Source organism: Shewanella sp. GD03713, assembly GCF_029843705.1.
Taxonomy (GTDB): Bacteria; Pseudomonadota; Gammaproteobacteria; order Enterobacterales; family Shewanellaceae; genus Shewanella.
The window spans coordinates 286,720-402,062 of the sequence record NZ_JAOCIW010000001.1 but is presented as its reverse complement, the minus strand read 5'-3'; the positions used below and the strand labels follow the sequence as shown (position 1 = coordinate 402,062).

The following is a 115,343-nucleotide window of genomic DNA, read 5'->3' as shown; positions in this document are numbered from 1 at the left end:
TCGTGATCAAGGAACAGATATGTCAGCACAGGAACAGCATGCCACAGCAAAGGGAGCGGCATTGAAAAACACCACGCTATTAAAAGCCTTAACTATTGGCATACTGTCGATTGTGGCCTTGCTACCACTTGGGATCATCATGGACATGACGTCCGATCGCGAAGCCCTGTACCACAGTGTGGTCGATGAAATCGGCCGCTCATGGGGCGAGCAACAAACTCTCTCAGGCCCAGCGCTGGTGATCCCCTACAGCTATTTTGTGATGCAGGAAGAAGTCAGTAACGACGGCAAAACTCGCCACGAAGTAAAGCGCACCTATCAGGACGAGCTGGTGATCCTGCCGAAAAAACTCAGCCTCGATTTAGATTTAAAGCATGATTTTCGCACCCGCGGCATTTACCAATCTCTGGTATATAACGCTGCACTTAATGGGCAGGCTGAATTTCGCTTAAACCGTTACGATATTCCAAACCTTATCGCCTTCGATAATCAAAATGCCCGTTTAGTCTTTGGGGTGTCATCGAATCAAGCAATTGATAAAGTAGAAAAAATTCAGGTAACAGGCGATTCAGTCCTACTCTCAGGCTCGCTGATGTCGGGCACAGGCTTGACGACTGGCGGTCTAGAGAAAGGTTTTAACCAAGGGATCCAAGTCGGCGAAGCGAGTGATTTTAGCGTGAACTTTGCCATGACGCTGCGCGGCTCACAGTCGATTAGCGCCCTGCCATTAGGCGAACAAACCCTGCTGAATATCCATGCCGACTGGCCGCACCCAAGTTTTAAAGGCTTACTCCCGGCAGAGCGCGAAATCACCGCCAATGGATTTACTGCCAGCTGGAATATCAGTCACTTAACCCGTAACTATCCGCAAGAATTTATTAAAAGTAACCAGTCGACACTCACAGAAGTCGTCGCCAATGCCATGCTGTTTGAACCTGTGACCCACTACGGCAAGATTGAGCGCTCAGTCAAATACGGCATGCTGTTTATCGTACTGACTTTTATCATGTTATTTATTTTCGAGCTGGGGCAAAAGACCAGCCTAAGCACAGTGCAATACATGCTGGTTGGCAGCGCCATGGCCCTGTTTTACCTATTACTACTGTCACTCTCGGAGCACCTTGCCTTCCTGCAAGCCTATTTGATCGCCGCCTGTATTCCAGTGTTGTCGGTATCCGCCTATGTGGGCAGTGCCACCGCCAGCATTAAGCGTGGCGCAATTGTCGGCACTATGCTGGTGAGCTTGTATGCGGTGCTGTACTCGATACTGCAACTAGAAGATTACGCCCTGCTGATGGGCACTGGCTTGTTACTCGTAGTGTTACTGATTTTGATGTTCGTGACCCGCCATCAACCCAAGAACACGGTGCAATAGCACCTACCGCTCCACCCTTGAAGACCCCCGACAGCGCACTTTTTGCTGTCGGGATTTTTTTATTGGCAAGCCCAAACGTGGCATGTAGCCTATGTGGTTTACTCGGAGGCGAATATTTTGACTCATCCAGCCTATCTTCTACGTCGTTTAACCCTTGTCTGGTTACTGTTGGCAACCATTCCAAGCTTACTGTTACTCACTCAAAATCAATTATTTCCGCTGATCGACCTGCAATCGCCCTTAGCCAAAGCCTTATATTGGCTCACCACCACAGGCACGGCGCCCTATGGAGTGGCGACCGTGTTAGCGGTACTGGCACTCGCCTATCGCTATATGCCCAAAGCACTGTTTATGAGCCTGTTTTTAGCCATCAGCCTCAGCCAAGTCATCAGCCTGAGCACCAGTCATACCCTTAAAGCCTTGTTTAAAGAGCCAAGGCCAAACCTAGTGTATCTCTCCGACCAAGGGCTACCAGAGGAAGCACAACTTAACCCACACACTTTTTATCAATTAGCCAAACCTGAGCGTTCACAGGCCATCGCCGAGGCGCTAACCGAGCTACATACTATGGAGCCAGAGGTCAAACTCGCGCCTAACATTCACCAACATTGGGAGGATGAAATCGGCTATTCCTTTCCCTCTGGTCACACAATTTTTGCGGTCACCCTAGTGCTCACCGCCAGCTATTACTTGCTACTCGCGGGTTTGCCACTATTTGCCAACGCGTTATTTACTTGGGGGTTATTGATGGGCCTCAGCCGCATGTTACTCGGCATGCACTGGCCGCAGGATGTGCTCTTCTCCACCGTACTCGCCGCTATTATCAGCAGCTTAAGTGTATTTTTAGTGGAAAAGTTAAGGCCAAGAAGTAAAGAGCAACCCAACGGGTAAGAAGCATAAAGCCAGCCAAAGGGCTAACTCAGTGTGACAGGCGGCATCTGCAACTTATGTCGATGCCGTTTTTATCAGGAAACGTCTAAGCGACCAATCACTTCAGCCATACGTAAATGCCACGACCTCCGTTAACAGCAATACAGCCAAGACGACAGATATTGAAAGCGCCATCACACCAATAATCAAATGACTGTATCTTGCGAGGAACTTGTGTTCGATAGCAGCTTCTGGTTGTTGAATAGGCACAGATAAGCTCACCTTATCACCTATTTTCGGCCCAAAGCGGTTGTAGGCATGCTCGTTATAATTCATCAGCGCGCCGCAGATATAGCGCTGCCCTCGCCAAAAATATTCAATCACCGGATTAATAAACACTTGTTGATCCCTAAAGTGCTCAGGCTCGTCGCTATATCGATGATTCTCTTGCAGCGAAATAACCGTCCCTTCAACCAACTCATAAGCTAACAGCTGCTCTTGCCTAAATCTTAATATCCCGCCAATCCCAATCAGCCCAAGCACCAATGAAAACCAAGAGATTAACAGCTGACCACCAATATCCTCGAAGACAAATGCGCCAATAATCACGACAGGAATAGATAAGATAAAAACAAGAAATAAGATTAAATTACTCACTCAGCACCATCAATGTAACTAAGGAAATTCCCAATCGCTTGATGTGAAATTAAACTTCATTGAAGCTCAAAGAAAAGTGCGTTTTGCTTAACTCTGCTTGAAATGTGGGAATATTTTTATTTTTCACCAAGTCTTTAATTTCCGCAATGTCAGTCGGCGAAGTCCTACAACCTAGGAACACAGCAGAGATGCAATCAACAGGCAATTGAAATAAAAAGACAGAGGAAGGCATTACCGCTAATGAACCATATATTTCATTAAGAATTGTTTCACTGGGACTAAACTTCATCTCTTCATTATCATCAGTTGAGTTTCCATCATACTCTTGGTTGTCAAAACGTTCATACTCATCTGGATTAACCTGAAATGTTATAAAGTTGTCATCTTCTGAAATAACTCTAAATAATCTAATATATAGATCATCATAAAAATCATGCAGCTGCTCGAACAAGATTCTATCTACCCGAACAAAGTCTGCATCTCGTAATTTAGGTAAAATACGGTGCTCTTTCTCATAAATCCAGTCATCACTTTTGGTAAGTAATAAATCTTTTACACAAACACCTTTCTGCAAGGGTGAAAAACGCTCTCTGTTATATAGTACACGTTCAATAGTGTCTGACATTGATAGCTTGTAGTTAAAATAATATCCTAACTTTTCATAATCAAACTCAATAACAATCCCTTTATGCTCATTAGCATAATGTGACCACATTAGTAAGTTATTGTAGTTTTCAGTAAATGAAATTACACCAACTTCGTTAAAGTTAGCATCTGATGAAAACTGTTCAGCTTGTTCAAAGAAGTCGGCCCCTAATCCATCACGAAGTACCTTATCAATTAAGTCTTGTGCAGGACTTAGCTCAAATGGATCATTTAGAACACCTCGCTGACTTGCTCGGAGACAAAAACTAGAAAAAAATTCTCGCCGATAAGGCATATATTTGTATATTTTCTTCATATATCCCCGTAAAAACAAAATCTATTTATGCATTTGAAATGATGGATATTAAATATTAAAAACACATTATATTCAATTTAATCAAAAACTTACCAACAACACGAGCCCTAAGAATTGTTAACGTTTTCACAAAGGACTACATGGTATACCAAGGGTTTAACTGGATTAAGCACGGTCATGGAAGTGACCGTTGGCGGCATGGATGCCGCCGTCGAGCCTATAGGGACATATTCACGGCGTGTCACTGAAATGACTGTGCTTAATCAATACCACCCAAAGTAAAATACAACTTTGCCGATTAAACACACTTCTCATCCGATTTATCATCGGAAGAAAGTGCTCGGCTAATACTGCCGAAGATGGCGGTTAAAATCCCAATGCCCACATCCATCTGCCGGGCATTGCTATCATCACCGCTGGCCTCGCGTTGACTCTGATTGCCTGCTGTACCTCGCACAAAATCACAACTGGTATTGCTCATATTGCTGGAGGCACAACCACTTAAGATCAGAATCAAACCGCCAATCAATAAACGTGAGCTCACTAAACGCACACTCACACTGCGTAACATCCTTATACGCGAAACTGACATATTAGTTCAGCACCTCTTCTAGGGCGCGCAAACAGAGCGCGACATTCTCACGACGGGCACCAAAGCCCATTAAACCGATGCGCCAAGCTTTACCCGCTAGAGCACCAAGGCCGGCACCGATTTCAAGGTTGTAATCCTTGAGAAGACGCGCACGCACGGCGGCATCGTCAACGCCTTCAGGGATATAAATGGCATTAAGTTGTGGCAAGCGCGAAGCTTCGGCGACCACAAATTTCAGGCCGAGTTTTTCAAGGCCGGCGCGCAGCACTAAATGCATGTCTTGATGACGTTTCCACGCATTTTCTAAACCTTCTTCGGCCAATAAACGCAGCGATTCGTGCAGGGCATAAAGTGCATTAACGGGCGCGGTATGGTGATAACTGCGCTTGCCACCAGCGCTCGTCCAATAGGCCATCACCAGACTTTGATCGAGGAACCAGCTCTGCACTGGCGTTTTACGGTTTTTAAGCTTTTCCACCGCATTGGGCGAGAAAGACACAGGCGATAAGCCCGGTACGCAGGAGAGACATTTCTGACTGCCAGAATAAATAGCATCGATTCCCCATTCATCGACTCTTAATTCCACGCCGCCGAGGGAAGTGACCGCATCGACAATCGATAAACAGCCGTATTGTTTTGCCAGCGCGCACAGGGTTTTAGCATCACTCAATGCGCCTGTTGAGGTTTCGGCATGCACAAAGGCGAGGAATTTAGCATCGGGGTTGGCTTTAAGCGCCGCTTCAACGGCAGCAGGATCGACTGGCGTGCCCCATTCGTTATCCACCAGCACCGCAATCGCACCGACGCGCTCGACGTTTTGGCGCATACGCTCACCAAATACACCATTGCGGCACACAATCACCTTTTCGCCGGGTTCGACTAAGTTTACAAAACAGGTTTCCATGCCTGCACTACCGGGAGCCGACACTGCCATCGTCATTTCATTTTTGGTTTGAAACGCATATTGGATCAGGCTCTTAAGCTCATCCATCATACCGACAAATAATGGATCTAGGTGACCAACGGTCGGCCTTGCCTGTGCGGCTAATACTTCAGGATAAACATCTGATGGACCTGGCCCCATCAAAATGCGGCGAGGCGGATTAAAGGCAGAAAAATGCGGTGCAGGTAACATCATGTCTCCTTAATGCGTAGGATCGAGGTCTGATTGATTATTGTGTGACTAGAGCATTCACTCTTAACTTGTTAAACCAAACTACCACAAAAAGGGGCGCCTGTGCGCCCCTCCTTTAGCCTAAGTTGTAACCTAAAGCTAAGTGATTACAAAGGCAGGCTCTTTTTTCCTTTTCCAGCATTCAAAAACAGCTGATATGCAGGGCTTTGCGTTTCTTCTTGATAGACAAATCCCAGCTCAGTTAAAAACTGCTGAAACGGCAAGGCATCGCCCTCGGGGACTTCAAACCCCGCCAGCACTCGCCCAAAGGCCGCGCCGTGATTACGATAATGGAATAAACTGATATTCCACTTGCTCTGCAAGGTAGTTAAAAACTTCAGCAGCGCTCCTGGATGCTCGGGAAACTCGAAGCTAAATAGGCGCTCCTCTAACGGCTCTGGCGGATGACCACCGACCATATAACGCACATGCAATTTCGCGGTTTCGTCACCGGATAAGTCCTGCACCTCGAAGCCATTATCTTCTAAGGTATTGATGATCTGCTCTAATTCACCATGTCCTTTGGTCAGGCGAATACCCGCAAACACCACCGCCATATCGCGGCTACTAAAGCGATAGTTAAATTCGGTCATCACCCGCTTTTCGAGCAACTCACAAAAACGCAGGAAGCTGCCGGGACGCTCGGGCACTTTAACCGCCAGCACAGCTTCTTTTTGCTCACCGAGTTCGCAGCGCTCCGACACATAACGTAGGCTATGGAAGTTCACATTCGCGCCACTTAAGATTGCCGCGACTTTTTCACCCTTACCACTCTCGCCTGCGGCATTGGTGCTGACATATTTTTTAAGCCCAGCAAGGGATAAGGCACCCGCAGGTTCGGCAATAGCGCGGGTATCCTCAAAAATATCTTTAACGGCGGCGCAAATTTCGTCGGACGTTACCGTCACCACTTCATCCACAAACCACTTAGCTAAGCGAAATGGCTCAGTGCCGATACGTTTAACCGCGACCCCATCGGCAAACAAGCCGACTTGCGCAAGTGTGACAGGCTCGCCCGCCTCCATCGCCGCTTTTAAGCAGGCCGCATCTTCAGGCTCCACTCCAACAATTTTGACCTGTGGCATCACCGCCTTGTAATAGGTGGCAATCCCGGCAATTAATCCGCCGCCGCCCACGGGTACAAATACCACTTCAAGGTCGCGCTGCTGTTGCAGCATTTCTTGGGCGATAGTGCCTTGGCCTGCGATAACGGCTTCGTCATCGAAAGGGGCGATATACACCCGCCCCTCCTGCTCGGCCATCTCCATCGCAAAGCCATTGGCCTGATCGAAGGCTTGGCCGTGCAACACTACGTTACCACCCAAACGACGCACCGCATCGACTTTAATATCCGGCGTAGTTTCGGGCATAACAATCACCGCATCCACACCACGACTGGCCGCCGACATGGCCACGCCTTGGGCATGGTTGCCCGCCGAGGCGCACACCACGCCGCGTTGACATTCGGCTTGGCTTAACTGGGCGATGCGGTTATAGGCGCCGCGCAGCTTGAAGGAATGCACTGGCTGCATATCCTCACGCTTTAAAAATACTTGGCAGCCCAAACGCGCCGAGAGTTTATTCAGGCTCGAGAGTGGCGTCACTTTCGCAACGTCATAAACCGACGACAGCAGGATTTTTTGCAGGTAGCTTTGCGCAAGCTGACTCTTTTCTAAGGCAGAAGTGCCCGGCTTCGACTGAGAGGCCTGCGCCTCAGCCTGCTCCGTTTGTGACGATGCGAGAGATAACATATCAGTCCTCCAACTTACTGCGATCGCGCACCGCGCCCTTATCGGCACTGGTGGCAAGCATGGCGTAGGCTTTGAGCGCCATCGACACATAACGCTGACGTGAAAGCGGTTTCCACGCCATTGGCCCACGGGCGAGCATGGTTTCACGGCGCGCCGCTAACTCGGCATCACTCACCGCAAGCTTGATACTGCGCTTAGGAATATCGATTTCAATGCGATCGCCGTTTTCAATCAAGGCAATAGTGCCGCCCGCCGCCGCCTCTGGCGACACATGGCCGATAGATAAACCGGAAGTTCCACCAGAGAAGCGGCCATCGGTGATTAGCGCGCAGGCCTTGCCTAAACCGCGGGATTTTAAGTAACTGGTGGGGTACAACATTTCTTGCATGCCAGGGCCGCCTTTTGGCCCTTCGTAACGAATCACCACCACATCACCCGCAACCACTTCGCCACCTAAGATACCAGCGACTGCGTCATCTTGGCTTTCGTACACCCGAGCGCTGCCGATAAAGGTCAGGTTAGATTCATCCACACCCGCAGTTTTAACGATACAGCCATTGTCGGCCAGATTGCCCGATAACACGGCCAGACCGCCCTCTTGGCTGAAGGCAAATTCGCGGCTACGGATACAACCTTCACGCCTGTCATCGTCCAGCGATGGCCAGCGGCAGTCTTGGCTAAAGGCTTTAGTGGTAGGAATGCCCGCAGGTCCCGCCATAAAGAATTGTTTTACGTTGTCATCTTGGGTTTGCATCACATCGAACTTGGCGAGCACCGACTTGAGGTTGCCCCCCGCATCGGCGGCAACGTGTGGCACATCGGTATGCAGCAGTCCGGCACGGTCGAGTTCGCCTAAGATACCCATCACACCACCGGCGCGGTGCACATCTTCCATATGGTATTTAGCGGTCGACGGCGCCACCTTACACAGATGCGGCACTTGGCGCGACATACGGTCGATATCGTCCATAGTGAATGCCACGTCCGCCTCCTGCGCCGCAGCCAATAAGTGCAACACAGTATTGGACGAACCGCCCATGGCGATATCCAGTGCCATGGCGTTCTCAAAGGCTTTAAAGCTGGCGATGTTGCGCGGCAGTGCCGAGGCATCATCTTGTTCGTAGTAACGTTTGGTTAGCGCCATTACGCGGCGGCCCGCTTCTAAAAACAGTTCGCGGCGGTCGGCGTGGGTCGCGAGCATGGAGCCGTTGCCCGGCAACGACAGACCTAAAGCTTCGGTTAAACAGTTCATCGAGTTAGCGGTAAACATGCCCGAACAGGAACCACATGTTGGGCAAGCACTACGTTCGATTTTAGCGCTATCTTCATCGCTCACACTCGAGTCAGCCGCAGCCACCATGGCATCGACTAAATCAAGCTTGATAAGCTTGTCCGACAGTTTGGTTTTACCCGCTTCCATCGGCCCACCCGACACAAACACCACGGGGATATTGAGGCGCAGCGCCGCCATCAACATGCCGGGGGTGATTTTGTCGCAGTTAGAGATACAGACCAGCGCATCGGCGCAGTGGGCATTGACCATATACTCGACGCTATCGGCGATAAGCTCCCGCGAAGGCAGACTGTAGAGCATGCCACCGTGGCCCATGGCGATACCATCATCCACAGCGATGGTGTTGAATTCCTTGGCGATACCACCCGCCTCTTCGATGGCGCCCGCCACCAGAGAGCCCATATCTTTTAAGTGCACATGGCCGGGAACAAACTGAGTAAAGGAGTTGGCAATCGCAATAATCGGCTTACCAAAATCATTGTCTTTCACCCCTGTGGCGCGCCATAGCGCACGGGCACCCGCCATATTGCGGCCTTCGGTACTGGTTGCTGAACGTAACTTTGGCATTGACTCTATCCCTTATCTCAAATCGAAAATCGTGCCCTTAGGGCGTTGCTGCAGTGCTAATACCGCAGCCACTGCATGCTTATGCGTGTACTTTTTGTTGTTGCAAGTTTAGCGGTAACAAGACCTTGCATTGAGTGACATCAATCAATTTATTCAGTTGATTGCTGAGCAGCTCGATGGCGCGCTCGCTGTCCACTTCCATATCCAGCGACAGACTCGCATCGTCGTTCATCCGCATTTGCATTTGGGTGACAGTAAAACCACGGTGACGAGTCACACGTAGTACACGTTCTATCACTTCTGGGCGTTGTTGAACCGTTAATTCTAGGGAGTGGATCATGTTTGTTTCTCCATTTCGTCCATCATATCGCTGTTTGATGCGCCGGGGGGCACCAGTGGCCAAACGTTAAAAGCATCGTCGATTGCTACGTGTAACAAATAGGGTCCCTTAGCCGCTAACATCTCGGTTAAGGCCTCTTCCACCTCGTCGGAAGAGAAAATCGTGCGGCCAGGAATATCAAATGCTGAGGCCAATAACACAAAATCAGGATTGTCAGATAAATCGGTTTCGCTGTAGCGCTCTTCAAAGAATAGCTGTTGCCACTGTTTCACCATCCCCAGTTTTTGGTTGTCGATTAGTAGGATCTTCACCGGTAATTTGCGGCGCTTGATGGTGGTCAGCTCCTGCACGTTCATCATAAAAGAGCCATCGCCAGACACTGTGACCACGGTTGCATCCGGGCGGGCGACTTGGGCGCCGATAGCGGCGGGTAACCCAAAGCCCATAGTGCCTAAACCAGCGCTGGATAAATGATCTTCAGGGCGACGGAACCACATATGCTGGGCAACCCACATTTGATGTTGGCCCACATCGCAGCACACTACGCTGTCTTCGGGCAGTTTGTTAGCAAGGCGGCGCAGCATGGCGGGAGCATAAATTAAGCTGCCGGGATGTTGATAATCCCATTGATGTTTACGGGCAAGATGTTCAACCTCTGCTTGCCAAGGCGTGATGTTCAGCGCCATAGCTAAAGCGGGGAAAATCTGACGTAAATCACCGGCGATGGCCACATCGGGCTGGCGCAATTTGCCTAACTCAGCGGCGTCTATATCTAAATGGATGACTTTAGCCTTGTTGGCAAAAGTCGCTAAACGCCCTGTGACCCTGTCATCAAAGCGCGCACCGGCAACCACTAATAAATCACAATCCTGCACCGCTAGGTTGGCCGCCTTTCCGCCATGCATACCTAACATGCCTAAATAACCTGGGGTGCCGTGGGCAATACTGCCTAAGCCCTTTAACGTTGCGACCGATGGCATCCCCGTGGCTTTGATAAATTCCCGCAGTTGATCGACCGCGCCCGCCATCCCGACGCCACCACCCACGTACAGCATAGGTTGTTTCGCCTCAGCTAACAGGGCGCGGGCCGCCTCAATCTCACTGGCGCTCGCCTGTGGCTCATTGGTTACCGCCAGCAAGGGAGTGCGATATTCCAGTTGCGCGATTTGGATGTCCTTAGGAATATCCACCAGCACTGGGCCGGGGCGACCCGATGCCGCGATTTCGAAGGCTTGATACAGGGTCGGGATCAGATCGTTGACATCCGTCACCATAAAACTGTGCTTAGTGCAGCTTAAGGACATGCCCAATACATCGATTTCTTGAAACGCATCTGTGCCAATCACGGCGGTTGAAACCTGACCCGTGATAGCGACAACAGGCACAGAATCCAATAACGCATCGGCAAGTGAAGTGATTAGGTTGGTGGCGCCAGGGCCAGAGGTGGCAAAGCATACGCCGGTTTTACCACTGGCTCTAGCGTAACCTACTGCGGCAAAGGCGGCGCCTTGTTCGTGGCGGCTTAAGAGATGTTCGACAGGGCTTCCATAGAGGGCATCGTAGATTGGCATAATGGCACCACCTGGGTAACCAAATACAGTGGTAACACCATGTGCTGCCAACACTTTTATGACTGCGTCTGCGCCTCTAATCATCTGCCCTGGTTCCATATTCTCTCTCGCTACCTTGATCCTAAATTGCCGAAAATCGACTCGTAATTTGTGCTATTTCGAAACCTCATTTCCAAAACCTAGGGCCTGAAAACGAAGAACCCCCCGGTCCTTTCGGAGCGGGGGGTTCTTTCGAAACTTTTAACCTTTTAGGTCTACCAGTTTGCCATGCGCCGCCCCCGCTGTGATTTAATAATCACTACGGTAATAATCACGAGAATGAGCTTGGCAGCTTGGTTAAACATCAATATGGGTTCCTAATCGGTGTTCTGTATGTGTATCGCTGAAATTCTTATCGCTCCTCACTTTTAAGCCTGAGCGATGCTTGCTTTGGGAACCTTGTCCCGCCGCGAGTTATTAGCTTTACCATAAAGCGACAGCCAAACACAATAAAAAATTATCTAATGTCAAAAAAATTCAGCTTCCCTGCCGAGACAATGCAAAACAACAAAGTGAAACGTTAACAAACGCGCGTTAGTGAACCTTATCGCCAACTAACCCATGTCAGTTTTGCCCGCTCGACAACCTACGAAGCAGGAATAAATTTGTCACGCCGAGCCCCACATCCTTAGGGGCTCGGCCTCTATCAATTAAGCTCCAACAATACTTTTCATATCAGTCATATAACCACGAAGTTCCGCACCGATATACTCAACTGAGGTGTGGCGAATCGCATCATTGATGGCGATTAACTGCAGGTTATCGACGTTGTTTGAACTGTCCTTCAGACCCGCACCTAAATACTCTGGCGACATGGCATTTACATAGTCACGCAGCATAGGCACGGCAGCATGGTTGAACAGATAACAACCGTATTCTGCGGTATCCGAGATCACCACGTTCATCTCGTACAGACGTTTACGGGCGATGGTGTTAGCGATCAGCGGCGTTTCATGTAGTGATTCGTAATAGGCTGACTCTTCAACAATACCCGCCGATACCATAGTATCGAAGGCTAATTCGACACCGGCTTTGATCATCGCGACTAGGAAAATCCCCTTGTCGAAATAGGTTTGCTCGTCGATATGCTCGCTCGACACTGGGGCATTTTCGAAGCCCGTTTCGGCGGTTTCGGCGCGCCAACGCAGCAGGTTAGCGTCGTCATTGGCCCAGTCTTGCATCATAGTGCGGGAGAACTCGCCGCTGATGATGTCATCCATATGTTTTTCGAATAAGGGTTGCAGGATTTCTTTTAAATCTTCTGCAATTTCAAACGCTTTAATCTTGGCTGGATTAGAAAGTCTATCCATCATGTTGGTGATACCGCCGTGCTTAAGCGCCTCGGTCACGGTTTCCCAACCTTGTTGGATTAACTTAGCGGCATAGCCAGGTTCAACACCATCGGCCACCATCTTGTCGTAACCTAGGATAGCGCCCGTCTGCAACATACCACACAGAATGGTTTGCTCGCCCATCAGATCCGATTTTACTTCGGCGATAAAGGAAGATTGCAACACGCCAGCGCGGTCACCACCTGTAGCACTCGCATAGGCTTTCGCAATCTCTAAACCATCGCCATTAGGGTCGTTTTCTGGGTGCACAGCAATCAAGGTCGGTACACCAAAACCACGCTTGTATTCTTCACGTACTTCAGTACCAGGGCACTTAGGCGCCACCATCACAACTGTGATATCGGGGCGGATCTGCATGCCTTCTTCAACGATGTTAAAACCGTGGGAATAAGACAGAGTCGCGCCTTGCTTCATCAGCGGCATCACGGCACTAACAACGTTAGAGTGCTGCTTATCGGGCGTTAAGTTCAGCACTAAATCCGCTGTAGGGATCAGCTCTTCAAAAGTACCGACTCTGAAGCCATTGTCTGTGGCTTTTTGCCATGAGGCACGCTTTTGAGCAATGGCTTCTGGGCGCAGGGCATAAGCAATATTCAGCCCCGAGTCACGCATGTTCAGACCTTGGTTAAGACCCTGAGCACCACAACCTAAAATAACAATATTCCAATCTTTGATGTAATTGCAGCCGTCGCTGAATTCAGAACGGTCCATGAAACGACATTGGCCAAGCTGCGCTAATTGTTGACGTAAATTCAGAGAGTTAAAATAGTTAGCCATCTGAGATACCACCTTTCAGTCGGGAATTTGGGACTCAACCAATATCAACTTTTTGTTAATGACTGGTTGTGATTGAAATCACTATAACCTATGGCTATCGTTGCTTAAAATGATATATTCGAAACCTCACATTGCGTTTTATGCAATGTCATTTTCGGTTACAACACCCTTTATAAGCGGCCAATAGGACGAGGTTATGGACATACGCACCCTCAAATTGTACCTACACTTATGTGACAGTTTGCACTTCGCCAAGACGGCGGAGCAGATGCACGTCAGTCCCTCGACCTTAAGTCGCGCCTTGCAACGGCTCGAAGAAGAAGTGAACGCCAAATTATTCGAACGGGATAATCGCAGCGTGACCTTAACCCATGCTGGGCGCGAGTTTAAATTGTTCGCCGAGCAGACCCTGCACCATTGGCGCAACCTGCGGCACAGTATCGATCTCAAGCAGGATGTACTGCGCGGCACCTTAAATCTCTATTGCTCAGTGACCGCCGCCTACAGCCATTTACCGCAATTGCTGGAACGTTTTCGGCAGGAGCATCCCTTTGTTGAGATTGCCCTCACCACAGGAGATGCCGCCAATGCACTGGCCGAAGTGCAACAAAATCGCGCCGACATTGCCATTGCCGCGCTGCCGGATCCCTTTCCTGCCACCTTGCATTTCGCCAAGATTGACGATGTGCCTTTGTCCTTAATCGCGCCAACCATGCGCTGCGCGGTGCAGCAACAGATAAGCCAAGCCCCCATCGACTGGTCGCGGGTGCCCTTTATCATTCCCGACCATGGCCCTGGGCGCCGCCGCGCCGATAATTGGTTCAAACAGATGGGAATAAGCCCCAATATCTATGCGCAGGTGTCGGGGCAAGAAGCGATTGCATCCATGGTGGCGCTCGGGTGTGGTGTGAGTATCACCCCAGAGGTAGTGATCAATAACAGTCCGGTACGGGATAGGATCCAGCTATTAGCCTCCCCCGTGAACATTGCCCCCTTTGAGCTGGGTTGTTGTTGCAAGGTCAAACGCTTGGACGATCCGATAGTGAATGCGTTTTTAGAAGCGATCTAAATTTTAGTAGCAATATAAAAAACGGGACTGAGTCCCGTTTTTTATGATGTTGATAAAATTAGGTATCTGGCGACATCAACTTATCATTGCCATCGATACGAGTTACCAGCAGTTGATCGACCTTGTAGGCGTCGATATCCACCACTTCAAACTTGTAACCGGCATAGTTAACAAAGTCGGTGCGCTTGGGGATCTTACGCAGCATGTACATCATAAAGCCGGCAATGGTTTCGTAGTTTTGGTTATGGGGGAATTCCTCAATATCGAAGGCACGCATTACGTCGGTAATCGGCGTCACCCCATCCACTAACCAAGAATTGCCATCACGGGCAATAATTTGCTCTTCGCTCTCATGTAGCGACCAAGCCCCCATCACTGCGCGCTGCAGATCGTTGGTGGTGACAATCCCCACAACCAGGGCATATTCGTTCATTACCACCGCGAAATCGGCGCGGCTGTTTTTGAAGTATTCCATCGCCTCAGACAGGCTTAAGGTATCGGGAATAATCAGCGAGGTATGCACCAGACTGTTGTCTTTTAAGGTAATTTTCTCACCGTTAATCACACGGATCAGCAGCTCTTTCGCATCAACAAACCCTTTGACCATATCCAATTGGCCATCGCAGACTAAAAACTTGGTATGGGGATCTTCGGCAATCTTACGTTTGATATCTTCCTCGCTGTCTTGCAGCAGGAAATACACTAAGCTCTCACGTGCCGTCATGGCAGACGTTACCGAAACGGTTTGCATTTCAAATACATTTTCGATCATTTGCTGCTCGCCCTTGTCGAGCACGCCCGCTTCTGCCCCCGCGTTCATTACCGCATAAATATCGTCTGGGGTGATTTCATCGTTACGCACGGTTGGGATTTGCAGTAACTTGAAGATGGCGCTTGCCATGCCATTGAAAAACCACACCAATGGACGAAGGATCGCGATACAGAAACTCATAGGGCCAACCACCACTAAGGCAACAGGCTCTGGCATCGCCATCGCGATACGTTTGGGCATGAGATCCGCAACCAGAATAAAGGCGCTGGTCACCACGACGAAAGACAGTAAGAAGCTCACTTGGCCTAACCAAGGGTCGCTCAACCACGCACTTAAAAACTGGTAAAAATAGGGACGAAACGCCGATTCACCCACAATACCGCCCATGATGGCGACGGCATTCAGGCCAATTTGCACCACAGTAAAAAAGCTACCGGGCTGGGCTTGGAGTTGCAGCACTTTTTCGGCGCGGCTATCGCCTTCATCGGCTAATTGACGTAAACGGATTTTGCGTGATGCGGCCAAAGCGATTTCTGACATGGAAAAGAAACAACTTGCGCCAATTAAGCACAATATAATCATCACGTTATCTAAGAGACTCATGTAACACCTTTTGTTTCACACTAGACTTACTTGCACCAACCCGCGCAGTGATTTTCGCGAGTTAGTTGGATTTGGCCCCGTAAAGCGGCACAAGCCTGTGGCGATAAAAGAACCCTGCTGCCGCTAAGCCCTTTGCTACACTTTAAAAAAATCGCCACTGCGCTTAAAAAGTATGATGCGTTTATTATATCCGCTAATCGCCTTGTTATGCGTGATTCTGCTCTCGCCTGCTGCCCATGGCGCAGATGAGCTTTCCCCATTAAGGTTACGCTTTTGTGTCGAAGAGACTGAATATCCACCGTTTAATTATTTTATTCGGCAAGATGGCATTAAGACTTCCACGCTTAGCGGCTACGATATCGACCTGCTAGAACGCACCTTTAAACCCATTGGAATTGATTATGAAGTGCAGGCTTTGCCTTGGTTACGCTGTTTGAAGGACGTTCAAAATGGCAGCATAGATGCCGCAATGAGCGCATCGCTCAACCGACAAAGGGCGACTGATTATATCCCATCTATTGCTTATTATTACCTCACCCCCAGTTATTTTTATTTGAAAGCAGAACTAGACCCGCAATTTCATATAAATGATATCAATCAGTTGGCTGATTTTGGCACGGTTTGCGGCATTAAAGGCTTCAATTACGACAACTTTGGCTGGCGCAAAGAAACGCCCATCAGCGAAATCAATTCCTTGCAACATCTCCCTGAAATGTTGTTGAAACACAGATGTAAATTCTTCATCGCCCGCAAGGAGATTTTAGCTGGCAGCCTCGCTTTAACGCAGTCGGGTGAACTGCCTAAGACACTCACCTCTAAGGTGTCACCCAATACGCAGCAGGAGCCTTTTTATATGCTGATCTCAAAACGTTCAGCCAATAAAGACTTGATTGCGCGCGAATTTAATCGGCAGGTGCAAGCGATGCGAGACAGCCATCAACTCGAAGCCCTATACCAATTCCATATCCAAAAGCTTACTCACGGGGACGATAAGGGCAGTGATTCGCTTTAGGGCCGATTTGTGGATGATTACGGCAAGTTTCAGGACGTTGATGATAAATGGTGCAGCGACGGGTTTTACTGTCGAGGTACAGGCAATCATCGTTCGCCATGCGGGCCAAGGTAAAAATGGCGGTTTTGTGGTTGAAGTTGTCGATGATGCGCGCTTTTTGTAGACGTTTGGCGATGGCTTTGAGATCGCCCTCGGCTTCAAACTCGTCCACTAAGGCCATGCGCACTAAGTCGCTCACAGTGACTTCAACGGGTAGCGTACAGCAGGTCGCATGGCAGCTATCACATAAGCCTTTGCGATATTTTTGCCAAGTGGACAAATCATCGATATTGAAAATCGACACCGCACTTGCCGTATTTTTGCCCCGTTTTGACACACCAGAACCTAGAGTTAGAAATTAAAGGGCGGCAATTATAGCAGGCCAAAAGCAGAAATAAATCGGCGCAGAGCCATGCTCAAGACAAGCTGTGGTGCCGTGCCTCAATTAACAGTCACTTATGGTTCGAATCAATCACCACGGTATTGCGCCCCTGATCTTTAGCGCGATACAGACAAATATCGGTACGGCGCAGTACCTCCGACAACGTTAAGCCATCCTGGCTCTCCTTAGGAAAATACACCCCACCAATACTCAGGGTGATCTTGCCCTTTGGGGAGCTTTTATGGGGGATCTCCAAGGCGGCCACTTGGTAGCAGAGCTGGTTGGCTATCGCCTCCAATTGGATTGGTGAAATCTGTTGCAGAACAATCGCGAATTCCTCACCACCAATACGGGCAAGTAAACTCTCCTGCGGCAAAATACCACACTGAGTTAACGCCTGCGCCACTCGCTTAAGCGCCGCATCGCCCTCGAGGTGGCCGTAGGTATCGTTGTAACTCTTGAAGTAATCGACATCCAACATGAGCAGGCCGAAGGAAGTGTCTTGCTGGAGCAAGGTTTCTAGAGTTTGAGTGAAGGGGCGGCGGTTGCTTAATCCGGTTAATTCATCGGTGTCGGCCATCACCCGCAGCTGAGCATTCACCGACACTAAAGCCTGTTGCAGGCTGAGCATCTGTCGCTCTTTTTCCTCACGCAGTAATAATTCGTTCAGTGCCGCGGCAAATTGCGTCAGCATCACCTTCTTTTGCACGCTCCAATTTAATGGACGACTGACCATAGTAAGCGAGAGTAACCCCAAGAGTTGATTGTTATTTTTAATCGCATAGGCAGCAATTGAACAGATGCCGACCGAGCACAAGGCTTGATATTCCTTTGGTGATTCATCCGCCAGTTCAGCAACCGACTCAATGACTAAGGTCGACTCTGAGGTAAATTTTTGTGCCAGCACAGCCACACTGTCGATGGAAATATCTTGGATCTTGCCCGCCTGCGACTCGCAGCTCCAAAAACTCCGATATCGGGCGTGCTGCTGGGTAAATTCAATAATGCTCACCCGTTCAACATCAAATAGGCAACCAATGCGGCCACAGACCTCGGCTAAGGACTCATCTAATCGGGTGGTGTCTGTCGTTAAAAATTGCAACGACATCTCGGCTAGCAGCTGGTTTGCCTTGGATTGCCAATTGAGTTCTTGAGTCCGCTCATCGACCAGCTTCGCCAACTGGTTTTGCTGTTGTTGCAGCGCCCGTTGCTGGCGTTTATTGATTGCCAAATCGTTGCGGATCCGCTGATACATGTCCTGTAGCGATTGGGCGACATGGCCAATCTCATCGGAGTTTTGCATCACACTCATGGGCACATTGAGCTTAGGCAGGGAGTGCAGGTTAATTTGATTGGCGAACCGCTCCAGCGCCGAGAGGCGATTGGTGACTAACAAGCGAACCAAAGAGAGAATCAAGTAAATCATCAGCAGCGTTTTCAGCCCGTTGCCTAATACTATGATGATCAATTGCTGCCACAACTCGTAATAGAGTGTGTCCGTATCTAAACCGACCGTCAGCATGCCAATCTGCTGCTCTTGATAGTTAATGGGATAGTGAAACAGGGTTTGCCGACGATTATCTAAATGAATCGACTTACCCAATTGCATGGCAACGCCGTCGATACTCTCTAGATTAACGCTCGCCACCATGGGCATCATCCCAAGGCCAGACAACAAATCCGATAACAAACTATGGTCAACATCCCACAGCGACTTAGCCACACTGGGTAAGATGGATTCGGAGTATTCACGAATATCCGCCGTGGTTTTATCTATGCTCTCTTGATAGTTCCATATCAACTGTACCAACATAGTCAGGACAGCAAAAAACGAACTCACCCCAATAATAGTGAGCGTCATTCTGTGACTGATGGAATGATTACGATGCTTCATGGATACCTATTTATGATTGTGGCAACTTATCCAAAATCTGTGTCTTAAAAATTCCCGCCCAATCCCTAGCGACTAACAGCCGATAAAACTCCGAATCCGGATTAAGGACACTAAAAAGTTGTATGTCCGCATAGGGATAATATTGCGAAGTTGCTTGATAATGCTTCAGCTGCACTAATCCCAAAGCGCCCGCTAAAAAGTGCCCGCCGCCCAAAGTGGTGACCTGCTGTGATTGGCGAAGCTGTAAAATCTCTGCGGAGGTATTCACTGAACTCACCAATACATCACGCCCAGGCTGAAGTCCTTTTTCCCGCAAGGCTTTTAACACTCCCAAGGCCATATTATCGCTGGCCGTCCAAATCAGATTTAAATCGGGATAGCGGGAAAGCAAAGTTAAGGTTTGCCCATAGGCAATATCTTGACTCCACTGGCCATAGACGGTTTGAGTCACAGTGGCATTGTGCTGCATAAAAAAGTAGTCATTGGCGCCTTGGGTGCGCAGCACTGAGGCAGGCGTCGACTTATCGCCCGAAATTAATAAAACCTTCGCGTTTTCATCCTTTAAACCACTTAATAGGATTTTGGCCGTTTCGGCGCCAATCGCGTAATTATCGGGAATAATGGCTGGTAATAAATAGGTTTGCCAATGTGGATCCGCTAATAAGGTTTCTCGCTCGGCCACTGAAATATCATTCAATATCAGCTGCACATATATGGGATAGTGGTAGAGCAACTGCAACATTTTTATTGCTGACTGCTTCTCATTTACCAAAATAATATGGCTAGGGATGGATGAGGTAGAGCTTAATAATACCTCTAATTGGTTAATCATTTTAAAATGATTACGGTCTGAATGGGTTATTTGTAAATTAATATCGAGTTGAGTGGCAGCCACTTGCATTAATTTATCGACATCACCCCAAAAGCTATCCGTTGCGGCGCCAGGGTTAAAAAAAGCCACTTCTAATTTGGCCCATGCAGGCGATATGGAACACAGCAGGCCTATAAATAAACAACTCAAATACCATAGACGCAAAAGCGAGTTCTCCTCGACGGTGTTTCCCCAAATGTGTTCCGTCACTGGAGGTCACTTTATTATTTCGATTCACAACCTTGTTACCGCATAATTACCAAAGCATGTCGCTGGTAACCAATTATTTGATTAAACCACAAAATAATAAAAAGTGAACTTGGTAACTAAGAATATTTATTTTTGCCTAAGTTCAGCGCAAACAATTATAGGATATTCATTTTAATTTTAATAAGATAACTTAAATGTTAACGGCTAAGTTCATTCTTTTGGTGTAACGCCTCCCCGCCAGTTAACCCATCGCCATTTATCCTTTCGCCAGCGTCAAGCCCAAGATTGCCTTACGCTTATACTCTGTTAGTATATGTATAAATTCACAGTGATTGAGCGCTAACGACTTGCAGCAATTGGATCTTGTTCCGATCACCGACCTCAAAGGCGTCGCCAAAAGGGTGGCGGAAAAACTCGCCAAGCTCGGCATCACAACAGTACAAGATCTGCTGTTTCACTTACCCCTGCGCTACGAAGACCGCACTCAGATTTACCCTATTGCCGCCTTAATGCCGGGAAATTACGGCACCATTGAAGCCGAAATCCAGTCGACGCAAATCATTCAAGGCCGCAAACGCATGCTGGTGTGCAATGTGCGGGATAATACCGGCAGCATGAGCCTGCGCTTCTTTAACTTTTCGATGGCGCAACGCAATGCGATGCAAAATGGTTTAATGATCCGCGCCTACGGTGAAATTCGCCGTGGTAATCATCAGGCAGAAATCGTCCATCCCGAGTACAAAATTGTGTATCCCGGTGAAGACATTCACTTAAGCGATACCCTTACGCCGATTTATCCCACGACGGAAGGACTCAAGCAGGCGAGTTGGATCAAGCTCACCGAGCAAGCCCTCGAATTATTAGAAGACGGCGGTTTGACCGAGTTATTACCCACCAATTTGCAGCCCAACAGCATGAGCTTAAAACAAGCGCTGCAAACCCTGCATCGCCCCCACGCTGGAATATCACAATTTGACTTAGAGCTCGGCCAGCATCCGGCGCAGCAACGGCTGGTGCAAGAAGAACTGCTCGCCCATAACCTCAGCATGCTCCGACTCAGGCAGCGCAGCAATCTCGACGCCGCCGTGACCATGCACACCAGCGGCCAACTATTGAATCCCTTTCTCGCCTCATTGCCCTTTAAACCGACGGGCGCACAGCAACGGGTCGTCGCCGAGATAGGTAAAGATTTAGAGCAACCGCATCCCATGATGCGCTTAGTTCAAGGTGATGTGGGTTCGGGTAAAACCTTAGTCGCCGCCCTAGCCGCCCTGCAGGCCATCGAAAATGGCTACCAAGTGGCGATGATGGCGCCTACCGAATTACTCGCCGAGCAGCATGCGGCAAACTTTGCCGCCTGGTTTGAGCCTCTGGGATTAAAAGTGGGTTGGCTAGCGGGCAAGCTTAAAGGCAAGGCGCGGGCGCAATCCTTAGCCGATATTGAATCGGGCGCGGCGCAAATGGTGATAGGTACCCACGCCATCTTCCAGCAACAGGTAACCTTTAACAAACTGGCCTTGATCATCATTGACGAGCAGCACAGGTTCGGGGTTCACCAACGGATGGGACTCAGGGAAAAAGGCATTAACCAAGGCTTTCATCCCCACCAGTTAATTATGACGGCAACGCCGATCCCACGGACCTTAGCCATGACGGCCTACGCCGATTTGGACACCTCAATTATCGATGAGTTGCCGCCCGGCCGCACGCCCGTCACCACAGTCGCCATTCCCGATTCGCGTCGCAATGAAGTGCTCGAGCGCGTCCACAACAGCGTAGTCACGGATAAACGCCAAGCCTATTGGGTCTGTACTCTGATTGAAGAATCCGAAGTCCTTGAGTGCCAAGCGGCGGAAGATACCGCCGAGGAATTGCGCCAAGCGCTGCCGGAACTGAGCATAGGTTTAGTCCACGGCCGGATGAAAAGTGCTGAAAAGCAACAAATTATGGCCGACTTCAAGACGGGAAGCATACATCTCTTGGTGGCAACCACAGTGATTGAAGTCGGTGTCGACGTCCCCAACTCCAGCTTGATGATTATCGAAAACCCCGAGCGACTGGGCCTTGCACAGTTGCACCAGCTGCGGGGCCGCGTAGGGCGCGGTGCCGTGGCGAGCCATTGTGTGTTACTCTACAAGGCGCCATTGAGCCAAACCGCGAGCCAGCGGTTAAATGTGCTCAGGCAAAGTAATGATGGTTTTGTGATTGCACAGAAAGACTTAGAGATCCGTGGGCCGGGCGAAGTACTGGGCACTAAGCAAACGGGACTGGCCGAGCTGAAAATCGCCGACCTTGTCCGCGATCAGGCGCTTATTCCACATATCCAAAAACTGGCGAGCCATGTGATGTCACAGGCACCAGAATCGGTCGATGCCATTATTCATCGTTGGCTTGGACACAGGCAACAATACGTTCAGGCCTAAACCTTAAGCTAACCCCTTCAAGGTAAAATAAATTCAGCCTGTTCAGCTCACCGCTATGGACAAGCGCGTGGAAACTTGCACAATGAACCTGCCACCGACAACTCGTTGGCACTTGCACTTTAAATGTTAGCTGCATGTATTCACCCCGTTACCTTGACACTTAAGCGAAGGATGTAAAATGCAAGTTAATCAAGATGATAGAATTACACCTCAAGAAACCTCTTCAAGCAGTAATCGCTTTGCTTTGATTGCGATTGTGCTCGTCGTGCTGCTCTCTGCAGGAGGTTATTATTACTACACGAAAGATGACTCACCCAAGCTCATCCCCAATGCGCCGATAGTGCTGCCTGAGCCGCCTTCATCTGAACCTATGACGCTCGAGACAGGCACTGAGCCTGAAACTGCGCCAGTGGAAAATGAAGCACCAGCGGTGACCACGCCGGAAACCGAAACCGTCGTCACGCCAACCGAGCCTGCCATTCCTGAAGAAGTCGTCCCTAGCCTGCCTGAGAGCGATGCCTTTGTGCATCAAAAAGCGCTGGCGATCATCAATAACAACGTGGTCGGTTCCTCTTTAGTGAACCAAGATTTGGCCCGTCAGTTTGTGGTGTTTGTGGACAACTTGGCCCAAGGCGATCTCGCCCGCAAAGTCAGCCCAGTCAAAGGCCCAGAAAAGCTATTCACTGTGTCTGAAATCACTAGCAAAGTGTATTTAAATCCAGAGAGTTACCACAGATACGATGCCTACGCGACTGTACTTGCCAGCATGGATGAAGCAAGCTTAATGCACACTTACAAACAGCTCACACCTCTGTTTGATGAGGCCTTTGCCGAGTTAGGTTACAGCAACGCCAAGTTCAATGACCGAATGCTGCAAGCCATTAAAATCATGCTTGCCGCCCCTATCATCGAAGAGCCTATTGAGCTCAGTTCAATCAGCGTGAACTACCGCTTTGTGGATCCTAATTTAGAGGCCTTGCCGAGCGCGCAAAAACTGATGATCCGCATGGGGCCTGAAAACACCCGTAAAGTCAAAGCAGCGCTGCGTAAATTGGAAAACCAACTCGCCCAGTAATGCCCAAAGCTTGTCTAAAAAGGCGCCTAGTGCGCCTTTTTTGTATCTTAAAAATACTACCTATAGACTTGTTCAACTCAGGTTCAGTCCAAGGTTTTATCCTCTATCCTCCCAATACCTCAGCTGCAACGAATGTTACTCTTGGGTGATAAATTCGAACTTAATTGCATTTTGTTAACCATCACAATGCAAATGGCTTCATTAAAACTAAGGACTTAGTGTAGAATAAGCCACTCAATAAACGGGGGAATTGTGCTCGTCAATCCAGCGAGAAAATAGCGATAAGCCAATCAATTCATTAAAATTTTCGCTTAGTTAGGGATAACTAAGACAGCTTTAAATAGTGTCGAGGCAAAGTAGTGCAACTCAGATTCAGCATCCTTTCTTGGGGCGCATGGGCGCCAAAGTATCCACAGCGTGATGACTGGCAAACTTGGTGCAAGCACTCGGCTGACACAAGCAAAGAAAATGACCTCGAGGGGATTTCCCCAGCCCTTTCCCAAGTCCCCGCCATGCAGCGCAGACGTTTTAGCCGTTTAACCAAGATGATGCTGGATGTCAGCTTCCAATGTGAGGCCGCGCCTAACTGTCGCTCGATATTTGCTTCTCGCCACGGCGAGCTGCACCGCACCATCGGCCTGCTCGAAGACATCATTGAAAAACAACCGCTTTCCCCCTTAGGTTTTAGTCAGTCGGTGCATAACACTGGCAGTGGTATTTTTGGCATTTTAACCAATAACACCGCCCCTTCGACCTCGATTGCCGCGGGCACAGAAACCCTTTCCCAAGCCATGGTGGAAGCGTTCGCCCAGCTGCACCAATCGCCTGAGCCACTGTTATTGGTGTTTGGCGATGATCCCGTCCCGCCAGTCTATGATGAATTTACTCAAGAGTTTGAGTTGCCCTTAGCCCTGGGATTGACCCTAGCGCCCGCAGATGAGAGTGCAACCGTCACCCTCACCCTAAGCCAACTGACAGCAGAGCAGCAACGAAACGCCACGCCGCTATCCTATGGCATGTTGATTCATGCGCTGGCAACCTCACAGGATATTGACGGCTGCTTGTCACACTGGCACTGGAGCCTAACGCATGCCTAATCCAGTGCCACACAATGCCGAATTTAATGTCGCTTATACGCTGCCCGAAAAACGCCGCGCGGGAATCAACTATATCCCGCGTTGGCTCGGCGGCGTCAGTTGCTACATCGCCTTTGGTCTCGGTGGACTGTTAAGCTCGTTAACCATTTTGCCACTGCTGCGTTTTTGGCCGGGCACGCCCGAGGCGCGGATTATCCGCGTGCAAAAGGCCGTGCACACTATGTTTAAAGGCTTTGTGGCCATGTTGACTTGGGCAGGAGTTATCCGAGTCAGCACCCATAATGCCGAGCTACTGCGAAATGCCAAGGGCGTGATAGTGATTGCCAATCACCCGAGCCTGGTCGATGTGGTGGTATTAATCAGCTTGATGCCTAATGCGGGCTGTATCGTTAAACAGGGGCTGTGGCGCAATCCCTTCTTACGTGGCGTAGTCTCCTGCGCGGGATATATTCCCAATCGCGGCGCCGAACTCATGCTCGAAGATTGCCGAGAAGTACTCGCCCGCGGCACGAACCTGATTATCTTTCCCGAAGGCACACGCACCGTATTTGGTGCAAGCATTAACGAATTTGCCCGCGGTGCTGCCAATATTGCTATTCGCACCCAAGCCGATATTTTACCTGTGGTTTTGCGCACTAATGTGCGTGGTTTGACAAAGGAACAACCTTGGTATGAGATCCCAAGGCAAACCATGGGAATGGCCGTCGAAATCGGTAACACAATTTCTCACCAAGGCTACCAAGCCCCTTTGGGTGAGCATGCGAAAATGGCTCGGCAATTAACCCGAGACCTTGAACAATATTATCAACAACAACTCGAAAATAATTATGACTTTACATAACGAAATTAAACAGTTGATCATCGACTGCCTCGACTTAGAAGACGTCAGTATTGATGATATCGACACAGATGCACCGCTATTTGGTGAAGGACTCGGACTCGACTCGATCGACGCGCTCGAGCTGGGTTTAGCCATCAAGAAAAAATTTGATGTGAAAATCGAAGCGAACTCGGATAGCACTAAGGCGCATTTTTACAGCGTCGCCAGCCTAGCTAACTTCATCGAATCACAACGTCCGTAGGAGAGGAAGATGCAAAACCGCGAACAAATCCTCGCTATGTTGACCACGATTTTGGTGGATGAGTTTGAAATCGATGCCGATGCCATTACGCCAGAGGCGAATCTCTATCAAGAGTTAGATCTGGATAGCATCGATGCCGTCGACTTAGTGATTAAGCTACAGCAGCTCACGGGCAAAAAAATTCAGCCCGACGAGTTTAAATCTGTGCGTACAGTCAACGACGTCGTTAACGCCATTGAAGGGCTAGTTAAAGACTAATGCGTGTCCTGCTACAAGTACTAACCGCACTCGCGCTGATTGCTTATCCAGTCGCCGTGTATTTAGGACTGAATTATCTGCCAGCAGGCACCATAGCCCTAGTGCTATGCCTCTTGTTGGTAGTGCGTTTAATGCTGCAAAAGCAAAAGGTTAAAACCTTAGTTTTGCCTTTGCTTGTTGGGATTGCGCTCACGGCGGGCAGTTTTGTCGCCAAACGCAGCGACTGGCTCTTGTATTACCCCGTGGTGATAAACCTCACCATGTTAGCCCTGTTTAGCTACTCGCTATACCAAGGCCCGAGCATGATTGAACGGCTCGCACGGCTCAAAGAGCCCGACTTGCCGGATGAAGCCATAGGTTATCTTAAAAAAGTCACCCTGCTTTGGTGTGGCTTATTTATCCTAAACGGCACTGTGGCGGCCTATACCGCCGCATTTACCAGCCTAGCAACTTGGACCTTGTATAACGGTTTGATTGCATACGTACTCATGGGACTGCTCCTCGGTGGGGAATGGTTATATCGCAGCTTTTGGTTGAAGAAGACATGACACAACTACTCAAAAACTGGTTAACCCAAGGGCCATTCGCCCAACAACTGATCAGCTTTAATCACCATGACATAGTCACAGGTGCCCTGTTTACCAATCAGGTTGCGCATTTTTACGAGCAGCTGCGCCAAGCGCCTGAACAAAAATGGTTACTGGCGAGTGATACCAGCGATCTGTTTGCCGTGGGTCTGTGTGCCGCACTGTTGGCGGGCAAGGAAATTATTCTGCCGCCCAACACCCAAACCGGCACCCTGAGTGAGCTGACCCATCAGTTTGAAGGCATACTGTCAGACAAGCCGCTGTGCGAGAGCCACGCCTTTATCCTGCTGAATAAAGAGCTGAGCCTGCCCACCAAACCTTGGCCAGAGAGCGACACCTTTGGAGAACTGCTGCTCTTTACCTCGGGCAGCAGTGGCGAGCCCAAGGCGATTCGCAAGAGCTTAAGGCAGCTCGATGCCGAAGTGACTGTGCTCGAGCACACCTTCGCCGAGCATTTGCCTCACTGCAGTGTAGTCTCGACTGTTTCCCATCAGCATATCTACGGGTTGTTGTTTAAAATCCTCTGGCCATTAGCCGCCAGTCGCCCTTTTTTAAGCGAGCAAATCGAATACCCTGAGACCTTAAGCTACTACACCGCCTTGTTACCAAACCTGTGCCTGATCAGTAGCCCAGCGCAATTATCCCGTTTGCCTAAGGCGCTAGAACACGAACGCCAACTGCGCTCACCCAGCTTAGTCTTTAGCTCCGGCGGGCCGTTAAGTTTTACCGCTGCCCAAGGGGTTGCCCAGTGCTATGGCCATTTACCTATCGAGATATTCGGCAGCACCGAAACCGGCGGTATCGCCTACCGTCGCCAACACGAGGCCGACGAACCTTGGCAAGTGTTTGAACAAATTACCATAGACCAAGACGCTGACGATGGTGCCCTGCTGCTGAAGTCGGCCTATTTGGCCGACGATCAGTGGTTACGTTGCGAAGATAAAATCGAGCTAACGGCCAATGGCCAATTCAGGCTCAAGGGAAGACTCGACCGCATCGTTAAGATTGAAGAAAAACGTCTTTCACTGGCGCAAATGGAGACCTTGCTCTGTAGCCACGCCTATGTCGAGCAGGCCGCCTTGGTCGTATTGCCCCAGTTTAAATCCCAGCTAGGGGCAGTGATCACCCTGTCGCCATTGGGCCGAAGTGTGCACCAAGAGCAGGGAAAACTCAGTATCAACAATGCGTTAAAAGCGCATCTACTGACTCAGTTCGAGCGAGTGACCTTACCGCGCCGCTGGCGTTACCCCGAAACCTTACCGTTAAACACTCAGGGCAAGCGCGTCGTCGCCCAGCTAGTTGAGTTATTTGACCATGATTAAGTCGAGTTTACCGCCGATCCTCGCATCAGAGATCGGCCCAGAAAGTATTGAACTGCGCCTCTTTGTCGCCGCCGATCTCGAATATTTTAACGGCCATTTTCCCGAGCAAGCCGTGCTCCCCGGTGTGACCCAACTCGATTGGGCCGTGCGCTTAGGTTGCGAGCATTTTGGTTACAACGCTGCGGTCGCTAATTTAGAAGTGCTAAAGTTTCAACAGCTTATTCTGCCAGGGCAGGAAGTCACCTTAGCCATTAGCCATAATGCTGCCAAAGAGAAGTTAACCTTTGCCTACAGCGATGGCGACCACCGCTATGCCTCCGGGCGTATCAGCTTTGCTAGTCAGCAAGGTGATGGAGCGTCCCTGTGAGCGACGGTATGAGCGACACAATGCTAGTCCCGCCGAGTGATTTAATGGGCACGGCACCAATCAAGCTGGCGCTGGTGATCCCCAATTACAATCATAGCGCCGCGATCGCCCAGACCTTGGCCGAGCTTGCCGCCCTCAATCTGCCCTGCTATTTAATTGACGATGGCAGCAACGATGAGACCCGCTATCTGCTGCAATCCTTGGCGGAGCAACACGATTGGGTGACTCTGCTGCAACACCCCTACAATCGTGGTAAGGGCGCGGCTGTGATGACGGGGCTTCGCCGTGCCTATCGCGATGGCTTTACCCATGCGTTACAGGTCGATGCCGATGGCCAGCATAATTTAAGTGATATCCCCGCCATGCTCGCTAGGGCGCAGGCCAAGCCGGATGCGCTGATCTCGGGCAAGCCCGAGTACGACGAGTCCGTCCCCAAGGGGCGACTCTACGGTCGTTACCTCACCCACTTTTGGGTATGGGTCGAAACCTTAAGCTTTGATATTCAAGATTCTATGTGCGGATTTAGGGTGTATCCCTTAGCCGCCACCGAGCGCCTATTAAGCCAGCACGCCCTCACGGAGCGGATGGATTTTGATATCGAAATCCTAGTCAAACTCTACTGGCAAGGGGTGGAAATTCTGTTTCACTCCACTAAGGTCATTTATCCCGAAAACGGCGTCAGCCACTTTCAAGGTGTGGCCGACAATGTGCGCATCACTAAGCTGCACACCCGATTATTTTTCGGCATGTTAAAGCGCCTGCCACAACTACTGCGCCGTAAACAGAAAGCGCAATCGCCCCAGCCCGATAAAACATCAACTCATTGGTCGGGGATGAAGGAGCGCGGCAGTTATTGGGGCATAAAACTGTTGGTCGAAAGCTACCGTTTCGGCGGCCATTGGCTGTGCCGCGCCATTATGTATCCGGTGATTTGCTATTTCTTCCTGACGGGCAAAGTCAGCCGTGAAGCCTCGTTGGATTTTCTGCGCCGCGTGCAACGTCTCGAGCCACAGCATCCCCAATTGAATCGCCCCATTGGCTGGCGCGATAGCCTGAACCACTTTCTCGCCTTCGGTAATGCGGCGCTCGATAGAATCGATGCCTGGTGCGACCGCATTCAATTAAGCCAAGTGGATTTTCCCGACCGCCAAGTACTGGCCGAACAGCTAGAAAGTGGCAAAGGCGCGGTGTTATTGGTTTCCCACTTGGGCAATCTCGAACTGTGCCGCGCGATTTCAATCCACCAGCGCAAGGTCAAAGTGAATGTCATGGTGTTAACCAGCCATGCCGAAAACTTTAATAATGTCCTCAAGCAATTAAACCCAGATAGCACGCTGAATTTGATCCAAGTGACCGAGCTTAATCCCGCCACCTCTATGCTACTACAGCAAAAGATTGAAGACGGTGAGCTAGTGGTGATTGCTGGCGATAGAACCTCATCCCACTCCCAAGGACGCGTGGTATATGCGCCATTTATGGGTGAAGAGGCAGCCTTCCCGCAGGGGCCATTTATTCTGGCCGGCCTCTTGGATTGCCCTGTGTACCTGATGTTTTGCCTGCGCGAACAAGGGCGATATCGCGTGCATTTGGAGCACTTTAGCAACAGTCTCAAGGGCCCGCGTGCAGGGCGAATGGAACGACTACAACAGGCGGTGCATAACTACAGCGAACGCCTCGAATACTACGCAAGGCGTGAGCCTTTGCAGTGGTTTAACTTTTTTGATTTTTGGCGGGACGATAGCAAGGTCAACCGCGCGACACCCGCCCCACAAACGACAGCAGCACTCCCAGAGCAGGAGCGCACTACAGACAGGACAGAGCATTTATGAGCCACGCAGTTACTCACACGACAACCGCTGAGTTGCCAATCGAATTTGGCCGTCAGTTACTCACATTAGAGCAAGTCGTCGCCGTTGCTAAGGGTGCTAAAGTCAAACTCAATGATGATGCCGATTACCAAGCTTATATCCAAAAGGGCGCCCGCTTTATCGACAGCCTGCTGCACGAAGAAGGTGTGGTATACGGCGTTACCACCGGCTATGGCGACTCTTGCACTGTCAACGTGAGTCTCGACTTAGTCCATGAGCTGCCACTGCACTTATCCCGCTTCCATGGCTGTGGCCTCGGCGAAATCTTAAGCGTGATGCAGGCGCGTGCCGTGATGGCTTGCCGTTTAAACTCCCTCGCCATCGGTAAATCCGGCGTGACCTATGAGCTATTAAAGCGCATCGAAACCTTGCTTAATCTCAATATAGTGCCAGTGATCCCAGAGGAAGGTTCGGTTGGTGCCAGCGGTGACTTAACGCCATTGTCTTATCTCGCCGCCGTGCTAGTTGGCGAGCGCGAAGTGATTTATAACGGCGAGCGCAGAGCCACCCAAGAGGTTTACCGCGAGCTGAACATCACGCCCCATGTGCTGCGCCCCAAGGAGGGTTTAGCCCTGATGAATGGCACGGCGGTGATGACGGCATTAGCCTGTTTAGCCTTTGATCGTGCACAATATTTAGCGCGTTTAGCCAGCCGCATAACCGCCATGGCGTCGTTAACCCTCAAAGGTAACTCGAACCATTTCGACGATATTCTGTTTGCCGCCAAACCCCATCCGGGACAAAACCAAATCGCGACTTGGATCAGGGAAGATTTGAACCACCATGTTCACCCCCGCAATTCAGATCGTCTGCAGGACAGATATTCCATCCGCTGCGCGCCGCACATCATTGGCGTATTGCAGGATGCGCTGCCCTTTATGCGCCAATTTATCGAAACCGAAGTTAACAGCGCCAACGATAACCCCATAGTCGATGGTGAAGGCGAGCATATTCTCCACGGCGGCCATTTCTACGGCGGACACATTGCCTTTGCGATGGATTCCTTGAAAAACACTGTCGCCAACATCGCCGATCTCATCGACCGCCAAATGGCATTAGTGATGGACCCTAAGTTTAACAACGGTTTACCCGCTAACCTTTCGGGTTCAACTGGGCCACGCCGCGCCATCAACCATGGCTTTAAGGCGGTGCAAATCGGCGTTTCGGCTTGGACGGCAGAGGCGCTCAAGCACACTATGCCCGCGAGTGTTTTCTCTCGCTCAACCGAATGCCATAACCAAGATAAAGTCAGCATGGGCACTATCGCCGCCCGTGACTGTATGCGCGTATTGCAACTAACAGAGCAAGTCGCCGCCGCAGCCCTACTCGCCATGACTCAAGGCATTGGCCTGCGTATAAAACAAAACGAGTTAGACGAAAGCTCACTGACCCCTTCGCTGGCGACCACGCTCGCCCAAGTGCGCGCCGATTTTGAGCCATTAGTCGAAGACAGACCGCTCGAAGCCGTGCTGCGCCAAACCGTTGCGAAAATCCAAGCGGGCGAATGGGAAGTGTGCCGATGAAAGCCTTGCTCAGCATAGAAATGGACATGCAGATCCCCTTCCACGATGTGGATTCGATGGGGATCACTTGGCATGGTAATTACCTGCGTTATTTCGAGATTGCCCGCTGCAAATTACTCGACGAGTTAGGCTACAACTATCGCCAAATGCAGGCCTCGAACTATGCTTGGCCGATTATTGATTTGCAGATCAAATACGTTAAGGCCAGCACCTTCGAGCAAAACATTACCGTGCGCGCCGAGTTGGTCGAGTGGGAAAATCGTCTAAAAATCAATTATCAAATCCGTGATACGGCAACCGGTGAGCGTATTACCAAGGGCTATACCATTCAGGCTGCGGTGGATATGACGAGCCAAGAAATGTGCTTTGTGACGCCAGAGATATTCCGCAGCAAAATCGCCCCGCTGCTTGCAAAGGCGGATAGCGAATGATTGCCTTCCTCGCACGAGCTAAGTGGTGGCAAGGGTTCTGCCAAAGCCTACTCTTAAGCTGCACACTGCTGTTTGGCTCGGTACAGGCGCAGAGCCTCACCGATTCGAACCTCACAAGTTCGAGCCAATATCAAACGCTATTTGCCCAAGGCGCAGATAACGCTGCATTGCTCGCCCTTAGCCAAAAGCTCAATCTTGGCGAGACGGTTCGCGGCCACTTTGTGCAATCGCGTCAGCTTAAAGTGCTGAAAAAGCCTCTAGTAAGCCAAGGCCAGTTTGTGTTCGACAAGGCACAAGGGCTGATCTGGCAACAACTTAGCCCCTTCGAGTCCTTGCTGATTTTAAAAGATAAGCAACTTATTCAGCGAGATAGCCAAGGGCGAGTACAAATCAGCCAAGCCGATGCTTCGGCAAGCGCGGCAGCCATGGGGGATTTATTACCGAGTCTAGTAAATGCCATGCTGGGCGGCGATATTTCGGGTTTAAGTGCAAACTTCGAACTGCACTTTTTAGCCCAAGAGCCCTTAGCGCAAGGCAAGTCGCCACAAGAAAACTCAAGTTCAGGCAGCGCAAACTGGCAGTTGGGATTAACCCCTAAAGATCCGCTGATGAAGAAGGCAATCGCTAATATGGTGCTCGAAGGCAGCGATACGCTACACGCCTTAGTGCTACTCAGCGCCAATCCGAGTGTGAGTCCGCAGGATATCACCCGTATCGATTTTAGCGAGCTGCGCCAAGGTCCACTGAGTGAGGCTGAGTTAGCCCAATATGCCATCAGCCAGACAACGCCTAAAGACACTGGTCCAAGAGAGTAAGGCAGAAACATGGCGCCCAAGATTGCCACGCGTATTGGCCACAGCCTGATGCAAACCTCGACTAAATGGCGCTTCGCTATTTGGCTGTGTTTGATGCTGGCGGCGAGCCTTTGGACGCTGCAACTGTGGCAAAATGGGGCAAAGGTTCAAAGCGATATTCTCGCCATGTTGCCCCATCTGCAGCAGGACGCGCTCACAGCGCGCGCCCTCGAACAAGTGGAATCGACACTCGCCGATCAAGTATATCTCGCCCTGATTGCCAAGGATGAACCTCAGGCGATTGCGGCGGCCACACTCCTGATGGAGCAGCTTAAGACTCAAAATACCGCCTTTACCGATATTCGCAGCGCCGATCTGCAGTTGGGTGAAGCCCTAGGACAATTTTATTTCCCTTATAGATTTAAACTGCTCACGCCTGAACAAACCGAAGCCTTAAGCCATAATGGCCTCGAGCACTTAATTGCCTCAGCCACTCAGCAGCTCTACAACGCCTTTAGTTATGCCAATAGCCAACTCTTGACCCAAGATCCTTTGCTGTTGTTTCCCGACAATTTGCTCGCCCTTGCGCCCAACTCGAAGCTGAGCGCCAATCAAGGAATTTTAATCGCTCATCCACAAAGTGTTGATACCAAACAAGGTGTTAATAGCAGTGAAGACGTGGCTGCCATTATGATGGCAAAGGGCACAGAAAGCGCCTTTAACCCGAATGCGCAATTACGCCAGCAAGCGGCTCTCGCTCAGGCGCTGAATGCCGTCAGCGCGCAATACCCCAGCATACAAGTGTTACAGGCGGGTGCATTGTTTCATGCCATCGAGGCTACCAATACTGCTAAGAGTGAAATCTCTGTCCTCGGTCTCGCTTCTTTACTTGGCGTAGTGTTATTGGTTTGGCTCGCCTTTCGCTCCGTGATGCCACTCTTGCTGGCGATGGTGACAATCGGCAGCGGTCTGCTGCTGGCGGTGACCTTCACCTTAAGTGTGTTCGGGGAACTGCATTTACTCACTCTCGTCTTTGGCACTAGCCTGATTGGGATTGCCATTGACTACAGCTTTCATTTTTACTGCGAGCGGTTAAGCGACCATCAGCGAAGCGCGCAGGCGACCGTGGCCTATATATTCCCCACAGTGTCACTGGCCTTTATCACCAGCGCCTTAGCCTATGTCGGTATCGGTTTAGCACCGTTTCCCGGCATGCAGCAGGTAGCGATTTTCTGCGCCTCGGGTTTACTCGGCGCCTACCTGACGTTAGTGCTCGCCTATCCATTATTGGCGGGCAGCAAGTTGCCTTCGGGGGAACGTCCGTTAACCCTTGCAGAGGCCTATCTTGCGAGACTCACCGGATTCTCCAATAAACTGATCTCGCCATGGGGATTGAGTCTGTTTGCCTTAGTGCTCGCGGGAGTCTGCCTATTGGGGATCAGCAAACTTAACGTCGACGATGATATTCGCCATTTACAGCAAAGCCCTGCGAGCGTGACAGAGCCTGAAGACAAGCTCAGAAAATTACTCAGTGGCGGCACGGATAACCAGTTTTTATTGGTGCGCGCCCCCAGCGAAGAAGCCTTACTGCAACGACTCGAAGCCCTAAGTCCGCAGCTCGATGCCGCCATTAAGCAGCAAGAGCTGGGCAACTATGTCAGCCTTAGCCGTTATCTGCCGAGCAAGCAAAAGCAGGATGCGGCGTATCAATTGCAGGGCAAGATTTACCAATCGCAATTAACCACAGTGCTAAACAGCATTGGCCTCGATGACGGCCTAGCACCCGAGCTTTCTGCCGCCTATCTTGCCGCCAAGGATAGCTATATCACCCCGACGGATTTTTTCGAACAGGGCATAGGCAAACAGTTAGCCCCACTCTGGCTTGCACCGCAGGGATTCGCACAGCTTGATCACTCAACAGAGCCAACGACCAGTCTAGATAATGCCAACCTAGGGAACGATAGCCATGGCGCCATAGTGCTGCTTGGTGGAATTGAAGATATAGCGGCCCTCAAGGCGCGCTTTGCCGAGGATCCGCAGGTACAACTTATTGATAAAGTGGCGGATATTTCCACTGTGATGGGCCACTATCGCCTGCTTACCCTCAAGTTATTGGGGCTGGCGCTCGTTATCGCCCTCTTACTATTTAGCCTGAGCTTTGGCGTTAAAAGAGCCGCATTAGTGGTCGCCGTACCCGCGCTGGCCGCCTTACTCACCTTGGCCATTTTAGGCTTAGTCGGCTCGCCCTTAAGCTTGTTTCATGCGCTGGCGCTGATTTTAGTCTTCGGGATTGGGATAGATTACAGTTTGTTCTTTGCCTCCGCAGAGCAACATGGCAAGGCAGTGATGATGGCGGTGTTTATGTCCGCCTGCTCGACCCTATTGGCCTTTGGCTTGCTCGCCTTTAGCCAAACCCAAGCTATTCATTATTTTGGATTAACTCTGTCCCTCGGCATAGGGTTTACCTTTGTACTTTCGCCATTGATTTTGACCACCAGTCAGGTTTTAACCACCAACAAGGTCTCGATACCTACAAGGAATGTTATTTAAATGTCCACATCCACTGCAGCAAGTTTCGCACAGTCTCACTCCCTTTCCGTCGATGTGGCCATTATTGGCGCAGGCCCCTCGGGCTCAATTGCCGCTAGCCTGTTGCATAAGCAAGGCAAACGGGTATTAGTGTTAGAAAAACAACACTTTCCACGCTTTTCTATCGGCGAGAGCCTGCTGCCCTGCTGCATGCAATTTATTGAAGAAGCGGGCATGTTGGAGGCGCTGAATGCGGCGGGATTCCAATATAAAAATGGCGCGGCATTCCGTCGCGATGGGGTGTATACCACCTTCGACTTTACCGATAAATTTACCCCAGGGCCGGGCACAACCTTCCAGGTGCAACGGGCAAACTTCGACAAATTGCTTGCCGATACCGCAGCAAGCTTTGGGGTAGAAATCCGTTACGGTGAAACCGTTGAGGCAATCGATTTAAGCGCCAATCCACGCTTAAGCGTGCGTAATGAACAAGGTGAGTTGTACCAAGTTGAGGCACAATATGTGCTCGATGCCAGTGGTTTTGGCCGAGTATTGCCACGGCTACTCGACCTCGAAACGCCGTCATCACTGCCGACCCGCAGTGCTATCTTTACCCATGTGGAAGATAACATCAGCGATCCCAACTTCGACCGGAACAAGATTTTAATTAGCGTACACCCGCAGCATCAGGATATTTGGTACTGGTTAATTCCCTTCAGCAACGGTCGCTGCTCGCTCGGCGTAGTGGCAGAGCCGCAGTTACTCGCGCGCCTCGAAGGCGATTTAGAGCAGCAGCTACTGACCATAGTCAAAGAAGAACCCGGCCTGAAAGCATTGCTGGCCAATGCTAAAGTCGCCCAGCCCTGTGCGACACTCAAGGGTTACTCGGCCAACGTATCGCGCCTCGCCACCGACAAGTTTGCCCTGCTGGGCAACGCGGGTGAGTTTCTCGATCCGGTATTCTCATCGGGCGTGACTATCGCCATGCAATCGGCATCGATGGCGGCGAAATGCGTGCTTAAACAGCTAAATGGCGACACGGTAGATTGGCCCGCCGAGTACTCGGCGCCGTTAATGCAAGGGGTAAACACCTTCCGCACTTATGTGCAGGCTTGGTACGATGGCCGATTCCAAGATGTGATTTTTTACGAAAACCCGAATCCAAAAATCAAACAGATGATCTGCTCGATTTTGGCGGGCTATGCTTGGGATGTGCAAAATCCCTTTGTAAAAGATTCCGAGCGACGCCTGAATATGGTGGTCGAGCTATGTCGGCAAGAAGCCGAACTCAGCGCCGAGCCAGCTATTAGCGAATTAGCCGAGGTGTAATTCGATGCGCTTAAGCCTTAACGCCAACGGTCGCCCCAAAGCCATTGCGACGTTTTGCTTGCTCCTGATCAGCCTAGGCTTGATGGGATGCAGCGAGCTGCTCTATCGGCAAACCTGTGTCGGTTTGGCGAAAGATATGCGTTACTGCTTAGCGCCACTCCCCCACGATTTTGGCCCAGCGATCGAGAAAACGCTTACCAAGCCTCAGACAAATACGCCCCAAAGCCAGACTCAAAGCCAGAGTCAGCAAAACGACAGCAAAGCTGGGGTATCCTCACCCCAGTCCTTTAGTCAGAAGGTGAGCATTAAGGTGGGCGATAACACCCACGAGCTACTCACCCAGCTCGAACTCGAAGGGGAACGGATGACGCTGGTCGGGCTCGCGCCCCTTGGGCAGGCATTGTTTACCTTGGTTTACGATGGGAATACACTCAGCAGTGAACAGAGTCTTTTGCTAGGGGATGAGTTTAAGGCCGAATACCTGATGGCGATGATGCAACTCATCTATTGGCCTGAGCAGAGTATTAAAAGCCATTTAGAGGGCGGCGAGTTAGTGACAGGATTGTGTGACGCTATTCCCTGTCGCCAGTTTTATAGCCAAGACACGCTGATCAGTCGCAGTGATAATCAGACTCAAGTGATACAAATTCGTTATCAGCAACAGAGCGACGATGCTCTCTGGCAGGCACACATTAATTTGACCATGCCACAGGCAAAATTTGAGTTAGAGATACAACCCATTTAATCGTCTTTTGACCATGCCATAGGCACCCGTTAACAGCCAATCGATATGAGCTTTTAGCATTGCTCACATCAAAGGCCATAGGTATAGCAAGCAGCAATGAACAACAGAGTCGCCATTACACAGATTGGATTGTGTACCCCGTTAGGGCAAACGCCCGAGCAGGTGTTAGCCCGCTTGATTGCAGGCGATACCAGTGCCATGCAAACCAGTGACACCCTGTTATTTGGGGAGTCGACACTGGTCGCGCCCGTCACTGAGCCGTTACCGACGATACCTGCCGCACTGGTGCAATTCGATTGTCGCAATAATCAATTACTCCTGGCTGCCGCACTGCAAATTCGCGACGCCGTTGAGCAAGCCAAAAGTGACTTTGGTGCCGACCACATCGGCGTAGTCTTAGGCACCAGCACCTCGGGGATTTCGAAGGGCGAAGCCGCCTTGGCCTATCGGAATCAACACGGCCACTTCCCCGCCGATTACCATTACTTCCAGCAGGAACTCGGCAGCACCAGCGATTTTTTACGCCAGTTATTTGAGCTTCAAGGCCCTTGCTACACCATTTCGACCGCCTGCTCATCCAGCGCTAAGGTATTTGCCAGCGCCAAACGCCTACTCGAGGCCAAGCTGTGCGATATGGTGATCGTTGGCGGTATCGACAGCCTGTGCCAACTGACAGTCAACGGGTTTCACGCCTTAGAGTCGGTTTCCAAGGGGCATTGCAATCCCTTCAGCGCCAATCGTGATGGCATCAATATCGGTGAAGGCGCCGCGCTGTTTACCCTGACCCTAGCGGAAAACGAAACACTCGGCTCAACGCAAGCGAATGTATTGCTTGCAGGCATAGGCGAGTCGAGCGATGCGCACCATATGTCGGCGCCGCACCCCGAAGGTGCGGGGGCAATTGCCGCCATGCAGGCCGCGCTTGATGATGCACACATTTCGGCGCAACAGATTGATTATATAAACTTACATGGCACAGCAACGCCTAAAAATGATGCGATGGAAAGCCGCGCCGTACTCTCGGTATTTGGCGAAGCGCCGCCACCCGCAAGCTCAACTAAACCGCTGGTTGGCCATACCTTAGGTGCCGCGGGCGCGATTGAAGCCGCATTTTGTTATTTACTGCTCTCACCCCATAATCACCATCTTGCCCTGCCTCCCCACAGGTATGATGGGCAGCCAGATCCACAGGATCCCAACATAGCCTTAGTCGCGCCCAAGCAATGCGCCGAGCATGGCAAGCTTAACTATGTGATGAGCAACTCCTTCGCCTTTGGTGGCAGCAATGCCAGCCTGATTTTTTGCCGTAAAGGGGCTTAAGTTTTATGTCTAGTTCTACTGACACTGCAATGGCACCCGCCGAGCCGATGTGGCTGCAACAATTAGCCGAGCAGAATATTGCCGATTTTATTCCGCACCGCGCGCCGATGATCTTGATTGATAAGATAATTCGCCATCAGCAGGATGCGCTCGAAACCGAAGTGCAGATCAGCCCGCAGAGTGCTTATTTTGACGAGCAACGTCAGGCCGTCCCCAATTATGTGGGCATCGAATATATGGCGCAGAGCATCGCAGCACTCGCCGGTGTTGAGGCCAAACTGCGCCACGATAAAATCCGAGTGGGTTTTTTATTGGGATCGCGTAAATTAGCCTTACACACAGCGCAGTACGAACTCAACCGTCGATACCGCACTCAGGTTAAACGCCTCTATCAAGAAGAGTCGGGACTGGCGGTATTCGATTGCCAGATTTATCTGTTGCCCGAGGCGGGAGCGGAGCAAACACCACAACTTGTGGCCGAGGCCAATGTGAACGTGTTCCAACCCCAGGACACCCAAGCGTATATCGCCTCCAGTCAGGCTTAATGTCTGGCCTAGCGCTCACAAGCGCCAAGCTTTAAACCGACGCAACGTCAGTCGCACTACAAAAGGATTTAGCCCTTTGATGCATAAACAACTCATCATCAAGCATCGCGGGTGGAGAAATAAAAATGAATAACAGAGTATTAGTCACAGGTTCGAGCCGCGGTATTGGCAAAGCCATCGCCCTTAAACTGGCCGCTGCGGGCTACGATATCGCCCTGCATTATCACAGCAATCAGGCCGCAGCCGATGCCAGCGCCGCAGAACTTAGCGCCCTTGGGGTGAACGTCAGCCTATTAAAGTTTGATGTTGCCGACCGCGCCGCCGTAAAAGCCGCCATAGAAGCCGATATCGAAGCCCATGGCGCCTATTATGGCGTGATACTCAATGCGGGCATCAACCGTGACAATGCCTTCCCAGCGATGAGCGAAACCGAGTGGGACAGCGTGATCCACACTAACCTCGATGGTTTTTATAATGTGATTCATCCCTGTGTTATGCCCATGGTACAAGGGCGCAAGGGTGGCCGTATCATCACTCTAGCCTCAGTGTCAGGTATCGCGGGCAACCGTGGACAGGTCAATTACAGCGCCTCTAAGGCCGGATTGATTGGCGCGACTAAGGCGCTGTCCTTAGAGCTGGCCAAACGTAAGATCACTGTAAACTGTATCGCCCCAGGTTTGATCGAAACCGATATGGTGGCGGATATTCCTAAGGATATGGTCGAGCAGTTAGTGCCGATGCGCCGCATGGGTAAACCCAATGAAATCGCAGCGTTAGCCGCCTTTTTAATGTCGGACGATGCCGCCTATATTACGCGCCAAGTGATTTCGGTGAATGGAGGCATGATCTAAATGACCCAGCGCAATCCCCTAGGCAGACGTGTCGTCGTTACCGGTATCGGCGGTATCAGCGCCCTAGGCCATGAATGGCCGAGTATCGCAAGCAGCCTTAAGGCACAAAAAAATTGTGTCGTGACGATGGCGGAATGGGACAAATACGACGGACTAAACACCCGCCTTGCTGCGCCCATTACCGACTTTGAGGTGCCGAGCCACTATTCCCGCAAAAAGATCCGCTCCATGGGACGCGTCTCGATTATGGCGACTCGCGCCAGCGAACTTGCGCTGATAGATGCTGGACTATTGGACGACCCTATCGTCACCTCGGGGGAAATGGGCATTGCCTATGGTTCCTCCACTGGCAGTACTGACCCGCTGGTCGCCTTTGGCGATATGCTCAAAAATGGCGATATGTCAGGCGTCACCGCCACCAGCTATATCCGCATGATGGCACACACCACTGCGGTAAACGTGGGGGTATTCTTTGGTCTTAAGGGACGCATTCATACCACCAGCAGCGCCTGTACTTCGGGCAGCCAAGGCATAGGTTACGCCTATGAGGCCATCAAATACGGGCAACAGACCTTAATGCTCGCGGGCGGCGGTGAAGAACTCTGCCCGACCGAGGCCGTGGTATTCGACACCCTGTTTGCCACCAGCACTAAAAATGCCACCCCTGAGTTAACGCCTCGCCCCTTCGATGCCCATCGCGACGGTTTAGTGATTGGTGAAGGCGCTTGTACGCTGGTACTCGAAGAGTTAGAACACGCCATGGCGCGCGGCGCGAAAATTTACGCCGAGATCGTCGGTTTTGGCACTAACTCCGATGGTCAGCATGTGACTCAGCCCAATAGCGATACCATGGAAATCGCCATTCGCTTAGCCCTTAAGGATGCGGCGCTCACGCCCGATGCCATTGGCTATGTAAATGCCCACGGCACAGCGACCGACCGTGGTGATGTTGCCGAAACCCATGCGACCCATGCCGTCTTCGGTGCGGATATGCCGATTTCATCCCTTAAAAGCTATACAGGCCATACCTTAGGCGCCTGCGGCGCGTTAGAAGCTTGGGTGAGTATTGAGATGATGAATGCGGGTTGGTTTGCCCCGACGCTCAACCTCGACAATATCGACCCAGAATGTGCCGCACTCGATTACATTCGCGGCGAGCCACGTGCGCTCGACACCGACTATGTGATGAGCAATAACTTCGCCTTTGGCGGCATCAACACCTCACTGATTTTTAAACGCTGGAAAACGACATAAGGACATATCAATGAAACCATTAGTAGCAAGCATATTACTCGGCATCAGTTTATTTAGCTCTCCCCTATGGGCAGAGGAATACACGGTTGAAACCTATCAAGAAATTTTTAAAGGCGACAATCAATTTAAGCAAAAACAAGCCATCGAAGCCCTGACGATTGCCGGATTATCCGATCCCGCCATTTACGATGTGTTAGAGGCCAAATTGATCGAATCGCTGCCCCTCGCCACCGAGAAAAATGCCATAGACTACAGCGCTTGGTTAGTCAAAGGCCTAGCTTACTCGGGTAACGATAAGTACAGCGAAACTATCAACAGCATAGTGCGTGGTAACTTTCATAAAAAACTGAAAAAGTACGCGACCCAAGCACTTGAGAACCTAGATAAATACAAAAAATGGAACGCCATTTTAGCGGACAAGAGCCAATATGTGGCCGAACAAAGCCCTAAAAACAATGCCTATGCCAATGCGTTAAAGAGCGACGATTTAGAGTTGATGCGCCTTGCCGCTAAACGCATGATGGACGATCAAAACTACGATGATTTTCTGTTAGAGCGTCTGAGCGTTGAGCTTAAAAATCCACGCCTAATGAGCAACGACAAGTTAGCCATCGATACCTACGCCAATATGGCCAAGGCCCTCGCCGCATCAGGCAATACGCAATACCGCGAAGTCATTGAAAATATTGCCAACAACAACCCAAACAAAAAGCTGAAAAGCTACGCCGAGAGCTATCTGAAGAAGTACTACTAATCCTCTTTGGATGAGTAAAAGCATTAACAAAAAGCCGAGAATCATCTCGGCTTTTTGATCTCTTTGGTAGGCAAACCATCATCAAACCAATCAAGATAATCCATCTTTAGCACAAATCGCACGATTTAATCATTTTGACCATTTCACTCAATAAACTATACTGCCACTGTCTTTCCAAAACGGGGCTTAACTCATGCAAACATTAACCGCCAATGACGCCAAACGAAATTTCGGTGAGTTGCTGCTAAACGCTCAACGTGAACCCATCAAGATCAGCAAAAACAGTAAAGATGTGGTTGTGGTCATGTCTATCCACGATTACGAACAGCTTGAGGCGATGAAAGCCGACTATCTGAAGCACTGTTTCAACGCAGCCAAAGAAGATTTAGCGAAGGGCAATGTGGTTGATGGTGAAGATTTTCTTAACGCCCTGTAGCTACTCACATGAATAATAAACGCTATAAACTGAGTAGGTTAGCTCAGGCTCACCTACTAAAGATTAAAGACTACACCCTTCAACACTTTTCTGAGTCGCAGTGGCACAAATACAAACAAAGCCTAATATCCGGCTTGCAAATGTTAGCCAATCACCCCGGATTAGGCAGAAGCTGCAACGATATTTACCCCAACGGTTTCTACTTTCCTATCGGTAAACACACAGCCTACTTCACCAAAGAAGACGACTTTATCCTTATCGTTGCCCTGTTAGGTCAACCACAACTACCCCAAAATCATCTGAAATAGCTATATCTGGCGTATTTGCAGTAGGCGTGAGGCCAACTACTGTACTGGCTCGACGACACGCTGAATAGAAACCTAGGTTTTCTAAGCTTATGAACGAGAGCCATGGACGGCGAACTGGCCGTTAAACACGGATGTTGTTCAAGTCCATCCTTAGATACAGGGTCGCCACATCTGATGTGAAAGGATTCACAAATGCCACGATGGCATGAATGCCAAAAAGCGGCCATGGGGCGGACGCTCGTCTCGCCAATCACCATGCATCGGTAACTTCTTCGACTTAAAAGAGTCCTCTACATAAATACCAATACAAGGTGTAAGGAAGCAACACATGCTAGCACCTCAACTCACCCAAATTAGATTTTCAACTCACGATTCATAATTTCATTAAACAGTTATATTACTGGGTACTGAATCTGAACCATCTATTAATGCTAGAACATGGTCAAGGTACCTTTGCGCCCCCGACGAATCAGTTGACTGTCTTAAATATTGTGGAATCCGCTCGACAAATTCAGAACGAGATAAAGGCTGATGTTCCAAAAGCGCTTCAATCATTGCAGGTCGCAGCAATCGGCAATCATCCTCTGTATGAGGACTGCCCAACTCGATAACATGCTGCGCAAAATGTCTTAGTTTTTCCTTTAAACTCAACTCTGCTGCAGGTTGATTCAAGACTACTGATGCAACTGCAGGTTGAACTACGGTTTCTTCTGTTTCATCAACATCCAAATTCGGCACAGTCACTTTTATTGCTGACTTCAGTTCATGAAGTTCTCGAATAATTGGTGCTAACACCTCTTCTGGGTTGCCAAACCAATCAGTTGACCAAATACGGTTGATCTTCCAGCCTAAACGCTCCAATACTTCCTGTCTTAATCTGTCGCGATCCCGAGCAGACTTCGCCGAATGATAAGCGGCTCCATCACATTCAATCCCCATTAAATAGCGTCCAGGACTACCAGGGTCCTTAACAGCTATATCAATAAAAAATCCTGCAACCCCCACCTGAGGCTCACATTCAAATCCTTCTTTTGTTAAAGCTTCAATTACCGCAATTTCAAAATCACTATCCGGCCCTTTCCCTGTAGAAGTCGAAATTGAATCCAACATGCCTTTTTCAGCAAATTGCAGGAAACCTTTAAGCGCGATAACACCTCGCTTACTAGTCTCACTCGTTAGCACATCTTCAGCACGCATAGAGCTAAACACATGCATCCGCTTTTTGGAGCGAGTAAACAGTACGTTTAATCGTCTCCAGCCCACATCCGAGTTTATCGGTCCAAAGCGTTGATAAACTTTACCTCCGACCTCGGCAGGGCCATATGTGAAAGAGATATAAATGACATCACGTTCATCCCCCTGCACGTTTTCTAAGTTTTTGATAAACAGAGGCTCATCATGGACACGAAGCTTACTAATTGCCGCTTCTGCTGAAGCATCTGAGCGGCAAAGCTCATCCAAAGCACGTTCAATTTGGTCCCGCTGTTTAGAACTCATCGCTACGATGCCAATTGATTCTTCAGGACGAGTTTGTGCGTGCTTTACTACTGCCCGCGCAACAACATTTGCCTCTTCGATATTGTGTTGATTCGTAAACCGTCCACCAGCCACATAGCTAAATTTGATACCGTAGTCGGGGGAATCCGCATTTGGAGAGGGGAAAATAACCAAATCGCTGTTGTAGAAATGACGGTTAGAATAAGCGATTAACTTTTCATGTTGAGAGCGATAATGCCAACGTAAACGACGCATCGGAAATAGGGGCAGTGAAGCATCTAGAATACTGTCGGTATCCCCTAATGCTGCAACTTCCTCGTCATCATCACTTTCAATTGAACGATCGAAAAAGCTCGTGGGCGGTAACTGTTTGGGGTCACCCACTACAACAATTTGCTTGCCTCTAGCAATCACACCAAGCGCATCTTCGGGTTTGACCTGCGAAGCTTCATCCATCACTACTAAGTCAAACTCTAATCTGCCAGGTGCAAGGTAATGAGCAGCAGACATTGGCCCCATCATAAAACAAGGTTTCAACGCTAACAGTGCTTCTCCTGCACGGTTAACCAATTGCCGAATTGGGATATGCTTAGTCTTCTTACCCAACTCATTTCTTATCAGAGCAAAGTCGGTATATTCACTTTTACGGCCACCGGAGTTACCTTCAGGCACTGAGCGAGATGCAATTTTGGCTGCAATACGTTCTCGTTGTAGCTTGAATAGCTTTTTATCGTAGATTTTAAATTTGGTTTGGATCGCGTTACGTTGCGTACCTGAAACTCTAGCCAAATCTGGATGTTGATTGATAATCTCCCTCGACAACTGATCATTCAACGCCAAATCCAAGGCCAAATCAGCTTGCTCGATATCCAAAGCACCATTAAATACCGCTTCCCAGATCCGCTCTAATCCAAGCTCATGCATCTGCATTCGATTACGAGTGAAATTAACCCAACCATTCAACCATCGAGGCTGCGAAATTGCGCGCTGATTACGAATGATCAATCCTTTAAGTGAATCATCAACAGGTCTAAACCACATCTCGACATCTAGCTCGGTTTCAGACTCAAACACCGACAATTTGTCAGCCTGATTGTTTCTTAGTTCCTTAAGTCTTGCTCCTTCTCCAAGCAATTCTTCATAATTTTGTGCATTCTCAAGCTGCCTTACACAAGCAGCAAAAGAAGTACTGCTCACTTGCTTTAAAAGATGCTCAGCTAAATCTAAGGTGGAGCTGATAACACCAATAGACGAACTATTATCTTTATGCACCCCAAAAGACAATGGCATAGTCTTATCTGCAAATGGTTCTAATAGGGGCCGCTTGTCAGCTAACTCTTGATGCCATTGCTGCATTTGCTTAATAGCATTAACTAATTTTCCTGCTTCACTGAGCAAAGTGTCATCACTCAAGTACCAGCTTTGCAGTTGTTCTAAAGCTTGCCTCACTTCCAGACTGAGACTATCCAGCAAAGAACCTTCACCAACCCATACAAGTTGTTGCTGCTGATTTAGATTTACAGATTTTTTGGGTAGACGCTGTAATAAACTATCGATCATAGATATTGTTTCAAGCAATACCGATGAAAGCTTTTGCTTTTCTAGCTGGTGGACACCCTTAATTAATGTTGAATCCAACCCTAAAACGCTCGTACCAATAGCGACTTTGGGACCAAAACCTACACCGTAGGTTTCTCTTACTCTGATATACCACTGACGTAAGGCGGTTAGCTGTTCATAGTCAGTCTCAATACCTCTAAAAGCATTGCCTAACGAACGAGCATGATCGCATGCATCAAATTGTTTCAGCTCGGAGCGATATTTAACTAACTCGTCAAATTGATTCTTGGCTTTAGCGAATTTAATGGCTGGATTAATGACTGACTTGAGTAATGTGCGTGCTTGTCGCCAATTGCTGTTAAACCAAGACAGTATTCCACCCTGTTGTAACACCAAAACGGCCTGACTGAGCTCTTCGGCTGTGGGTAATTGTTCCAGTAAAAAGGTTTTAGAAAGGCTTTCTTTTAAAGGTCTAAGTACGGCACATTGTTTAGATAGCGTTTTTAACGTGGTATCAACAACATCGTCATCAAATACCGAATCACGAAGAGGTATTAATTCTGTCGGTAAACCAGCAATAACCTGAAGTAACTGAGCCGTAAATTGCAAGCCATTACGACTATCATCCATTGCATTAGAAATCGCCGAAGGGAGAGCTTGCTTAAAGTCACTTAACTCATTAGTCAGCATACCAAGTGTAAGTGAGGCCTTATTTAACGACTCGTACCACTTCACTAGGTCGCGAATCGTTATCCCATTTGGAATAACGAAAGTATCTAATCCCGTTTTAGGCATATCCTGCGGTTGGATGTGTTCAATTGAATTGAGTTTGTCAGGATGAATCTTCTCGCTTAATTGCTGATAATGTTTTTGTAAGTCCTCAAAAACCGAAAGATAACTTCTTACACTCTCGATAGCACCTTCAGCTTCAAAAGAACGTAGAGCTTCAAATACCTCTCCACCAGCGAGAGGCTTTAAAGAATTAAGGTCCTGTAATACCGTATTTATCAGTTTAAGAGAGTCCATACCATCAACATCAATATTCCAATCACTAATAAATAGCTGGTACTCTTGAGCAAAAATCTCAAGTGACTGTTGCCACTGAACTAAACATTCGACAATACGATCACTATCAAATATCTGAATCTCAGTATTTCTGACACCACTCCAAGGGTGTTGGTAGATTTCAACTTCATGCCCAAGTTGCTCCCGAATTTCACGGTATATCTGCTGGAATGTCGCAACCTGATCTTGTAAACGTAACTGCTTCACTTTATTCAGAGATTGACCACTAACATCTTTGAGATGAAGTGAAGTTGCATCTATCTCAAGTTTGCTTCGATAACGGGTCGCAGCACTCAAAATTTGGTGGATACTTTTGCCCGTCTGCTCCCACTCTTTATTGATTAAAGCGGCATACTCGTTCAGTTGCTGCTTGAGCTCTTCGTAACGCAAAATTTGCGCATTGATTTCCATCTGACTCGGCATCGTTGCATTTAAAGTCACACGCGCCTGAATATCGTCCAGCACTTTACGCTTATGTGTTTTATGGCTATGCAGCTCTAAACAAAACTCACCAAGGCCAGCCCTATCGAGACGGCTTTTAACCACTTCTAGCGCCGCCATCTTTTCAGCAACAAACAGTACCTTTTGACCATTCATTAAAGCTGCTGCGATTAGGTTAGTAATCGTCTGAGACTTACCACTGCCTGGGGGACCTTCAATCACTAAATCACGGCCCTGAATAGCGTCAATTAAAGCACTGTGCTGGGAACTATCGGCATCATCAATAAGCGGCACTTTATTATGAATATCAGTGTAAGCATCAATATCATGTTCACCAGAACTATCCCCACCAGCTGGGACTGACTCCCCTTTTTGGCTAACAAAGAAACGACGAATTACGTTATGGGAAGTGATGTTTCTATCTCCCTGTGGCCATCGCTCAGGGTCTAGATCCAGATACATCATCATTTTGCCAAAGTTCAACAATCCCAAGCATCCAAAACGCTGTAGGGACCAGTTAGGCTTATTCTTTTTGATAAGCTTGTTAACTGCTGAAAAGTAATCATCGGGAGTTTGATCGTCTTCGAAATCAGGCAGAGCCAACGCAAAGTCAGTTTGTAGCTTTGCCTTCAAAGAAAGGTTAGGCAGAATATCTTCGCCGGTATAAACCAGCTGATATTTATATAGGCCATCTTTGGGATCTAACTTACCGCGCTCAAGACGGACGGGAATGCTAAACAAGGGCGCAAGGCGAGCTTTATCTGAAATATCGGCTTCATACCACTCCAGGAAGCCTAGAGCAAGATACAAGATATTCGCGCCACTTTCTTCTAACGCAGTCTGGGCTTTATTATAAATGGCTCTTAGTCTGGCCTCTAATTCACCAGGGAATAGCAATACTTGGATCTTATTATCAGTATGCTTCGAATGTACTTGGGCAATTTGAACACCATTACCCGATTTGATTTGGCGTTCAAAATCCCCAAGGTCTTTGTATCCAGCTTGGTGACAAGCGGCGGTTAATAGCGCTAGATCAACTCCATATTCAGCATAATGAGAGCGGATACCCGTTAGTTTATCGTTATGCGCTAATGCATACTCAGTGATAAATTCACTGGCTTTTTCTAATAGTTGCTTATTAACTGCTGGAGATTCATCTCCCAGATCACCGCCAGGTAAAGTATAAGAAGTATTAATCCCTAGTACTTTGGCCCACTCCATTGCAGTGGGAAAAGGCTTTAACTGCACATCTTTTTTATCTTTTCCGACTTGTATATATCCATGCTCAATTAACTGTTCACGGGTCGGTTCGTCGACGGGTCCAAACTCCATAGTAAAATCAGAACATAAAGCATTGGAAAGCTGGTCGGGTAACTCGTCGACGATTCGCAGGGCAGAGGTTTTGTTCGTAATTGGGAAATTTAGAAGGCGATTTCTAGCGGATAAGTCAAGAAGCTTCTTGCGCATCATTTCAAGTGATGAACTAATAAAAAGGTCTGCTTTTATATCAGATGTGTTTTTCGCGATTACCATTGCGCCTCCTTTGCATTAAGCAAATTCCATTCAAACAATAATTTTATAGTATTTATTGTTCTCTTAGAGTCAAACATACACTATAGAATCAATAACCTAGCCGTGTTCAACCGCTTAAATAACACTAACTTGATTGTTATCAAGCGTACTATTTAAGTTATTTAATTATCAGCTCTCAATGATGCTGAATATTAACAGATTTCCATTCAAAAAAGAGAAGTGTCTTTTCAATTTGGTAGTATATACAGCTCCAAATTTATAGCTCCGTCCATTTAGCCAGATGAAAATCGAGGATTTAGGAAGCTGTAGCAAATTTTGCAATGAGCACAAGGGGCTTTCAACTCCGTTGGGGGAGTCTTGGCTGATGTGAAATCAATAGGACGAGCTGTCCTCCTTGGTCGACTCTTGATTAAAAATCAGTGGGTGAAGCCCCACGACTTTGATTCTGCGTTTAGCTTTAACTAAAAACTCTTGGCCTACCCTTTGCTTAATCACCGCAGCGTTTTACCCCTAAAAACAACCAAACGCGATAACGCAATGATGGATAAGCGCCAACACAGGGAATTTTAATCTTGAGAGCAACAATGAAAATAATACTAGATGATCTAAAAGGGCCTGAAATTGCAGCACTTTTAACTGAGCACCTTGAAGATATGCGGGCAACCTCGCCACCAGAAAGCGTGCACGCATTAGACCTTGATGGCCTGCGCCAACCCAATATTCGCTTTTGGACACTGTGGGATGGCCGCAATCTGGCAGGCTGCGGTGCACTAAAATGGTTAGATGCCGAGCATGCGGAGATCAAATCGATGCGTACCGCCGCCACCTACAAACAACAAGGGATCGCTTCTAAGGTATTGCAGCACTTGATCAATGATGCCAAAGCCGCAGGTGTGCAGCGCCTGAGCCTAGAGACAGGTTCGATGGCCTTTTTCCAGCCTGCCCGTAACCTGTATGCCAAATTTGGTTTCGAGCTGTGCGGCCCCTTTGCCGATTACGTGCTCGACCCCAATAGCCTGTTTATGACCAAAAAGCTCTAGGCCTCTGCACACATCAATCCACTAAGGTAGCAAACCTCAGTCTAGACCTAACCACAACTAAGCTTTTGCCTGTTTAGTTGTGGTTAATGCGCGATGCTTGTGCCAGTAATGCATTAAAAATCCGAGTAATAATCCCCAGAATGCACTGCCGATCCCCAATACACTCACACCCGATGCGGTGACGAGAAACGTAATCACCGCCACTTCTCGCTCGTCGTTATCCGCGAGCGCTGCGGTTAGACTGTTACCTATGGTGCCAAGCAGAGCTAATCCTGCAATCGCAAGCACCAACTCCTTCGGAAATGCGGCGAAGAGGCCAACTACAGTGGCGCCAAGTAAGCCAGTGATAAAGTAAAACACGCCGCCCCACACAGCCGCCCAGTAACGGGTCGCGGGATTTGGGTCAGCTTCTTTACCCATGCAAATCGCCGCTGTAATGGCGGATAAGTTAAAGGCAAAACCGCCAAAGGGGGCAAACAATACCCCCATCAGACCCGTCACGGTAATTAATGGCGAGATAGGCGGGCGATAACCATGGCCGTGGAGCGCTGCTACCCCAGGCATATTTTGTGAGGCCATAGTCACCACAAATAAGGGCAGCGCCACACCCACTACGCTGGTGACAGAAAACGCAGGCGCTATCCATACGGGAGCCGCGAATTGCAGTTCAAGCTTATCGAGTTGCAGTAGATCCAATTGATAACTCATCCCTATCCCCACGACGAGGGTGAGTAACATAATGTAGCGCGGCGCCCAGGGCTTAAGCACAACAAACACTAATAACATCAATAGGATTAAGCTCAGTTGAGTCTGCATTGCTTGAAACAGTCCTAAACCAAACTGCAGTAAAATCCCCGCTAACATGGCCGACGCGACTGACTGCGGCATGATACGAATAAGCTTATCCATCCAACCCGCCAAGCCGCATAGGGTGATCAACAAAGAGCTGATCAGGAAGGCACCGACGGCTTCGTGGATACTTAATCCCGCAAGGCTGGTGACCATCAGCGCCGCCCCGGGGGTCGACCATGCCGTAAGTACCGGATTTTTATAGTAGAGAGACAGGCCAATACTGGTGAGCCCCATGCCAACACCTAAGGCCCACAGCCATGAACTCATCTGTGCCGATGTCGCACCCACGGCATCCGCCGCCTGCAGGATAATCACCGCCGAACTGCTGTAGCCCACCAGCACAGCAATAAAGCCCGCCGATATTTTTGATAGTCCCAAAGCCTCGCGCCACATCATCCCTACTCCTATTCCTGCCTTCGCCTTGATCATCGCACCATTACTTGTGCGCTATAACGCACGAGATGGACAAGATAGCACCTGTGCGTTATAACGTACAAATAATTTTTTAAGCGTCATAACCTAATGCAGACCATCAACAGCTATCTTGCCGCGACCCTAAAACAACTGCGCAGTCAAAAGGGTTGGAGTTTAGATAAAGCGGCACTCGAGACAGGCGTAAGCAAGGCCATGATAGGCCAGATTGAGCGCGGCGAATCTAGCCCCACCATTGCTACCCTGTGGAAAATCGCCAGCGGTTTTAATATTTCACTCTCGACTTTTCTGGAGCCAACGCCCGAGAGCCAAGGCGCGGTCTTTCGTAACGCAGATGCATTACGCCAAAAGCCTGCAACCGATGGCATGTTAGTGGCGTCGCTATTTCCCTTTGAGCCACGCTTTGGTTTTGAGATGTTTGAACTCACTCTATTGCCGCACTATGAACGCCTTTCCGAGCCCCATGAAGCGGGCGTGACCGAGCATGTGATTGTACTGAGCGGCACCATGGAAGTGTTAGTCGATGGCCAGTGGCAGCCATTACAGCAGGGCGAGGCCGTACGCTTTGCCGCCGATAAACCCCATGGTTACCGCAACTTGAGCGATCAACCTGTGGTGTTTCATGATCTTATCCATTACTACAGGGAAGCGCCTGCCACCGAGTAACGCCAACAAGCAAAGTGCCCAACAGATTGGCGCTTGCGCCCGACAATCCATTAGAATAAACTTATTGAAAATTTTCTAATCATAGAGGGCAAAGCTATGTTTCAATCTTTACTGGCTAAATTATCTGGCAGCAGCAACGGTGAAAAATGTTGGCAATTGATTGATCAAGGTGCGCGCGTTATCGATGTGCGCTCACCGGAGGAGTTTGCCTCGGGTCATTTGCCTCAGGCCATTAACGTACCGCTGCCAACGCTCGACCAATGGTTGCATCAGGTCGAAAATAAACAGCATCCCTTTGTACTTTACTGCGGCGCAGGCATTCGTGCCCAAAAGGGCTGCGATATTTTAAGGGCCAATGGTTTTGAATGTGTGGTCAACGGTGGCTCGCTAAAAGATTTAGTGTGCTGCCAGCCAAGCTAAGGCCTAAGCTAAGCAAAACAACGATGCGTGAGGAGGTGCAGATGATAACAAAGTGCCCACGCCCACCTAGCGGCGAACAACTGCCTCAGCCCAAAGTGGTTCGCGCAACACGCTACAGCGTGAGCCGCAACCGTGGCCAAGCCAGCACTAAGGTGCGTTATATCGAAACCAGCGCTATATCCCTTGGCTGCAAGCTGTGCGAATAATCGCTTGCTGCAGAAACAAAAATGCCAGCATTTACGCTGGCATTTTTTATTATCTTTGCGATTAAACGGTTAACGCATCGAGGCTTTGTTTCGCTTCGCTGATACCTTTTTGGTTGGCTTCTGGGCCCATGTTCAGCGCTTCGCCATAAACCACTTCCACGTCGGTGATACCGATAAAGCCGAGGAAGGTTTTTAAGAAAGGCACAATGTGATCCGTTGGACCATCTTTATGAGCGCCACCACGGGTGGTGATCAACACAGCGCGTTTACCTTCTACTAAGCCTTTAGGACCGTTTTCGGTATAAGTGAAAGTCACACCGGCACGGGCCACAAAATCAATCCAGTTTTTCAGCTGGGTTGGAATGTTGAAGTTGTACATAGGCGCGGTGATCACGATAGTGTCGTTCGCTTTTAACTCTTCAACTAAGGCGTTAGACAGGTCGAGCATCTCTTGCTGACGTGCAGTTAACTCGGCGCCGCCACGTAGGCCAGAGGCAATTTCGCCATCAACCATTGGCAACACATCTTTACCCGCTAAATCGCGAACTGTGATGGTCGCGCCTTGGTCTTCCCATTTACCGATCAGGTGGTCAACTAACAAGGCAGATTGTGAATAACCGCCAAGAATACTGGATTTTAACACTAGGACTTTAGACATAATCTGCTCCGAAAATTGAAATACTTGAGAGTCTTTCAGCTTGCTCTCGACTCTATGACGCTAGTTTATTAGCCCATAAAAAAGAAAAAAAGCGGATAAAATTTGAGATTAGCTTCGATTTTTTAGAAAGGTTTTACATTTTAGGCACACTGACATATAAGCCATCAAATTGAGCGCAGAGTTTTTCGTCACAAAAGAGTTGTACTTCCAGTTTTACTTTGGCTTTACGCCCCCGGTGCAGCGGGCTTAAATCTGTTTCAGGCCAGCGCACTTTGACCTCGGGCGCACAGGTCACGGGCGCTATGTAGCGGATATGGGCATCGGCTAACACTATGTCGCCATCCACCTGCTGAAGCTGCTGTTGCAGCCACACCATGCCCCAACCTGTGAGCGTCATAAGGGTATAAATACTGCCCGCAAACATAGTGTTATGCAGATTGATATTCGGCGCCAGTGGCGCACTCACGCGCAGTTCGCCTTCGGCGAAGGAAACTGGCGCTATCTGCATATACTCGCTAACGGGAATGGTGCTGTGCCAGGTCTGGCGCAATTGGTTCAATAATTCGTCCATGTGCATGTCCTTACTGCCGTTGGCACATTTTCCTGTGGGTTATACCTGCAAATTGAAGGTTACTGGACCATCGTTGACCAGCTCGACCTTCATGTCGGCGCCAAATTGTCCCGTTTCAGTCGTTACCCCCTGCGCACGGCAAAAGGCGACAAATTCTTCATACAGGCCAAGCGCTTGCTCGGGTGTACCCGCCCCCGAAAAGCTCGGGCGCAGGCCACGGCCAGTGTCGGCGGCCAAGGTAAATTGCGACACCACTAAAAGCGAGCCACCCGCCTGAGTTAAGTTGAGATTCATCTTGCCATTTTCATCGGAAAACACTCGATAACTCATCACCTTAGTGGCTAATTTCTCCATCTTCTCGCGGTTATCTTCCCGCTCAACCCCAAGTAAAACTAACAAACCCTTATCGATTGCACCTATGGTTTGATTGTCCACCACCACGCTGGCGCGGCTCACTCTTTGAATTAAAGCGATCACAACTTTTCCTTTAAATTAAGACTTAACGAGGGACATCAAGGGGATAGGACGCAGATACTGCTCCACACCTTCGGGTAATGACTGGGCAATTTCAGCTAAACCGCCATCGGTCCACAGCATAAAGCGACGAAGTTCCTCGATTTCGACCTTATCGGCAAAGGTCACAGTGCCCTGAATTTGGATCACCGCGCCCTGCTCACGTAGCACGAATTTAGCAAAATTGAGCTTGGCATTCAGCTCGCCAATCACAGCGGGCAGTTCAGGATTGGCCTGCAACTGCGGATGCACCGCATAAAAACGGTTCATCAGAATACGGTCAATCCCCGCAGCATTCATACTGGGTTCGAGCATAAAATCATTATTACCAAATTGCACCGCAACCTTATCCGCCCCAACTTTGGTGGCTAAATAGTTGGCATCGATTAAGGCCTGATACAAGGTATCGGCGGCGGCCTCGTTGGTCATTCCGGCTAATTGCACCACTTTGGGCGCCACGGGAGCGCGCGCCTCGATAGATTCGACCGAAGAAGATGAGGATTGAGGTTCTGGGGTAGAGGATGAGGTGGCCGCGCAGGCTGTTAATCCCAAAATGGCGGCAATGATAACGGCTAATTTCATGCTAGCTCCTGTCGCTTTATCCAAGTCCACATGGCTTGGATCTCGAGTGTGACGGCAAGTGAGAGTATGTCACTATTCAGCGAATGCCCACCATCGACAATGGTATGAATTTGTATCCTAGGGTTGTCGATTTTTACCAAAAATGCGGCTAATAAGCGTGCCGGACAGACAGCATCCTGCGTGCCTTGTAATAGCAGGGTACGCGCTGTGACTTGAGATGTCACCCGTTGTAATACGCTGAACATATTGAAGTAATCGTTTTTTGCATAGTGAAGCTCAATTTGAGCTAAGGCCAATAGCGGCGTTGCAAGCCGCTTAGGTAAGCCAGTTGGTACGCCCGCTAAGGTTAATTCCCATTGGATCCAACGGCGAGCAAATTCATGGCGAGTTGCTTCATCTTGGGCGTTCAATCCTAGCTGGTAGTACGTAAATAAATCCGCCAATCTAATAGAAGGTGCAGCAAATTCACAGTAAGCCTGCGGATATAACTGCGCCGCGCCCGATGGGTCATAGAGCCATTCAATACCCGCCTTGGAGGGAATAAACATTGCCCACAGCACTTGGGCAATCACTCGATGGGGAAATAAGCCACTGTAAATTAAGGCTAAGGTGGCGCCAAATGATCCACCCGCTAAGCACCAACGCTCTATGCCTAAGTGAATGCGAATCGCCTCAATATCGCAGATAAGCCCATTTAAATGGTTATGTTCCAACTCGCCAGCTGGCAGTGATTGCCCCGCACCACGTTGATCTAACAGTAAAATCCAATAGTGCTCGGGATTAAATAAACTCAGTTCACTGACCGAAGCCCCAGCTCCTGGGCCACCATGCAAATACAGCAGCGGAATCCCCCGCGGATTACCATATTGAGCAAGATGCAACTGCTGCCCATTGCCCATCATCAACCAATCACGGCGGATAAAAGGGGCAAGCTGATGGGCATCAGTGATCATAGGTGGGATAAGGCTCGCTGAATGTCTTGGTGGATGACAACTTAGCTATGGCTACAACTTAGCTACGGCTTATCCAGTGTAGACGATTGCGGCGCGGTTGCAGCGAGTTCGCCTGTCGTCTCAAGCACTTGGCTTGATTGGGCGGATGTGGTTTCTGGCTGCGCGGCGGGTGTATCCTGCGCCGCTAAAGGCTGACCATCGAGGTTAGTTTCGTTGATATCACTGCTGGACTCATAGTCCAAATACTCGGGCATGGCCGCGGTAATTTCGGCGCCCAGCAGCACTATCATCCAAGATAAATACACCCAAACGAACAGAATAGGAATGGTCGCCAGAGCGCCGTAAATGGCCTCATAACTAGGGAATTTAGTCACATACAGGGCAAAGCCTTTTTTCCCCAACTCGAACAGTAAGGCCGCCACTACCGCGCCTAATAGCGCATGCCAAAACTTCACCTTTTGATTCGGCACCACCATATAGAGCAGTAAAAACGCTGCCACCGAAAACAGCATAGGCAAGCGCTCGATAAATAGCGGCATCACCCCAGATAAGGCGTCGCCCTCAAACAGTTTTAATGACACCACGTAGGAAGTCGCCACTAGGCTCGCGCCCACCAGCACTGGGCCTAAGGTAATCACCATCCAATACATGGAAAAGGCCACCACCACTGAACGCTTTTCCTTAGTACGCCAAATATTATTCAGCGATTTATCGATGGCGGAGATCAGCATAATCGCCACCACGACCAGAGCCGCGATCCCCACTGCCGTGCCCTTAGAGGCATTGCCAACAAATTCATTAATATAGACTTGTACCGTATCGCCCGCCGCGGGCAGAAAATTCTCATAAACGAAGGCTTCGATTTGGCCACGGATCCCCTTAAACACAGGGAAAGCCGACAGCATCGACATAGTCACGGCCACCATAGGCACAAGGGATAACAGGGTGACATAGGCTAAGTGGCCGGCGCGGATATTGATTTGATCTTCCACTAAACGCTGGCGTAAATGCAGCAGGAAGCGCCAGATCCCGAGGAATAAGACTTGAATTTGTGCCAGTTCTATCTTCTTAGTCACGGGTTTCTCTTGATTCTGTTGGTATTGACTCGTTATCTTCGTACAATAAACACTTAATTTACAAGTCTAAGGAGTGAATTGATGTCACAACAAGGATCTGCGGGCAATGTTATCGCCGCTATCGCTAGTCTGTTCTTTCCCGGCCTAGGTCAACTAGTTCAGGGACGAATTTTGGCTGCATTGCTGTTTTTCGTGGTCACTGTGGTTGGCTATGCCCTCTGGTGGTTAGTGGTCCCTGCTGTAATAGGTGCTATCTTTCACCTCTGGAGCATTATCGATGCGGCGCGTTTTAAGGCCGACTAACTTCATTTGACTCAGTGACGGAATACCCAATGAAAAGATTGATCACCTCAAGCCTGATGGCGGCAACGCTATTGCTGACGGGCTGCCAGAGTGCCTATTACGGCGCCATGGAAAAAGTGGGCTACCACAAGCGCGACATCATGGTCGACAGAGTGAAGGCCGCAAAAGAATCCCAAGAGGATGCCCAAAAAGAGTTCAGTTCAGCACTCGAGGAGATGCAAGCCCTGCTCAACCACGATGGTGGCAACCTCGAAAAGGCCTATAACAAGGCCAAAGATGAATACGAGTCAGCCCAAACTGCCGCCGATGACGTGAGTAATCGCATCAATAAAGTCGAAGATGTCGCCGAGGCGCTATTCGATGAATGGCAAGCCGAAATCGGCGAGATCAGCAAAGCCAGCCTGCGCCGCAACAGTGAAACCAAGCTCAAGGAAACCCGCCGTTCCTACGAGCAACTGATGAAAACCATGCGTCGCGCCGAATCTAAAATGCCGCCCATTCTCACCGCCATGAAAGACAACATGCTGTATTTAAAGCATAACTTGAATGCTCAAGCGATTGGCGCGATTAAAGGGGAATTTGCGAGCCTACAGACGGATATCTCTGGGCTTATCAAAGAGATGAACAAGTCGATCAACGAGTCGACCAAGTTTATCGAGGCCCTAGAGAGCTCAAAGGGTTAACAAAGCCTGTAAATAGGTAAACTCGATGTTGAGTTTAAGTTTGTGCTTTGCGGAAATATTAAGCGGGTCAATTTGCTATAACTGTTTGAAATGATACATCTCAACTTATCACCTATAGTAAATTTGTTTTTATTATCAAACAGTTAAAAAATACACCTTATAAATCAGAGCATAAGAATTTAGCTATATTTCTCGTCATAACAGACTAAAAACAATAATGTATGAGATTGCTCGTCTTTAAACGGGAACAGTTAGAATTCAAATCTAATAGCTTGTACAGGCTAATAAACACCAAAAAATCGAACATAACAGATTAGAAATAACAATACTAATGCAGATATAAGATTAAAAAGCGATACATCTTGGGCGCAAAAATGCTACCGGGTGGTGTATTTTGAAGTCAAAACCGTCTTCCTGTATGCTGTGTTTAAATTAATTTGTTAATGCAGGGTAACACGATTGGATACTTGTTTTGAGCGCCCCATAATTATCTTGTCGGCTCCACGCTCTGGCAGCACCTTGCTCTTTGAGGTCCTGTCACAAAACACCTCTTTATGTACAATCGGTGGTGAAAGCCATGCCGTCATTGAAACTATCCCTGAACTAAATGTAGCAATACGAGGATTCCGTTCGAATGCGCTTACTAAAGAGGATGCCACACCTGATATCATTCATCTATTGAGAAAGGGATTTGCTTCAAAATTGCGTAAAGCCGATGGTACTCAGGTTTCTTTGCCCCATCATTCACCTATACGATTTTTAGAAAAAACTCCTAAAAATAGTTTACGTGTCGACTTTCTCAACAGTGTATTTCCTGATGCATTATTTATTTATTTAGTCAGAGATCCTAAGGAAAATATCAGCAGCATTATGGAAGCATGGCGGTCCAATCGATTTGTCACGTATCCGCAATTGCCAGGATTTGGGGATTGGTCTTTATTACTTCCAGATAATTGGGCACGACAAAGAGGTAACACACTGCAGGAAATCGCTGCTTTTCAATGGCAGCAGGCAAACGATGCGATCATGAGCAGCTTATTAAAACTACCTAAGTCTCGTTGGCATATACTCACTTACCGTGATTTAGTGGCAACACCTAGCAAGCAACTCGCAGCTCTTTGTCAATTTTGCGATATCCCTTTTGATAACTTATTCCAGCAGATTTGTGATACTCATTTACCCTATTCTCGATATACAGTTTCTCCTCCAGCTCCCAATAAATGGCAGAGTAATGCGGCAGCAATACAACAGGTTTTTCCTAAAATTGAATCGACACTAGACCTTATAAATAAGTTATTAATCGAACAATCCATTGAACCGTTGTCTAAAGTAAGGGTTATCCTAAAAACAAATCAAGATAGTGTTACTCAGAAAGATTTGTATAAAGGCATGAGTCGAAACTCACTTTGCCCATGCAAGTCAGGAAAACGTTATAAGTATTGCCATGGCGCATTAATTTAGCCCGTCAGATGAAGAGTTAACAATAATGAAACTTAAGCGTGAATTTTATCAACTCCCATTACAATTTGATTTAGAAAAAATGCAGCAAGAGATCGCACAATTTGCTGATTCTGAATGGGTGCCACATCATGAAAATTTTAAAGGAAACTCAGCTTTACCTTTAATATCTGTCAATGGTGAATTTAATAATGACTTTAAGGGTATTATGCTGCCAACTTCGGCATTACTCAGATGTGAATATCTGCAACAAGTAATCGCTTCATTTGGCGAGGTGGTTGGCCGAACTCGATTGATGAAACTTGATGCTGGATGCGAAGTCCCATTACATTCAGATATCAATTATCACTGGTATAAACGTGTCAGAGTACATATTCCCATAACTACCACCGACACTGTTATTTTCCAGTGTGCTAACAAACGTATACATATGGCTGCTGGTGATTGCTGGATTTTTGACTCATGGGAATTCCACAAAGTTGAAAATAACAGTAACCAATCCCGTGTCCATTTAGTGATTGATTTTGCTGGTTCAAGCCATTTTTGGGATATGATCGAAAATATCCACGAAGATGGTTCGACATCTCGTAAATTCCTTAATTATCAGCCTAAAAAACGGATTGAACTTCGTACAGAAAAAAATAATTACCAAATAATAATGTCACCTGGTGAAGTTGAATTATTAGTGAATGATTTAATAACCGAGGTACAGTCTTACAGCCAAAGTTCTGAATCAACAAAAGCACAATTTGCTAAACTATTAAAGAATTTTGTATCTGATTGGCGTGAGTTATGGTTTTTATATGGTGAAGATAAAACTGGCTGGCCTTTATTTCATCGATTACGAAATGAAGTGCTGAAACAAGCAAGCCAGTTTGATAAAAATATTTTTATCAAAAATGGTACTTCCGCTGTAAAAATTTTAGCACAGCTGATAATAGGTCCATCAATGAATGTAGAATTAGCACTGCCAACCACTAACGTTATTAAGTCCATAAATAAAAATGAATCGAAAAAAATAGGATTAACTCGAAATAGTACATGCCATTGTGGCTCTGGTGAAAAATATAAAAATTGCCATGGAAAGATAAGTTAATCTTACATCAATAAAATACTGACTACTTAGTAATGCTGCCTCTCTAAGAGGGCAGCATTTTTCAAAAAATTGAAATACTTTTAGTTCAATGCTTCGTGAATATCACCATACCACCCAAAAAAAATAATCGATTGAATTATATTAATTTAATGATTTGAGGAGCCATTTAACACTTTATACGTTTGCAAATAGGTAAAATTTCGCTGGTGATTAAATATTACAGTGTCGGCACGAATTTTCAAATCACACCATAAACAACAAGTAGAGCTAATCCACCCCAAGAAGATGAACAAGCTCTCCGAGACAATCCATAACTCTATTCTAAATAATAGCTATCTGGACCGTTTTGGGTTAAATTTTTGCACTTAACAAACATTTTTTAACTTTAGCATTGATCTCCTCAAAATCGAGATAGTCTTGTGCCATAAATGGCTGATATTTTTCGCATTGCCCTATAGCCTTAGTGTTCATGGGCTGTCTAACTTGACTTGCACTAGGTGTCAAAACAGGTCGCGTAGACTGATAAAAATTTAGACAATCAACTTCAAATTCTACACCACAGTATGCAAGCAACTTAGGAATTTGATCGTCAGGCTGAGTAACTAGTCTTTCGAAGCAGAGATGATATATTTCTTGCGGAAATAGACGATCCCAATGCTTCATCAGCTCGAGATAATTTTCCCAATACACTTTGATATTATCTAATGAGTAGGAATAATTGTGCCCAACACTGAAGTATTGTTTAAATACACTGAGGGCATTATCCGTCGTATGCCGAATGACATTTATAATTTTTGCCTGAGGGAAAAGTGTTTTGATCAAACCGATATGAAGGAAATTATTGGGATTTTTATCAATGAAATAATAAGGAACCTCTGTAAAATACTGAGCAGATTCTTGTAAATATTGCTGTTGATACTGATTTATTTGCTGTTGATTAAAATTTTCCAGTTGTTTAGCGTAGCCACCTGCTTGTTCAAGGGTTAATGCTATTCTCTCTATATAAGGTAGCTCATCGGTTGCACCAATTAAACTATGGCTCGCAAGAATCTGTTCGACTAATGTTGTCCCTGAACGGGGCATACCAACAATGAAAATGGGGATAGAGCCCCCATCAACTGCCATACGTGGAGTCAAGTTTGTATGGAGTAGAGATTGTACAGTGTTAACAAATAAGGCTTTTTTAAATGGTTTTAGTGGCACCAAGAGATTGTTAGCCCTAACCATAGCATCAAATGCTAGCTTATTATCACCTGACTGTTCATAGATCCGATTCAGTGTATATAATAATAATGCAAGGCTTGCATCTGACTGCGATGGAGTATTTATGGCAGTAATGACTTCTATTTTATCCATTTCTGAAAACGTATAATTTTTTAAATCTGCTAACCCCCAAAATCCGGCAGCTTTCTTTTCTGGTTTTTCTGCAATAAATTCATGGTAATAAAATGCAGCAAGTTGTGTATTACCTGTCGCTTTGTAAATATGGCCTAAATTCAATTTTACAGCGCCATTATCATAATTATTTTTAACACAATAGTTTAATTCTTCGGTTGCCAAGACCATGTTTCCAGTTTGTAGTGCCGCTATACCGAGTTTAAAGTGTAGCTCGAGATCGTCTGGAGTGATTTTGATAAGGCAATTGATAATATCAATTTGTTCAAAATAGCGTTGCCGAACTTCTAACAAATGTAATTTACTTCTAAGTGCACTCACCGAACTGGGATCCAGTATTAAAATAGTGTCGAATTTAATTTCAGCATCCTTGAAATCATTCGCTTCAAGCGCAAGTTGCGCCAAAATTAATAATGCATCTAGATTTTGAGGTTGAAGGCGAATCACTTTTCGCGCATACCTGCTCGCAGATGAAAATTGTCGTGCAGCGAAACAAGCCTTGGCATCTTTTAAATATTGTTCTTCTTGGCTCAAGTGACCCCCCCCTTGTCTTGTTAAAAAATGTTTACCATTAAGAGATTTCAATGTTAATGCTGACAGTATAAACAAGTTTACCTTTAGCCTAAAGCTTTCACGGACTTAAAATTTATGCCGCAGATTTCACGGAAAGCTCAATAAGGGGGGACTCACCATAGACTGGGATATCACCTCTAGTTTATTAGTTTTACAGACAAGAGGTTGTTGCTGTATAAATAACACTCAAAAATATATCGATAGCCAAAAAGCGAGTTCCATTTAACAGGTCTATGATAAAGCGACTAGTTTCACCCTCCCTGCATTCTCTGTTTCTTTTGTGCAAGGCTAAGATATTTGGCTTTGTGAGCTAAGGCGCGCTTTGGTTTCTCAATCGTATAATTATTGGATCTACCGCACAAATTCACTTTTAGCTCAAAAACTTATCCCGTCAGTTCGACTCAGACTGAATACGTGTATTCTATTTGCAGTATTAACATGACTTTTATTGAATCTCTTACCCTGATGTTGGCCCTGATGTATATCGCATCCCTAAGCTATTGGAGCGGTAAAAAATGGGGAGCAGTGGCCACCTTACTCCTGAGTGTTGGCGCCGTCGCGATTAGCCTCTATTGGCCTTTGGCGCTCGCCCTAGCCATTGCCTTGCCGCTGTGCCTGATTGCTAACAAGTTTGCCCCTGAGGAATTAAAGGGCGAGATAAAAATCAACACCCTGCGGGAAGGCTGCCAACATCTGCTCGCGCTCTCACTGTTTATCGTCGCCATCCAATACTGCATCAATGCTATCCAGCTTAAACAAGGCATAGTGCCTTGGTTGATGCGCCCCGATGTCGTCGATGCCTTCTTACCTATCGCGGGCGGCATTGAGCTAAAAGCCATAGTGACGCTCAACCTGTGGGACCAAACCCATCCCGCCGCAGCCGTCATGCTCGCCGCCGTGCTACTCACGGGCCTACTCTGCAAACGCGCCTTTTGTGGCTGGGCCTGCCCATTAGGGCTTGCAGGCGAATATCTCTACGCCTTACGCAAGGGCTTTATCAAGGCCGAACTGGCGCCGCCCGCATGGTTGGACTGGCCACTGCGGATGCTGAAATACTTATTGCTGCTGGGGCTGTTTTACATCGTTATCGGTATGCCTAGCGAATCGATTCCCTATTATCTACAGGGCAACTACCACAAGATTGCCGACCTTAAGATGGCGCTGTTTTTTGTCACGCCAGGCCTCATCACCTTAGCCTGCTTTGCGCTTATCCTCGCCTTAGCGGCGTGGCGTCGCCAAGGATTTTGCCGCTACTTGTGTCCCTATGGCGCCATGCTTGGGATCTTAAGTTTTGCCAGCCCGCTCAAGATCCGCCGCAATACTCAACATTGCCTGATCGAAGCTAAAGGCATGAAATGCGACAAATGTACCCGCGCCTGCCCAGCCAACATCATAGTGCACACCAAAACCACGGTTCGCAGCGACGAGTGCCAAGCCTGTATGCGCTGCGTCGCCGCCTGTCCTAAATCGGCGGCACTCGGTTTTAGCCTAAAATCTGGCCACAGCGTTAGCCATAAGGGCTTGTTAGTCTTGTTATTATTGGCGCTCTTTGCCCTGCCACTCGGCGCCTATTTAGCCGGATTCTGGCACAGCCAAACACCGGACAGTATCCGCATGGAGCTTATCCAAGTGATTGACCGAGTGGGCCATTAACTCTCTGATTTATTGCTAAGTAGACATAAAAAAGGTGCAGCCCAAGCTGCACCTTTTATGTTCGCGCTAAGCTTAAGCGCTAGTGACTAAGCCAAATCGAACCTATCGGCATTCATCACCTTAGTCCAAGCGGCCACAAAGTCATGCACAAACTTCTCTTTGGCATCATCCTGCGCATAGACCTCGGCATAGGCACGCAAAATCGAGTTAGAACCAAACACCAGATCGACGCGGGTAGCGGTCCACTTCACCGCGCCAGTTTTGCGCTCGACTATCTGATAAAGATTGCTGCCAGCAGGCTTCCAGTTGTAGGCCATGTCGGTCAGATTCACAAAGAAATCATTGGTTAACACACCTACTTTGTCGGTAAACACACCATGACCTGTACCGCCATAGTTAGTGCCTAACACCCGCATTCCGCCAACCAGTACTGTCATCTCATGGGCAGTTAACCCCATCAGTTGAGTACGATCGAGCATCATCTCCTCGGGCTGAACCACATAATCCTTTTTCTGCCAGTTACGATACGCATCGTGCAAGGGCTCAAGCACGGCAAAGGATTCCACATCGGTCATTTCCTGCGTCGCATCGCCACGGCCGGGGATAAAGGGCACAGTCACTTTCACTCCCGCCTCGTGGGCGGCCTTTTCAATCGCAGCGGCGCCGCCCAGCACGATTAAGTCGGCGATGCTGACTTTTTTACTCAGGCCTGCCTGCAACTCAGTCAATACTTTAAGCACCTTCTGCAGCCGCTCGGGCTCGTTCGCCTGCCAATCCTTTTGCGGTGCTAAGCGGATCCGCGCGCCATTGGCGCCACCACGGAAATCCGAGCCACGGAAGGTGCGGGCACTGTCCCATGCCGTTGCCACTAACTCGGATACGCTGAGTCCCGAGGCTAATAATTTCGTCTTCAGGTCGACAATCTCACTGGCATCTAAGCGATAATCCACGCTTGGGATCGGGTCTTGCCAAAGCAAATCCTCATTCGGTACTTCTGGCCCCAAGTAGCGGCTCTTCGGACCCAGATCGCGATGGGTTAACTTAAACCAAGCTCGGGCAAATACCTCGGAGAAATAGGCAGGGTCTTGATAAAACTTCTCAGAGATTTTGCGATACTCAGGGTCCATCTTCATCGCCATATCCGCATCCGTCATGATGGGATTAAACTTGCGATTCGGATCGCCCACAGAGACGACTTTATCTTCCTCTTTGATATTAATCGGTTCCCACTGCGAGGCACCCGCAGGGCTCTTTTTCAATTCCCAATCGTAATTTAACAGTAGGTGAAAATAACCGTTATCCCATTGCGTGGGATGAGTCGTCCAAGCGCCTTCGAGGCCACTGGTCACGGCATTTGCGCCAATGCCTGGGCCTTTTTTGTTGAGCCAGCCCAAACCTTGAGCCTCAAGATCTTCACCCTCAGGCTCTGGGCCAAGATCCTGTGCCTTGCCATTACCGTGACACTTACCCACAGTGTGGCCACCCGCGGTTAAGGCCACTGTTTCTTCATCATTCATCGCCATTCGCGCAAAGGTGACACGCACATCTTGGGCGGTACGTAGGGGATCGGGTTTGCCATCGACCCCTTCTGGATTCACATAGATCAGTCCCATCATCACGGCGGCCAAGGGGTTTTCAAGGTCACGCTCGCCCGAATAACGGCTGTTGGGATTTTCCGTCGGCGCTAACCATTGTTTTTCAGAGCCCCAATAAATGTCCTTCTCTGGGTGCCAAATATCCTCACGGCCACCGGCAAAACCATAGGTTTTTAAGCCCATAGACTCATAGGCCACATTGCCCGCGAGGATCATCAAATCCGCCCATGAGAGTTTATTGCCGTATTTTTTCTTAATCGGCCAGAGTAAACGGCGCGCCTTGTCTAAGTTGGCGTTATCGGGCCAGCTATTGAGTGGAGCAAAGCGTTGATTGCCCGTTCCCGCGCCGCCACGGCCATCGGCAACTCTATAGGTCCCGGCCGAGTGCCATGCCATACGGATCATCAGGCCACCATAGTGTCCCCAGTCGGCGGGCCACCAATCTTGGCTATCGGTCATTAAGGCATTGAGGTCGCGCTTCACCGCGGCGAGATCTAAGCTGTTGAAGGCTTCGCGATAGTTAAACTTAGGATCCATAGGATCCGTCTTCTTATCGTGCTGGTGCAAAATATCGAGGTTAAGTGCCTTAGGCCACCAATCCATATTGTTGCTGGCGACCGCTGAATTTGCCCCATGCATCACGGGGCATTTACCTTGGGAGCTTTGAGTCTTGTCCATTGAATATTCCTTTACTTAGCTTGCACTAACGGGAGTAGCGCGCCCTAAAACTCTTGCTAGACACACTACGGTCGAAACGAGAGCCTTCACAGTTTGCCAAGGCTTATTGGCAATCTTGTGACAGCAGAAAAGACAAATTTGGTAACAAAGACAATGCCATCTCTAGGGATTGGCCTAACAATTAACCCTAGGCTACATTCGCTAAAACACAATCGAAATCGGCTAAAAGTCGCTATTTTGTGAGCCTATGCAGGATTAAAAATTAGCCAATTGAGGATATCAAAAACGCTAACAATGAACAAAAAAACCGCACATTAATGTGCGGCTTTATTTGATTAAGTGTCGAGCGATTAGCTGAGCGTCTCTAGATCGCCATTTCGCCAAGGCTCTATCACAACTTTAATGTGTGGATTCGGTTGCATTAATTGCTTGAATGCCCCCGATACCCCATCCATCCCCACTTTACCCGTGAGCAGCTTACGCCAAGGAATAGTGCCTTGGGCTAATTCCGCTAAACAGGCGGCAAATTCCGCCGGCTGATAATAGTAGGAGAAGCGCATATCCAATTCTTTGACCGTGGCATAGGCGTAATTGATATTGGCATTGGCAGTGTGGATACCCGTCACCACTATCGTCGCCTTGGCGGGCGCGCGCTGCACAAAACCTTCGATAAGCCTGTGGATACCGACACATTCGAATATGACCAAACGCTTACCCGCAGCAATCTCGGCGGCGAAGGCGACTTCGTCCTGCTCACTGGGGTTCACCGTATGAGTCGCCCCAAATTCACGGGCTAATTGCAATTTATCGCCCTGTAAATCCGCCGCCACTATCTTTGTCACGCCTTGTAAATGCAGTGCGGAGATCGCCGCCAGACCAATAGGGCCGCAGCCCACAACCAGCGCCACATCCTCGGCCTGCATATCGCCCCGATTCACCGCATGCAATCCCACGGCTAAGGGTTCAGTCAGCGCCACGGCCTCCGGCGGCAAATGTTCAGGCACAGGCATCAATAGGGCTTCATCGAGAATAAAATATTCAGAATAGGCCCCATTCACCCCAGGAGTGACTCCCACTCCCGCACCATTTTGGCTCATCAGAATGGGAACAGACGTCACCCGAGTGCCAAGCGCTAAGGCTTGATGAGTCTGTGGACCAAACTCGACAATTTCGGCACAAAACTCATGGCCGAGCATCACAGCGGCATGATTGTCAACACCTTCGGGCATGACCCCAAGCTTACGATAAAAATCAAACACTTCACTGTAGTGACGAGTGATATGAATGTCCGAGCCACAGATCCCACAGGCGAGGCTACGCACTAACACTTGGCCCGCCTGCGGCTTAGGTTGCTCGACCCGTTGCAGGCTGACGTCGCCATCCTGCATCACAATGGCATTCATCATGCTCATAGCGGGCTCCTATTCTGCATCGCTCATGCGGGCTAAGGCACCGGGCTTGATATAACGCGGCTTAATTCCCTGCGCTTTTGCTGCCGCCAAGAGCGCCTGCTCAATCCAGCCTGCATCCATAATAAACATGAAGTTACCATCGGCATCGAAGTTAACGTTCGCCCCGGTAATCACCATCACCCCATCGGCGCCTTCAGAATCCGCTGGGCAATGGAAAGTGTGGATAGAACCGCCTGGCTCATACAAGTAGCTACCCGCGGTTTGCGGTTGGTCTGGGTATTCAAGGTAGTTCCAGCGACCCGCTAAGGTATAGAAATGCACCACACCCGTGTGGAAATGCTTAGGTAAGGTAATACCCGGCTTAAACTTAGCGCGGATCACCCAAACCCCGTTTTCAGGGTCTAAAAATAACGGGTACACATCAACGCCCGGTAAAGCATCTTTGATGATCTGTTCTTCATTGGTGTTGAGGGTTAATAAAAAGTCTTGATGATTAATCACTTCTGGTAGAGCCATGTTTGCATTCCTCATTGTTGTTATTGTGTTGTTGGGTCGAGCTACCACTACCCCAGCAGTGGATATTTAAAGTTTTCAAAGCCGTCGGAGGCGTTCACTGTGCAGCCATTGATGCAGTTGGCCTCGTCACTGACGAGAAATGCCACCACATCGGCAATCTCATTCGGTTGGGTAAATTCTTGGCGCATTTGTTCTTTGCGAATGTGTTCCCACAATCCGAGCGCTTCGTATTGGCGCAGCATAGGCGTATCGACTCGGCCCGGCGCCACGGCGCAGACCCGCACGCCAAGCGGCGCATACTCTAGCGCGGCGCATTTGGTCATCATGTCGACGGCCGCTTTACTGACGTTGTAGGTAAAGGTCATTTCTGAGGCGAGCTGCGCGTAAACTGACGAGGTATTTAAAATCACGCCCCGAGAGCCTTGGGCTTGGAATTGACGGCCACCGGCGAGGATGCCGTGGTACACGCCCTTTTGGTTCACATTGGTGACAGGTTCAAAATCATTAATAGGATCATGCTGTAACAGCGGTTTAGCCAAACCGATGCCGGCGTTATTGATCAGAATATCGAGCTGGCCAAACTGCTTGGCCGCCTGCTTGACCATGGCCTCAACTTGGCTGTAATCAGTCACATCGACACTAAAAGTGACGAGCTTGTCGCTGGGGACATCGTTAAACACCTTGAGCGCATCGACGGACAAATCGGCGGCGACAACCCTAGCCCCTTCGGCAAGCAGTTTACGAATAATAGCCTGCCCTATGCCCCCGGCAGCCCCCGTCACCACGGCGGTTTTATGTAATAAACGCATAGCTGTCCTCTGTTTGTATTTATTCATTTAATTATTAAGACGATGTTAATTTAGACGCTTAATTACTCAGCATCTTGACTTTTTACGAGCCAAATTTGATATTTTACGAGTCTTATAACAAAGTGAACTAAGCGTCCCATGTACCTAGTCCGAAGTGGTGCCGTCGCTCAATTTGAGCAATTAGTCCTAGAATTGGGGCAAAACCCCATTGAAATGATCCAGCAAGCGGGGCTGCGACAGGCGCAGTTTCGCGATCCCAATACCTATATCGCCTATCCACGCTTAGCCGAATTATTGGAAATTGCCGCCCAGCGCTGCCAGCAGCCCTTGTTTGGCTTAATGTTGGCGCAGCGGCAAACCTTGCATGTACTTGGAGATCTGCCGATGTTGGTGTCGCACACGGCCACAGTGGCCGATGCCCTTGCCCGAGTGAATGACTATCTGTATTTACACGCCTCTGGGGTGTCATTGCAGCTACAGCCACAGACTGACATTGTGCGACTGGCGCTGTTGATCAATGTTCACAGCCCTAGCGGCATAGAACAACTGATGCAAATGAGTGTGGCGCAGCTGGCGATGTTTGTCTCGAGCCTGCTCAATATGAATATCAGCAACATTCCTTTGTATTTGTGCCAGAACAAACCTAGCGGTTCTGAGCCACAGCGCTTTATCCAGCCAGTGCGTTTTCGCGAAGCCTTTGATGGCGTGGTGCTCAAAACCTCACAACTCTTGGGGCGTAACTATCACGATGAAGAGGCACTTAACCGCCACCTCCAGTCGCACCTGCAATATTTACAGAGCCGCTACCCCGACAACCTTGCCGACCAAGCACGGGACTTAATCCATCGGTTGCTCCCCACGGGAGAGTGTTGTATCGAACGGGTATCGACGGCGCTGGGTTTACACGAACGCACCCTACAAACGAGGCTGAAAGAAACGGGGCAAAGCTATCGACAATTGCTACAGGATGTTCGGCAAAACATCGCCCAGCAGCAACTCAGTTATGGCACGCAAACCATCACCGAACTCGCACTGCAACTTGGGTATGCCGAAGTCGCCGTATTTAGTCGCCACTTTAAAACTTGGACAGGATTTTCCCCAAAACAATGGCAGCAGCAGTATCGTAAGGGACAAATTGAGAATTGAAGATTGAAGGCTGATAAAAAAAGCCCCGCTAAGTTGCCTTAGCGGGGCCTTATTCATTCACTGGGCAGTCACTTTATCGCGACCACACAACCACCATTAGCCGCGGCTAGCGCGCTTACGGTCGTTTTCAGTTAAGTGTTTTTTACGAACACGGATGCTCTTAGGTGTTACTTCAACTAATTCGTCATCATCGATAAACTCAAGCGCTTGCTCAAGAGTTAAGGTGATTGGCGTAGTCAGTACTTGAGCTTCGTCAGTACCAGAAGCACGCATGTTAGTCAGCTGCTTACCTTTCAGACAGTTAACTGTCAGGTCGTTAGAACGTGAGTGGATACCCACTACTTGACCTTCGTAAACTTCGGCAGCGTGGCCGATAAACAGACGACCGCGATCCTGCAGACCGAACAGTGCGAATGTCAGCGCCTTACCAGTCGCGTTAGAGATCAATACGCCGTTAGCGCGTTGACCGATATCGCCACCTTTGTGCGGACCGTAGTGATCGAATGAGTGGTAAATCAGACCAGTACCAGAAGTTGCAGTTAAGAACTCAGTTTGGAAACCGATTAAGCCACGGCTTGGGATGATAAAGTCAACGCGCACGCGGCCTTTACCGTCAAGCTGCATGTCTTTCATCTCAGCTTTACGTACACCCAGCTTCTCGATGACTGTACCTTGATGTTCTTCTTCAACGTCAACGGTCAGGGTCTCGTATGGCTCACACAGTTCGCCATCGATGGTTTTTAAGATAACTTCTGGGCGAGAAACCGCTAATTCGTAACCTTCACGACGCATGTTTTCGATCAGGATAGATAAGTGTAATTCACCACGGCCAGATACCGCGAAACGGTCTGGGCTGTCAGTTTCTTCAACACGCAGTGCCACGTTGTGCACTAATTCCTGTTGCAGACGCTCAAGAATGTTACGTGAAGTCACGTACTTACCTTCTTTACCTGCGAAAGGTGAAGTGTTGACTTGGAAAGTCATGGTCAGTGTTGGTTCGTCAACTGACAGTGGTGGCAGCGCTTCAACATTACCAGCGGCACACACAGTGTCAGAAATTTTCAGCTCGCCTAAACCGGTAATAGCCACGATGTCGCCAGCGTTTGCTACGTCAACTTCGGTACGCTCTAAGCCCATGTAACCTAATACTTGGCCCATTTTACCGTTACGAGTCTTACCATCAGCGCCGATCACGGTCACTTGTTGGTTAGTCTTGATGCTACCACGCTTGATGCGGCCAACACCGATAACACCCACGTATGAGTTGTAATCGAGCTGAGAAATTTGCATCTGGAATGGACCTTCAGCGTCAGCTGCAGGTGAAGATACTTTTTCAACGATAGTTTGGAACAGTGGCGTCATATCAGTGCCAACTTCATCCGGATCTAACGTTGCGAAGCCGTTTAACGCAGAAGCGTAAACAACAGGGAAATCTAATTGCTCGTCAGTCGCACCTAAGTTGTCGAACAGGTCGAATACTTGGTCGATAACCCAATCAGGGCGCGCACCAGGACGGTCAATCTTGTTGATAACAACGATTGGCTTTAAGCCTTGTGCGAACGCTTTCTTGGTTACGAAGCGAGTCTGTGGCATTGGACCGTCAACGGCGTCAACCAGCAGTAATACTGAGTCCACCATAGACAGTACGCGCTCAACCTCACCACCGAAGTCGGCGTGGCCTGGGGTGTCTACGATGTTAATGCGGTAGTCGTTCCACTTGATGGCAGTATTCTTTGCCAGAATCGTGATCCCACGTTCCTTTTCAAGATCGTTGGAGTCCATCACCCGCTCAGTAGCTTCTCCCCGGGTTGCAAGGGTTCCTGATTGCGACAGCAGCTTGTCAACCAGGGTCGTTTTGCCATGGTCAACGTGCGCAATAATGGCGATGTTACGTAAATTCTCTAGCACGGATAAACCTCTTACCATCAAACAAAAATAGGGATATTTCAATATTCGTTATAGCAATCTACGTTGAGTCGCCATAAAAAAGCGTGACATTCTACTCCAGAGCGGCCTCGCCGCACAGGATTATTTTTGAACACTTATAAAACAATTTTTTGAGCACAGTGCTCAAAAGGTACTCTCTTGCCCGAGTCAAATAGCCTAAATGCACCGTTAATGCGCAGGCGATTCACCAGTTTATCTTGTCATCAACTAAGCTAAGCAGCTGAATTCACTGTTTTTCACTCAGTCCTACTTTTATCGCTCGGCCCAAAGCCGCCATAAGTATAGTCAATCCACGCCATCAAGCCGTGATGCGCCAGAGTGAGCCATAAAAATAAGCGCAGCAGGCACCAGTTAGCGGTTTCTGCGGATGCCTTTGGCCTCTGTTTCAATAAACTCTATCCCACATTGCGAACAACGAAATTAATTACTTGATAATTAAGCATTACTCAATATAACCAGCTATAACCGCCCCGCGAAAAACAGCTTAGGTTGCCACAGTTTTGTGACATTATTGCGGGCGATTGAAATAGTGAGCTTGCACGGTTATCTCGCCTCACTAATGTGCTAAATTCGTTGTGCTTTGTTTGGTTTCGAATCTTGTCAAAAGCCAGAATTGAGATACCAATCTGGCTTGCCTCTGAGCTTAATAGGCCGACGAGTTTGGGATAAATGGGCGTTGCGAGATTGCGCTCAAGTTGCTTGCACTAAAATGGTGTTGTGACGGTGCGCACCAAAATGGATTAATGCACCAAAATGCCACATGCAAACGCACCAACATAGTGCAACACGAAGTGAATTGTTGTGCACTAAAATATATAGCCTTTGATTATCAACACCTTAAATTGTTGGCATAGATATCGCTATATAGCTTGTAAGTTTGGCTCAAGCGCGACTTGAGTTAAAAGATTATAGAAGGGACATCCCTTTACCCTACCGGAGACTTGAGAATGTCAGTTGAATCAGTTTTAAAGCAACTTGAAGAATTAGAAGTTAAGTTTGTTGATTTACGTTTTACCGACACCAAAGGTAAAGAGCAGCACGTATCTATCCCTGCTCATCAGGTAGACGCTGATTTCTTCGAAGACGGCAAAATGTTTGACGGTTCGTCAATCGCTGGCTGGAAAGGCATTAACGAATCAGACATGGTGCTGATGCCAGACCCAACCACGTTTGTATTAGACCCATTCACCGAAGAAACCACTGCCCTGATCCGCTGTGACATTCTCGAGCCAGGCACTATGACTGGTTATGACCGCGACCCACGTTCTATCGCGAAAAAAGCGGAAGAATACTTACGCTCTACCGGTATCGCTGACACTGTATTAGTTGGACCAGAACCAGAATTCTTCCTGTTCGACGACGTACGTTTCGGTACTGACATGTCTGGTTGTTTCGTGAAAATCGACGCTAAAGAAGCGGCATGGAACTCTGGCACTAGCTACGAAGGTGGTAACACTGGTCACCGTCCATTCGTGAAAGGCGGTTACTTCCCAGTTGCTCCTGTTGACTCATCACAAGACTTACGTAGCGCTATGTGTTTAGTGCTCGAAGAAATGGGGCAAGTCGTTGAAGCTCACCACCACGAAGTGGCGACTGCGGGTCAAAACGAAATCGCAACTCGCTTCAACACTCTGACTAAGAAAGCGGACGAAATCCAAATTCTGAAGTACGTAGTACACAACATGGCTCACGCCTATGGTAAGACTGCGACTTTCATGCCTAAGCCAATCGTTGGCGACAACGGTAGCGGTATGCACGTTCACCAATCTCTGTCTAAAGACGGTGTGAACCTGTTCGCAGGCGACAAATACGCTGGTTTAAGTGAAACTGCACTGTACTACATCGGTGGTATCATCAAGCACGCTCGCGCGCTGAACGCTTTCACTAACCCAAGCACTAACTCTTACAAGCGTTTAGTACCACACTTCGAAGCACCAGTGATGTTAGCTTACTCAGCACGTAACCGCAGCGCTTCAATCCGTATTCCAGTGGTACCAAGCCCTAAAGGCCGTCGTATCGAAACTCGCTTCCCAGATCCACATGCAAACCCATACTTAGGTTTCGCAGCGCTGCTGATGGCGGGTATCGATGGTATCCAAAACAAGATCCATCCAGGCGAAGCTATGGATAAAGACTTGTACGATCTGCCAGCTGAAGAAGCGGCTGAAATCCCACAAGTAGCGACTTCATTAGAAAATGCGCTTGAAAACCTGCAAGCTGACCACGAGTTCTTAACTCGCGGCGGTGTATTCAGCGAAGATTTCATCCAATCTTACATTGCACTGAAATCTGCAGAAGCTGAGCGTGTAAGCCGTACAACTCACCCATTAGAGTTCGAGATGTACTACAGCCTGTAATGGCTAACGGCATCAATTAGCTGCACAACATCTACCAGCCCCGACGGTCTTCTGTCGGGGCTGTTTTGTCTCTATCGCACAGTGATTCCCAATTATTCCCCTGCCTATTCAACACCTCTACACGCATACACTCCGACCTCTCGTTGTTATCTGTCCATTTGTTGTCGCCTCGTGATTTGGGGTGCATAAAAAAGTAAAGGCTTTGTAAATCCAATTAAGAACTATTCTCGATTACAACTATAATAATGCGTCTTTTTTGGAGCCAAAAACGGAATACTCCCTATTCATATTCAGTTAGCGCATTGAATACAACCCATTAAAAACGCTTTCTGGGTCGCGAGGAAAGGCACCACAGTGCAGTCCTTTTGGCTTCTCATGTACCTATTGTTTTTGATGGAGAATACTATGCCTAAGTCTATCGGGCCGATAAGCCGACTCCTCGCAGCGGAATCTGTTCAGTAATGGTAAGGGTTAAAGGCGCTTTACAATCTTTTGTGTCTCAGTTTGAGACACAAAATGTAGCACACTAAAACCAGACTACCGGATAGTCAGGATTTTGCAAACGAGTATTTAGCTGGTGTGCTTTTGGGGTGAATTTTCAAAAAATACCCCAAAAGCAATGAAACGGGTGGCTTTAGGGAAACGCGTTTTTTCTAGGACTTCTCTTATTTCCGAGTTTGCCCATGTTTTGATCCTCACAAGGAATCAGCCAAACGTAATAGGAAGCGATTAGATAGATAAATGCACTTCCTGAACAACGTTGCACCACTAATGGATTTTAACGCTTTAAAATTGATTCTAGAGAGCGATGAGTGGCTTAGATTTGTTTAGTGCGTCCAAAAATTTCTCATAATGTTTTTTAGCACCTTGTTTAACAGGATGACTTGAGTAAACGTGAACCGGAGTCTTTAGTGCATAGAAGGTCTGGATTATCGACTCCTTCCAGAAAACACACTCATTCTTGAACTGGCATTGTTTGTTCTTTTTAACAACCCATTCATCTGCCGCCTTGCTTAATATGCGGCTTAACTTGTCTTTGGAACCCTCATCCCAACCAACAAATCCATGTAGATGATATCCAATGTCTCCGGTCAGGGAATATTCAAGCGAAAACCATATTCTGAAATTTGTATAGTTTTGGGACTCGACATTCTTTTGAATTCTTTTTGCCAGCTCGTCTACTCGCTGCTTCTGGTTGTCTGGCGTGATTGATTCATTCAGCTCTTTACCTAGATTCAATGTGAAGGAGTAAAAGCGCTTACACTGTTCCCTCATTGCTAAGGTCATTAAACAATGTTTGTATAATTTATCTAGCTTTACCCATTTAGGTAATTCACCTTCTAGGTACCCTAAAGATCTATAAACTAGGAACCGTTTAACGCCACCATTACTTGATGACGTAAGAAACTCCATGTTATCAATCATCTGAGTGAAAACTTCATTCCTTTTCAGCACAGTTTCTGGCGAGAAAATTTCCTCAACTATTGGATAGAAATTTCCTGATGCTTTTGCCTCTTCTCTCACTTCCCTAGATTCACGGTTTAAGCGTTTTGCGTGAAATAGTTGGTTCTCTGGAAAAGTTTTTGGGGGGTTGTGCGTTAATCCTGAATCTTGACCTTCAACTAACTCGAGCAATCCACGATTATCTTTTTCGTGTCTACTATCGCGAATATTCTTGCGTTTCAAAGCAATAAGATAAGATAGTTTTTCATTCATTGGTTTGCGACTTAGTCCTCTGTATAAATATTCATCAGGACTCATCTTTTTAAAACTTTCATCTTTTGTTCTATATATCAAAATGTTATACTGCTTCTGTAAATTGTTGTTATTAAAAAAGAACCTCTTGCCGGAGGTTTTTTTGTTTATGCGCTCACAATACTTTTCTGCTCTGCCTTTATCTCTTCAATCTCTTTCTCAAGCATCTCTCTAACTATCAGCTCCGGTAGATCTTCGTTGATCTCAGGTTCTTCACCTAACTTAAAGCTTGCTCTTAGGGTGTCATTTGAAAGCTTTAAGCTGGTGGCTATTGCTGACAGGGAACGTGCAATAAGTACCGCCTCTTTGGTGTCCCTTGGTGAGTCCGGTAGTTCATCCAAAAGCACATGTAATTTACTGCGTAGCTTTGACGACAAAGCTAGATCATCCATAAGCAGGGCAGATGCCTTATCTCTTATGAAATCACTAGCTAGGGAGTCTTTCAGGGCATTTTGATATTTGAGGATAATTTGCTTCTTAATTTCACCGGATTTGATACCTGCTCGCTTCTGAATGCCTCTGACGGTGTGATACGAAAGGCCGAACTGGCTTGATACAGCGGCAAGTGAATAACCTGCCGCAATCATCGCTAAAACTTCGCCTTCGATATGGGGCGGAGTCTTAGCCAATAACTTCTCCTTCTTCGTTCAGGTTTGCCCGTAATCTGAGAGTGTTTAAGCCTTCAGCTATCAGATACGCAACCAAATCTCGATACTCCATATCGGAGTGCTCAGCAAGCCCAATGATGATTTCATTCAGCTCTTTACGTATACGAATAGGGTGGCTTGTGTTGATGCTCATATTACTTCACCCCCAAGATCGGCAAGGTTACGTTTTTAGCAATATTAGCTTCACGAAGTAAGAAGTCTGCCAATGTGGATTGTTGTAGGCCGTGACCACGCCCAAAAGTAGTGCAACCAGTGAGCACCAAAGCTTCCAACGCTTTAATATCATCTAGGCCAGTGTTCTTTGCGACCTGCTTGATTGCTTTCGCAGTAACTTGATCACCAAACTTTAGGCCGTTAATGACATTCTTGAGTGCATTAAGGTTTGCAAGTGCCGAGGTTTGATCATTCGTCTCAATGGCGTTAATGGCTGTAGAAACGAGATCTGAACAAAAGTTAATTCTATCTAACATTATTTAAGTCCTTGTTTAGCTAAAGAAGCGCTGATTCGGTATAAACCACCTAAGTGTTGATATTTAGAGGTTTCCTTGACCTCCAGCTCTAACTGTCTCTGTTTCCTCTGCGCTTCTTTTTGCTTGGACTGTTGATTGATTAGTTCTTGCTCCTCGAATGAGATTTTTTGGGGTTCACTCTGCTTGTATTTATTAGCTAGTCGATAAATCTCGTGCTCTGAAAGCTGATTTAAATAGCTTAATTCTAAACCTTGATCTTGGAGATCCAGAATTAAGATATCTAGTGTTTTAGATATATTATTTCTCATAAATTTTATTTTACTCTGTATAAGGATAAATCTTTACGATTCAGACACCTGCATTATACACATAATGAAAAAACGTAGCTACATTACATAGCTACATCAACTGTTTGTAAGCTGTGTATAATCCGTGGATATATAGAAAAGTAGATCTTTATCAGCGGGTTAGTGCCAGCAAAATATTTTGCTCTTATAGTTCGATCGCTTCTTATTTGATCGAGTTTTGCTTTTTTACCCTTTGGACTGTTGAAACTGAACACCCGAGCATCTCTGCAGTTTTACGAATACTCATCGTTTGCAGGTGAGTGTGAATCGCTTGGTGAAGCTTTTCATCCTTGTTTTGACCTCCCCATGTTTTCCCTTCGGCTTTGGCTTTAGCAATGCCTTGGGCTTGTCTAACCCTTCTCGTTTCGTAATCGTCCCGAGCCATACCCGCAGCAAGGTCAATCATAAAGTTTGTAAGAGCCTTTTGAATGAAGCCGGAATTCACATCGTTTGCTGTTAGTGCTGAATGTGTTTGAGGTTGATCAGCTATTACAATGATGATCCCTTTGCTCGCAATCTTGCTCTTTAAGCTCTGCCAAGTTTCCCAAGGTAAGCGGCTCAAGCGATCCATCTTCTCAATGAGCAGAATGTCCCCCTCAGATGCTTCCTCAATAAGCCGATTTAGCTCTGGGCGGTCAGGGTCGTTTCCTGATACGTTTTCTTGATAAAAGGTCGTAATCTTTACGTGGTGTGCTTTAGCGAAGGCGATTAACTCCGGTTTGGCGCGTAAGCTGTCTTGATCTTTGGTTGAAGCTCGAAGGTAAGCACGAATGGTAAGATTAGGTGTATTCAGCATGTGGTGTCTCAAGTCATTACATTTAGGTGTATTCATTTGGCTCTGAAAGCCGCATTCCTACGTTATACCAAATGTATTCATTGAAGTATACATGCTGAGCACAGTTAGTTATCTTGAATGAACTTTAGATGGTAAAGCTAATCTAGCTTTTAATCCGACATTCCGCAGCTAATTTAGGAATAAACTACCTCATAGAATCTACCGAGTAATTTGAGTAGTTGTGTTTGGTGATCTTGAAGTCCAGTGATGAACCTTTGGCCGTTAATCTCTAGCGTATCTATGCCTTCGAATTGCAAGAAGACCCAACGTGCCGTCGGTCTGGAGGTCGTCTTGTTCTTTACCATACTTGGGAAGAACGCTTCGGTTTGTGCGAGTTGTTCTCTGATTTTGTGTTCTAAACTAGCGTAAACAAGCAAGCTCAACGTCATTATCATTAGCAACGCTTCAATGCGCTCAGGCTTTTTCAAGAAGATGGAAGAGGTTAAAAACTCAGGGCTTTTTAGAAAACGGAAGCCGCGCTCGACTTTTTGTTGCGATTTGTAATGTGCTAGAAGAGCCGCCATGGTGAGTGCTTCATTGTCGGTGTCATTCGTCGCGAGGATAAACATGCCTACTTTGAGCTTAGCCAGTTTTACTTTTTCTAGGTCGGTGAAGGGGGCGGCTTCGATAAAGTATTGGTATCCTGTCGGTGCTTCATCTGTCTTTGGGCGGCCCGAATGAGAGTAAGTCGGCTGTTTGATGAGAGTGCCTTGTTCAAACCCAAGTAAGTCACATTGTTTCTTGAAATCGTTAAACGCTAATTCTGCGTCAACTTCACAAGCGAATGGTTTTTTACTTAGCTTTTCCAACGCTTTGATTTCTTTTGCTATGTTTTTCTCTAAGTTCTTGAAGAAAGTGATTTCTTCCCGCTTGGTGGCCTGTTCACTGTGAACGAGCAACCAACGTTGATTGACCTTTCCGTAATCCGAGTCTATCCAACATCCTGAGTAGCCATGACCGATAGTGCTTAATTGCTCTGGCTCTAGCGCAAGTAGTGCTTGTTTTGCGAGCTTGATGGTCATGGGGACACGGGTAATGAATTTTTGATTTTGCTCATCTAGCGAGGAGATGCTTTCTTCGGTGTACAAAGCGGCATCAGCGATAAAGTAACGACTATTTTGCGCGGCTTTTAGGCAATGTATGTGTCTTTTAGTGACTTCAGCGAATGCCTTGGCATCATTGGTGTTACCACTCAGTGCTTGCATGTAAACAGGAATACCTGCTTGGTTTTCACAGATGAGTTCAAGCACGACTTGGTTAAGCTCTGGCCTATGATCCCGACTATAACCTCTTACAAGCTTAATCACGTTGGTGTTTTCATCTTGTGCATACTCACCATCAACGTGGAAGCTAGTGATATCAAGATGAACAGAATCGGTCGTCAAGCCCAGTTTATCAACAACACGCTCAGCAATAACCTGATAGAGCGCTGAGACATCGGCTTCGTATAGAGCATCTAATGTGCGGCCTAGTACATCATCAGTCAGGTGGTGTGCTTCAATGTCTTTGGCGAGTAGCTTAGATACAGGCTTGGTCTTAAAAAAGTCCGAGAACATGTGCAGTGTTCTGCTATGAAAGCCAAGTCCATTTAGGAGCATGGCCAATACCGCGTCACCATGAGAAACATTGTGGTCAGAATATTTTGGGATAACGGCATCTATCATCCGTGGCAGGCCAATTTCGTGACAAAAGGCGGCAATGAGACCAAGGTGATCTAAGCGTTTAATAACAGGATGGGTAGACATATTTTGAGACCGTCAAATAGCAGTAATAGATCAAAACTGTCGATCGCGGTCAAGATGGTGTCGTAGTTTTTATGAAAAGCTGATCGCCAGATCACACTATTTAAATTCTGGAATTAGCTGCGGAATGACGGTTTAATAGATTATTAGCAATTCCCCCTATACATGCATGTGTTGAGTTCACGAGATAGTAAACCGTAACCCTTAGCTTCATAAACTTCAAAAACAGCGTGTACTACACTGCTAGGAATTTTGAGTTCTTCTTTTAGTTTTTTGCCATCTAGCCACTGACCAAAAGAGCATTCATCAACGATTTTTATTAAATACCCCATCATTTCGCTATTACCTGCAATGGCAGTCAAATATAGGATAAATGATGGGTCAATCAAATCTATATTAACTGGAATTCTTGATCCTAACGCATTGTTTAGTCTTATATAACCTGACTGATTCAATGTGGCTAAAGGTCTAGAATACTTTAGATAAAAATCTTCGTTGAAATTGAGGTCGGTCGAATCTTCTTCAACTAATTTTGCATAAAGTAGTCGAGATACCTGTCGAATATCTTCATGTAAATGGCTAATTGGATCTTCTAGTTTTTCGATGCGTTTGGATATTTCTACATTATCTAGTTCAGCTTGTATCTGAACAAATGATGCTGCTACCGGAAAGTTAACTCCAGCTATCCTTACTATACGACAAAACCAATCTATTGATTTGTTCATTGAATCCTCCTGATTCCTAGAAATTTACGGTAAATCTGCTTAACTATATCCCTACAAAAATTTTAACTTTGAATGCATATCGCATTGTTTAATTTAATATTTTTTTACCAAGCTCCTGTTCAATTGTTCCTTTTGAAACGCAAGTTAGCGTTATGTCTTGGTCAACTGCACCTGGTTTATATTCACCTTGAATGTTGGATCGAATCACTATATTTGAAGAATCCACAATAATATTGAATGCTACAGAGGTTTTCGTGCGGTTATCTTTTAAGTAGTCGATGCCCATTGTAGTTCCGCAATTAGCTTGATCTGGAGTTAACTTCCAATTTTTAGAACTAGTCGAGATAAAGCCTGCATTATCATCACTTGATTGGATTTGAAAACCATCGAGTAATAATGCTCTCTTAGCTTTTGCCAAAGTATCGGCTTGAGTAGATTGATGCATAGCGGAGTAATTTTTATCTTGAATGAGTGGAGCTTTATAGGTTGTCGCACAACCTGTGAGCAAAACTGAAATTAATGAAGGGATCAAATAACGCATTTTTTCTCCTTAAAACAGCACAATTGGCAGCCAGTGTCCCTTATAAATCATGGAGTACATTATGATTAAAGAGACTATTTTAAAAATAACATCGAAACTTCAGCAGGTTAGCACCAAAAGCATTCAAGGTACAAACTAAAATTACCAAATTGGTAGAGAAACCTCACATACCGAGAAGTTAACGAAATGGGATGAAAGGCTCGGAGCATTCATTTGTTCTTTCTAACAAAAGATTTATACAGTAAGGTGTAACAAGAGTTTGTTTCCTTTGACCAAAAACCAGCGTAAATCAGCTTCTTAGAAAACGTAGAGAGGGTTCGACTCCCTCTCTTAAACCACCCTTTTCGGCAACTATAATTACACTGAGCACTCCACCAGCATCAGTTCATTAAAATCCCTATAAAACAAAAAGGCTACCTAGCGTACTTGGTAGCCTCTTCGCTGATAGAATTAGATTAACTTGATTTCATCACCAATCTAAGCAATCAATTACGCAGAGCAAATCCTTTAGCTCAAACTCATTTGTATAAATATCAGTAGTGCCGCCTTCTGAAAGTTCATGACCAATAACAGTTTGTATCTTAGCGAGACTAATGTCCTGACTTCTGGCTTTAGTTACTACCGTATGTCTCAAACTGTGGAATGAATAACGCCTCTTTTTCGGCGTTGTTTTGGGTATGCCGATCGCATCCAAACTAAGCCTAAACTTTGAGGTAATGTAATTATCAACTTTCACATCTCCAAAAAGCTTTTCCTCTATATCCAAAGAAGACTTCTTAGCCTTATAGAACCGCACAAAACCTTTATCAAACAGTGACTTATGCAATGGAATCATACGTTTAGCATTTTCATTCTTTCCCTCTTCAATGAACAAGAAGAATCTGTCACAGCTCTTATCATAACGAACGGATGAAATCTTTAGATTGAAAAGATCTCCTCGCCTAGCTCCGGTATATATTCCAAGCAACATAATCCATTTGTAGTCAGAACACGGCTGCGATTTCCAGTAATCGACCACCTGACTAATTTGAGTATGAGAAAATGAAGCGTATGAAAGTGATTCAAACTCGACACGAACCCCTGTCGTAGGTGCGACCTTTAACCAACCCATTTCATCTGTCAGATATCGCGAGAACAATGACTGATAATCTTTTAAAGCTTCTTTAGCTTGCTTAGATGCAACCAACTCGTCTTCAGAAACACTTCTTTCTCTTGCAGCCTCGACCGCTTCTTCGAGAGTCCTGCCGCAGTAAGGGCTCTTGTTACGTCTCGGCATATTCGAAATACAGTCTAATAAATCACGAAGTTTAAATTTCGTAACCTCATGAATACTGATATCACCAAGTATCAGGAGTAAAAGATCAAAGTTCCGCATTCGAGCATTTTTGGCAGAAGCAGTTAACCCCAATGAACCATTTTTATTTCTGCGATTTTCACGCCAAGACATGTACTGGCAAATTGCTTCAGACAATGACACATCAACATTAGGAGGGCAGGCTTGAACATTCGGTGTAACAGAATGATTTTTAACAATTATATCATCATTCTCCACCATAAAAGTGCGGACTTTTCGAGCCTCCACAGCGTCATTTTCATCATGAATTACTACATCACCGTAGATTGTTTTTATCATGGAGAAATGCATTTTCAGAGAGGTTTCAAGATTTCGAGCCATTACAACACCTTTTAATTCACAAATTTTAGATACAACTATCCTAGTGAATTCCAAAGCAACATCTGGCGATCTTGTATTTAAACTCTGCCTTAAGACGGCAGGTAATCCGGTCATATCTTGGACTACTCTCGGTACTCGATACCGCAAGTAATAGATCCCATTCCGTAGATAGGTATGGGGAATTTTTCGTGTCTCAGTTTGTAGCACATCTTGTAGCACAAAGGCCTCGCATAGCTGCGAGGCCTCTGTTTACAAGAAGGTTGAGCTGGCCGATAAGCCTAGTCGCCGCCGCAGTTATCTGCCAACTGGGGCTTGTTAATGTGGCAACAGCCGCTGAAAACGATATGGAGCGCATGGTGGTCTCCGCCACCCGCTCACCGACCCAAATCAGCGATCTCTCCAGCACTGTGTGGATCATTGATGAAGCCAGCATTCGCGAGCAAACCGATAGTGGCAAAGGCATTAAGGAAATGCTCGCCGCCTTAGTGCCGTCGATGGATGTATCCAGCCAAGGGCGCACCAACTTTGGCCAGAATATTCGCGGTCGCGCCATGGTGGTCCTAATCGATGGCGTGTCGATGAACACCTCCCGCAGCATCAGCCGTCAGCTCGACAGTATCGATCCATTCAATATTGCCCGCATCGAAGTGCTCGCTGGCGCGTCGGCTATCTATGGCGGTGGCGCACTGGGCGGTGCCATTAATATCGTTACTAAAAAAGCAGCTGACAGCAGTGATACCTTCGAAGCCGAAGCGGGATTCAAATCCGGCTTTAATAGCAGTGATGATTTAGATTACCGCACCGCGCTGGCGGTGACAGGGGGCAGCAATTCGCTAAAAGGGCGCTTCAGTGCCGCTTGGCAGGAAAACGGCCAATGGTTTGATGGCAGCAGCAACCCTGTGATGCTGGACATTACCCAAACTGGAATGCAGTACACCCAAGGTTATGATTTAATGGCGAATATGGATTGGCAGCTTGCCAATGACGCCAACCTCAGCGCCATGGCACAATACTATCGCAATGGTTCAGACAATGAACATGGTCTGTATATGGGTGAGAACTTCTCCGGCGTCACTGGCGATGCCTCAGTGCTCGAAACCCGTAAGGGATTAGACGCTGACCGCAGCCCCGCCACCGAGCGCACTTTGCTGAATCTGTCCTACTCCCAGAATGAGTTTCTTGGTCAAACCCTGTATTTACAAGGCTTTTATCGCAAAGAGAATCTGGATTTCCACCCGTTCCCCTATGTCAATGAAACCAGCGGCGTCTACAACTTCTCAGCATCGGCCCAAAACACCAGCATCTATGGTTTGAAGGCGGTCGTTGAATCCAAGCCCGTCAATAGTCTCACACTCACTTGGGGACTGGATTGGGATAAAGAAAGTTTTGATTCGAGCCAAATGAGCTTCGACCTCGATGCCGCCAACCAACACGGCGGCTTAGTGATGCGCGAGCTGTTCACTACCGGCCGTTATGTCGACTTTTCGGTCGAATCCATTGCTGCATTTGTCCAAAGCAGTTGGGAGATGAATAGCTTTTTGGTGCTAAACGCAGGCTATCGTTATCAACACATGGAAAACAGTGTTGATGATTTTATCGGTTATAACCAACAGGTGGCGATCGCCTCTGGCAAAGCCACGGGAGCCGATGCCATTAAAGGCGGCAGCACTGACTATAACATAGGGTTAGTCAACCTCGGCTTGGTGGCTAAGTTAAGCCAAGACCAACAACTCTGGCTTGCCTATTCCCAAGGCTTTGAACTGCCAGACCTATCGAAATACTATGGCCGCGGCACCTATAAGGCCGATGCCGACGGTTACTTACAGCTGCAAAACAGCATCAATATCAATGATACTCGCCTTGATGGGATCAAGACCGACTCCATGGAGCTGGGATGGCGTTATCTTGCAGACCGTTGGCAGGCGCAAGCCAGCGTCTATTATGCCGTGTCTGACAAGGTCATTGAGGTCAACAGCAAAGATCTGACCATCAATGTCAAAGACCAAGATAAGCGCAGCTATGGCCTAGAGGCACAACTGAACTTTGATATCAGCTCCGACTGGCAAGTCGGCACCAACCTGCATCTGGTGCGCAGTGAAGTAAAAGATGAAGATAACTGGATTGATGAAACCGTCACTTATGCTTCGCCCTCTAAGGCCACCGCCTTCATTGGCTGGCGCGGCGACACACAGAAGATCCGTTTACAGGCTGAACACAGTTTCAGCGCCGAATCTGACTATCGCTTCAAAACCAACGATGGCTTAGCGAGTGAGCTTGATAGCTACACGACGCTGGATTTACTGGGCTCTATCGATTTACCGGTCGGCACCTTGAGCTACGGCATCGAAAACCTGCTCGATAAAGACTACAGCACCCTGTGGGGCCAAAGAGCGGTGTATTTCTACAGCCCGACCTACGGTCCTGAGTCTATGTTCGACTACCATGGCCGTGGCCGCACCTTTGCCCTCAATTATCAACTGAGTTGGTGATAACAGGCTAAATGGCATCAATCACTTGTGTTCAGCCTTCCCTTAAGGCGGGTTGAGCAAATGCCACAAACAAAAAACGGTCCCCAAGTGGACCGTTTTTTATGCTGATGCATGCAGGATCAAGCTGATTATTTGCAACGACCAATGCGCGAACCCGTGCTGGTGACTTTATCGCAACCTTTTTTGCTGACTTTCTTCTCGACGCTGCTTGCCACAGTCGAATCGGTATCAGTATCACTGACCGAGGCGCAGCCACTCAAGCCTAATACGGCAACGGGTAACAGTATCGCAATCCATTTTTTTAGCATTTCATTCATCCCTGATTAAATAGTGATATTGGCCTTGGGTGTTTGCATACAGCCCAGTGTGAGTAAGCTAATCAATAAACGAACGAGGCACAACGTTACAAACGAGCCTAACTCGGTAAATACTCCTTTCTACTGACGTGCTCTCGCCGTGCGGCTAATACACCTAAACAGAAGCTATCATGTTAACAAGAGTCACATCACCCGGAATCAGATGCTGAATAGGCTCAAGCACGCTTGTTAACCGTTACCCAAAACCAAACAAGAGTTTATTTCCAATCCCTTCTTGCGCTTATGCGAATGACTCGCTAGCTTGAGCATGTCCATGCTGCATGATTGACTCCTCTCATTTGGGCGCTCCTAATGACTCACCGACACAATGATAAAAATAACAATAGGCGCTTAGCTATGTGGCAAAAACTCAAACCCTATCAAGACTCTATTGTGCTGCTCAGTGCATTATTACTTGGCGGCATGATCGGCATCTATTTGCCATCCTTGGCACTCAAGCTCAAGCCCCTAGGGCAAATCTTTTTAAATCTGTTGTTTATGATTATCGTGCCCTTAGTGGCGATCAGCGTGACCTCATCGATAGCCCGCATGACGGACTTAAAAAAGCTTGGGGCGATTTTAGTGTCAATTATGGGCGTTTCGATTCTGATGGCGATTATTCCCGCCGTCGGCATCACCTTACTGGCACTGATGTTTGATCCAGCCCAAGGCGTGACCCTCGATCTTAATCAAACCGTTAGCGACACCTCGGGGAAGATGGATTTTGTGGCGCTGCTGACCACCAATGACTTTTCTGGATTACTCTCCAAATCCAATATCTTGGCGCTTATCATCATGTCGGTGATTGCCGGAATCGCTATAGGTCAATCGGGGGAAGATGGCCGTAAAGTCTCGGCACTGCTCGACAGTTTTAATACCGTCATCATGAAGATAGTCGCCATTATTATGCTGGCCGCCCCCGTCGGCCTTGGCGCTTACTTTGCTTCCACCATGGCGAGTCAAGACCCACAACTTGTGGTGACCTTTGCCCGCGCCGTGGGATTATTTTTAGTAGCCTGTTTTATCTACCTCACCGTCGGCTCCACTTTTTATGCCTGGCTTGGCGGCGGCATGTACGGGATTAGACAATTTTGGCGCCACGCCCTCGAACCCGCAGTGACTGCATTAGGCACGACTTCGTCCCTCGCAACCCTGCCAGTCACCTTAAGGGCGGCGCTGAAGATGGGGATAAAACCCGAAATCGCCGATATCAGCCTGCCGCTGCTAGTGAATTTGAATAAGGGCGGCGCATCCATTATCACCGCACTGAAGATTGTGTTTATTTACTCTCTGCTCGGGTTAGATTTCACGGTCGATGTGTTTATGGTGACCATACTCATCTCCGTCCTATCCGCCTTCATCATTGGTGGCGTGCCGGGCGGCGCCTTCCTCGGGGAGATTTTTATCGTCACTACCTTAGGATTACCAATGGAAACCATCCCCATTCTAGTGGTGATAGGCGCCATTACCGACGCTCCTTCCACCGTCATAAACGTCGTCCACGATCTAAATGCCAGCCAGATTGTTGAACGCCTCAACCGTAAAAGGATTGAGCCATAGGGCTGTAATTGCCGAATAATTGACAACGAAACTCATCTGATTAGAATGCCAAACCATTGAAACAGAGCACATTTGTGCCGAGTAAAATCCGCTATGCTACCGCAGTACCAGAACACTGAGTCGATCAAACGAGTCAGCCACATGGAAGCGATGCGTTTTTTCAAACATAAACAATGGAGTGGTTATGCGTTGGTTGGCTTGGTTAGTTGTATGCGGGTATCTCAGCGGATGCGCAGCGGTAACGTCGAGAATGGGAGCAGATTCAACCTGGGGTCACTCATTTTCGAGTGTGCAAACGGCTGTCGATAATGGCGAGGAGTGTGTGGTGATATCCGCGATATCCGCTCCACCTCTGTTGCTGTTTACTGTCCCACTGACACTGGTGGATATGGGCGGGTCACTGGTAGTCGATGCAGTGATGCTACCCGTCGATTTGGCTATCACCCCAAGCAATCCAGAGCTTCGCACCCCACGGTCTATGTTCTGCCGCTATAACTACAGTATTTAAACATATTCGCCAGCCATAAATGACCTTAGCCTCAACCCGTGAGGCTAAAGGGTAATGTCATATCGGCATAGGGTGCAACTAGGTCGCCTTAGCGCACCCCATTCGTAGCCGCTTCGAGCAAGCCCTGTTCAATCTATTAACGATGGGCTTTTATCACCTCAAGCAACTTCGCGATATCGGCCTCATCGTTATAGATATGCGGCGATACGCGTATTCCTAAACTGCGGGCATCGACACTGATATTCGCCTCCGCCAACGCCGCCATGATGGTTGCTTGGCGCTCGCCAAATTGCAGGATCAAGGTGCCACTGCGCTTATCTACTTCCCGTGGCGAGACCAACTCATATTCCAATGTCTGGACGACTGTCTCCATCAACTGCAAGTTATGTTCACGCATCGCCTGTGAGCCAATATTGGCAAAATATTCAATGCTGTGGGCGGCAATCGCATAGGGCGCGATAGAAGGCGTACCGCCCCAAAACCGTAGCGCAGTTGGGTGATAGCGGAAATCATGGATATCAAACTCGAAGGGATTCTCATGGCTAAACCAACCCACATCCTGCGGCTGACACTGGGGCAAAATAGCTGGATTGACCCACAGATACGCAGCCCCTGGGCCTGAGCATAACCATTTCACACTCGAACCAATCATAAAGTCCGGCTGTAGTTTGGTTAAATCCAGCGGCAAAATCCCAGCCGATTGCGCTACATCCACGAGACTCAAGCAGCCACGCTCACGGGCAAGGGGAATGATCTGCGCCAATGGCGCCTGCTGACCAGTATTAGAATAGGCATGGCTGACAAAGACTAAATCGACATCGGCACAAATATGCGCGTCCCACACGTTGGGGTCGGTGACATCTAAGCCCTTGGGAATGAAGCGCAGCTCACAGCTTGCGGGCAATGCCTTTTTCAGGGCAAACCCCATGCTGGGAAAATCAATCTCGCTCATCAGCACCACGGCGCCATCACGATTTAATCTATCGAGGGACATCACCAACTTGGTCAAGGCGCTCGATAGGTTTACCTGCGGGCAAAAATCCTGTGGCTGACCATTAAATAGGCTCGCTAGCGCCGCGGTAAAGTTATCGATGACGCCCAACCATTGACCCCAAGGCTCGCGACCAGACTCCTGCCAAGGCGCAAAAAATGCCTGCTTAAATGCTTGCTCGGTCGATTTTAGTGGCCGCCCCACGGAATGGTTGAGCAGATAACCTGGGCCTGCAAGGCAAAAGTCTTGTTTTACGTTTAGCAGCATGGCCTTACCTTAAACTGTCTTTGAGTTTTTTCAGATCGTGATAACGGGTACGAATATCGTGTCGCAACACCGCCGCGCGTCTATCCCTTAAGCGCTCGAGGGAGCCGAGCAGCACATGCAACGGTGGGCCGCTGGCGGTGACCTTGGCTAAATGTTGCTGCTCCATATTCACCGAAGGCTCGGCAATGTATTTAGTCACCAACTCATTGTGGTGTTGAATGGCGGTTTCGCCATGCAATTCACAGACTTCGATAAACAGCTTAAGGTTTTCCTGATACCAATCCTGCTGCACGCAGGCCTTGGACTGTAAAAAGTCATCCATCAAATTCGGGCGGCGCATACACTCCCGCAGGATTTGTTGATCCTCTGGCATCATGTATAAAAACTTATCCACCAGCATTTGCGAATAGGCCGATTCGTTGGCAAAACATAGACCTAGGGTTAAATCGATAACGTTAATTCCGGCAAAGTCGCCAGCATTGGCGCCGCGATACACCACTGAGCCAACCCGATAGGGTTTGTAATAGGGGCGCACGCAATAGAAGAAGCGGTCGGTATCTAACCATTTAAATAACTGCTGATTTGACTCAATCACATCCTGCAATGCCTGCTTGGCCACCCGCAGTAAATCGTGGCTAATAGGATGAGAGATCCCCAAGGGCTGAATTTTTAATAGGGCATCGCTGGCGCGCTTATAGGCCAAGATGCCCTTAGTGTTGTAATCCACAAACAGCTTCTCGTCGGGCAAATCGGTAAAGCGTTTGTAGATACCATTGTGGGCACGGTTATGGGTGGTCAAATGAGCAGTAGCAAAGCGTGGCGTCACGCCGATGGAGGCGCCGATATGCATAGCGAGCGCCGAAGCCTCGACCAGTGGTGAAGTGGTTTCCCGCGTCGGCTCGGTAATCTCATGGCGACGACAGGCGGCCATATACAGGCCGACATTCCCTAGCAGATCGAAGGCACTGTCGAAGCCTTCATCGGTATTGCCTTCATCGAGCAGCGCCTTAATCAGCTCACGCCCTTCACTTTCTAATGTTTGCTTAAGCTCGGTGCCGATATCTAGCACATTGGCGCGGTCGGTCTGCTGGTAATAAAGCTGTTCGAGCTGGGAGTTGAGTTCCACAAAGCGACTGCGGATCCACTCATCGAAGGCTTCGGTGTTATAGGTGGCAGGTTTCACTTGGACATCCTTGGAAATTGTTATGGTTATTTTTACCGGAGCAAGTACTGATAGACGCGTTTTTACTTGGCTACTGGCGTCTTTAGCGTATCCGAGTTAACAAGAATGCAACTTCTGCTCGCGCGTTTCTAGCGCTAGCTCAAATTTATGAAAAATCCAATGCCACTTTTTATTTACACCTTGCGCCAGCTCAAGTTCTCAAATCCATTCCCCTCGCACAATAGCGCCAAATAAAGCTAGTCCTAATGCAAATCGCGCGGCAGGTTCCGCAGGGGTGAATCAAATGATTTTAATGGAGTTTATTGTCGTACTCGGCTGTTTACTGCTCGGTACCCGCTATGGTGGTATGGGGCTAGGGCTGATAAGTGGTATCGGCTTATTTTTACTGACGTTTGTGTTTGGTCTCGCCCCTGGACAACCGCCCGTACAGGTGATGCTCACCATTCTTGCGGTGATCGGCTGTGCCTCGGTGTTACAAACCGCAGGTGGTTTAAATGTGATGATGCAGTTTGCCGAGCGTTTACTGCGCCGCCATCCACAGTACATCACCATTCTGGCGCCGCTCACCACTTGGACCTTAACCTTTTTATGCGGAACTGGCCATGTGGTTTACACCATGTTCCCGATCATCTCCGATATCGCCCTGAAGAAAAACATTCGTCCAGAACGCCCGATGGCGGTGGCATCAGTCGCCTCGCAAATGGCGATTTGCGCTTCCCCAGTGTCGGTCGCCGTGGTCTCTATGGTATCGATTTTGGCGGCGCAGCATGGTGTCGGCCATGCCTACAGCATGCTGGAAATTTTAATGGTGTCTGTACCAGCATCCCTTTGCGGCGTGTTAGTGGCGGCCCTCTGGAGCCTGCGTCGTGGTAAAGATTTAGATAAGGACGAAGAGTTTCAGGCGCGAATTAAAGATCCCGAACAAAGGGCGTTTATCTACGACAAGAGCGAGACTCTGCTGGATCAAACCTTTCCTAAGGAAGCCTATTGGGCGACGGGGATTTTCTTCACCGCTATCGCCGCCGTGGTGTTACTCGGCTCCTTTAGCGAACTGCGCCCAGTGTTTGAGGCGAAGGGCAAACTGGCGCCGCTATCGATGAACTTAGTAATCCAGATGATGATGTTGATCGCTGGCGCTTTTATCTTAATGAGCTGCAAAGTCAAACCCACAGAAATTGCGAACGGCCCAGTGTTTAAGGCCGGCATGGTGGCGATTTTCTCGGTATTTGGCGTGGCTTGGATGAGTGATACTTACTTTATCAGTCATATGGATGTACTGAAGGAAAACCTCTCCCATGTGGTGCAAAACCAACCTTGGACCTATGCCTTAGTGCTGTTTTTAATCTCAAAACTGGTCAACAGCCAAGCGGCGGCGCTCACGGCTATCGCACCCATGGGCTTGGCCTTAGGCGTCGATCCTAAGCTGTTGATTGCCTTTTTACCCGCGAGCTATGGTTACTTTGTGCTACCCACTTATCCAAGCGATTTGGCCTGTATCGGCTTCGACCGAACAGGGACCACCAAAATTGGTAAGTTCATCATTAACCACAGCTTTATTATCCCGGGATTGATAGGCGTGGGCACAGCATCGACCGTCGGTTATCTGCTGGCAACCACCTTACTGTAAGCACGGTTTGAGGCGATAAAACACATAAGGCCGATAACGTGAACACGTTATCGGCCTTATGCTTGAAACAAGTGAAAGTTAAGCGCGATACATGGCGAGGAACATACGGATATTGGCATCAATGATCTCTTGCCGCTGCTCATCGTGATTTTTCAAATGGAACAATTTCGGCCAAAAGGCGAAGGCCTTAAACATGCCCCAAAACTGGGTTGCCGCCAGTGGAATATTATCGATTTTTAATGCCTTATGGGCCACGGCTCCGGCAAGCCACGCCTCTAATCCACCTTCTTGCTTAGCTAATCGTTCCATGGCCTCGGTCGCTTGAACCGGTGAACGAATAAACTCGGCCATCACTACCCTTGCCACTCGCAGGAAATCCGGTTGCTGATAAAGCTCCCAGCAGCGGCGTGCAATCTGTTGCAATTGTGATTCGAGGCTCAGCTCAGGATTAAATGCTAAGGTCGCCGCTTCCTTAGTGCGCGCCCACAGGTCACCGGTTGTCGCCTCGAATAACACTTCTTTGCTGGGGAAATGATTGTAAACAGTACGCTTGGAGACATTGGCACGCTGGGCAATTCTATCCATGCTGGCGCCGGCAAAACCATTGACCATAAATTCTTCCTGTGACGCGTCGAGGATCGCCAAACGCTTCAGTTGGGAATGTGTCAGTTTTACTGCTTTTTCTGCCATTGTGGTATGCCATCAAAATATTTGCCGAGATTTTACACTATTGAGTTTACTTTTGCACAGCCTTGAGTAAACTACACTGTGTAGTTTACTTTTATCAAGTTTACGATGCGACTCAAAATCACCTTGGCTATACTGTTACTCGGGAGTGTTATTATGACCTTAGATCCTAACACCATTCAAACTGCCCCAACTCAGGATCAACGCTTTCGTAATGAAGCGCCAAACACTCACAGTGGTGAAGGTAATTTACCAGCCATTTTATGGCGTTATGTCACTGAACGCATTCCCGATAAGACTCCGAGCCAAGCGCTACCGATTCAGCCCATGCAACTGCCTGCTACGGCGGGGGCGGGGGCAACGCCTATGCTGTATAAAATCAGCCACTCGACTGTGCTGTTACAGCTAAACGGCCAGTATTGGTTAACCGATCCTGTGTTTTCAAAGCGCGCCTCACCAAGCCAATGGTTTGGTCCAAAACGTTTTCACGCTCTGCCCATTGAGCTCGAAAACATTCCGCCGCTCGCTGGGATTATCTTGTCCCACGATCATTATGACCACTTAGACAAACAAAGCGTAGTGGCGCTCGCGGCGCGCACTCAGAAGTTTATTGTGCCACTGGGTGTCGATAAACATTTGATTGCTTGGGGTATCCCAAAGGAAAAAATTGTCGCCCTCAACTGGTGGCAGGCAACCGAACATCAAGGTGTGCGCTTTACCGCCACGCCCGCACAACATTTTTCAGGCCGAGGACTGAAAGACAGAAATCAAACCCTGTGGGCCTCTTGGGCGATTCAATCTCCTGAATTAAATATCTTTTTCAGTGGCGACTCAGGCTATTTTGATGGTTTTAAAAAGATTGGCGATAAACTTGGCCCCTTCGACCTCACCTTAGTCGAAACCGGTGCCTACGATGAGATGTGGGCCGATATCCACATGCAGCCTGAACAATCGCTACGGGCGCATTTAGATCTTCAAGGTCAATACCTTATCCCAATCCACAACAGCAGTTTCGACTTAGCGCTGCACAGTTGGTACGAACCCTTAGAGCGGATTGCCGCGGCGGCGAAAGCCTATGCAGTCCCCCTGCTGACCCCTGAGTTTGGTCAGGGGATTAACCTCAATGAGCTAGCCCACAGCCCAGCACTCAATCAAGGGTGGTGGAAGTCATACTTACCCAAGGACAGACCCGAGTTTGAAGTGGTTCCAGTCAAACTCGCCTCCAACAAATAGTCATAGAGGTATTTCCTTAGCGGCGCTTAATCAGTGCGCCGCTAAGGTTCCTCCCCACCCCAAGTACAACGAAAGCATTAAGCTCCCGGCAAACAGTCAGTACGCCTAGACGTTTTTAGCGACATCAGCATACAATCCGACCTTGTATCCTACTGAATCAATTTATCTTTTGAGAATGTCGTACTAAAGATGGTGAAAGGTTTTCGTTTATTAATACTCGCAGCGAGCCTAGTCTGCGGCCTTGGTTTTCTCAGCTACCACGGGCTGACTCGTTATAACTTAAATACGGACTACCAAGTGGGTGATGTGCTCGACTCACTCAATGGCGTCGAGATTTATTATAACGGCGGCGTCAACACTAACGAGGGGCGCAACCTCTCACTCGACGGCTATAACCTGGGTATCAAATACCAATGCGTAGAGTTCGTTAAACGTTACTTTTACCTGCGTTATCAACATAAAATGCCCGACAGTTTCGGTCACGCCAAAGACTTCTTCAACGACCTGTTGCCCGATGCGAGCTGGAATGAAAAACGCGCCCTACGGCAATATACTAATGGCAGCCAAAGCAAACCTATGGCCGATGATTTACTGGTATTCGCGCCATGGATGTTTAATCCCTACGGCCATGTCGCGATTGTCGCCAGCGTCACAGAGACCAGTATCGAAATTGCCCAGCAGAACCCCGGTCCTTTTGCGCCCTCACGGGAGGTTTTCCCCCTAGTGCAACGTGAAGGCCTGTGGTATATCGATGCCCCGCGCACCAAGGGTTGGTTACGCTGGGAAGCTCCTGCGACCATGATTATAGCGGGAGAGGTTGAGGAGAGCATTGGGGAGAGTGTTGAAGGAAGTACTGAGGGGAATCCCCAAGCAAACCAACAAGCGACTCCACTTAAACGCTAAGGTTAGGAGAACAAAAATGGGACTACTCGGCTGGCTAAAACGACACCTCGGCCCTAAGGCGAATACAGACTCACAGACTGCGGCTCTCCGAGCGATTTTTAATGAGCCCTTACCTCACCTGCTTTTGCCCAGCCATCAAGTTTATCCCATCGTCACCCCCGCGATGCAGCCCGATCTCGCCGCCTATCAAATACATTGCTTGTTGAGTAACCAAGATGAACAACGACTCGATGCCCTGCTCGCCGAGATGGCATTCGCGCCTGTTGTTGAAAAGGATGCAGCATCGAGTAAGCTGTTGCACCATGCCCAAGGGCAAAGCCATGTTTTTCTACATCAATATGCTGATTTTGCAGGGTTCTGCGTGCTACTCATCAGCAATGATATCGCACTGCTGCAACGGCTAATCGCCTTTAAGGCTGCGCCACCAGCGCCATGGGAAAGCTTTCCCGATGTCGATCCTGATACACTCGGGAGTCTGCAGGGCAATATTGAGTTTTGGTGCGATACGTTTTGGCGGCCCTACTGGTTATCACTCAGTGAGGCCGAGCGCAGTCAATACCCCACTAATTGGCATGAATTCAGCGAGTTCCACTAGCAGCGTTATACGGAGGTCAAAATGAAGCTCAAATTTATCACGCTCGCCATGCTGCTTTTTATTCTTGCTGGGTGCCTAGTGCCAGAACAGCCCGTCATCCCAGTCAAAGGCGCCAGCAATAAGGATTGGAATAGCCAAACCTTTTGGTATGAACCCTGGGGCAGCTCTGGCACCCACAAAGGCATTGATATATTTGCCGCGGCCAATACGCCCGTAATCGCGCCAACGCCGCTGTTGCTTCTGTATAAAGGGGAGTTTTTTAAGGGGGGTAAGGTGGTGGTAGGACTTGGCCCCAAATGGCAAATCCACTATTTTGCCCACCTCGATAGCCTTAACGCATCGACAGGGTTATTTGCGGGACGCGGGGATGTGCTCGGTACTGTCGGCACAACGGGGAACGCCCAAGGCAAACCGCCCCATTTGCACTATTCCATTTTAAGCATGTTACCCAGACCTTGGTTAATCGACACTTCAACCCAAGGATATAAAAAGGCGTTTTACTTAAATCCAATCGACTATTTAGACCCTAAGTAAAAGGTTGGTCGGTTAAGCATTCCCGTTGGCAACGACTTCAGCGGGTTGTTCAACGGGTTGAGTCACCTCGGTTTCTGCCGCGATAGCCTGCGCCGCTCGCTCGGCTTTAGAAACGTATTTAGGCTTATTGCTGCTATGCAACTTGGCATTGGCTTTTTTCGCCTTCTGTTTAAGCGTTTGGTTAATCTTCTTTTTACGGTTCATATGGGCACCAAGGCGAGAAAAAGGTCGCCATTATATTCTTCCTTCGACTCGGCAACAAATCGGCGGTTCAGCCTAGGAGAAAACCCTCAATCTAAATGCACCTATATTGATAACCGAGTCACAAGTTCAAGAAAGTGCCACTTTTTCCACGCATTTTATTTACAACTCGACTAGACAAGCCCAATTCACTTCCTTAAAATCAGCCGCAATAAAAATCGTTATCATTTGCAATGTTGTTTAACGGAATAGTCTGATGCCAAGGATATCGGTGTAGCAAATTCACTCGCCCTTAGCAGGAAGTTATATGACGTTCAAAACCTCGTTTGTTGCCCTCGCCGTATTTGCCGCCCTCACCCAATCCGCAGTGGCTCAAGAAGCCCCAGATACGGGAACGAATAAGAATAAAAACATCGAAAAAATCACTGTCACCGCGAGCCGCATGGATAAATCGCCAAGCTCCATTCCCAATACAGTGACCATTATCGACCGCGTGCAACTCGAAGAGCAGTTCCGCACCACTAAAGATTTGTCGACGATTATCGGCAACTTAGCACCTAGCTTTTCACCCAGCCGCCAGAAGATGAGCAACACGGGCGAAACCCTGCGTGGCCGTCCGCCATTAATCATGATCGATGGCGTCCCCCAATCCAACCCACTGCGTAGTGGTGGTCGTTCGGGACAAACTATCGACCCTGCGATGATCGAGCGTATCGAAATTATCCACGGCGCCAATGCGATGCACGGCTTAGGCGCACAGGGCGGTATCATCAACTACATCACCAAAAAACCAACGGGCGATAACCAACACGTCGTCAGTTTCGATGTTACTGTGCCCGACTCGCTCAAATCGAACGGTGTAAGTTTTGGTGCCAGCTATGCGTTTTCGGGCGAATCCGAGCTGATCGATATGTTGGGCTCGGTGAGCTATCGCAATAACGGCGTGTACTACGATGCAAACCACGATGTGATTGGCGTGGACACGACGCAAGGCGAGTCCATGGACAGCCAGAGCAAAGACTTCTTTATCAAACTCGGCCATAACTTTGCCGAGTCGCGCTTAGAGCTGATGGTTAACCATTACAACATGGAGAACAATGGCGATTGGATGCCGGTGAAAGGCGATATCACCACTGGCAAACCAACGGGCGCAATCGAAGAAAAACAACCTTGGGAAGCGGCCAACAACCAAGTCACGACGACTAGCCTCACTTACACCCACGAGAATATTGCTGGTCAACAGCTGAGTATTCAGTTGTTTAATCAAGATTTTGAGGCCGTGTATGGCGGTGGCTGTAACAAGACTTTCTACGATCCTGCATTTGCCAATAACGACAACCTAGTACAATGCGAAGGCCCTAAAGGCGAGAGTTGGTACTATGAGCAATCGCGTAACTCTTCGGTCAAATGGGGATTAAAAACCTCGTTAATTGCCAAAAACATTGCCGATACGGGTATCGACGCCGCCTATGGTATCGACCTGTTCCGCGATACCACTGAGCAGGATTTAGTGCAGACGGGTCTGTCGTGGGTGCCTGAAAGCACCTATGACAACTTCGCGCCTTATTTGCAGTTAGATTATGATTTAATGACTGATCTAACCCTATCGACCGGCGTACGCTACGAGCACGCTAAACTCAATGTCGATGACTACAAGACGCTCTACGGTGCAGGGAATAAACAAATCGAAGGGGGCGAAGCGAGTTTCGACGAGACCCTATTCAACATAGGTGTCTCCTACAAGATCACTCCAGATATCCGCGTTTACACTAGCTATAACCAAGGCTTTGGTATGCCAGATATCGGCCGTATTCTGCGCGACGGTAACAGCTTCCCCGGAGCAAACCCAAGTATCAGCGACTCTCTATCCCTTGCACCGATTGTGACGGATAACGTGGAGTTTGGCGCCGATTACCAAGGTGAATTCTTGAGCGCTAAGATTGCTTACTACCGTTCGGCCACCGATTATGGCGCCCGTTTAGCCTTAAACAGCGACGGCTTCTACGACGTTAAACGTGAGAAGAGCGTCATTGACGGTATCGAAGCCAATATCACCGCCTACCTGACCAGCAACGACGATCTGGGCATGAATCTAGCGATTCAGCGCGGTGAATACGATTCGAATGATGACAACAAAACGGATACCGATCTCGATGGTGCCAACATTTCACCGAATCGTATCAACCTGTTCTGGACCCATAATTTCGATAACGAAATGTCGACACGCGTACAGGCAAACTACTTTATGGACCGTGATTTCGAAGATGCAACTGGTGAGAAATATGCCGAGTTTAATGGCTACACCACTGTCGATGCGTCATTCTCAATGCCGCTCTACACTGGCACCTTAACCTTAGGCGTACAAAACCTGTTTAATAAGGATTATTTCAACTACTACTCACAAACTATGGGTACTAATGATCGTTATTTCAAAGGCATGGGTCGCACAGCAACACTCGGTTATACAGTGGCTTTCTAGTTAGCACACCCAATTTACCGTATAAAAAAGCGCAACCTAAGTTGCGCTTTTTTATTGGGGATTGACCCGTCCTAAATAGCGTTGACACTTTTCAAACTCATTTTGGAGAGTGTAATGACTTCAACAATTAAACGAACTCAACGCGATTATTCCCTCGCTTTTAAATTGGCGGTTGTCAACCAAGTGGAAAAAGGCGAGCTGACCTATAAGCAGGCGCAAGACAAGTACGGTATTCAAGGTTGCTCCACCGTGTTAGTGTGGTTACGCAAGCATGGCAAACTGGATTGGTCCCAAGGGACACCGTCTACATCAATGCGAGGACAGTTGATGACTGAACCCACCGAGCTCACCCCCGAGCAAAAGATAAAAGCCCTCGAAGCCGAACTTGAAGATACCCGCATGAAAGCGGCGTTCTTCGAAGCCATTGTCGAAAAACTCAGAACTGACTACGGGATATCCGTCGTAAAAAAGCCACCCGCGAAACGCTCCAGGAAAAAACGGACGTAGGTTATCGCGTCACCCAATGCTGTCGTTACCTTGGCATCAGTCGTCAGGCGTATTATCAGCAATGCCAGCGGCAAATCGTCTCAGAGCTAAGGGAGCAACAGATGTTGCAAATGGTACAATATGAACGGTTATTTCAACCGCGAGTCGGTACGCGTAAACTGCAGTATTTACTCAACAAAATGCATCAAATAGTGATAGGACGAGACCGGTTATTTCGCTGTCTTAGGGCGCATCGTTTGTTGGTCACGCCTAAGCGGGCGTACCATAAAACGACCCATAGCCATCATCGATTCAGGTGTCATCCCAACTTGCTTAAGCCCAGTGAGCAGCAAGTGGACATCAGCCGCTCAGAGCAAGTCTGGGTGGCGGATATTACCTATCTGCCACTGCAAGATAATGAAGCCTATTTAAGCTTGGTGACCGATGCCTGGTCACGAAAAATTGTGGGCTATCATGTTGATGATAATCTTAAAACAGACGGGGTGCTAACGGCCTACAAACGGGCGCTGAAGCAGCGACAAGACAAAGATAAACCGCTGATACACCACTCAGACCGAGGGATACAGTACTGCTCAAACGCGTATCAAGCGGTTCACGCACATCATGGCGTGACATGCTCAATGACAGACGGATATGACTGCTATCAAAATGCCTTAGCAGAGCGAGTGAATGGCATCTTGAAGCAGGAGTTTTTAACACATAAGCCTGCAACGCTGGAGGAGGCACGACAAATGGTGGCAGAAGCGGTTGCCATCTATAATCAACGGCGGCCACATTTGACCTTAAAATACAAAACGCCCGATGAGGTTCATCGAGCGTTTTAGGTGGAAATAAGTGTCAACTTATTTCAGGACGAGACAGATTCACGAATCTTTCGTCACCACCCAGAGTGCATGCAACAAACCGGGGAACCAGAAAAATAAACACAACACTATGTTGATTAATAAGTCCTTGCCTGCACCCGCCTTTAAAAATACCGCGACTGGAGGTAATAGAATCGCAATGATGACTAAGAGTAATTTGTTTGTATCCATAGCAGGCTGTCCTTAATTGACCATATCTTTAACTAACTTCGCAGTTAGTGTGCAGGTTTGCAACTTTTTCATCGTCAACAGTTTTGTTTGAGTGGTATATACGTCCGCACAAACTGAAAAAGCCATCTATAGTTAAAGGAAAAAATGAACCCTAACCATGGATCCTCAAGCCCTTTTACTGATTAAGTTTATCTGCCTGCTCACGGGCACCGCCGCTATTGCTTGGGGATTAATCGCTCAACCGTTAAAAATCGCCACCTTAGCCAGTATGCGGTTTTCCCTCGCCAACCTTTTTGTGCTGTTTGGCATCATACTCAATACCCAACGGACAGAATCAAACAGTTATCTCTATTGGTTTTGCTCCGATATCATCATCTTGTTGGGATTTATCATGTTGCGTTGGGGGACCCAGTATCTCTTTCGCTTGAAACACAGCACTAAGTTCGATCTGAGTATTCTAACTATCACCGCAGTATTGATGTTAACGGTTCCCCCGAGCTCACACTCAGAGCCAGTGCTGGCCATGCTGTTTTCTGCCAATGCCGCCCTTACCTTTGTGATGCTGACTCGAGATAATTTTATTGCCATCAAGCCAGATGCTGGCAGCAAAGTCGCCACGGCGATGGTGCTGCCATTAGTCGCCATGGTCATTATCTTCACTCTTCGCTTCTTAATCGCCCTGCTTTCATCGAACGAAAACCATGTCTTTATCGCCATCTATCGCGAGGAGGCGACGCCCGTGCTATGGTTTTATGTTGTCCTCGCCCTTATCATCAACATAGTGATGATTGGCAATGCGATAACACGCCTTGTCAGCAAAATCAGAGTATTAGCCGAGCGAGACCAACTGACTGGGCTGTGGAATCGGCGGGCGATGCAAAAGCGGCTTACGGTTATCCATCAACGCTGGCAAAAAAATGCTGAGCCCTACAGCCTGATACTGCTCGATCTCGATCATTTCAAACAAATCAACGATCAATATGGCCACGCCGTAGGCGATCTTGCCCTACTTACGGCTGCAAGACTATTTAGCACTGTATTGAGGGAACATGACGTCCTATGCCGCCAAGGTGGAGAAGAATTTCTGGTATTACTGCCCGCCACCAGCGCGTCCGCCGCCAGAACCGTCGCAGATAAGTTACATAGGGTGTTGAGGGAAAATCCGCTTCAATGCCAAGGGCAAGAGATCCAACTCTATGCCAGCATTGGTTACGCCACCATTTACCGAGGCTGTGAGCCAGACAAGCTCTTAATCGAAGCCGACCATGCCATGTATCGCGCCAAATCAGAGGGGCGAGACAGGATCTGCCAAGCCCTAACACCACAAGCCTAACGTTCGGGCCAGTCTAATGACTCGGGGGCTTGCCACTGTTTAAGCGCCTCAGTCACGCCCTGCATACTAAAGACCTCGCCCTGCTCGGGCATATCGAGATACGCATACTCCTGCCAGTGACCATCCTCGTGTTGATAACGAAAATGCAGACAATAGGCGTGCAGATAACAACGGTCGGCGACATCCGAGCCATAGAGGGCATCGCCTAAAATCGGTACCCCGAGGCTTGCAAGCGCGACCCGTAACTGATGGGTTTTCCCCGAGTGGGGTTTGAGTAAATAAAGCCTAAGCCCTTCGCCAACACTGGTGGAGAAGAATTGGGTTATCGCAGGATTTTCTTTAGTTCGCAGCAACTTAAACATGCTGCGGCGGGATTTAGCCATATCGCCAATCACCCAGCCTTGCTTCTTCTTCGGCTTGCCTTTGGCGAGCGCTAGATAGTATTTCTGCACTTGATGGGCGCTAAAAAGCTCAGTCAACTGCCGCGCCGCCGCAGGATGTTTGGCTAACAGTAACAGCCCTGAGGTCGGCGTATCGAGCCGATGCACGGCAAAGAGTTTTATCCCTAAATCCTGCTCCAGCTGCGCAACGACACCCGCAGTGCCATCTTGGCTGTGAAAATGCACACTCGGCGATTTAGAAATAACAAGAAAATCAGCCTCATCGGCTATGATTCGGTACATGGGGTTCTCAACACTGTCATGCGGATATAGGCCTAAAACTGAATGGTCACCACTAGGCCTGGATGATTATCCGAAAGAGTAATTTGCGCATTGTGCCGCGACATGATCGCTTTGACCATAGATAATCCTAAACCTGTGCCCTGCAAATGGCGGCTGGGGTCGAGACGCACTAATCGCTCAAACACCCTTTCCTTGCTGTCATCGGGGATCCCTGGGCCGTTATCGCAAATCTTAATTTGGGCGCCAGATTGAATAATATCGATGCGAGCGCCTTGGCCTGAGTACTTCATCGCATTGTCGACCAAGTTATATAAGGCTTGGAACAACAAATACTTGTCACCATAAATCTTATGGTCAGATAGGAGCGATAGACTCAAGGTTTGCTCATTCGACTCGGCGACCGCGTCGGCCATGTCCAACAAATCGGTACATAGCTGCGCCAAACTCAGCTCCTGCAAATCTAAGGTTTGCTGCCCTTCCTCGATGCGTGTTAGCGAGAGCATGGCATCGAAGGTTGCAAGGCAGTGGTCGAGCTCTTCGGTCAAAATCGCGCAACCTTCGCTGATTTCATCGGGGGATTTGGCCGCTAACTCCTCAAGACCAATGCGAATATGGGATAAGGGTGTACGCAAATCGTGGGCAATATTGTCAGTCACCCCGCGCACCGCCATCAGGTTATTCTCAAGAATATCCAGCACGTTATTAAACTGCAGCGCCAACATATCGAACTCGTCCTGACGCCAACTGAGCGGCAGACGCGTATCGTAATGCCCCCGCTCAATTTGCTCACTCAAGCGGTTGTACTGCACTAAGCGGCGCAAAATCGCCTTAGAAAACAAATAGCCCAGCGCTAAGGTTAACACTATGGTCAACATCACGGCCGTGGCCGCCGCACTGATAAATTTATCAATCAAGGTGGCTAAGTTATCGGTACGGGTGGCGATGAGCACAGGGCCATAGCGGGTCATCACTAGGCCACCAGTGAGGATATGCAGCTTATCAGGGCCGCCAGTTAAAATGGGGAAATCCCGAGTTTGCGGCAGCATGGGCATGCCTTCTGGCATAAAGCTTAAGGCACCAACCATGTCATAACTGTTGCGCCAAGCGATGAGCGCCGTCTGCGGATCGGCGGCACGGATTTGCGCCGCAAAACTACGACGGTCCACAGTAAGAGCAAGCTGCTGATAACGTTGGGTTTCTGACTCGAGATACTGAGTCACTTGGTACTGCTGTTCGATAATGAGCTGCCGATAAAGGGCAAACAGCAAAGCGCCTATGATCACAGTCACTAAGGTCGAGAAGATAATAGTGATGCGCCAGGCGCTGCTTTGGTAAGGCTTAATGCCTTTGGCGTAAGCGATAACCCGCTCCCCTTACGGTTTCAATCAATTCACCGTGGCCTAACTCTTCAAACTTACGGCGTAACTTGGCGATATGCACGTCGATCACATTGGTACGGGGATCGAAGTGATAATCCCATACTGCTTCGAATAATAGCGTGCGACTAATTACCTGATTGGCGTGTTCCATCAGATACTTAAGCAGTTGGAATTCTTTGGGTTGCAGCATTAAATCGTGACCATCTAAAGTCACATTGCGAGTAAGCAGCTCCATTTTTAAGCCGCCGACCACCAAATCTGTGGTAATAGGGACGGATTGACCCCGTTGCATCAACTTTTCGGCACGTACGAGCAGCTCCGAAAAGGCAAAGGGCTTAGTCATATAATCATCGCCACCCGCACGCAGGCCTTTCACTCTTTCATCCACATGGGCCAGCGCCGACAGGATAAGCACTGGGGTTTGATTGCCCGTGGCTCTGAGGGCGGCCAGCAGTTTCAAACCATCGAGTTGGGGCAACATGCGGTCGAGAATCAAAAGGTCGTACTGACCACTCGTGGCTTGCAGCAGGCCTTGATGACCATCGCTGGCGGTCTCAATATTATGCCCCTGCTCAAGAAATCCTTTAACGATGTAGTCGATCGTTGTCGCATCATCTTCAACTAAAAGTATTTTCATCTGTATGCTGCGCTCCCCTGTCTTCGCTTAGCGGTGATGCTCAGTGCTAATCCCACTTAAGTAAAGGTAGTTGCCGTAAATTTTCAATATCGAATGCCAATTTATACTTACCAGTATCATCCAGCAACTTTAACTCTAAGTAACTGATACCTAAGTCATGATCTAACTTTGCGTCGGTCAAAAAGGCCTTATGGTCCTTAGTCGCCATCGCAATAATGCCAGAGAAGGTTTGATGTTTAGTGCTGATAAGGCGTGCGGCTTCCACTTCACCAACATCGTCGGCAGTGACTTTACCCGCTTTTTGTTTCAATAACTTACCATCTCGCGCCCGATATTCGAAACGGGTAATCGCATTCGCCAGCGGATTAATCAACTCAAACTGGTAGACCAACTCGCCTTCCTGCATTTCCATTTCAAACTCGGCAATCACGCCAGGAAAATCCTTCTCAATTTGCTGCATCACACTTAACGGCGGCTGATACTCACCGCTCGAAAGCATCGAATACATGCTCTGGGCTGCGGTGGCAATCCCAGATACCAACATGAATCCTAGCAACCATAGTCTCATGGCTCCTCCATAAAAATCGGCTAAGTTTGTATCTTATGAGACAATCAGTTAGATGTCGATGGCATGCCAAAACCCCATCGTTTTTATCCCTGTTTGCCCATGATGGCGCCTAGTTCATCACCCATGTGGATTGCTCAATCCGATTGATTCAGGCTCGGCAAGCACTGACGAATGTATTGAGTTTACCTAATACCTACTGAAACACCGATGGAAACAAGATTAAGCTTTGATCCGTCATTCCGCACCTAATTTTCGATTTAAAAAAACTTGACGGCGATCGGCCATTCTGATCTATTACTACTTTTTGCAGGTAGATCATTATGGCCACTCCCGCTATCGCTATTCGTAACCTCGACCACCTTGGTTTGGTCGCTGCACTCTGCCAAGAACTCGGCATTGCTCGCATGATTGATGCGGTGCTCCCCAAAACGCCGCCCTACAAAGTTTCACATGGTGAAGCCTTGGTGGCGATGATTCTGAATGGTCTTGGCTTTCATAGCTCCACCTTGCACATGTTCCCGCAATTCTTTGCCAACAAGCCTGTAGAGCGTCTGATTGGCCCTGGGATCTGTGCCGATGACCTAAATGATGACGTGCTCGGCCGCTGCCTTGATGCCCTCTTTGAGGCCGATGTCAGCACGCTTTATCAGGTGATGGCGGAACAGGTCGTCGAGCGATTGGAGCTCAAAAGTACCGCAGTACACCTCGATATCACCAGTTTCCACGTCGATGGTGCCTATGACCAAGTCGATGGCGAACAGCTCGGTAAGTTGCAATTGGTACGGGGCTACAGCCGCGACCACCGGCCAGAGCTAAACCAGGTTATCCTGGAACTTATCTGCGAAAATCAAGCCGGCCTGCCCATTTATATGCAAGCCTTGAGTGGCAATAGTAATGATACCAAGGCCTTTGCCCAGACCGTACGGCGCCACTTGAGCAGTCTCAAGGCCGCGCAGGAGAGTCGTTATCTGGTCGGCGATGCGGCGCTGTATTGCACCGACACCTTGCAACTACTGGCACAACAGCAACAGTTGTTCGTGACTCGTGTGCCTGTCACCCTCAATGAGGCCAAGCGAGCCGTGGCAACCATTGGCACCCAGTCGCTGGTTGCGCTGGGCAATGGCTATCATGGCTGTTGGCAAAGCGCCAATTATGCCGACGTCGCGCAGCGTTGGTTGCTGGTGCGCAGCGAACAGGCTAGCCACCGTGAGCAGCAAACATTAGCCAAAAACCTACTGAAAGACAGCACGCGTGAGCTGAAAGCCTTTGGCAAATTATGTGCTCAGCGTTTTGCCTGCGAGGCCGATGCGCAGGCTGAATTAGCCCGTTTTGCAGCCAACTTAAATCTGCTGCAACTGGAAGCAGAGGTCGTGAGTGAACCTCTCTATGCTGGGCGCGGAAGGCCGCAAAAGGGTGAAGTGCCGGTGAGCTACCAATTTCACATCAAGGGGTTAGCCGCAAGTAGCTTGGCGCGGGTAGCAGAGGCACGCAACCAGACTGGGGTGTTCATCCTCGCGACCAATGATCACAGTGAAACGCTCACCATGGCTGAGCTGTTGGCAATCTATAAAGCCCAGCAGAACGTCGAGCGTGGGTTTCGCTTTCTGAAAAGTCCCGAATTTTTAACCTCGTCGTTGTATCTTAAAAAACCAGAACGTATCGAAGCATTACTGATGGTGATGACCTGTAGCCTGATGATTTATGCGGCGCTGGAGCACCGTATCCGGCAGGGCTTAGTAGAGCAGAATCGCAGTGTGGCGGACATGAAAAAGAAACCCACGCAAAAACCAACTGCGCGCTGGATCTTTTTACGCTTTGGCGGGGTACACGAGTACCAGTTAGGAGAGGCGCCACCTCAGGTCACGGGGCTAACGGCCGACCAGCAGATCATTCTCGACGTGTTAGGTGAACGCTATCGGCAAATTTATTCCTAAATCAGGTGCGGAATGTCGGTTTGATCATCTAGGGATTTAACGGCAGCGCAGCTTCGCAAATCAAGCTGAGTTATTCGTTAATAGAGAATAGATTTCGCGAAATGAGGCAAAAAACTTAGTTACTCTAAAATATGAATTTGTTCAGATTTGAGCGCAACCGTGGTTTGCATCCCTTTGGTTAAGCCAAGTTTCTGCGCGAGATGGAGCGACACTTCCGTATTAAGTTGCAACTCAGTCTCAGTGGCATAACAGACCACGCGCACCGACTCGCCCATCACCAGCAAGGAGTCGATGGTGACATCTAACTTATTAAAACTGCGGCATAAACGTCCATTTGAGATGGCGTTAAATCTTATGCCTTGATTCGGGATCACCCAACGCACTTTGCTGCCCACGCTGCGGTCTTTACCAAAATCACTGGCGATCAGCTGCTCACCAAATTTGAGCCAAGTAATGTCCTTAGTACGGTCTTGGAACACCACTTCGCCATCGAAAATATTCCTTAAGCCCATCTGCCGCGCAACCGCCTCGTTACGTGGACGCGATAACACCTCAAACGGCGCGCCCTGCTGCAACATCTGACCTTGGCTAATCAAGATCATCGAATCGGCCAGCAGCAGCGCTTCGTTTAAATCATGGGTCACCATAATGACGGGGCAAAGCAGTTGCTCTTTGAGGCGAGCAAGTTCGAGGTATAAACGCTCGCGGGTTTCTCTGTCCACTGCCGAAAAGGGCTCATCGAGTAACAACACCGACGGTTCACGGGCAAGGGCGCGAGCAAGCGCAACCCGCTGGCGTTGACCGCCGGAGAGATGCATAGGCAGTCTATCGGGCAACCCATGCAAATTGACCCGTTCTAACCAGTCCTTCGCCCTCGCAATTCGCTCCGATTTGGGAATATGGTCAAGCCCTGCAACCACGTTCTCGAGCGCGGTAAGATTGGGAAATAGCCCAAAATGCTGTGGCATATAGCCGATATGGCGCTGCTGCGGCGTTAGCGCGGTGCGACTTTGATGATCGAACCATGGCGTCTCACCAAACACAATACTGCCCGCATCGGGATGATTCAGCCCCGCGATCATCCGCAGCAACGTTGTCTTACCGCCCCCCGATGGCCCGACGACAGCCAGTACCTCACCCGCTTTACAGCTAAATTCGGCGCTCAGCTTAATATGCTTTTGGTTTTGGATCTGGCAATACAGATCAGCGATGATTTGCGCCACGCTGACCTCCTAAACGCCGCGATAAACTGGTGGTGAGCGCCAATGCGCTAATCGCAAATAACAACAGTACCAATGACATAGTACCTGCTGCGCCAAAATCGAAGGCCTGAACACTGTCATAGATGGAAATCGAGATAGTTTTGGTCTCGCCGGCAATATTCCCGCCCATCATTAACACGACCCCAAACTCACCGAGTACATGGGAGAAACACAGCACTAAGGCGGTCAGCACCCCAGGCCACACCATAGGCAATTCAATTTTCAGCAGAATCTTAAGTTTGCTCATGCCGCAACAGGCTGCAGCATCGCGCACGTCGTGGGGAACCGCTTCAAAGGCGCGTTGTATCGGTTGCAACGCAAACGGAATATTCACCAGCACAGACGCCAGCACTAACCCCGAGAAATGAAACACTAACTGCTGCCCGGTTAGGCGCTCTAACCATTGCCCTAACCAGCTTTGACTCCCTAGCCCCACCAGCAAGTAATACCCAATCACAGTCGGCGGTAAGACTAAGGGCACCATGATTAAGGCCTCAACCCAAGACTTACCCACAAACTGACGATAGGCTAAGGCTCGCCCCGCCAGAATCGCCAGCGGGATCAATACCAATACCGTGATACTACTGAGCTTGACCGATAACCAGAGTGCCTGCCAATCCATGTCTGGCCTTATCGAGCGGGTAGACCAAATCCGTATTGCAGGAATACGGCTCTGGCGGCATCAGATTGAAGATATTGATAAAAACGCTCTGCGGTTGCTCCCGCTTTTGGCATCAAGGCCATGCGTTGGTTGAGTGGACCATGCAATGCTTCGGGCAAGGCAATCGCCTGACCTAAGGCCTTAAACTGTGGCGCTAAGGCAAGGGATAACGGAATAATCCCGCCTTGGGTGGAGCCACTCACGGCAAATTGCGCCGCTTGGGAGGCATTTTCGCCCAAGATTAACTTAGTTTGTAGGCCATCCCACAAACCTAATTTTTGTAGAAGTTCGCGAGCGCGCTCCCCATAGGGCGCATGTTCTGGGTTGGCAATCGCAAAGCGCTCCAACTTGCCTGCGGCGAGCAAGTTTTTTACGCCATTCAGCTCGGCATCTAAGGTTAAGGGAGACTTATTTGGAGCCACTAAGGCTAGGCGACCGACCGCGTATTGCACGCCAGCATCGCGGGTAAAGCCAGCTTTTTGCAGCTCATGAATATAACGCTCATCGGCACTGAGCAAGAGTTCAAACGGCGCACCATGTTGAATTTGCGCGACAAAATTCCCCGACGAGCCATAGGATACTCGCACCTTGAGCCCGGTTTCGGCGCTGAAGTTTTTAACAATATCATCGAGGGCAAACTTGATATTGGCGGCGGCCGCAATCGCTGGCACAGTCTCGGCGCGGCTAACGGCAGGCATCAAGGCGACACAGCACGACAAGCCGAGAGCAAATACTAAACTCCAGATTTTGCCTAACCCTGCCACACTGTGCATAAACTCACCCTCACTCTCGCCTACTACTGACTCAGTCTTACGTTAGTCTTTGTGTTGCCACAATTGCGCCGCTTGCTCATCGGCGTCCTTGGCTTCGACCCAATTCTTGCCCTTGTCCCCGGCTTCTAATTTCCAGAAAGGGGCTTTGGTTTTCAAAAAGTCGATTAAGAATTCGCAGGCCGCAAAGGCCGCCTTGCGATGGGCACTGGTGACGCCGATAAACACAATTTGCTCACCCAGCGCCATAGTACCGACACGGTGGATAACCGTAACTTTATTGAGCGGCCAACGCTCACGCGCTTCGACCACGATTTGCTCGAGCACGCGCTCCGTCATACCGGGATAGTGTTCTAAGGTCAGGTCCGTCACCACTGAACCGTCGTTAAAGTCGCGCACCTTGCCCACAAAGGTGACAACGGCGCCATCGCTATTGTCTTGGGCTAATTGGTGGTACTCATCGGCCACATTAAAATCGACGGTTTGCACCCGCACATTTGGCAGTAAACGCATATCAACCTCCGGTCACAGGCGGGAAGAAGGCGACTTCATCACCATCGCTCACTCGGGTATCCCATTGACTAATGGTTTGATTCACCGCCACCAGCAATTTGTCCGATGCTAACACTTTGGACCATTTATCGTCGGTGGCCGCGAGTGTTGCGCGTAATCCTTCTGCGGTTTGTGTCTGCTCACTCGCTTCAACACTCAGCTGGGCAGTTCCTAAAAGCTCACGAACTTGGGCAAAAAACAACACGTTAATCATATTCTTATCTCGCTTTACGTTATTCAGCTTTAAAGTGTCCCGACTTGCCGCCGCGTTTTTCGAGCAGGCGCACCTGTGAAATCACCATGTCTTTTTGCACGGCTTTGCACATGTCGTAAATCGTCAGCGCTGCGACAGAGGCCGCCGTGAGCGCCTCCATTTCGACACCGGTTTTACCTGATAATTTACACAGGCTAGTGATGCGCACGCGATTATGTTCAGGCTGAGCCTCGAGCTCGACTTCGACCTTAGTTAGCATTAGTGGATGACATAACGGAATTAAATCTGAAGTCTTTTTCGCCGCTTGGATCCCCGCGATACGGGCGGTGGCGAACACATCGCCCTTATGGTGGCTGCCGCTCATGATCATCTCGAGGGTCGTGCTCGCCATCTCGATAAAGGCTTCGGCACGGGCCTCGCGCTCGGTCACGGCTTTCTCGGTCACATCGACCATATGGGCATTGCCGTCGGCGTTAATATGGGTAAATACATTGCTCATTGAAGCGATCCTTTAAACTGATGCCAAATTCAAGCATAGGGAAGTTAAGCGCCATCGCGAAATCTAACCTAATGAAAGATAACGCGATAAGCAGACTAAGACCTAAGTTAGATTAACCGCCAATCGAGGCCAGATGTTGCGTCACGCCAGTAATGCCCTGATGCAGATAATGGGTTTCCTTCTTCTGCGCCAGTTGACCGTGTAACCGCTCGATTAATTCCGCTTGTTGACTCGGGTGTTGCAGTAGATCACGCAAATCGATGCCAGACTCGGTAAAGAGGCATAAGTGCAACTTACCCTTGGCCGAGACCCGCAAGCGATTACAGCTCGCGCAGAAGTTAGTGGCGTAGGGCATGATCAAGCCGATACGGCCCTTAAAGTCACTGTGGCTGAAGTTTTGCGCAGGGCCATCGTCGGCGCGAGGCGTATCTAATTGCCAGCCCTCGGCTTGCAGCTGCGCTTTGATATCGGCACCCGCCAAATGGTGAGCTTGGAAATACTCGCGGCCAAGGCCTGTTTCCATCAGCTCAATAAAACGCAGGTCGATGGGCGTGTGCTTAATCCAATTCAAAAAGCGCGGTAAATCTTTATCGTTCATCCCCTTGAGCAATACCGCATTGACCTTCACGCGCTCAAAACCCGCGGATAAGGCGGCATCGATACCACGCATCACCTCGTCGAACTTATTCTCGCCGGTGATCTGGTAAAACATCTTAGGATCTAAGCTGTCTACCGACACATTGATACGGCGCAGCCCTGCGTCGAACCACTCTTGGGCATGCTTCTCGAGCCTATACCCATTAGTGGTAGTAGCGACGGTATGAATACGAGGGTTGTCGGCGACCACTCGAATGATATCGGTAAAATCTTTACGCAGCGTGGGTTCGCCGCCAGTGATACGAATTTTTTGAGTGCCAACCTGGCTAAATGCGGACACAAGGTTTTCTATCTCACTGAGAGATAAAAACTGTTGTTTGCCATTCGGATGATAACCATCTGGGAGGCAATAACTGCATTTGAAGTTACAAACGTCAGTGACTGACATTCGTAAGTAATGAAATTTACGACCAAAATTGTCTTGTAATTGAGACATGATCACCTTTCCAAGTGTGGGAGGCGAGTGCATTTCTTTACTCACCCCAGTGGCCTTATTGCCACGGCTACACCCCCATATCTGTTGACTTAGGTAGGCAAGCTCGGAGAACCGTCAACCGTGATTATAAGCCGAAAGTATTGCCTAGCTATACCCCCAAACAGGTATTTCTTGATCCGCTTCAAGTGGGCGTGAACAATCTGTGACAGCGCTCACCCAAAGATTTGTCATTATTTAGGCTAAACAGCCCGCTTAGCCCCTGTGCCCTGCGGTGATTTTGAGGTAAGGTGGACATCAGCAATAAAACGCCCGTTTACAAACAAACTACAACACCCGGTAAAAATCGGGGATATGCGAAGGAAGAGGTGAACTGATGGAACGCGAATCAATGGAATTCGATGTTGTTATCGTCGGCGCAGGCCCAGCTGGCTTGGCCACTGCGTGTCGGTTGATGCAGATATCACAGAGTTCAGGCAAAGAAATTACCGTCTGCGTGGTAGAGAAAGGCTCCGAAGTGGGAGCACACATTCTATCTGGCGCCGTATTCGAACCACGAGTGTTAGATGAGCTATTTAGCGACTGGCGCGATTCAGGCGCTCCCGTCACCACAGCCGTGACCCACGATGAAATCTATCTACTCAATTCCGCCACCGACAGCAAGCTGATGCCCAATGCGTTTGTGCCTAAAACCATGCACAACGAAGGCAACTATATTGTCAGCGTAGGTAACCTCTGCCGTTGGCTCGCGACCCGCGCCGAAGCGCTCGGCGTAGAAATCTTCCCTGGTTTTGCCGCCAGCGAATTACTCTTCAATGAAGATAACAGCGTGAAAGGCATCCTGATTGGTGATATGGGCGTCGGTGCCGACGGTCAGCCGAAAGACAGCTTTATGCCTGGCATGGAACTACACGCCAAATATACCGTGTTCTCAGAAGGTTGCCGTGGTCACTTAGGCAAACAGCTGATCGCGAAATACCACTTAGATAATGGCAAGACACCACAACATTACGGCTTAGGCTTTAAAGAAATCTGGAAAGTCCCCGCCGAACAACACGAACAAGGTAAAGTGGTGCACACAGGTGGTTGGCCATTAACCGATGGCGCATCGGGTGGCGGCTTCCTCTACCATATGGAAGACAACCAAATTGCCGTGGGTCTGATTATCGACCTCAACTACAAGAACCCCCATTTAAGCCCGTTCGATGAATTCCAACGTTATAAGACTCACCCTGTTATCGCCAAATACTTAACTGGAGGCGAGCGTTTGACCTATGGTGCTCGCGCAATCACTAAGGGCGGCCTGAACTCACTGCCGAAGATGAGTTTCCCCGGCGGTCTGCTGATTGGTTGCGATGCAGGTACCTTAAACTTCGCCAAGATCAAAGGCACCCACACCGCCATGAAGAGCGGTATTGTCGCAGCCGAAACCTTAGCCAAAGCGATGCTGGCCGAGGTCGAAGGCGGTAAAGATCTGGATTGTTTCCAAACCCATCTGGAAGAAAGCTGGTTACACGAAGAGTTATATAAGTCGCGCAACTTTGGCCCAGCAATGCACAAGTTTGGCACTTTCCTCGGCGGCGCATTTAACTACATAGATCAAAACTGGTTCGGCGGTAAGTTCCCAATCACCCTGCGTGATGAGCACCCAGACTATGCACAAATGGCCCCAGTCAGCGCCTACAGCAAGATTGATTATCCCAAGCCCGATGGCAAACTCAGCTTCGATAAGCTCTCTTCAGTCTACCTGTCGAGCACTTATCATGAGGAAGACCAGCCTTGCCATCTGCGCTTAAAAGACAACAGCATCCCGCTCGGGATAAACCTGACGCAATTTAACGAGCCAGCCCAGCGTTACTGCCCTGCCGGCGTATACGAAATCGTTGAAGAAGCAGGACAGCCTAAGTTTGTCATCAATGCGCAAAACTGCATCCACTGCAAAACCTGCGACATTAAAGACCCGAGTCAAAACATTACTTGGGTGACGCCCGAGGGCGGCGGTGGTCCAAACTACCCGAATATGTAACTCAACCGGAATAAGGCGCTCATTGAGCGCCTTATTTTTGCTTGCCTTCACGCCACACTTTGGTCACAATTGCGCCATAAAAATCACATGCTCCAAATCAGCAACTCATTTCCATCTATACTCTACATAACAAGATCTACCGCAAGAGCAACAGGTTAGGCCCAATAAATGTCTTGGACGCTGTTTTATTCGGCATTCGACCTAAACAAAGGTTAACTTTTAACATTTCTGTCCGATACTTGTTATTGGCTAGAAAACGTCGACCGATATTTCTAAACGTCTAACACAGGCATATTGATATTTATGATATTGAATAACCTTACTATTAAGCAGAAAATCCTGCTGACAGTGACATTTGCTGTGCTGCTGTCGACCATACTCGTGGGCGTCCTCAGCCAACGTAGTGCAAAAAGCGTGGTACAGCAGCGTATGCTCGGGTCGGAAATGCCCAGCTTAATGATGCAGATCCGCAACAAGATTGAGCTAGATATTTCGAGCTTAATGAATGCCGCCGAACAACTCGCCAGCAGCCGTATGTTGCTGCAATGGCTTGAAAACGGTCGTCCGCAGGAGCAAGAGCCGCAAGTCGTTGCCCAGCTGAAGGATATCACCCGCCAATATCATTTGGCCCAAGCCTCCTACGCCGATAGACAAACCGCCGCCTACTACACTCAGGATGGTTTTTTACGTGTACTCACCCCTGCGCAGGACGGTTGGTTTTTTGGTTATCGCGACAGCGGCCAAGAGCGAATGCTTAACGTCTTTACCGAAGCCAATGGCGAGGTAAAACTCTTTATTAACTACCAGCAACCGAATGGTCGTGGACTCGTTGGCCTCGCTAAATCCCTCGATGATATGGTGCGTCTACTGGGCTCCTTTAAGATTGAAGAAACAGGCTTTGTTTACTTAGTCGATGCCAAAGGCGAGATAAAACTGCACCCCGACGCCAGCCAAATTGGCAAGAGTAGCCTCAAGAGTTTGTACTCAGGTGCCAACATCAGCTCATTACTTAATCGTAATGATTTCAACCTGATCGATACCCAAATCCAAGGTGAAAACACCTTCGT

Annotated in this window: 106 protein-coding genes and 1 riboswitch (2 of these 107 only partly in view); of the genes, 52 read left to right on the top strand and 54 right to left on the bottom strand. The window is 48.4% G+C overall.

The features are described from left to right. Together creD and N5E87_RS01945 are read left to right on the top strand one after the other, a co-directional pair. Positions 1-1,375, top strand: the 3' portion of a protein-coding gene (gene creD / locus N5E87_RS01950; RefSeq protein WP_279774961.1) for a cell envelope integrity protein CreD. The gene continues 98 nt to the left of window position 1, outside the view; 1,375 of the gene's 1,473 nt are visible here — the last part of the coding sequence; its start codon lies beyond the left edge, outside the window; the stop codon is at positions 1,373-1,375. Positions 1,376-1,492: 117 nt separating this feature from the next. After that, entirely contained in the window at positions 1,493-2,266 is a 774-nt protein-coding gene (locus N5E87_RS01945; RefSeq protein WP_279774960.1) for a phosphatase PAP2 family protein, read from the top strand. 102 nt (positions 2,267-2,368) lie between these two features. On the opposite strand, the gene N5E87_RS01940 is transcribed toward N5E87_RS01945, so the two are convergent. The 9 genes from N5E87_RS01940 to ilvC form a co-directional block, all read right to left on the bottom strand. Further along, the gene (locus N5E87_RS01940) at positions 2,369-2,902 is read right to left on the bottom strand and encodes a hypothetical protein (RefSeq protein WP_279766876.1); all 534 of its coding nucleotides are present in this window, start codon (positions 2,900-2,902) and stop codon (positions 2,369-2,371) included. 49 nt (positions 2,903-2,951) lie between these two features. After that, positions 2,952-3,863 (bottom strand): DUF2971 domain-containing protein, encoded by a 912-nt coding sequence (locus tag N5E87_RS01935; RefSeq protein ID WP_279766875.1) that lies wholly within the window; start codon positions 3,861-3,863, stop codon positions 2,952-2,954. 298 nt (positions 3,864-4,161) lie between these two features. Further along, positions 4,162-4,422, bottom strand: coding sequence for a hypothetical protein (locus N5E87_RS01930; protein WP_279774959.1), 261 nt, complete (start codon positions 4,420-4,422; stop codon positions 4,162-4,164). Between the two features lie 34 nt (positions 4,423-4,456). Beyond that, entirely contained in the window at positions 4,457-5,590 is a 1,134-nt protein-coding gene (locus tag N5E87_RS01925; RefSeq protein WP_086903194.1) for an alanine--glyoxylate aminotransferase family protein, read from the bottom strand. Positions 5,591-5,736: 146 nt separating this feature from the next. Then, positions 5,737-7,380 (bottom strand): threonine ammonia-lyase, biosynthetic, encoded by a 1,644-nt coding sequence (gene ilvA / locus N5E87_RS01920; protein ID WP_086903195.1) that lies wholly within the window; start codon positions 7,378-7,380, stop codon positions 5,737-5,739. A 1-nt stretch (position 7,381) separates the two neighbouring features. Then, positions 7,382-9,241, bottom strand: a complete 1,860-nt coding sequence (gene ilvD / locus N5E87_RS01915; protein ID WP_279774958.1) for a dihydroxy-acid dehydratase — start codon at positions 9,239-9,241, stop codon at positions 7,382-7,384. 79 nt (positions 9,242-9,320) lie between these two features. Continuing rightward, positions 9,321-9,581, bottom strand: coding sequence for an acetolactate synthase 2 small subunit (ilvM, locus tag N5E87_RS01910; RefSeq protein ID WP_011621169.1), 261 nt, complete (start codon positions 9,579-9,581; stop codon positions 9,321-9,323). After that, positions 9,578-11,251, bottom strand: coding sequence for an acetolactate synthase 2 catalytic subunit (ilvG, locus tag N5E87_RS01905; protein WP_279774957.1), 1,674 nt, complete (start codon positions 11,249-11,251; stop codon positions 9,578-9,580). Before ilvG ends, ilvM begins: the two co-directional genes overlap by 4 nt. A 590-nt stretch (positions 11,252-11,841) precedes the next feature. After that, entirely contained in the window at positions 11,842-13,320 is a 1,479-nt protein-coding gene (gene ilvC, locus N5E87_RS01900) for a ketol-acid reductoisomerase (protein WP_279774956.1), read from the bottom strand. Positions 13,321-13,516: 196 nt separating this feature from the next. On the opposite strand from ilvC, the gene ilvY reads away from it, so the two are divergent. Further along, a complete protein-coding gene (ilvY, locus tag N5E87_RS01895) occupies positions 13,517-14,389 on the top strand; it encodes an HTH-type transcriptional activator IlvY (RefSeq protein ID WP_011715584.1) in 873 nt (290 codons plus the stop codon). 58 nt (positions 14,390-14,447) lie between these two features. Here ilvY and N5E87_RS01890 read toward each other — a convergent pair whose 3' ends face one another. After that, positions 14,448-15,764 carry a hemolysin family protein gene (locus tag N5E87_RS01890; RefSeq protein ID WP_279774955.1) on the bottom strand — a complete coding sequence of 439 codons (1,317 nt, stop codon included), beginning with the start codon at positions 15,762-15,764 and terminating at the stop codon, positions 14,448-14,450. 211 nt (positions 15,765-15,975) lie between these two features. Between N5E87_RS01890 and N5E87_RS01885 the strand changes: the two genes are divergently transcribed. Further along, a complete protein-coding gene (locus N5E87_RS01885; RefSeq protein ID WP_279766869.1) occupies positions 15,976-16,776 on the top strand; it encodes a transporter substrate-binding domain-containing protein in 801 nt (266 codons plus the stop codon). Here the strand turns inward: N5E87_RS01885 and N5E87_RS01880 are convergent. From N5E87_RS01880 to N5E87_RS01870, 3 genes are all read right to left on the bottom strand, one after another. Beyond that, positions 16,739-17,152 carry a YkgJ family cysteine cluster protein gene (locus tag N5E87_RS01880; protein WP_011621163.1) on the bottom strand — a complete coding sequence of 138 codons (414 nt, stop codon included), beginning with the start codon at positions 17,150-17,152 and terminating at the stop codon, positions 16,739-16,741. The genes N5E87_RS01885 and N5E87_RS01880 overlap by 38 nt on opposite strands. A 115-nt stretch (positions 17,153-17,267) precedes the next feature. After that, positions 17,268-19,091: a sensor domain-containing diguanylate cyclase gene (locus tag N5E87_RS01875; RefSeq protein ID WP_279766868.1), complete on the bottom strand. Its 1,824-nt coding sequence runs from the start codon at positions 19,089-19,091 to the stop codon at positions 17,268-17,270. Between the two features lie 10 nt (positions 19,092-19,101). After that, entirely contained in the window at positions 19,102-20,127 is a 1,026-nt protein-coding gene (locus tag N5E87_RS01870; RefSeq protein WP_347815249.1) for an ABC transporter substrate-binding protein, read from the bottom strand. A 392-nt stretch (positions 20,128-20,519) separates the two neighbouring features. Here N5E87_RS01870 and recG point away from each other — a divergent pair, with 392 nt between their 5' ends. From recG to N5E87_RS01755, 23 genes are all read left to right on the top strand, one after another. Continuing rightward, positions 20,520-22,595 (top strand): ATP-dependent DNA helicase RecG, encoded by a 2,076-nt coding sequence (gene recG / locus N5E87_RS01865; RefSeq protein ID WP_279774954.1) that lies wholly within the window; start codon positions 20,520-20,522, stop codon positions 22,593-22,595. A 178-nt stretch (positions 22,596-22,773) separates the two neighbouring features. After that, the gene (locus N5E87_RS01860; RefSeq protein WP_279774953.1) at positions 22,774-23,670 is read left to right on the top strand and encodes a DUF3014 domain-containing protein; all 897 of its coding nucleotides are present in this window, start codon (positions 22,774-22,776) and stop codon (positions 23,668-23,670) included. A 359-nt stretch (positions 23,671-24,029) separates the two neighbouring features. Further along, complete coding sequence (locus N5E87_RS01855; RefSeq protein ID WP_279766863.1) at positions 24,030-24,767, top strand: beta-ketoacyl synthase chain length factor; 738 nt, start codon at positions 24,030-24,032, stop codon at positions 24,765-24,767. Then, entirely contained in the window at positions 24,760-25,608 is an 849-nt protein-coding gene (locus N5E87_RS01850) for a lysophospholipid acyltransferase family protein (protein ID WP_109287143.1), read from the top strand. Before N5E87_RS01855 ends, N5E87_RS01850 begins: the two co-directional genes overlap by 8 nt. After that, a complete protein-coding gene (locus N5E87_RS01845) occupies positions 25,595-25,849 on the top strand; it encodes a phosphopantetheine-binding protein (RefSeq protein WP_011621156.1) in 255 nt (84 codons plus the stop codon). Before N5E87_RS01850 ends, N5E87_RS01845 begins: the two co-directional genes overlap by 14 nt. A gap of 9 nt (positions 25,850-25,858) precedes the next feature. Continuing rightward, positions 25,859-26,107: an acyl carrier protein gene (locus tag N5E87_RS01840; RefSeq protein WP_011621155.1), complete on the top strand. Its 249-nt coding sequence runs from the start codon at positions 25,859-25,861 to the stop codon at positions 26,105-26,107. Next, positions 26,107-26,655: a hypothetical protein gene (locus tag N5E87_RS01835; RefSeq protein ID WP_011627439.1), complete on the top strand. Its 549-nt coding sequence runs from the start codon at positions 26,107-26,109 to the stop codon at positions 26,653-26,655. The genes N5E87_RS01840 and N5E87_RS01835 overlap by 1 nt, the downstream gene beginning before the upstream one ends. Beyond that, positions 26,652-28,016 carry an AMP-binding protein gene (locus tag N5E87_RS01830; RefSeq protein ID WP_279774951.1) on the top strand — a complete coding sequence of 455 codons (1,365 nt, stop codon included), beginning with the start codon at positions 26,652-26,654 and terminating at the stop codon, positions 28,014-28,016. Before N5E87_RS01835 ends, N5E87_RS01830 begins: the two co-directional genes overlap by 4 nt. Next, positions 28,009-28,383 carry a thioester dehydrase gene (locus N5E87_RS01825; RefSeq protein ID WP_279766861.1) on the top strand — a complete coding sequence of 125 codons (375 nt, stop codon included), beginning with the start codon at positions 28,009-28,011 and terminating at the stop codon, positions 28,381-28,383. The genes N5E87_RS01830 and N5E87_RS01825 overlap by 8 nt, the downstream gene beginning before the upstream one ends. A gap of 20 nt (positions 28,384-28,403) precedes the next feature. Next, the gene (locus tag N5E87_RS01820) at positions 28,404-30,212 is read left to right on the top strand and encodes a glycosyltransferase family 2 protein (protein ID WP_279770945.1); all 1,809 of its coding nucleotides are present in this window, start codon (positions 28,404-28,406) and stop codon (positions 30,210-30,212) included. Continuing rightward, positions 30,209-31,774 (top strand): aromatic amino acid ammonia-lyase, encoded by a 1,566-nt coding sequence (locus N5E87_RS01815; RefSeq protein ID WP_089068671.1) that lies wholly within the window; start codon positions 30,209-30,211, stop codon positions 31,772-31,774. The genes N5E87_RS01820 and N5E87_RS01815 overlap by 4 nt, the downstream gene beginning before the upstream one ends. After that, the gene (locus N5E87_RS01810; protein ID WP_011621149.1) at positions 31,771-32,205 is read left to right on the top strand and encodes an acyl-CoA thioesterase; all 435 of its coding nucleotides are present in this window, start codon (positions 31,771-31,773) and stop codon (positions 32,203-32,205) included. Before N5E87_RS01815 ends, N5E87_RS01810 begins: the two co-directional genes overlap by 4 nt. Then, complete coding sequence (locus tag N5E87_RS01805) at positions 32,202-33,020, top strand: outer membrane lipoprotein carrier protein LolA (protein ID WP_279774950.1); 819 nt, start codon at positions 32,202-32,204, stop codon at positions 33,018-33,020. Before N5E87_RS01810 ends, N5E87_RS01805 begins: the two co-directional genes overlap by 4 nt. Before the next feature lie 9 nt (positions 33,021-33,029). Next, positions 33,030-35,549 (top strand): MMPL family transporter, encoded by a 2,520-nt coding sequence (locus N5E87_RS01800; RefSeq protein WP_279774949.1) that lies wholly within the window; start codon positions 33,030-33,032, stop codon positions 35,547-35,549. After that, positions 35,550-36,857, top strand: coding sequence for an NAD(P)/FAD-dependent oxidoreductase (locus N5E87_RS01795; RefSeq protein WP_279774948.1), 1,308 nt, complete (start codon positions 35,550-35,552; stop codon positions 36,855-36,857). It abuts the gene before it with no gap. Positions 36,858-36,861: 4 nt separating this feature from the next. Next, complete coding sequence (locus N5E87_RS01790; protein ID WP_086903209.1) at positions 36,862-37,602, top strand: DUF3261 domain-containing protein; 741 nt, start codon at positions 36,862-36,864, stop codon at positions 37,600-37,602. Positions 37,603-37,698: 96 nt separating this feature from the next. Then, positions 37,699-38,922: a beta-ketoacyl-[acyl-carrier-protein] synthase family protein gene (locus tag N5E87_RS01785; protein ID WP_086903210.1), complete on the top strand. Its 1,224-nt coding sequence runs from the start codon at positions 37,699-37,701 to the stop codon at positions 38,920-38,922. Between the two features lie 5 nt (positions 38,923-38,927). Further along, entirely contained in the window at positions 38,928-39,467 is a 540-nt protein-coding gene (locus N5E87_RS01780) for a hotdog family protein (RefSeq protein ID WP_086903211.1), read from the top strand. 125 nt (positions 39,468-39,592) lie between these two features. Further along, positions 39,593-40,318 (top strand): 3-ketoacyl-ACP reductase FabG2, encoded by a 726-nt coding sequence (locus tag N5E87_RS01775; RefSeq protein WP_086903212.1) that lies wholly within the window; start codon positions 39,593-39,595, stop codon positions 40,316-40,318. Continuing rightward, positions 40,319-41,572 (top strand): beta-ketoacyl-ACP synthase, encoded by a 1,254-nt coding sequence (locus N5E87_RS01770; protein ID WP_086903213.1) that lies wholly within the window; start codon positions 40,319-40,321, stop codon positions 41,570-41,572. It begins immediately after the preceding gene. 10 nt (positions 41,573-41,582) lie between these two features. Beyond that, positions 41,583-42,326, top strand: coding sequence for a hypothetical protein (locus N5E87_RS01765; RefSeq protein WP_086903214.1), 744 nt, complete (start codon positions 41,583-41,585; stop codon positions 42,324-42,326). Between the two features lie 193 nt (positions 42,327-42,519). After that, entirely contained in the window at positions 42,520-42,762 is a 243-nt protein-coding gene (locus N5E87_RS01760) for a type II toxin-antitoxin system Phd/YefM family antitoxin (RefSeq protein ID WP_086903215.1), read from the top strand. Between the two features lie 8 nt (positions 42,763-42,770). After that, entirely contained in the window at positions 42,771-43,070 is a 300-nt protein-coding gene (locus N5E87_RS01755; protein ID WP_086903216.1) for a type II toxin-antitoxin system RelE/ParE family toxin, read from the top strand. A gap of 384 nt (positions 43,071-43,454) precedes the next feature. On the opposite strand, the gene hhe is transcribed toward N5E87_RS01755, so the two are convergent. Next, complete coding sequence (hhe, locus tag N5E87_RS01750; protein WP_086903217.1) at positions 43,455-49,166, bottom strand: DUF4011 domain-containing anti-phage protein Hhe; 5,712 nt, start codon at positions 49,164-49,166, stop codon at positions 43,455-43,457. 584 nt (positions 49,167-49,750) lie between these two features. On the opposite strand from hhe, the gene N5E87_RS01745 reads away from it, so the two are divergent. Further along, positions 49,751-50,206: a GNAT family N-acetyltransferase gene (locus N5E87_RS01745; protein ID WP_011715552.1), complete on the top strand. Its 456-nt coding sequence runs from the start codon at positions 49,751-49,753 to the stop codon at positions 50,204-50,206. Positions 50,207-50,263: 57 nt separating this feature from the next. On the opposite strand, the gene N5E87_RS01740 is transcribed toward N5E87_RS01745, so the two are convergent. Then, entirely contained in the window at positions 50,264-51,451 is a 1,188-nt protein-coding gene (locus N5E87_RS01740; RefSeq protein WP_086903249.1) for a benzoate/H(+) symporter BenE family transporter, read from the bottom strand. Positions 51,452-51,580: 129 nt separating this feature from the next. Here N5E87_RS01740 and N5E87_RS01735 point away from each other — a divergent pair, with 129 nt between their 5' ends. The 3 genes from N5E87_RS01735 to N5E87_RS01725 all read left to right on the top strand — a co-directional run bounded on the left by N5E87_RS01735 (position 51,581) and on the right by N5E87_RS01725 (position 52,782). Continuing rightward, complete coding sequence (locus N5E87_RS01735) at positions 51,581-52,156, top strand: XRE family transcriptional regulator (RefSeq protein WP_086903219.1); 576 nt, start codon at positions 51,581-51,583, stop codon at positions 52,154-52,156. A 96-nt stretch (positions 52,157-52,252) separates the two neighbouring features. Continuing rightward, entirely contained in the window at positions 52,253-52,576 is a 324-nt protein-coding gene (locus N5E87_RS01730) for a rhodanese-like domain-containing protein (RefSeq protein WP_011627458.1), read from the top strand. Between the two features lie 23 nt (positions 52,577-52,599). After that, positions 52,600-52,782, top strand: a complete 183-nt coding sequence (locus N5E87_RS01725) for a hypothetical protein (protein WP_086903220.1) — start codon at positions 52,600-52,602, stop codon at positions 52,780-52,782. A 61-nt stretch (positions 52,783-52,843) separates the two neighbouring features. Here the strand turns inward: N5E87_RS01725 and azoR are convergent, their stop codons facing one another. The 6 genes from azoR to N5E87_RS01695 form a co-directional block, all read right to left on the bottom strand. After that, positions 52,844-53,440 carry an FMN-dependent NADH-azoreductase gene (gene azoR, locus N5E87_RS01720; RefSeq protein WP_011715548.1) on the bottom strand — a complete coding sequence of 199 codons (597 nt, stop codon included), beginning with the start codon at positions 53,438-53,440 and terminating at the stop codon, positions 52,844-52,846. Between the two features lie 133 nt (positions 53,441-53,573). Next, the gene (locus N5E87_RS01715) at positions 53,574-54,011 is read right to left on the bottom strand and encodes a thioesterase domain-containing protein (RefSeq protein WP_086903221.1); all 438 of its coding nucleotides are present in this window, start codon (positions 54,009-54,011) and stop codon (positions 53,574-53,576) included. Between the two features lie 39 nt (positions 54,012-54,050). After that, entirely contained in the window at positions 54,051-54,488 is a 438-nt protein-coding gene (gene dtd, locus N5E87_RS01710; protein WP_011621125.1) for a D-aminoacyl-tRNA deacylase, read from the bottom strand. 15 nt (positions 54,489-54,503) lie between these two features. Further along, a complete protein-coding gene (locus N5E87_RS01705; RefSeq protein ID WP_086903222.1) occupies positions 54,504-55,106 on the bottom strand; it encodes a hypothetical protein in 603 nt (200 codons plus the stop codon). Further along, a complete protein-coding gene (locus tag N5E87_RS01700; protein WP_086903223.1) occupies positions 55,103-56,059 on the bottom strand; it encodes an alpha/beta fold hydrolase in 957 nt (318 codons plus the stop codon). Before N5E87_RS01700 ends, N5E87_RS01705 begins: the two co-directional genes overlap by 4 nt. 62 nt (positions 56,060-56,121) lie before the next feature. Further along, a complete protein-coding gene (locus N5E87_RS01695; protein ID WP_086903224.1) occupies positions 56,122-57,135 on the bottom strand; it encodes a virulence factor BrkB family protein in 1,014 nt (337 codons plus the stop codon). Between the two features lie 81 nt (positions 57,136-57,216). Here N5E87_RS01695 and N5E87_RS01690 point away from each other — a divergent pair, with 81 nt between their 5' ends. From N5E87_RS01690 to N5E87_RS01675, 4 genes are all read left to right on the top strand, one after another. Beyond that, positions 57,217-57,438, top strand: a complete 222-nt coding sequence (locus tag N5E87_RS01690) for a hypothetical protein (RefSeq protein WP_011627464.1) — start codon at positions 57,217-57,219, stop codon at positions 57,436-57,438. Positions 57,439-57,467: 29 nt separating this feature from the next. Further along, positions 57,468-58,121 carry a DUF2959 domain-containing protein gene (locus tag N5E87_RS01685; RefSeq protein WP_086903225.1) on the top strand — a complete coding sequence of 218 codons (654 nt, stop codon included), beginning with the start codon at positions 57,468-57,470 and terminating at the stop codon, positions 58,119-58,121. A gap of 459 nt (positions 58,122-58,580) precedes the next feature. After that, complete coding sequence (locus N5E87_RS01680; RefSeq protein ID WP_086903226.1) at positions 58,581-59,582, top strand: sulfotransferase; 1,002 nt, start codon at positions 58,581-58,583, stop codon at positions 59,580-59,582. 25 nt (positions 59,583-59,607) lie between these two features. Further along, positions 59,608-60,675: an aspartyl/asparaginyl beta-hydroxylase domain-containing protein gene (locus N5E87_RS01675; RefSeq protein ID WP_086903227.1), complete on the top strand. Its 1,068-nt coding sequence runs from the start codon at positions 59,608-59,610 to the stop codon at positions 60,673-60,675. A gap of 351 nt (positions 60,676-61,026) precedes the next feature. On the opposite strand, the gene N5E87_RS01670 is transcribed toward N5E87_RS01675, so the two are convergent. Beyond that, positions 61,027-62,604 carry a sulfotransferase gene (locus N5E87_RS01670; protein ID WP_086903228.1) on the bottom strand — a complete coding sequence of 526 codons (1,578 nt, stop codon included), beginning with the start codon at positions 62,602-62,604 and terminating at the stop codon, positions 61,027-61,029. Positions 62,605-63,081: 477 nt separating this feature from the next. Between N5E87_RS01670 and N5E87_RS01665 the strand changes: the two genes are divergently transcribed. Further along, the gene (locus N5E87_RS01665; RefSeq protein ID WP_086903229.1) at positions 63,082-64,296 is read left to right on the top strand and encodes a 4Fe-4S binding protein; all 1,215 of its coding nucleotides are present in this window, start codon (positions 63,082-63,084) and stop codon (positions 64,294-64,296) included. Between the two features lie 86 nt (positions 64,297-64,382). On the opposite strand, the gene katG is transcribed toward N5E87_RS01665, so the two are convergent. The 4 genes from katG to N5E87_RS01645 form a co-directional block, all read right to left on the bottom strand. Then, positions 64,383-66,569, bottom strand: a complete 2,187-nt coding sequence (gene katG, locus N5E87_RS01660; RefSeq protein ID WP_086903230.1) for a catalase/peroxidase HPI — start codon at positions 66,567-66,569, stop codon at positions 64,383-64,385. A 350-nt stretch (positions 66,570-66,919) separates the two neighbouring features. Next, positions 66,920-67,981: a zinc-binding dehydrogenase gene (locus N5E87_RS01655; RefSeq protein ID WP_086903231.1), complete on the bottom strand. Its 1,062-nt coding sequence runs from the start codon at positions 67,979-67,981 to the stop codon at positions 66,920-66,922. Between the two features lie 9 nt (positions 67,982-67,990). Further along, entirely contained in the window at positions 67,991-68,497 is a 507-nt protein-coding gene (locus tag N5E87_RS01650; protein WP_086903232.1) for a 2,4'-dihydroxyacetophenone dioxygenase family protein, read from the bottom strand. 47 nt (positions 68,498-68,544) lie between these two features. Then, positions 68,545-69,306, bottom strand: a complete 762-nt coding sequence (locus tag N5E87_RS01645) for an SDR family oxidoreductase (protein ID WP_086903233.1) — start codon at positions 69,304-69,306, stop codon at positions 68,545-68,547. Positions 69,307-69,444: 138 nt separating this feature from the next. Between N5E87_RS01645 and N5E87_RS01640 the strand changes: the two genes are divergently transcribed. Next, positions 69,445-70,452, top strand: coding sequence for an AraC family transcriptional regulator (locus N5E87_RS01640; protein WP_086903234.1), 1,008 nt, complete (start codon positions 69,445-69,447; stop codon positions 70,450-70,452). A gap of 96 nt (positions 70,453-70,548) precedes the next feature. Here the strand turns inward: N5E87_RS01640 and typA are convergent, their stop codons facing one another. After that, positions 70,549-72,360, bottom strand: coding sequence for a translational GTPase TypA (gene typA / locus N5E87_RS01635; protein WP_011715535.1), 1,812 nt, complete (start codon positions 72,358-72,360; stop codon positions 70,549-70,551). A gap of 986 nt (positions 72,361-73,346) precedes the next feature. On the opposite strand from typA, the gene glnA reads away from it, so the two are divergent. Next, complete coding sequence (gene glnA, locus N5E87_RS01630) at positions 73,347-74,756, top strand: glutamate--ammonia ligase (RefSeq protein WP_011715534.1); 1,410 nt, start codon at positions 73,347-73,349, stop codon at positions 74,754-74,756. A gap of 798 nt (positions 74,757-75,554) precedes the next feature. Here glnA and N5E87_RS01625 read toward each other — a convergent pair. The 10 genes from N5E87_RS01625 to N5E87_RS01580 form a co-directional block, all read right to left on the bottom strand. After that, positions 75,555-76,517 (bottom strand): hypothetical protein, encoded by a 963-nt coding sequence (locus N5E87_RS01625; RefSeq protein WP_279774945.1) that lies wholly within the window; start codon positions 76,515-76,517, stop codon positions 75,555-75,557. Positions 76,518-76,618: 101 nt separating this feature from the next. Continuing rightward, a complete protein-coding gene (locus N5E87_RS01620) occupies positions 76,619-77,140 on the bottom strand; it encodes a hypothetical protein (RefSeq protein ID WP_279774944.1) in 522 nt (173 codons plus the stop codon). After that, a complete protein-coding gene (locus N5E87_RS01615; RefSeq protein WP_041416821.1) occupies positions 77,133-77,312 on the bottom strand; it encodes a hypothetical protein in 180 nt (59 codons plus the stop codon). Before N5E87_RS01615 ends, N5E87_RS01620 begins: the two co-directional genes overlap by 8 nt. Before the next feature lies 1 nt (position 77,313). Beyond that, on the bottom strand, positions 77,314-77,649 hold the full coding sequence (locus N5E87_RS01610) for a hypothetical protein (protein ID WP_279774942.1): 336 nt from the start codon (positions 77,647-77,649) through the stop codon (positions 77,314-77,316). Then, on the bottom strand, positions 77,649-77,957 hold the full coding sequence (locus N5E87_RS01605) for a hypothetical protein (protein WP_279774940.1): 309 nt from the start codon (positions 77,955-77,957) through the stop codon (positions 77,649-77,651). The genes N5E87_RS01610 and N5E87_RS01605 overlap by 1 nt, the downstream gene beginning before the upstream one ends. Before the next feature lie 202 nt (positions 77,958-78,159). Beyond that, a complete protein-coding gene (locus tag N5E87_RS01600; RefSeq protein WP_279774939.1) occupies positions 78,160-78,792 on the bottom strand; it encodes a recombinase family protein in 633 nt (210 codons plus the stop codon). Between the two features lie 173 nt (positions 78,793-78,965). Beyond that, positions 78,966-80,576: an IS1634-like element ISSpu7 family transposase gene (locus N5E87_RS01595; RefSeq protein WP_011787758.1), complete on the bottom strand. Its 1,611-nt coding sequence runs from the start codon at positions 80,574-80,576 to the stop codon at positions 78,966-78,968. 143 nt (positions 80,577-80,719) lie between these two features. Then, on the bottom strand, positions 80,720-81,298 hold the full coding sequence (locus N5E87_RS01590) for a hypothetical protein (RefSeq protein WP_126512000.1): 579 nt from the start codon (positions 81,296-81,298) through the stop codon (positions 80,720-80,722). A gap of 88 nt (positions 81,299-81,386) precedes the next feature. Further along, positions 81,387-81,839 carry a hypothetical protein gene (locus N5E87_RS01585; RefSeq protein ID WP_126512001.1) on the bottom strand — a complete coding sequence of 151 codons (453 nt, stop codon included), beginning with the start codon at positions 81,837-81,839 and terminating at the stop codon, positions 81,387-81,389. A gap of 469 nt (positions 81,840-82,308) precedes the next feature. Further along, complete coding sequence (locus N5E87_RS01580) at positions 82,309-83,721, bottom strand: tyrosine-type recombinase/integrase (protein WP_347881490.1); 1,413 nt, start codon at positions 83,719-83,721, stop codon at positions 82,309-82,311. 113 nt (positions 83,722-83,834) lie between these two features. On the opposite strand from N5E87_RS01580, the gene N5E87_RS01575 reads away from it, so the two are divergent. Continuing rightward, positions 83,835-86,003 (top strand): TonB-dependent siderophore receptor, encoded by a 2,169-nt coding sequence (locus tag N5E87_RS01575; RefSeq protein ID WP_279774937.1) that lies wholly within the window; start codon positions 83,835-83,837, stop codon positions 86,001-86,003. Between the two features lie 128 nt (positions 86,004-86,131). On the opposite strand, the gene N5E87_RS01570 is transcribed toward N5E87_RS01575, so the two are convergent. Then, a complete protein-coding gene (locus tag N5E87_RS01570) occupies positions 86,132-86,311 on the bottom strand; it encodes a hypothetical protein (protein WP_164717910.1) in 180 nt (59 codons plus the stop codon). Positions 86,312-86,716: 405 nt separating this feature from the next. Between N5E87_RS01570 and N5E87_RS01565 the strand changes: the two genes are divergently transcribed. Then, on the top strand, positions 86,717-87,919 hold the full coding sequence (locus tag N5E87_RS01565; RefSeq protein WP_126512285.1) for a dicarboxylate/amino acid:cation symporter: 1,203 nt from the start codon (positions 86,717-86,719) through the stop codon (positions 87,917-87,919). A gap of 184 nt (positions 87,920-88,103) precedes the next feature. After that, entirely contained in the window at positions 88,104-88,427 is a 324-nt protein-coding gene (locus N5E87_RS01560; RefSeq protein ID WP_011621102.1) for a YceK/YidQ family lipoprotein, read from the top strand. A gap of 136 nt (positions 88,428-88,563) precedes the next feature. On the opposite strand, the gene N5E87_RS01555 is transcribed toward N5E87_RS01560, so the two are convergent. Further along, on the bottom strand, positions 88,564-89,685 hold the full coding sequence (locus N5E87_RS01555; protein WP_126512284.1) for an aminotransferase class V-fold PLP-dependent enzyme: 1,122 nt from the start codon (positions 89,683-89,685) through the stop codon (positions 88,564-88,566). A gap of 4 nt (positions 89,686-89,689) precedes the next feature. Next, a complete protein-coding gene (locus N5E87_RS01550) occupies positions 89,690-90,868 on the bottom strand; it encodes a monodechloroaminopyrrolnitrin synthase PrnB family protein (RefSeq protein WP_126512283.1) in 1,179 nt (392 codons plus the stop codon). A 283-nt stretch (positions 90,869-91,151) separates the two neighbouring features. Between N5E87_RS01550 and N5E87_RS01545 the strand changes: the two genes are divergently transcribed. Then, on the top strand, positions 91,152-92,495 hold the full coding sequence (locus N5E87_RS01545; RefSeq protein WP_126513271.1) for an anaerobic C4-dicarboxylate transporter: 1,344 nt from the start codon (positions 91,152-91,154) through the stop codon (positions 92,493-92,495). A gap of 78 nt (positions 92,496-92,573) precedes the next feature. Here N5E87_RS01545 and N5E87_RS01540 read toward each other — a convergent pair whose 3' ends face one another. After that, positions 92,574-93,185 (bottom strand): TetR/AcrR family transcriptional regulator, encoded by a 612-nt coding sequence (locus tag N5E87_RS01540; RefSeq protein WP_126512282.1) that lies wholly within the window; start codon positions 93,183-93,185, stop codon positions 92,574-92,576. 153 nt (positions 93,186-93,338) lie between these two features. On the opposite strand from N5E87_RS01540, the gene N5E87_RS01535 reads away from it, so the two are divergent. The 4 genes from N5E87_RS01535 to N5E87_RS01520 all read left to right on the top strand — a co-directional run bounded on the left by N5E87_RS01535 (position 93,339) and on the right by N5E87_RS01520 (position 96,447). After that, positions 93,339-94,415, top strand: a complete 1,077-nt coding sequence (locus N5E87_RS01535; RefSeq protein WP_086903242.1) for an MBL fold metallo-hydrolase — start codon at positions 93,339-93,341, stop codon at positions 94,413-94,415. Between the two features lie 189 nt (positions 94,416-94,604). Next, positions 94,605-95,318, top strand: a complete 714-nt coding sequence (locus N5E87_RS01530) for a CHAP domain-containing protein (RefSeq protein WP_086903243.1) — start codon at positions 94,605-94,607, stop codon at positions 95,316-95,318. Positions 95,319-95,334: 16 nt separating this feature from the next. Continuing rightward, the gene (locus N5E87_RS01525; RefSeq protein WP_086903244.1) at positions 95,335-95,913 is read left to right on the top strand and encodes a hypothetical protein; all 579 of its coding nucleotides are present in this window, start codon (positions 95,335-95,337) and stop codon (positions 95,911-95,913) included. Positions 95,914-95,934: 21 nt separating this feature from the next. Next, positions 95,935-96,447: a M23 family metallopeptidase gene (locus N5E87_RS01520; RefSeq protein WP_086903245.1), complete on the top strand. Its 513-nt coding sequence runs from the start codon at positions 95,935-95,937 to the stop codon at positions 96,445-96,447. A gap of 12 nt (positions 96,448-96,459) precedes the next feature. Here the strand turns inward: N5E87_RS01520 and N5E87_RS01515 are convergent, their stop codons facing one another. Continuing rightward, positions 96,460-96,651: a DUF2986 domain-containing protein gene (locus tag N5E87_RS01515; RefSeq protein ID WP_011627483.1), complete on the bottom strand. Its 192-nt coding sequence runs from the start codon at positions 96,649-96,651 to the stop codon at positions 96,460-96,462. Between the two features lie 304 nt (positions 96,652-96,955). On the opposite strand from N5E87_RS01515, the gene N5E87_RS01510 reads away from it, so the two are divergent. After that, positions 96,956-99,127 (top strand): TonB-dependent receptor, encoded by a 2,172-nt coding sequence (locus N5E87_RS01510; protein WP_086903246.1) that lies wholly within the window; start codon positions 96,956-96,958, stop codon positions 99,125-99,127. 114 nt (positions 99,128-99,241) lie between these two features. Next, a protein-coding gene (locus N5E87_RS01505; RefSeq protein ID WP_279774936.1) for an IS3 family transposase occupies positions 99,242-100,458 on the top strand; the annotation gives its coding sequence in 2 pieces (ribosomal slippage) (positions 99,242-99,590 and positions 99,590-100,458; 1,218 coding nt in all). Positions 100,459-100,497: 39 nt separating this feature from the next. On the opposite strand, the gene N5E87_RS01500 is transcribed toward N5E87_RS01505, so the two are convergent. Continuing rightward, positions 100,498-100,668, bottom strand: coding sequence for a YqaE/Pmp3 family membrane protein (locus tag N5E87_RS01500; protein WP_086903952.1), 171 nt, complete (start codon positions 100,666-100,668; stop codon positions 100,498-100,500). 157 nt (positions 100,669-100,825) lie between these two features. Between N5E87_RS01500 and N5E87_RS01495 the strand changes: the two genes are divergently transcribed. Further along, positions 100,826-102,001: a GGDEF domain-containing protein gene (locus N5E87_RS01495; protein ID WP_086903951.1), complete on the top strand. Its 1,176-nt coding sequence runs from the start codon at positions 100,826-100,828 to the stop codon at positions 101,999-102,001. On the opposite strand, the gene N5E87_RS01490 is transcribed toward N5E87_RS01495, so the two are convergent. From N5E87_RS01490 to N5E87_RS01475, 4 genes are read right to left on the bottom strand one after another with little or no spacing between them, the layout of a single operon-like run. After that, positions 101,998-102,684, bottom strand: coding sequence for a TIGR01621 family pseudouridine synthase (locus N5E87_RS01490; RefSeq protein ID WP_086903950.1), 687 nt, complete (start codon positions 102,682-102,684; stop codon positions 101,998-102,000). The two genes, N5E87_RS01495 and N5E87_RS01490, sit on opposite strands and share 4 nt — an antisense overlap. Before the next feature lie 32 nt (positions 102,685-102,716). Next, positions 102,717-103,973, bottom strand: coding sequence for a HAMP domain-containing histidine kinase (locus N5E87_RS01485; RefSeq protein ID WP_086903949.1), 1,257 nt, complete (start codon positions 103,971-103,973; stop codon positions 102,717-102,719). 49 nt (positions 103,974-104,022) lie between these two features. Further along, on the bottom strand, positions 104,023-104,700 hold the full coding sequence (locus tag N5E87_RS01480; RefSeq protein ID WP_011621087.1) for a response regulator transcription factor: 678 nt from the start codon (positions 104,698-104,700) through the stop codon (positions 104,023-104,025). 46 nt (positions 104,701-104,746) lie between these two features. After that, complete coding sequence (locus tag N5E87_RS01475) at positions 104,747-105,268, bottom strand: hypothetical protein (RefSeq protein ID WP_086903948.1); 522 nt, start codon at positions 105,266-105,268, stop codon at positions 104,747-104,749. Between the two features lie 320 nt (positions 105,269-105,588). Here N5E87_RS01475 and N5E87_RS01470 point away from each other — a divergent pair, with 320 nt between their 5' ends. Then, on the top strand, positions 105,589-107,202 hold the full coding sequence (locus N5E87_RS01470) for an IS1634 family transposase (RefSeq protein ID WP_218558478.1): 1,614 nt from the start codon (positions 105,589-105,591) through the stop codon (positions 107,200-107,202). A 119-nt stretch (positions 107,203-107,321) separates the two neighbouring features. Here N5E87_RS01470 and N5E87_RS01465 read toward each other — a convergent pair whose 3' ends face one another. From N5E87_RS01465 to moaA, 7 genes are all read right to left on the bottom strand, one after another. Next, positions 107,322-108,425 carry an ABC transporter ATP-binding protein gene (locus N5E87_RS01465; protein WP_086903947.1) on the bottom strand — a complete coding sequence of 368 codons (1,104 nt, stop codon included), beginning with the start codon at positions 108,423-108,425 and terminating at the stop codon, positions 107,322-107,324. After that, positions 108,406-109,086, bottom strand: coding sequence for a molybdate ABC transporter permease subunit (gene modB, locus N5E87_RS01460; RefSeq protein ID WP_086903946.1), 681 nt, complete (start codon positions 109,084-109,086; stop codon positions 108,406-108,408). The genes N5E87_RS01465 and modB overlap by 20 nt, the downstream gene beginning before the upstream one ends. Before the next feature lie 8 nt (positions 109,087-109,094). Then, the gene (gene modA / locus N5E87_RS01455; protein WP_086903945.1) at positions 109,095-109,898 is read right to left on the bottom strand and encodes a molybdate ABC transporter substrate-binding protein; all 804 of its coding nucleotides are present in this window, start codon (positions 109,896-109,898) and stop codon (positions 109,095-109,097) included. Positions 109,899-109,940: 42 nt separating this feature from the next. Further along, positions 109,941-110,408, bottom strand: coding sequence for a molybdopterin synthase catalytic subunit MoaE (gene moaE, locus N5E87_RS01450; protein ID WP_086903944.1), 468 nt, complete (start codon positions 110,406-110,408; stop codon positions 109,941-109,943). Between the two features lies 1 nt (position 110,409). Continuing rightward, positions 110,410-110,661: a molybdopterin synthase sulfur carrier subunit gene (moaD, locus tag N5E87_RS01445; RefSeq protein ID WP_086903943.1), complete on the bottom strand. Its 252-nt coding sequence runs from the start codon at positions 110,659-110,661 to the stop codon at positions 110,410-110,412. Between the two features lie 19 nt (positions 110,662-110,680). Further along, positions 110,681-111,160 carry a cyclic pyranopterin monophosphate synthase MoaC gene (gene moaC / locus N5E87_RS01440; RefSeq protein WP_011074083.1) on the bottom strand — a complete coding sequence of 160 codons (480 nt, stop codon included), beginning with the start codon at positions 111,158-111,160 and terminating at the stop codon, positions 110,681-110,683. A gap of 112 nt (positions 111,161-111,272) precedes the next feature. Further along, positions 111,273-112,253, bottom strand: a complete 981-nt coding sequence (gene moaA / locus N5E87_RS01435; RefSeq protein ID WP_041412503.1) for a GTP 3',8-cyclase MoaA — start codon at positions 112,251-112,253, stop codon at positions 111,273-111,275. After that, a riboswitch (molybdenum cofactor riboswitch) is annotated at positions 112,241-112,374 on the bottom strand. Its footprint overlaps the gene before it by 13 nt. Positions 112,375-112,626: 252 nt before the next feature. Between moaA and N5E87_RS01430 the strand changes: the two genes are divergently transcribed. After that, on the top strand, positions 112,627-114,276 hold the full coding sequence (locus N5E87_RS01430; RefSeq protein WP_011715511.1) for an electron transfer flavoprotein-ubiquinone oxidoreductase: 1,650 nt from the start codon (positions 112,627-112,629) through the stop codon (positions 114,274-114,276). Positions 114,277-114,579: 303 nt separating this feature from the next. Beyond that, on the top strand, positions 114,580-115,343 hold the beginning of the coding sequence (locus N5E87_RS01425; protein ID WP_279774935.1) for a methyl-accepting chemotaxis protein. Its footprint extends 1,153 nt past the window's final position; the window shows 764 of its 1,917 coding nt (coding positions 1-764); the start codon lies at positions 114,580-114,582; its stop codon lies off the right edge, out of view.

What these genes read in the sequence shown, in the direction of transcription:
- N5E87_RS01490 (WP_086903950.1), bottom strand. Translation starts at nt 102,684, where the DNA reads ATGTACCGAATCATAGCCGATGAGGCTGATTTTCTTGTTATTTCTAAA.
- N5E87_RS01430 (WP_011715511.1), top strand. Translation starts at nt 112,627, where the DNA reads ATGGAACGCGAATCAATGGAATTCGATGTTGTTATCGTCGGCGCAGGC.
- N5E87_RS01770 (WP_086903213.1), top strand. Translation starts at nt 40,319, where the DNA reads ATGACCCAGCGCAATCCCCTAGGCAGACGTGTCGTCGTTACCGGTATC.
- N5E87_RS01820 (WP_279770945.1), top strand. Translation starts at nt 28,404, where the DNA reads ATGCTAGTCCCGCCGAGTGATTTAATGGGCACGGCACCAATCAAGCTG.
- N5E87_RS01835 (WP_011627439.1), top strand. Translation starts at nt 26,107, where the DNA reads ATGCGTGTCCTGCTACAAGTACTAACCGCACTCGCGCTGATTGCTTAT.
- N5E87_RS01515 (WP_011627483.1), bottom strand. Translation starts at nt 96,651, where the DNA reads ATGAACCGTAAAAAGAAGATTAACCAAACGCTTAAACAGAAGGCGAAA.
- N5E87_RS01555 (WP_126512284.1), bottom strand. Translation starts at nt 89,685, where the DNA reads ATGCTGCTAAACGTAAAACAAGACTTTTGCCTTGCAGGCCCAGGTTAT.
- N5E87_RS01730 (WP_011627458.1), top strand. Translation starts at nt 52,253, where the DNA reads ATGTTTCAATCTTTACTGGCTAAATTATCTGGCAGCAGCAACGGTGAA.
- N5E87_RS01600 (WP_279774939.1), bottom strand. Translation starts at nt 78,792, where the DNA reads ATGCTGAATACACCTAATCTTACCATTCGTGCTTACCTTCGAGCTTCA.
- N5E87_RS01840 (WP_011621155.1), top strand. Translation starts at nt 25,859, where the DNA reads ATGCAAAACCGCGAACAAATCCTCGCTATGTTGACCACGATTTTGGTG.
- ilvY (WP_011715584.1), top strand. Translation starts at nt 13,517, where the DNA reads ATGGACATACGCACCCTCAAATTGTACCTACACTTATGTGACAGTTTG.
- N5E87_RS01605 (WP_279774940.1), bottom strand. Translation starts at nt 77,957, where the DNA reads ATGAGAAATAATATATCTAAAACACTAGATATCTTAATTCTGGATCTC.
- N5E87_RS01690 (WP_011627464.1), top strand. Translation starts at nt 57,217, where the DNA reads ATGTCACAACAAGGATCTGCGGGCAATGTTATCGCCGCTATCGCTAGT.
- N5E87_RS01535 (WP_086903242.1), top strand. Translation starts at nt 93,339, where the DNA reads ATGACCTTAGATCCTAACACCATTCAAACTGCCCCAACTCAGGATCAA.
- N5E87_RS01645 (WP_086903233.1), bottom strand. Translation starts at nt 69,306, where the DNA reads ATGCGTTTATTACATAAAACCGCCGTGGTGACGGGGGCTGCCGGGGGC.
- N5E87_RS01875 (WP_279766868.1), bottom strand. Translation starts at nt 19,091, where the DNA reads ATGAAGCATCGTAATCATTCCATCAGTCACAGAATGACGCTCACTATT.
- N5E87_RS01760 (WP_086903215.1), top strand. Translation starts at nt 42,520, where the DNA reads ATGCAAACATTAACCGCCAATGACGCCAAACGAAATTTCGGTGAGTTG.
- N5E87_RS01540 (WP_126512282.1), bottom strand. Translation starts at nt 93,185, where the DNA reads ATGGCAGAAAAAGCAGTAAAACTGACACATTCCCAACTGAAGCGTTTG.
- N5E87_RS01495 (WP_086903951.1), top strand. Translation starts at nt 100,826, where the DNA reads ATGGATCCTCAAGCCCTTTTACTGATTAAGTTTATCTGCCTGCTCACG.
- moaA (WP_041412503.1), bottom strand. Translation starts at nt 112,253, where the DNA reads ATGTCTCAATTACAAGACAATTTTGGTCGTAAATTTCATTACTTACGA.
- N5E87_RS01640 (WP_086903234.1), top strand. Translation starts at nt 69,445, where the DNA reads ATGTACCTAGTCCGAAGTGGTGCCGTCGCTCAATTTGAGCAATTAGTC.
- N5E87_RS01525 (WP_086903244.1), top strand. Translation starts at nt 95,335, where the DNA reads ATGGGACTACTCGGCTGGCTAAAACGACACCTCGGCCCTAAGGCGAAT.
- N5E87_RS01700 (WP_086903223.1), bottom strand. Translation starts at nt 56,059, where the DNA reads ATGATCACTGATGCCCATCAGCTTGCCCCTTTTATCCGCCGTGATTGG.
- N5E87_RS01765 (WP_086903214.1), top strand. Translation starts at nt 41,583, where the DNA reads ATGAAACCATTAGTAGCAAGCATATTACTCGGCATCAGTTTATTTAGC.
- N5E87_RS01935 (WP_279766875.1), bottom strand. Translation starts at nt 3,863, where the DNA reads ATGAAGAAAATATACAAATATATGCCTTATCGGCGAGAATTTTTTTCT.
- N5E87_RS01805 (WP_279774950.1), top strand. Translation starts at nt 32,202, where the DNA reads ATGATTGCCTTCCTCGCACGAGCTAAGTGGTGGCAAGGGTTCTGCCAA.
- N5E87_RS01735 (WP_086903219.1), top strand. Translation starts at nt 51,581, where the DNA reads ATGCAGACCATCAACAGCTATCTTGCCGCGACCCTAAAACAACTGCGC.
- N5E87_RS01545 (WP_126513271.1), top strand. Translation starts at nt 91,152, where the DNA reads ATGATTTTAATGGAGTTTATTGTCGTACTCGGCTGTTTACTGCTCGGT.
- N5E87_RS01810 (WP_011621149.1), top strand. Translation starts at nt 31,771, where the DNA reads ATGAAAGCCTTGCTCAGCATAGAAATGGACATGCAGATCCCCTTCCAC.
- ilvG (WP_279774957.1), bottom strand. Translation starts at nt 11,251, where the DNA reads ATGGAACCAGGGCAGATGATTAGAGGCGCAGACGCAGTCATAAAAGTG.
- N5E87_RS01740 (WP_086903249.1), bottom strand. Translation starts at nt 51,451, where the DNA reads ATGTGGCGCGAGGCTTTGGGACTATCAAAAATATCGGCGGGCTTTATT.
- N5E87_RS01625 (WP_279774945.1), bottom strand. Translation starts at nt 76,517, where the DNA reads ATGAGTCCTGATGAATATTTATACAGAGGACTAAGTCGCAAACCAATG.
- hhe (WP_086903217.1), bottom strand. Translation starts at nt 49,166, where the DNA reads ATGGTAATCGCGAAAAACACATCTGATATAAAAGCAGACCTTTTTATT.
- N5E87_RS01655 (WP_086903231.1), bottom strand. Translation starts at nt 67,981, where the DNA reads ATGAGCATGATGAATGCCATTGTGATGCAGGATGGCGACGTCAGCCTG.
- moaC (WP_011074083.1), bottom strand. Translation starts at nt 111,160, where the DNA reads ATGAGCAATGTATTTACCCATATTAACGCCGACGGCAATGCCCATATG.
- N5E87_RS01570 (WP_164717910.1), bottom strand. Translation starts at nt 86,311, where the DNA reads ATGCTAAAAAAATGGATTGCGATACTGTTACCCGTTGCCGTATTAGGC.
- N5E87_RS01705 (WP_086903222.1), bottom strand. Translation starts at nt 55,106, where the DNA reads ATGAAATTAGCCGTTATCATTGCCGCCATTTTGGGATTAACAGCCTGC.
- N5E87_RS01715 (WP_086903221.1), bottom strand. Translation starts at nt 54,011, where the DNA reads ATGGACGAATTATTGAACCAATTGCGCCAGACCTGGCACAGCACCATT.
- N5E87_RS01475 (WP_086903948.1), bottom strand. Translation starts at nt 105,268, where the DNA reads ATGAGACTATGGTTGCTAGGATTCATGTTGGTATCTGGGATTGCCACC.
- N5E87_RS01860 (WP_279774953.1), top strand. Translation starts at nt 22,774, where the DNA reads ATGCAAGTTAATCAAGATGATAGAATTACACCTCAAGAAACCTCTTCA.
- azoR (WP_011715548.1), bottom strand. Translation starts at nt 53,440, where the DNA reads ATGTCTAAAGTCCTAGTGTTAAAATCCAGTATTCTTGGCGGTTATTCA.
- N5E87_RS01560 (WP_011621102.1), top strand. Translation starts at nt 88,104, where the DNA reads ATGCGTTGGTTGGCTTGGTTAGTTGTATGCGGGTATCTCAGCGGATGC.
- ilvD (WP_279774958.1), bottom strand. Translation starts at nt 9,241, where the DNA reads ATGCCAAAGTTACGTTCAGCAACCAGTACCGAAGGCCGCAATATGGCG.
- N5E87_RS01480 (WP_011621087.1), bottom strand. Translation starts at nt 104,700, where the DNA reads ATGAAAATACTTTTAGTTGAAGATGATGCGACAACGATCGACTACATC.
- N5E87_RS01790 (WP_086903209.1), top strand. Translation starts at nt 36,862, where the DNA reads ATGCGCTTAAGCCTTAACGCCAACGGTCGCCCCAAAGCCATTGCGACG.
- N5E87_RS01500 (WP_086903952.1), bottom strand. Translation starts at nt 100,668, where the DNA reads ATGGATACAAACAAATTACTCTTAGTCATCATTGCGATTCTATTACCT.
- N5E87_RS01530 (WP_086903243.1), top strand. Translation starts at nt 94,605, where the DNA reads ATGGTGAAAGGTTTTCGTTTATTAATACTCGCAGCGAGCCTAGTCTGC.
- glnA (WP_011715534.1), top strand. Translation starts at nt 73,347, where the DNA reads ATGTCAGTTGAATCAGTTTTAAAGCAACTTGAAGAATTAGAAGTTAAG.
- N5E87_RS01650 (WP_086903232.1), bottom strand. Translation starts at nt 68,497, where the DNA reads ATGGCTCTACCAGAAGTGATTAATCATCAAGACTTTTTATTAACCCTC.
- moaD (WP_086903943.1), bottom strand. Translation starts at nt 110,661, where the DNA reads ATGATTAACGTGTTGTTTTTTGCCCAAGTTCGTGAGCTTTTAGGAACT.
- modA (WP_086903945.1), bottom strand. Translation starts at nt 109,898, where the DNA reads ATGCACAGTGTGGCAGGGTTAGGCAAAATCTGGAGTTTAGTATTTGCT.
- N5E87_RS01685 (WP_086903225.1), top strand. Translation starts at nt 57,468, where the DNA reads ATGAAAAGATTGATCACCTCAAGCCTGATGGCGGCAACGCTATTGCTG.
- N5E87_RS01755 (WP_086903216.1), top strand. Translation starts at nt 42,771, where the DNA reads ATGAATAATAAACGCTATAAACTGAGTAGGTTAGCTCAGGCTCACCTA.
- N5E87_RS01825 (WP_279766861.1), top strand. Translation starts at nt 28,009, where the DNA reads ATGATTAAGTCGAGTTTACCGCCGATCCTCGCATCAGAGATCGGCCCA.
- moaE (WP_086903944.1), bottom strand. Translation starts at nt 110,408, where the DNA reads ATGCGTTTACTGCCAAATGTGCGGGTGCAAACCGTCGATTTTAATGTG.
- N5E87_RS01585 (WP_126512001.1), bottom strand. Translation starts at nt 81,839, where the DNA reads ATGCGTTATTTGATCCCTTCATTAATTTCAGTTTTGCTCACAGGTTGT.
- N5E87_RS01845 (WP_011621156.1), top strand. Translation starts at nt 25,595, where the DNA reads ATGACTTTACATAACGAAATTAAACAGTTGATCATCGACTGCCTCGAC.
- N5E87_RS01785 (WP_086903210.1), top strand. Translation starts at nt 37,699, where the DNA reads ATGAACAACAGAGTCGCCATTACACAGATTGGATTGTGTACCCCGTTA.
- N5E87_RS01610 (WP_279774942.1), bottom strand. Translation starts at nt 77,649, where the DNA reads ATGTTAGATAGAATTAACTTTTGTTCAGATCTCGTTTCTACAGCCATT.
- ilvC (WP_279774956.1), bottom strand. Translation starts at nt 13,320, where the DNA reads ATGGCTAACTATTTTAACTCTCTGAATTTACGTCAACAATTAGCGCAG.
- N5E87_RS01520 (WP_086903245.1), top strand. Translation starts at nt 95,935, where the DNA reads ATGAAGCTCAAATTTATCACGCTCGCCATGCTGCTTTTTATTCTTGCT.
- N5E87_RS01815 (WP_089068671.1), top strand. Translation starts at nt 30,209, where the DNA reads ATGAGCCACGCAGTTACTCACACGACAACCGCTGAGTTGCCAATCGAA.
- N5E87_RS01470 (WP_218558478.1), top strand. Translation starts at nt 105,589, where the DNA reads ATGGCCACTCCCGCTATCGCTATTCGTAACCTCGACCACCTTGGTTTG.
- N5E87_RS01725 (WP_086903220.1), top strand. Translation starts at nt 52,600, where the DNA reads ATGCGTGAGGAGGTGCAGATGATAACAAAGTGCCCACGCCCACCTAGC.
- N5E87_RS01675 (WP_086903227.1), top strand. Translation starts at nt 59,608, where the DNA reads ATGAAACTTAAGCGTGAATTTTATCAACTCCCATTACAATTTGATTTA.
- modB (WP_086903946.1), bottom strand. Translation starts at nt 109,086, where the DNA reads ATGGATTGGCAGGCACTCTGGTTATCGGTCAAGCTCAGTAGTATCACG.
- N5E87_RS01595 (WP_011787758.1), bottom strand. Translation starts at nt 80,576, where the DNA reads ATGTCTACCCATCCTGTTATTAAACGCTTAGATCACCTTGGTCTCATT.
- N5E87_RS01745 (WP_011715552.1), top strand. Translation starts at nt 49,751, where the DNA reads ATGAAAATAATACTAGATGATCTAAAAGGGCCTGAAATTGCAGCACTT.
- N5E87_RS01665 (WP_086903229.1), top strand. Translation starts at nt 63,082, where the DNA reads ATGACTTTTATTGAATCTCTTACCCTGATGTTGGCCCTGATGTATATC.
- N5E87_RS01615 (WP_041416821.1), bottom strand. Translation starts at nt 77,312, where the DNA reads ATGAGCATCAACACAAGCCACCCTATTCGTATACGTAAAGAGCTGAAT.
- ilvM (WP_011621169.1), bottom strand. Translation starts at nt 9,581, where the DNA reads ATGATCCACTCCCTAGAATTAACGGTTCAACAACGCCCAGAAGTGATA.
- N5E87_RS01830 (WP_279774951.1), top strand. Translation starts at nt 26,652, where the DNA reads ATGACACAACTACTCAAAAACTGGTTAACCCAAGGGCCATTCGCCCAA.
- N5E87_RS01850 (WP_109287143.1), top strand. Translation starts at nt 24,760, where the DNA reads ATGCCTAATCCAGTGCCACACAATGCCGAATTTAATGTCGCTTATACG.
- N5E87_RS01775 (WP_086903212.1), top strand. Translation starts at nt 39,593, where the DNA reads ATGAATAACAGAGTATTAGTCACAGGTTCGAGCCGCGGTATTGGCAAA.
- N5E87_RS01565 (WP_126512285.1), top strand. Translation starts at nt 86,717, where the DNA reads ATGTGGCAAAAACTCAAACCCTATCAAGACTCTATTGTGCTGCTCAGT.
- N5E87_RS01925 (WP_086903194.1), bottom strand. Translation starts at nt 5,590, where the DNA reads ATGTTACCTGCACCGCATTTTTCTGCCTTTAATCCGCCTCGCCGCATT.
- katG (WP_086903230.1), bottom strand. Translation starts at nt 66,569, where the DNA reads ATGGACAAGACTCAAAGCTCCCAAGGTAAATGCCCCGTGATGCATGGG.
- N5E87_RS01590 (WP_126512000.1), bottom strand. Translation starts at nt 81,298, where the DNA reads ATGAACAAATCAATAGATTGGTTTTGTCGTATAGTAAGGATAGCTGGA.
- N5E87_RS01795 (WP_279774948.1), top strand. Translation starts at nt 35,550, where the DNA reads ATGTCCACATCCACTGCAGCAAGTTTCGCACAGTCTCACTCCCTTTCC.
- N5E87_RS01890 (WP_279774955.1), bottom strand. Translation starts at nt 15,764, where the DNA reads ATGAGTCTCTTAGATAACGTGATGATTATATTGTGCTTAATTGGCGCA.
- N5E87_RS01510 (WP_086903246.1), top strand. Translation starts at nt 96,956, where the DNA reads ATGACGTTCAAAACCTCGTTTGTTGCCCTCGCCGTATTTGCCGCCCTC.
- ilvA (WP_086903195.1), bottom strand. Translation starts at nt 7,380, where the DNA reads ATGTTATCTCTCGCATCGTCACAAACGGAGCAGGCTGAGGCGCAGGCC.
- N5E87_RS01800 (WP_279774949.1), top strand. Translation starts at nt 33,030, where the DNA reads ATGGCGCCCAAGATTGCCACGCGTATTGGCCACAGCCTGATGCAAACC.
- N5E87_RS01780 (WP_086903211.1), top strand. Translation starts at nt 38,928, where the DNA reads ATGTCTAGTTCTACTGACACTGCAATGGCACCCGCCGAGCCGATGTGG.